This is a genomic window from Heyndrickxia ginsengihumi, assembly GCF_011008565.1.
Classification (GTDB): domain Bacteria; phylum Bacillota; class Bacilli; order Bacillales; family Bacillaceae_C; genus Weizmannia; species Weizmannia ginsengihumi.
The window spans coordinates 1-115,343 of record NZ_JAAIWK010000003.1; the positions used below are offsets into that span (position 1 = coordinate 1).

The 115,343-nt window shown below is 37.3% G+C and carries 101 protein-coding genes, 6 pseudogenes, 3 riboswitches and 1 other annotated feature (1 of these 111 running past the window's edge); of the genes and pseudogenes, 73 read left to right on the forward strand and 34 right to left on the reverse strand.

The window, feature by feature from the left end; all coding sequences use genetic code 11:
* Positions 1–1,333 precede the first annotated feature (1,333 nt).
* The 10 genes from G4D61_RS02930 (at position 1,334) to G4D61_RS02975 (ending at position 11,964) form a co-directional block, all read left to right on the forward strand.
* The gene (locus tag G4D61_RS02930) at positions 1,334–1,480 is read left to right on the forward strand and encodes a hypothetical protein (RefSeq protein ID WP_235929310.1); all 147 of its coding nucleotides are present in this window, start codon (positions 1,334–1,336) and stop codon (positions 1,478–1,480) included.
* Between the two features lie 657 nt (positions 1,481–2,137).
* Complete coding sequence (vanR-A, locus tag G4D61_RS02935; RefSeq protein ID WP_163173165.1) at positions 2,138–2,833, forward strand: vancomycin resistance response regulator transcription factor VanR-A; 696 nt, start codon at positions 2,138–2,140, stop codon at positions 2,831–2,833.
* Positions 2,817–3,971, forward strand: a complete 1,155-nt coding sequence (vanS, locus tag G4D61_RS02940; RefSeq protein ID WP_163173263.1) for a vancomycin resistance histidine kinase VanS — start codon at positions 2,817–2,819, stop codon at positions 3,969–3,971. The genes vanR-A and vanS overlap by 17 nt, the downstream gene beginning before the upstream one ends.
* 221 nt (positions 3,972–4,192) lie before the next feature.
* Positions 4,193–5,164, forward strand: coding sequence for a D-lactate dehydrogenase VanH (gene vanH / locus G4D61_RS02945; protein WP_205603197.1), 972 nt, complete (start codon positions 4,193–4,195; stop codon positions 5,162–5,164).
* Complete coding sequence (gene vanA / locus G4D61_RS02950) at positions 5,157–6,188, forward strand: D-alanine--(R)-lactate ligase (protein ID WP_163173167.1); 1,032 nt, start codon at positions 5,157–5,159, stop codon at positions 6,186–6,188. The genes vanH and vanA overlap by 8 nt, the downstream gene beginning before the upstream one ends.
* 5 nt (positions 6,189–6,193) lie before the next feature.
* Positions 6,194–6,802, forward strand: a complete 609-nt coding sequence (vanX, locus tag G4D61_RS02955) for a D-Ala-D-Ala dipeptidase VanX (protein WP_163173169.1) — start codon at positions 6,194–6,196, stop codon at positions 6,800–6,802.
* Between the two features lie 883 nt (positions 6,803–7,685).
* Positions 7,686–8,414 carry a D-alanyl-D-alanine carboxypeptidase family protein gene (locus G4D61_RS02960; protein WP_163173172.1) on the forward strand — a complete coding sequence of 243 codons (729 nt, stop codon included), beginning with the start codon at positions 7,686–7,688 and terminating at the stop codon, positions 8,412–8,414.
* A gap of 461 nt (positions 8,415–8,875) precedes the next feature.
* Positions 8,876–9,370: a glycopeptide resistance protein VanZ-A gene (gene vanZ-A / locus G4D61_RS02965; RefSeq protein ID WP_163173174.1), complete on the forward strand. Its 495-nt coding sequence runs from the start codon at positions 8,876–8,878 to the stop codon at positions 9,368–9,370.
* Between the two features lie 455 nt (positions 9,371–9,825).
* Positions 9,826–11,022: a class I SAM-dependent rRNA methyltransferase gene (locus G4D61_RS02970; RefSeq protein ID WP_025731576.1), complete on the forward strand. Its 1,197-nt coding sequence runs from the start codon at positions 9,826–9,828 to the stop codon at positions 11,020–11,022.
* Between the two features lie 309 nt (positions 11,023–11,331).
* Positions 11,332–11,964, forward strand: coding sequence for a copper homeostasis protein CutC (locus G4D61_RS02975; protein ID WP_035354935.1), 633 nt, complete (start codon positions 11,332–11,334; stop codon positions 11,962–11,964).
* A gap of 372 nt (positions 11,965–12,336) precedes the next feature.
* Here the strand turns inward: G4D61_RS02975 and G4D61_RS02980 are convergent, their stop codons facing one another.
* Positions 12,337–12,777 (reverse strand): SRPBCC family protein, encoded by a 441-nt coding sequence (locus G4D61_RS02980; protein ID WP_035354938.1) that lies wholly within the window; start codon positions 12,775–12,777, stop codon positions 12,337–12,339.
* A 294-nt stretch (positions 12,778–13,071) separates the two neighbouring features.
* Positions 13,072–13,617 (reverse strand): MerR family transcriptional regulator, encoded by a 546-nt coding sequence (locus G4D61_RS02985; protein ID WP_163173176.1) that lies wholly within the window; start codon positions 13,615–13,617, stop codon positions 13,072–13,074.
* 479 nt (positions 13,618–14,096) lie between these two features.
* On the opposite strand from G4D61_RS02985, the gene G4D61_RS02990 reads away from it, so the two are divergent.
* The 9 genes from G4D61_RS02990 to G4D61_RS03030 all read left to right on the forward strand — a co-directional run bounded on the left by G4D61_RS02990 (position 14,097) and on the right by G4D61_RS03030 (position 26,389).
* Positions 14,097–15,437 carry a C1 family peptidase gene (locus G4D61_RS02990; RefSeq protein ID WP_025729644.1) on the forward strand — a complete coding sequence of 447 codons (1,341 nt, stop codon included), beginning with the start codon at positions 14,097–14,099 and terminating at the stop codon, positions 15,435–15,437.
* Between the two features lie 435 nt (positions 15,438–15,872).
* Complete coding sequence (locus tag G4D61_RS02995; protein ID WP_163173178.1) at positions 15,873–16,142, forward strand: CD3324 family protein; 270 nt, start codon at positions 15,873–15,875, stop codon at positions 16,140–16,142.
* A 141-nt stretch (positions 16,143–16,283) separates the two neighbouring features.
* Positions 16,284–16,934 carry a FusB/FusC family EF-G-binding protein gene (locus G4D61_RS03000; RefSeq protein ID WP_025729640.1) on the forward strand — a complete coding sequence of 217 codons (651 nt, stop codon included), beginning with the start codon at positions 16,284–16,286 and terminating at the stop codon, positions 16,932–16,934.
* A gap of 740 nt (positions 16,935–17,674) precedes the next feature.
* A complete protein-coding gene (locus G4D61_RS03005; RefSeq protein ID WP_371316467.1) occupies positions 17,675–18,724 on the forward strand; it encodes a FecCD family ABC transporter permease in 1,050 nt (349 codons plus the stop codon).
* A gap of 4 nt (positions 18,725–18,728) precedes the next feature.
* On the forward strand, positions 18,729–19,490 hold the full coding sequence (locus G4D61_RS03010; RefSeq protein ID WP_025729636.1) for an ABC transporter ATP-binding protein: 762 nt from the start codon (positions 18,729–18,731) through the stop codon (positions 19,488–19,490).
* Positions 19,491–19,504: 14 nt separating this feature from the next.
* The gene (locus G4D61_RS03015; protein ID WP_163173180.1) at positions 19,505–20,521 is read left to right on the forward strand and encodes an ABC transporter substrate-binding protein; all 1,017 of its coding nucleotides are present in this window, start codon (positions 19,505–19,507) and stop codon (positions 20,519–20,521) included.
* 220 nt (positions 20,522–20,741) lie between these two features.
* Positions 20,742–22,454 (forward strand): ABC transporter ATP-binding protein, encoded by a 1,713-nt coding sequence (locus tag G4D61_RS03020; RefSeq protein WP_163173182.1) that lies wholly within the window; start codon positions 20,742–20,744, stop codon positions 22,452–22,454.
* 588 nt (positions 22,455–23,042) lie between these two features.
* Positions 23,043–24,059, forward strand: coding sequence for a glycosyltransferase family 2 protein (locus tag G4D61_RS03025; protein WP_035348797.1), 1,017 nt, complete (start codon positions 23,043–23,045; stop codon positions 24,057–24,059).
* 161 nt (positions 24,060–24,220) lie between these two features.
* Positions 24,221–26,389, forward strand: a complete 2,169-nt coding sequence (locus G4D61_RS03030) for an ArnT family glycosyltransferase (RefSeq protein WP_163173184.1) — start codon at positions 24,221–24,223, stop codon at positions 26,387–26,389.
* Between the two features lie 124 nt (positions 26,390–26,513).
* On the opposite strand, the gene G4D61_RS03035 is transcribed toward G4D61_RS03030, so the two are convergent.
* A complete protein-coding gene (locus tag G4D61_RS03035; RefSeq protein WP_025729626.1) occupies positions 26,514–28,007 on the reverse strand; it encodes an MDR family MFS transporter in 1,494 nt (497 codons plus the stop codon).
* A gap of 221 nt (positions 28,008–28,228) precedes the next feature.
* On the opposite strand from G4D61_RS03035, the gene G4D61_RS03040 reads away from it, so the two are divergent.
* Positions 28,229–28,900 (forward strand): TetR/AcrR family transcriptional regulator, encoded by a 672-nt coding sequence (locus G4D61_RS03040; RefSeq protein WP_025729624.1) that lies wholly within the window; start codon positions 28,229–28,231, stop codon positions 28,898–28,900.
* A 63-nt stretch (positions 28,901–28,963) separates the two neighbouring features.
* On the opposite strand, the gene G4D61_RS03045 is transcribed toward G4D61_RS03040, so the two are convergent.
* The 4 genes from G4D61_RS03045 to G4D61_RS03060 all read right to left on the reverse strand — a co-directional run bounded on the left by G4D61_RS03045 (position 28,964) and on the right by G4D61_RS03060 (position 32,357).
* Complete coding sequence (locus tag G4D61_RS03045) at positions 28,964–29,329, reverse strand: MerR family transcriptional regulator (protein ID WP_163173186.1); 366 nt, start codon at positions 29,327–29,329, stop codon at positions 28,964–28,966.
* Between the two features lie 127 nt (positions 29,330–29,456).
* Positions 29,457–30,443 (reverse strand): oxidoreductase, encoded by a 987-nt coding sequence (locus G4D61_RS03050; RefSeq protein WP_035354943.1) that lies wholly within the window; start codon positions 30,441–30,443, stop codon positions 29,457–29,459.
* 367 nt (positions 30,444–30,810) lie between these two features.
* On the reverse strand, positions 30,811–31,656 hold the full coding sequence (locus G4D61_RS03055) for an aldo/keto reductase (protein WP_437177731.1): 846 nt from the start codon (positions 31,654–31,656) through the stop codon (positions 30,811–30,813).
* Positions 31,657–31,790: 134 nt separating this feature from the next.
* On the reverse strand, positions 31,791–32,357 hold the full coding sequence (locus G4D61_RS03060; RefSeq protein WP_035348795.1) for a manganese efflux pump MntP: 567 nt from the start codon (positions 32,355–32,357) through the stop codon (positions 31,791–31,793).
* A gap of 446 nt (positions 32,358–32,803) precedes the next feature.
* Between G4D61_RS03060 and G4D61_RS03065 the strand changes: the two genes are divergently transcribed.
* The 4 genes from G4D61_RS03065 (at position 32,804) to G4D61_RS03080 (ending at position 36,859) form a co-directional block, all read left to right on the forward strand.
* Positions 32,804–33,787: a DMT family transporter gene (locus tag G4D61_RS03065; protein ID WP_235929311.1), complete on the forward strand. Its 984-nt coding sequence runs from the start codon at positions 32,804–32,806 to the stop codon at positions 33,785–33,787.
* 255 nt (positions 33,788–34,042) lie between these two features.
* Positions 34,043–34,756 carry a YjjG family noncanonical pyrimidine nucleotidase gene (locus G4D61_RS03070; RefSeq protein WP_163173190.1) on the forward strand — a complete coding sequence of 238 codons (714 nt, stop codon included), beginning with the start codon at positions 34,043–34,045 and terminating at the stop codon, positions 34,754–34,756.
* Between the two features lie 187 nt (positions 34,757–34,943).
* The gene (locus G4D61_RS03075) at positions 34,944–36,281 is read left to right on the forward strand and encodes a purine/pyrimidine permease (protein WP_163173192.1); all 1,338 of its coding nucleotides are present in this window, start codon (positions 34,944–34,946) and stop codon (positions 36,279–36,281) included.
* Positions 36,278–36,859, forward strand: a complete 582-nt coding sequence (locus G4D61_RS03080) for a TetR/AcrR family transcriptional regulator (RefSeq protein ID WP_025729607.1) — start codon at positions 36,278–36,280, stop codon at positions 36,857–36,859. The genes G4D61_RS03075 and G4D61_RS03080 overlap by 4 nt, the downstream gene beginning before the upstream one ends.
* A gap of 22 nt (positions 36,860–36,881) precedes the next feature.
* Here the strand turns inward: G4D61_RS03080 and pdxR are convergent, their stop codons facing one another.
* Positions 36,882–38,285, reverse strand: coding sequence for a MocR-like pyridoxine biosynthesis transcription factor PdxR (gene pdxR / locus G4D61_RS03085; protein ID WP_035354950.1), 1,404 nt, complete (start codon positions 38,283–38,285; stop codon positions 36,882–36,884).
* Positions 38,286–38,402: 117 nt separating this feature from the next.
* On the opposite strand from pdxR, the gene G4D61_RS03090 reads away from it, so the two are divergent.
* The 7 genes from G4D61_RS03090 to G4D61_RS03120 all read left to right on the forward strand — a co-directional run bounded on the left by G4D61_RS03090 (position 38,403) and on the right by G4D61_RS03120 (position 47,748).
* Positions 38,403–38,858 (forward strand): GNAT family N-acetyltransferase, encoded by a 456-nt coding sequence (locus G4D61_RS03090; protein WP_205603198.1) that lies wholly within the window; start codon positions 38,403–38,405, stop codon positions 38,856–38,858.
* A gap of 106 nt (positions 38,859–38,964) precedes the next feature.
* Positions 38,965–39,672, forward strand: coding sequence for a response regulator transcription factor (locus tag G4D61_RS03095; protein WP_163173194.1), 708 nt, complete (start codon positions 38,965–38,967; stop codon positions 39,670–39,672).
* A gap of 307 nt (positions 39,673–39,979) precedes the next feature.
* Positions 39,980–40,996, forward strand: coding sequence for a sensor histidine kinase (locus tag G4D61_RS03100; RefSeq protein ID WP_025729598.1), 1,017 nt, complete (start codon positions 39,980–39,982; stop codon positions 40,994–40,996).
* A gap of 191 nt (positions 40,997–41,187) precedes the next feature.
* Complete coding sequence (locus G4D61_RS03105; protein WP_025729596.1) at positions 41,188–44,271, forward strand: efflux RND transporter permease subunit; 3,084 nt, start codon at positions 41,188–41,190, stop codon at positions 44,269–44,271.
* Between the two features lie 329 nt (positions 44,272–44,600).
* Complete coding sequence (locus G4D61_RS03110; RefSeq protein ID WP_231473082.1) at positions 44,601–45,173, forward strand: PadR family transcriptional regulator; 573 nt, start codon at positions 44,601–44,603, stop codon at positions 45,171–45,173.
* Positions 45,166–46,776 (forward strand): MFS transporter, encoded by a 1,611-nt coding sequence (locus G4D61_RS03115; protein ID WP_025729592.1) that lies wholly within the window; start codon positions 45,166–45,168, stop codon positions 46,774–46,776. The genes G4D61_RS03110 and G4D61_RS03115 overlap by 8 nt, the downstream gene beginning before the upstream one ends.
* A 330-nt stretch (positions 46,777–47,106) precedes the next feature.
* A complete protein-coding gene (locus tag G4D61_RS03120; RefSeq protein ID WP_035352876.1) occupies positions 47,107–47,748 on the forward strand; it encodes an endonuclease III domain-containing protein in 642 nt (213 codons plus the stop codon).
* A gap of 89 nt (positions 47,749–47,837) precedes the next feature.
* Here the strand turns inward: G4D61_RS03120 and G4D61_RS03125 are convergent, their stop codons facing one another.
* Positions 47,838–48,182 carry a helix-turn-helix domain-containing protein gene (locus tag G4D61_RS03125; protein ID WP_025729590.1) on the reverse strand — a complete coding sequence of 115 codons (345 nt, stop codon included), beginning with the start codon at positions 48,180–48,182 and terminating at the stop codon, positions 47,838–47,840.
* A gap of 174 nt (positions 48,183–48,356) precedes the next feature.
* On the opposite strand from G4D61_RS03125, the gene G4D61_RS03130 reads away from it, so the two are divergent.
* On the forward strand, positions 48,357–49,361 hold the full coding sequence (locus G4D61_RS03130) for an asparaginase (protein ID WP_035352873.1): 1,005 nt from the start codon (positions 48,357–48,359) through the stop codon (positions 49,359–49,361).
* Positions 49,358–50,227 (forward strand): YitT family protein, encoded by an 870-nt coding sequence (locus G4D61_RS03135; protein ID WP_231473080.1) that lies wholly within the window; start codon positions 49,358–49,360, stop codon positions 50,225–50,227. Before G4D61_RS03130 ends, G4D61_RS03135 begins: the two co-directional genes overlap by 4 nt.
* A 91-nt stretch (positions 50,228–50,318) precedes the next feature.
* On the opposite strand, the pseudogene G4D61_RS18440 reads toward G4D61_RS03135, so the two are convergent.
* From G4D61_RS18440 to G4D61_RS03150, 3 genes and pseudogenes are all read right to left on the reverse strand, one after another.
* Positions 50,319–50,615, reverse strand: a pseudogene (locus G4D61_RS18440) (DUF3105 domain-containing protein); the annotation flags it as partial.
* A 580-nt stretch (positions 50,616–51,195) separates the two neighbouring features.
* Positions 51,196–51,402, reverse strand: coding sequence for an aspartyl-phosphate phosphatase Spo0E family protein (locus G4D61_RS03145; protein ID WP_035352870.1), 207 nt, complete (start codon positions 51,400–51,402; stop codon positions 51,196–51,198).
* A 137-nt stretch (positions 51,403–51,539) separates the two neighbouring features.
* Positions 51,540–52,160 (reverse strand): DUF2306 domain-containing protein, encoded by a 621-nt coding sequence (locus G4D61_RS03150; protein WP_163173196.1) that lies wholly within the window; start codon positions 52,158–52,160, stop codon positions 51,540–51,542.
* A 151-nt stretch (positions 52,161–52,311) separates the two neighbouring features.
* Here G4D61_RS03150 and fosB point away from each other — a divergent pair.
* A pseudogene (gene fosB / locus G4D61_RS03155) lies at positions 52,312–52,733 on the forward strand (metallothiol transferase FosB).
* A 152-nt stretch (positions 52,734–52,885) separates the two neighbouring features.
* On the opposite strand, the gene pcp reads toward fosB, so the two are convergent.
* The 3 genes from pcp to G4D61_RS03170 are packed head-to-tail and all read right to left on the reverse strand — an operon-like array spanning position 52,886 to position 55,195.
* Positions 52,886–53,533, reverse strand: coding sequence for a pyroglutamyl-peptidase I (pcp, locus tag G4D61_RS03160; RefSeq protein WP_025729575.1), 648 nt, complete (start codon positions 53,531–53,533; stop codon positions 52,886–52,888).
* 13 nt (positions 53,534–53,546) lie between these two features.
* On the reverse strand, positions 53,547–54,500 hold the full coding sequence (locus G4D61_RS03165) for a DUF979 domain-containing protein (protein WP_025729573.1): 954 nt from the start codon (positions 54,498–54,500) through the stop codon (positions 53,547–53,549).
* Complete coding sequence (locus G4D61_RS03170; RefSeq protein WP_025729571.1) at positions 54,497–55,195, reverse strand: DUF969 domain-containing protein; 699 nt, start codon at positions 55,193–55,195, stop codon at positions 54,497–54,499. The genes G4D61_RS03165 and G4D61_RS03170 overlap by 4 nt, the downstream gene beginning before the upstream one ends.
* Positions 55,196–55,430: 235 nt before the next feature.
* Here G4D61_RS03170 and G4D61_RS03175 point away from each other — a divergent pair, with 235 nt between their 5' ends.
* From G4D61_RS03175 to G4D61_RS03195, 5 genes are all read left to right on the forward strand, one after another.
* A complete protein-coding gene (locus G4D61_RS03175; protein ID WP_163173198.1) occupies positions 55,431–55,679 on the forward strand; it encodes a sigma-G-dependent sporulation-specific acid-soluble spore protein CsgA in 249 nt (82 codons plus the stop codon).
* A 17-nt stretch (positions 55,680–55,696) separates the two neighbouring features.
* On the forward strand, positions 55,697–55,888 hold the full coding sequence (locus tag G4D61_RS03180; protein WP_025729569.1) for a YbxH family protein: 192 nt from the start codon (positions 55,697–55,699) through the stop codon (positions 55,886–55,888).
* Between the two features lie 136 nt (positions 55,889–56,024).
* On the forward strand, positions 56,025–56,879 hold the full coding sequence (locus G4D61_RS03185; RefSeq protein ID WP_025729567.1) for an MBL fold metallo-hydrolase: 855 nt from the start codon (positions 56,025–56,027) through the stop codon (positions 56,877–56,879).
* A gap of 485 nt (positions 56,880–57,364) precedes the next feature.
* Positions 57,365–57,739 carry an ArsR/SmtB family transcription factor gene (locus G4D61_RS03190; protein ID WP_025729564.1) on the forward strand — a complete coding sequence of 125 codons (375 nt, stop codon included), beginning with the start codon at positions 57,365–57,367 and terminating at the stop codon, positions 57,737–57,739.
* 17 nt (positions 57,740–57,756) lie between these two features.
* On the forward strand, positions 57,757–60,132 hold the full coding sequence (locus tag G4D61_RS03195) for a heavy metal translocating P-type ATPase (RefSeq protein WP_163173200.1): 2,376 nt from the start codon (positions 57,757–57,759) through the stop codon (positions 60,130–60,132).
* Positions 60,133–60,206: 74 nt separating this feature from the next.
* Here G4D61_RS03195 and G4D61_RS03200 read toward each other — a convergent pair whose 3' ends face one another.
* The 4 genes from G4D61_RS03200 to G4D61_RS03215 form a co-directional block, all read right to left on the reverse strand.
* Positions 60,207–61,079 (reverse strand): aldo/keto reductase, encoded by an 873-nt coding sequence (locus G4D61_RS03200; protein ID WP_163173202.1) that lies wholly within the window; start codon positions 61,077–61,079, stop codon positions 60,207–60,209.
* A gap of 406 nt (positions 61,080–61,485) precedes the next feature.
* Positions 61,486–61,902 (reverse strand): arsenate reductase (thioredoxin), encoded by a 417-nt coding sequence (gene arsC, locus G4D61_RS03205; RefSeq protein ID WP_035352856.1) that lies wholly within the window; start codon positions 61,900–61,902, stop codon positions 61,486–61,488.
* 34 nt (positions 61,903–61,936) lie between these two features.
* The gene (locus G4D61_RS03210) at positions 61,937–63,232 is read right to left on the reverse strand and encodes an arsenic transporter (RefSeq protein WP_025729557.1); all 1,296 of its coding nucleotides are present in this window, start codon (positions 63,230–63,232) and stop codon (positions 61,937–61,939) included.
* 19 nt (positions 63,233–63,251) lie between these two features.
* Positions 63,252–63,593: an ArsR/SmtB family transcription factor gene (locus tag G4D61_RS03215; protein WP_025729555.1), complete on the reverse strand. Its 342-nt coding sequence runs from the start codon at positions 63,591–63,593 to the stop codon at positions 63,252–63,254.
* 220 nt (positions 63,594–63,813) lie between these two features.
* On the opposite strand from G4D61_RS03215, the gene G4D61_RS03220 reads away from it, so the two are divergent.
* Both G4D61_RS03220 and G4D61_RS03225 read left to right on the forward strand, forming a co-directional pair.
* A complete protein-coding gene (locus G4D61_RS03220) occupies positions 63,814–64,533 on the forward strand; it encodes a YebC/PmpR family DNA-binding transcriptional regulator (RefSeq protein WP_025729553.1) in 720 nt (239 codons plus the stop codon).
* Between the two features lie 140 nt (positions 64,534–64,673).
* Positions 64,674–65,657: an aldo/keto reductase gene (locus tag G4D61_RS03225; RefSeq protein WP_035352847.1), complete on the forward strand. Its 984-nt coding sequence runs from the start codon at positions 64,674–64,676 to the stop codon at positions 65,655–65,657.
* 186 nt (positions 65,658–65,843) lie between these two features.
* Here G4D61_RS03225 and G4D61_RS03230 read toward each other — a convergent pair whose 3' ends face one another.
* The 4 genes from G4D61_RS03230 to G4D61_RS03245 form a co-directional block, all read right to left on the reverse strand.
* Positions 65,844–66,899 carry an oxidoreductase gene (locus tag G4D61_RS03230; protein WP_025731108.1) on the reverse strand — a complete coding sequence of 352 codons (1,056 nt, stop codon included), beginning with the start codon at positions 66,897–66,899 and terminating at the stop codon, positions 65,844–65,846.
* Entirely contained in the window at positions 66,886–67,671 is a 786-nt protein-coding gene (locus tag G4D61_RS03235) for a DeoR/GlpR family DNA-binding transcription regulator (protein WP_025731107.1), read from the reverse strand. Before G4D61_RS03235 ends, G4D61_RS03230 begins: the two co-directional genes overlap by 14 nt.
* A gap of 152 nt (positions 67,672–67,823) precedes the next feature.
* A complete protein-coding gene (locus tag G4D61_RS03240; RefSeq protein ID WP_163173204.1) occupies positions 67,824–70,967 on the reverse strand; it encodes an MMPL family transporter in 3,144 nt (1,047 codons plus the stop codon).
* Entirely contained in the window at positions 70,964–71,416 is a 453-nt protein-coding gene (locus tag G4D61_RS03245; RefSeq protein ID WP_025731105.1) for a MarR family winged helix-turn-helix transcriptional regulator, read from the reverse strand. The genes G4D61_RS03240 and G4D61_RS03245 overlap by 4 nt, the downstream gene beginning before the upstream one ends.
* 349 nt (positions 71,417–71,765) lie before the next feature.
* Here G4D61_RS03245 and G4D61_RS03250 point away from each other — a divergent pair, with 349 nt between their 5' ends.
* From G4D61_RS03250 to G4D61_RS03265, 4 genes are all read left to right on the forward strand, one after another.
* Positions 71,766–72,347, forward strand: a complete 582-nt coding sequence (locus G4D61_RS03250) for a YdcF family protein (protein ID WP_035349114.1) — start codon at positions 71,766–71,768, stop codon at positions 72,345–72,347.
* A gap of 140 nt (positions 72,348–72,487) precedes the next feature.
* Complete coding sequence (locus tag G4D61_RS03255; RefSeq protein ID WP_035349112.1) at positions 72,488–73,501, forward strand: LLM class flavin-dependent oxidoreductase; 1,014 nt, start codon at positions 72,488–72,490, stop codon at positions 73,499–73,501.
* A 181-nt stretch (positions 73,502–73,682) separates the two neighbouring features.
* Complete coding sequence (locus tag G4D61_RS03260; protein ID WP_163173207.1) at positions 73,683–74,501, forward strand: MerR family transcriptional regulator; 819 nt, start codon at positions 73,683–73,685, stop codon at positions 74,499–74,501.
* 139 nt (positions 74,502–74,640) lie between these two features.
* On the forward strand, positions 74,641–76,116 hold the full coding sequence (locus G4D61_RS03265; RefSeq protein WP_200886093.1) for a UbiD family decarboxylase: 1,476 nt from the start codon (positions 74,641–74,643) through the stop codon (positions 76,114–76,116).
* Positions 76,117–76,250: 134 nt separating this feature from the next.
* Here G4D61_RS03265 and G4D61_RS03270 read toward each other — a convergent pair whose 3' ends face one another.
* Positions 76,251–77,129 (reverse strand): LysR family transcriptional regulator, encoded by an 879-nt coding sequence (locus G4D61_RS03270; protein ID WP_163173209.1) that lies wholly within the window; start codon positions 77,127–77,129, stop codon positions 76,251–76,253.
* Positions 77,130–77,228: 99 nt separating this feature from the next.
* On the opposite strand from G4D61_RS03270, the gene G4D61_RS03275 reads away from it, so the two are divergent.
* The 5 genes from G4D61_RS03275 (at position 77,229) to G4D61_RS03295 (ending at position 81,365) form a co-directional block, all read left to right on the forward strand.
* Positions 77,229–77,825: a non-oxidative hydroxyarylic acid decarboxylases subunit B gene (locus G4D61_RS03275; RefSeq protein ID WP_488168244.1), complete on the forward strand. Its 597-nt coding sequence runs from the start codon at positions 77,229–77,231 to the stop codon at positions 77,823–77,825.
* A gap of 204 nt (positions 77,826–78,029) precedes the next feature.
* Positions 78,030–79,451 carry a non-oxidative hydroxyarylic acid decarboxylases subunit C gene (locus tag G4D61_RS03280; RefSeq protein ID WP_163173213.1) on the forward strand — a complete coding sequence of 474 codons (1,422 nt, stop codon included), beginning with the start codon at positions 78,030–78,032 and terminating at the stop codon, positions 79,449–79,451.
* Positions 79,452–79,468: 17 nt separating this feature from the next.
* Complete coding sequence (locus tag G4D61_RS03285) at positions 79,469–79,702, forward strand: non-oxidative hydroxyarylic acid decarboxylases subunit D (RefSeq protein WP_163173215.1); 234 nt, start codon at positions 79,469–79,471, stop codon at positions 79,700–79,702.
* 87 nt (positions 79,703–79,789) lie between these two features.
* Positions 79,790–80,872, forward strand: coding sequence for a type 2 isopentenyl-diphosphate Delta-isomerase (fni, locus tag G4D61_RS03290; protein ID WP_035352830.1), 1,083 nt, complete (start codon positions 79,790–79,792; stop codon positions 80,870–80,872).
* Positions 80,873–80,903: 31 nt separating this feature from the next.
* The gene (locus G4D61_RS03295; protein ID WP_025731095.1) at positions 80,904–81,365 is read left to right on the forward strand and encodes a pyridoxamine 5'-phosphate oxidase family protein; all 462 of its coding nucleotides are present in this window, start codon (positions 80,904–80,906) and stop codon (positions 81,363–81,365) included.
* A 125-nt stretch (positions 81,366–81,490) separates the two neighbouring features.
* On the opposite strand, the gene G4D61_RS03300 is transcribed toward G4D61_RS03295, so the two are convergent.
* Positions 81,491–81,793: a hypothetical protein gene (locus G4D61_RS03300; RefSeq protein ID WP_163173217.1), complete on the reverse strand. Its 303-nt coding sequence runs from the start codon at positions 81,791–81,793 to the stop codon at positions 81,491–81,493.
* A gap of 261 nt (positions 81,794–82,054) precedes the next feature.
* On the opposite strand from G4D61_RS03300, the gene G4D61_RS03305 reads away from it, so the two are divergent.
* Positions 82,055–83,746, forward strand: a complete 1,692-nt coding sequence (locus tag G4D61_RS03305) for a glycoside hydrolase family 13 protein (RefSeq protein WP_163173219.1) — start codon at positions 82,055–82,057, stop codon at positions 83,744–83,746.
* 240 nt (positions 83,747–83,986) lie between these two features.
* Here the strand turns inward: G4D61_RS03305 and G4D61_RS03310 are convergent, their stop codons facing one another.
* On the reverse strand, positions 83,987–85,393 hold the full coding sequence (locus G4D61_RS03310) for a pyridoxal phosphate-dependent decarboxylase family protein (RefSeq protein ID WP_163173221.1): 1,407 nt from the start codon (positions 85,391–85,393) through the stop codon (positions 83,987–83,989).
* Positions 85,394–85,497: 104 nt separating this feature from the next.
* Positions 85,498–85,597, forward strand: a riboswitch (SAM riboswitch).
* 67 nt (positions 85,598–85,664) lie between these two features.
* A riboswitch (cobalamin riboswitch) is annotated at positions 85,665–85,852 on the forward strand.
* 120 nt (positions 85,853–85,972) lie between these two features.
* Between G4D61_RS03310 and metE the strand changes: the two genes are divergently transcribed.
* The gene (gene metE / locus G4D61_RS03315; RefSeq protein WP_163173223.1) at positions 85,973–88,246 is read left to right on the forward strand and encodes a 5-methyltetrahydropteroyltriglutamate--homocysteine S-methyltransferase; all 2,274 of its coding nucleotides are present in this window, start codon (positions 85,973–85,975) and stop codon (positions 88,244–88,246) included.
* Between the two features lie 77 nt (positions 88,247–88,323).
* On the opposite strand, the gene G4D61_RS03320 is transcribed toward metE, so the two are convergent.
* Entirely contained in the window at positions 88,324–88,866 is a 543-nt protein-coding gene (locus G4D61_RS03320; RefSeq protein WP_025728978.1) for a flavodoxin family protein, read from the reverse strand.
* Positions 88,867–89,124: 258 nt separating this feature from the next.
* Between G4D61_RS03320 and G4D61_RS03325 the strand changes: the two genes are divergently transcribed.
* Both G4D61_RS03325 and G4D61_RS03330 read left to right on the forward strand, forming a co-directional pair.
* On the forward strand, positions 89,125–90,000 hold the full coding sequence (locus G4D61_RS03325) for a DUF1028 domain-containing protein (RefSeq protein ID WP_035352881.1): 876 nt from the start codon (positions 89,125–89,127) through the stop codon (positions 89,998–90,000).
* 545 nt (positions 90,001–90,545) lie between these two features.
* Entirely contained in the window at positions 90,546–92,150 is a 1,605-nt protein-coding gene (locus tag G4D61_RS03330) for an APC family permease (RefSeq protein ID WP_163173225.1), read from the forward strand.
* 60 nt (positions 92,151–92,210) lie between these two features.
* Here G4D61_RS03330 and G4D61_RS18055 read toward each other — a convergent pair whose 3' ends face one another.
* Both G4D61_RS18055 and G4D61_RS18060 read right to left on the reverse strand, forming a co-directional pair.
* Positions 92,211–92,516: a nitroreductase family protein gene (locus tag G4D61_RS18055; protein WP_235929316.1), complete on the reverse strand. Its 306-nt coding sequence runs from the start codon at positions 92,514–92,516 to the stop codon at positions 92,211–92,213.
* Between the two features lie 106 nt (positions 92,517–92,622).
* Positions 92,623–92,742, reverse strand: a pseudogene (locus G4D61_RS18060) (nitroreductase family protein); the annotation flags it as partial.
* A gap of 205 nt (positions 92,743–92,947) precedes the next feature.
* Here G4D61_RS18060 and G4D61_RS03340 point away from each other — a divergent pair.
* Together G4D61_RS03340 and G4D61_RS18065 are read left to right on the forward strand one after the other, a co-directional pair.
* Positions 92,948–93,865, forward strand: a complete 918-nt coding sequence (locus G4D61_RS03340; RefSeq protein ID WP_025728975.1) for an NAD(P)/FAD-dependent oxidoreductase — start codon at positions 92,948–92,950, stop codon at positions 93,863–93,865.
* A 77-nt stretch (positions 93,866–93,942) separates the two neighbouring features.
* Complete coding sequence (locus tag G4D61_RS18065) at positions 93,943–94,653, forward strand: hypothetical protein (RefSeq protein WP_235929312.1); 711 nt, start codon at positions 93,943–93,945, stop codon at positions 94,651–94,653.
* Positions 94,654–94,676: 23 nt separating this feature from the next.
* Here G4D61_RS18065 and G4D61_RS03350 read toward each other — a convergent pair whose 3' ends face one another.
* Positions 94,677–95,453 carry a class I SAM-dependent methyltransferase gene (locus G4D61_RS03350; RefSeq protein WP_025728970.1) on the reverse strand — a complete coding sequence of 259 codons (777 nt, stop codon included), beginning with the start codon at positions 95,451–95,453 and terminating at the stop codon, positions 94,677–94,679.
* A 191-nt stretch (positions 95,454–95,644) separates the two neighbouring features.
* On the opposite strand from G4D61_RS03350, the gene G4D61_RS03355 reads away from it, so the two are divergent.
* Positions 95,645–97,330, forward strand: a complete 1,686-nt coding sequence (locus G4D61_RS03355) for a sulfite exporter TauE/SafE family protein (RefSeq protein WP_035352812.1) — start codon at positions 95,645–95,647, stop codon at positions 97,328–97,330.
* Positions 97,331–97,671: 341 nt separating this feature from the next.
* Entirely contained in the window at positions 97,672–98,859 is a 1,188-nt protein-coding gene (locus tag G4D61_RS03360; RefSeq protein WP_025728965.1) for an MFS transporter, read from the forward strand.
* A gap of 96 nt (positions 98,860–98,955) precedes the next feature.
* Here the strand turns inward: G4D61_RS03360 and G4D61_RS03365 are convergent, their stop codons facing one another.
* Entirely contained in the window at positions 98,956–99,552 is a 597-nt protein-coding gene (locus tag G4D61_RS03365; protein WP_025728963.1) for a TetR/AcrR family transcriptional regulator, read from the reverse strand.
* A gap of 154 nt (positions 99,553–99,706) precedes the next feature.
* Here G4D61_RS03365 and G4D61_RS03370 point away from each other — a divergent pair, with 154 nt between their 5' ends.
* The 13 genes and pseudogenes from G4D61_RS03370 (at position 99,707) to G4D61_RS18070 (ending at position 110,630) form a co-directional block, all read left to right on the forward strand.
* Positions 99,707–100,450 carry an ABC transporter ATP-binding protein gene (locus G4D61_RS03370; protein ID WP_035352810.1) on the forward strand — a complete coding sequence of 248 codons (744 nt, stop codon included), beginning with the start codon at positions 99,707–99,709 and terminating at the stop codon, positions 100,448–100,450.
* The gene (locus G4D61_RS03375; protein ID WP_163173227.1) at positions 100,428–101,480 is read left to right on the forward strand and encodes an ABC transporter permease; all 1,053 of its coding nucleotides are present in this window, start codon (positions 100,428–100,430) and stop codon (positions 101,478–101,480) included. Before G4D61_RS03370 ends, G4D61_RS03375 begins: the two co-directional genes overlap by 23 nt.
* Positions 101,481–101,604: 124 nt before the next feature.
* Positions 101,605–101,870 (forward strand) — a binding site (T-box leader).
* 84 nt (positions 101,871–101,954) lie between these two features.
* Positions 101,955–102,812, forward strand: coding sequence for an SAM hydrolase/SAM-dependent halogenase family protein (locus tag G4D61_RS03380; RefSeq protein ID WP_025728959.1), 858 nt, complete (start codon positions 101,955–101,957; stop codon positions 102,810–102,812).
* A gap of 138 nt (positions 102,813–102,950) precedes the next feature.
* A riboswitch (SAM riboswitch) is annotated at positions 102,951–103,052 on the forward strand.
* A 277-nt stretch (positions 103,053–103,329) separates the two neighbouring features.
* Positions 103,330–104,055, forward strand: coding sequence for a phosphoadenylyl-sulfate reductase (locus G4D61_RS03385; RefSeq protein WP_035352807.1), 726 nt, complete (start codon positions 103,330–103,332; stop codon positions 104,053–104,055).
* 22 nt (positions 104,056–104,077) lie between these two features.
* On the forward strand, positions 104,078–105,235 hold the full coding sequence (gene sat / locus G4D61_RS03390) for a sulfate adenylyltransferase (protein ID WP_035352798.1): 1,158 nt from the start codon (positions 104,078–104,080) through the stop codon (positions 105,233–105,235).
* A 28-nt stretch (positions 105,236–105,263) separates the two neighbouring features.
* Entirely contained in the window at positions 105,264–105,866 is a 603-nt protein-coding gene (gene cysC, locus G4D61_RS03395) for an adenylyl-sulfate kinase (RefSeq protein ID WP_025728953.1), read from the forward strand.
* Positions 105,867–106,419: 553 nt separating this feature from the next.
* Positions 106,420–107,187 carry a uroporphyrinogen-III C-methyltransferase gene (gene cobA, locus G4D61_RS03400; RefSeq protein WP_025728951.1) on the forward strand — a complete coding sequence of 256 codons (768 nt, stop codon included), beginning with the start codon at positions 106,420–106,422 and terminating at the stop codon, positions 107,185–107,187.
* Positions 107,188–107,199: 12 nt separating this feature from the next.
* Positions 107,200–107,958, forward strand: a complete 759-nt coding sequence (locus G4D61_RS03405) for a sirohydrochlorin chelatase (protein ID WP_035352795.1) — start codon at positions 107,200–107,202, stop codon at positions 107,956–107,958.
* 14 nt (positions 107,959–107,972) lie between these two features.
* A complete protein-coding gene (locus G4D61_RS03410) occupies positions 107,973–108,215 on the forward strand; it encodes a ferredoxin family protein (protein WP_025728947.1) in 243 nt (80 codons plus the stop codon).
* Between the two features lie 13 nt (positions 108,216–108,228).
* Entirely contained in the window at positions 108,229–108,840 is a 612-nt protein-coding gene (locus tag G4D61_RS03415) for an NAD(P)-binding protein (protein ID WP_025728945.1), read from the forward strand.
* Between the two features lie 17 nt (positions 108,841–108,857).
* Positions 108,858–109,667, forward strand: a complete 810-nt coding sequence (locus G4D61_RS03420) for a uroporphyrinogen-III synthase (RefSeq protein ID WP_025728943.1) — start codon at positions 108,858–108,860, stop codon at positions 109,665–109,667.
* 2 nt (positions 109,668–109,669) lie between these two features.
* The gene (locus tag G4D61_RS03425; protein ID WP_025728941.1) at positions 109,670–110,161 is read left to right on the forward strand and encodes a YbaK/EbsC family protein; all 492 of its coding nucleotides are present in this window, start codon (positions 109,670–109,672) and stop codon (positions 110,159–110,161) included.
* Between the two features lie 96 nt (positions 110,162–110,257).
* A pseudogene (locus G4D61_RS18070) lies at positions 110,258–110,630 on the forward strand (nucleoside/nucleotide kinase family protein).
* A 62-nt stretch (positions 110,631–110,692) separates the two neighbouring features.
* Here the strand turns inward: G4D61_RS18070 and G4D61_RS03430 are convergent.
* Positions 110,693–111,100, reverse strand: a pseudogene (locus G4D61_RS03430) (transposase); the annotation flags it as partial.
* On the opposite strand from G4D61_RS03430, the pseudogene G4D61_RS03435 reads away from it, so the two are divergent.
* A pseudogene (locus G4D61_RS03435) lies at positions 111,095–113,803 on the forward strand (Tn3 family transposase). The pseudogenes G4D61_RS03430 and G4D61_RS03435 sit on opposite strands and share 6 nt — an antisense overlap.
* 324 nt (positions 113,804–114,127) lie before the next feature.
* On the opposite strand, the gene G4D61_RS18445 reads toward G4D61_RS03435, so the two are convergent.
* Positions 114,128–114,280, reverse strand: a complete 153-nt coding sequence (locus tag G4D61_RS18445; RefSeq protein ID WP_081750018.1) for an IS3 family transposase — start codon at positions 114,278–114,280, stop codon at positions 114,128–114,130.
* Positions 114,211–114,864: a helix-turn-helix domain-containing protein gene (locus G4D61_RS03450; RefSeq protein ID WP_200886092.1), complete on the reverse strand. Its 654-nt coding sequence runs from the start codon at positions 114,862–114,864 to the stop codon at positions 114,211–114,213. The genes G4D61_RS18445 and G4D61_RS03450 overlap by 70 nt, the downstream gene beginning before the upstream one ends.
* Before the next feature lie 202 nt (positions 114,865–115,066).
* On the opposite strand from G4D61_RS03450, the gene nrdG reads away from it, so the two are divergent.
* A protein-coding gene (gene nrdG, locus G4D61_RS03455; RefSeq protein WP_035348646.1) for an anaerobic ribonucleoside-triphosphate reductase activating protein crosses the window boundary here: on the forward strand, positions 115,067–115,343 show its 5' portion. The gene runs 227 nt beyond the window's last position; only the first 277 of its 504 coding nucleotides appear in the window; it begins with the start codon at positions 115,067–115,069; its stop codon lies beyond the right edge, outside the window.

Below are 115,343 nucleotides of genomic sequence, written 5' to 3' on the forward strand. Positions count from 1 at the left end.
GTTTGCGTGTTTTATTACATCATCAATTTAAGGTTAAAGGAATTCCGGTAATTTAGGGGTAGGAGCGAGAGCTCATACCCCAACATTTGACGTAGAACCCCAAATGCTACATACAGGATCAAAAAGAGAAAAGATGTTTTAAAGGAATTGAACGAGTGAGTGGAAAGAAATTCTAATCTATTGATTATCCATTATTCTTGCGGAAGTTTCAAGCCATTTAAAAAGCCGTTTTCCTAAATAACTAGGAAAACGGCTGTATTCTTGATGATAACAAACTTCTTTTTATTTCACATATAACTTCCAAAATTCACCTCCCACTTAAAGATTTTCTTTAAAAGATATATTGATTATAGTTGGAATCCTATTTCTGATGTGGTGAATTTTTTGAAGAGGAATCAACGTTGGATTTCTTTTTCTTTAATGATACGTGGAACAGAAGTTTTTAAGGAGAAATCTAAGTAATTTTTTTAGTGCCTCATCTGATGGCTGCCTCAAAATAAACACCTCACTACTAATTATTCTTTACAACCAGTTCTAATATATGCTCTGTAATACTGGAATTGATAGTATAAAAAGTATAAGTACTAATGTTCTTCTATTCAACTACAAGGCTACCCCCTAAAATAACAGTAAAGAACTGAGGCTGGACGATACACACAAAAAAATATTAACTTACTTTTGGAAATAGGAGATAGTACACTTCGATGGTGCTTAGCTTTGGAAGATGCTTGATATAAAATCCCTTTAGGAAGGGTGTAAAAATGAGGTATTTATATTGGTCAGTACAAATTGTGTGGTATTTTTTAATGACAGTTATAGCAACAACATACTTGAAACTATACAATTGGTGGTTTTTGGTTATTTGTGCAATTGTGATGTTTGTCGGCAGGGAGTTGATTAGGAAATTATTTAAAAGAAATTAAATAAGTAGGTCGCTTAACCACGAAATTGTCCTTAAAAAAGTCTGAAATCAAGCAGTAGGGATGAACGCATTGAAATTATCGACAGAGACTACCTTAAATTGCCAATTTAGGTATTTATTAAGCACTGGATTATTCAAACCAAACATCCCTACTGCGACTCTAGACGCATTTTACTAAATGCCAGGGGTTTGGTTTATCAATTGGATGGCTGTCTAGTTCCACATGAGAGAAATGGGAATCATCGGAATCCCACTAGGCCTGAATCTGAGTAAGTGAAATCTTGAACGTCGCATATATCCATACCTTCTTAGAAACTTGAAGATTACATCGTAGGCCCGTATTCAACCAACACATAAAATGGAAGCATCTCCCGGTACGATGGACGTATCAATCAAAGGAGGTGCTTTTTTATGCCGAAACAAAAGCTAGCCATTGTCTGCGTAACATTACAACCTGAAAATGGAAATGCTTCAGCAATAACCCCGCCATTGCTTCCTCAATTTCTGCTTGCACAATTAAAACGGCAACCGCAGAGCTTTCCTTTTTCAACGGAGTAGGTGAGCACATCATGCAAACAGTCATGAGAGAATTGAAAAATCTATGAGACAGGATTACACAAGTGTGAAACATATTTACATTATTGCTGGAGAAGTCTTCCTGTAACTTTCCTCTTTCCTTTGTTAAAAAGTCGGTTCCTAGCACCCATGAATTTGTATCAAGACTTTTCGCTATATGCTTGATAATCAATAAAACGGTTGACAGTAATGGGAACGGTTGTTATATTCCGAGATATGAGCGATGATGCTCTTAAAGTATGCTAAAAGTTCTTTGTGGCTATTATCAGTGATTTATGTTGTTAGAATTGCCACTATCATTTTTAAACTTATTCAATGTAGCTAAGCAATGAATGTTATATAAAAGGGATTATAGAAGGAGCTAGCATTTCACAAGCTCTTTATACTAAACTATCCAGAAACGAACGCTAGAGCCTTCATAGCTGATCAATTTAATTCCATTTGTCGCAAACTAGAGTAGCAACTCTGTGACTCCCTCTTTAACATATGATGCTATTCTTAAAGAAAAGAAATCATCTTCTGTACAAGATAACCGTTAATGGTTATTTTTTTAATGATAAATTGGTTGGTATAGTACCGTATTATTGGAAACGGATTCCGATTGTGAAAAGTAAATCCATGAAGGAGGATTAATAAATTATGAGTGATAAAATACTTATTGTGGATGATGAACGTGAAATTGCCGATTTGGTTGAGCTATACTTAAAAAACGAGAATTATACGGTTTTCAAATACTATACCGCCAAAGAAGCGTTGGAATGTATAGACAAGACTGAGCTTGACCTTGCCATATTGGACATCATGCTTCCAGACACAAACGGCCTCACTATCTGCCAAAAAATAAGGGACAAGCACACCTATCCAATTATCATGCTGACCGCGAAAGATACGGAGGTAGATAAAATTACAGGGCTAACAATCGGCGCGGACGATTATATAACGAAGCCTTTTCGCCCGCTGGAGTTAATTGCGCGGGTTAAGGCACAGTTGCGCCGATATAAAAAATACAGTGGAGTAACGGAGCAGAACGAAAATGTTATCGTCCACTCCGGCCTTGTTATTAATATAAACACGCATGAGTGTTTTCTGAACGAGAAGCCGTTGTCCCTTACTCCTACCGAGTTTTCAATTCTGCGCATCCTCTGTGAAAACAGTGGGAAAGTAGTTAGCTCCGAGCAGCTATTTCACGAGATATGGGGCGACGAATATTTCAGCAAGAGCAACAACACCATTACCGTGCATATCCGGCATCTGCGCGAAAAAATGAACGACACCATTGATAATCCGAAGTATATAAAAACGGTATGGGGGGTTGGATATAAAATTGAAAAATAAAAATAAAAAAAACGATTATTCCAAACTAGAACGAAAACTCTACATGTATATCGTTATGATTGTTATGGCAGCAGTTGTATTCGTGTTGTATATTCGTTCAATGATCCGAGGGAAACTTGGCGAGTGGATCGTACGTTTTTTGGAAAACCATTATGATTTAGAGTATTTAGATGCGATGAGAATATATCAGTATTCCATACGGAACAATTTAGAAATCTTTATTTATGTGGCAATTGCCATTAGTATTCTTATTCTATGCCGCGTCATGCTTTCGAAATTTGCAAAATACTTTGATGAGATAAATGCCGGCATTGATGTTCTTATTCAGAACGAAGATAAACAAATTGAGCTTTCTGCGGAAATGGACTTTATGGAACATAAGCTCAACACATTAAAACAGACTTTGGAAAAGCGAGAGCAGGATGCAAAGCTGGCCGAACAAAGAAAAAATGACGTAGTTATGTACTTGGCGCACGATATTAAAACGCCCCTTACATCTATTATCGGTTATTTGAGCCTGCTTGACGAGGCGCCAGACATGCCGATAGAGCAAAAGGCAAAATATGTGCATATCACGTTGGACAAAGCTTATCGCCTCGAACAGCTTATCGACGAATTTTTTGAGATTACGCGGTATAACCTCCAAACGATTACGCTCACGAAAAGGCACATAGACCTATACTATATGTTGGTGCAGATGGCCGATGAATTTTATCCCCAGCTTGCCGCGAATGGAAAACAGGCGGTTATCCATGCTCCTGAGGATTTAACCGTATTCGGCGACCCCGATAAGCTGGCGAGAGTCTTTAATAATATTTTGAAAAACGCCGTTGCATACAGCGAGGAAAACAGCGTCATTGATATTACGGCAGGCCTCTCCGAGAATATGGTGTCCATCGTATTCAAGAATGCCGGAAGCATCCCAAAAGATAAGCTCGCTGCCATATTTGAAAAGTTTTACAGACTGGACAATGCCCGTTCTTCCGATACAGGCGGCACGGGACTTGGCTTGGCGATTGCAAAAGAAATCATTATTCAGCATGGCGGGCAGATTCACGCGGAAAGCAACGATCACTATACGACGTTTACGGTAGAGCTTCCGGTTTTGCCGGATTTGGTTGATAAAAGGGGCTCCTAAAAAATGAATATTGTTTCTTAGGAAAATCTCAAGATTATCTTTATTTTTTCTTAGGAAATTAACAATTTTATATTAAAAAATGGCTCGTTCTTACGCGGTAGACTTAATATCGTAAGAACGAGCTTTTTCTGTTTTCCCAGAAAAAGATATGACAAGTTTACCGCGAAGGGCAACCTCATTTTATTTCTTATTGGTGCCTTTCGTAGAAAGGAATGGTCTTAATGATAAAAAACATCGGCATTACCGTTTATGGATGCGACCAGTATGAGGCAGATGCATTCCATGCCCTTTCGCCGCGCTTTGGCGTTATGCCCTCAATCATTAACGCCGATGTGTCGGAATCCAATGCCGTATCCGTCCCTTTCAATCGATGTATCAGTGTGGGGCATAAATCAGAGATTTCCGCGTCTATTCTTCTTGCGCTGAAGAGAGCCGGTGTGAAATATATCTCTACCCGAAGCATTGGTTGTAATCATATAGATATGACTGCCGCCAAGAGAATGGGCATCACTGTCGGCAATGTGGCGTATTCGCCGGATAGTGTTGCCGATTATACTATGATGCTTATGCTTATGGCCGTACGTAATGCGAAATCTATTGTACGCTCCGCGGAAAAACATGATTTCAGGTTGGACAGCTTCCGTGGCAAGGTACTGAGCGACATGACAGTCGGCGTGGTGGGAACGGGACATATAGGCAAAGCGGTTATTGAGCGGCTGCGGGGATTTGGATGTCAAGTGTTGGCTTATAGTCGCAGCCAAAGTATAGAGGCAAACTATGTTCCGTTTGATGAGTTGTTGCAAAATAGCGATATCGTGACGCTTCATGTGCCGCTCAATGCGGATACGCACCATATCATTGGCTATGAACAAATAAAGGGAATGAAGCAAGGCGCGTTTATGATCAATACAGGGCGCGGTGCGCTTATAGATACCGGTGCGCTTGTTAAAGCATTGGAAGACGGAAAACTGGGCGGTGCCGCATTGGATGTATTGGAGGGAGAGGAAGGGCTTTTCTATTTTGATTGCACACAAAAGCCAATTGATAACCAATTTTTACTGAAACTTCAAAGGATGGAGAATGTGATAATTACGCCGCATACGGCTTACTATACCGAACAGGCGTTGCGTGACACCGTTGAAAAAACAATTAAAAACTGTTTGGATTTTGAAAGGAGCTTGGCACATGGATAAAGTAAAAGTTGCAATTCTGTTTGGCGGTTGCTCGGAGGAGCATAACGTGTCGGTAAAATCCGCAATAGAGATAGCCGCTAACATTGACAAAGAAAAATACGAGCCGTTATACATTGGAATTACGAAATCAGGTGTTTGGAAAATGTGCGAAAAACCGTGCGCGGAATGGGAGAACGACAATTGCTGTTCAGCCGTACTTTCGCCGGATAAAAAAATGCACGGTTTGCTTGTTATAAAGAACCATGAATATGAAATCCACCACGTTGATGTAGCATTTTCGGTTTTGCATGGCAAGTCGGGTGAAGATGGATCAATACAGGGTCTGTTTGAATTGTCCGGTATCCCCTATGTGGGCAGCGATATTCAAAGCTCCGCAATTTGTATGGACAAAACGTTGGCATATATCATTGCCAAAAACGCTGGTATAGCTACTCCTGAATTTTGGGTTATTCATAAAGACGATAAGCCGGCGATAGATGAGTTTACTTATCCTGTTTTTGTTAAGCCGGCGCGTTCAGGCTCATCTTATGGCGTGAAAAAAGTCAATGGTGCAGACGAATTGAACACGGCAATTGAATCGGCGAGACAATATGACAGCAAAATCTTAATTGAGCAGGCTGTTTTCGGCTATGAGGTCGGTTGTGCAGTATTGGGAAACCGTTCCGAGTTGACTACTGGCGAGGTGGACCAAATCAGGCTGCAGCACGGAATCTTTCGTATTCATCAAGAAGCTGAGCCAGAAAAAGGCTCTGAAAATGCAGTTATAACGATTCCTGCAGACCTGTCGGCAGAGGAGCAAGAACGGATACGGGAAACGGCAAAAAAAATATATAAGGCACTCGGCTGCAGAGGTCTAGCCCGTGTTGATATGTTTTTACAAGATAACGGCTGTATTGTGCTTAACGAAGTCAATACCCTGCCCGGTTTCACGTCATACAGTCGTTATCCCCGTATGATGGCAGCTGCAGGTATAACACTTCCCGAACTGATTGACCGTTTAATCTCCTTAGCGTTAAAGGGGTGATAAGCATGGAAAAAGGATTTACTTTTTTAGATGAAATATTACACGGTGTTCGTTGGGACGCCAAATATGCCACATGGGATAATTTTACTGGAAAGCCTGTTGACGGATATGAAGTAAATCGCATTGTCGGAACATACGAGTTGGCCGACGCGCTTTTGAAGGTAAAAGAACTGGCTGCTGCTCAAGGGTATGGATTGCTTCTGTGGGACGGTTATCGTCCCCAACGTGCTGTAAACTGCTTTTTGCAATGGGCTGCACAGCCTGAAGACGGCCTGACAAAGGAAAAATATTATCCCAATATTAACCGAACCGAGATGGTTTCAAAAGGATATGTGGTCTCAAAATCAAGCCATAGCCGCGGAAGCGCAATTGATCTTACGCTTTATCAATTAGACACAGGTGAGCTTGTTCCAATGGGGAGCGGATTTGATTTTATGGATGAACGCTCTCATCACGCGGCAAAAGGAATTGCAGACAATGAAGCGGAAAATCGCAGACGTTTGCGTTCCATCATGGAAAACAGTGGGTTTGAAGCATATAGCTCTGAATGGTGGCACTATGTATTAAGAAACGAACCATACCCCAATAGCTATTTTGATTTCCCTGTTTTATAGCGAAAACATCTGATTAGCTAATAAGCCTTATTGTGATCAGGCCTGAGTACTTGCTTTGTTGTGTTTGTGGCGGTTCTTTCAATCGTTAGGGCCGTACTGGGGCTAATTTGAGGATATTTTTTCCGGTGTACTGATTAGCGCCAATAAAAGAACATACTCGGTAACAGAACTTATAAAAGGAATTGGTTTATCCAGCCCTTTTGTCGGCCTTGTGATTTCAACCGTTGTTTTCCGCATAACAACTTATTTCTGCTACTCCTTATACAGACTGTCAGTGAAGGCAAATAAAAAAGTCGTCATCTGGCAAGTGATTTAACACGCTTTCATTAAGGATATAGGGACATTAAGGTGGCTTTGATACATCAGAGCCGCCAGTTTTTACTTTTAATTATGGAAGACGGTGGCAGATAGGAGGCCATGCGCTGTAACTGTTCTGTTCGACAAATAGACCCAGGACCGTTGTCAAAAAAAGCCCGCCTTCGTTTCAGGCCTAGAACCAGCAATCGTGACACGAAGCGCAATTTCGAAAACAAATGGTAATAAGTCCATGCTTTTTGCAGGTCAACCAAATATAGAGATTGCAAATGAACAGATCTATCAAGGAAATCTACTTTTCATGATTGTCTACCATGAAAATTAACTTCTCTAAACTGATCAAACCACAGAAAGGTGAATTAGATGACGTACAAAAAATCGCGAAAACCTAGAAGGAAAAACTCAAAATTTAAAATTTATTCCTTTTTCTCTGTGATTCTTGTTTTTTTTGGTTTTATTATTTTCAATGTCAAAATTACCATCATTGGGCAGGTTGCTCCAAAATCCTGATAAGGATATTTCTAATGACAGTCGAATAAATTGGCCCAAGGAGGGACAGGCTGCTTTAATGATAGATGGACAATATTATGGTCAGTATGGTAACAGTAAACCTGTCCCCACAGCTAGTTTGGCTAAAATGATGACTGCATTTATAGTTTTAAAGAAATATCCACTTTCCAAGGGTGAAGACGGACCTTTTTATACAGTCACACAACAAGATGTAGCGATTTATAATGAAGAAGTGAAACAAGGTGACTCGGTTGTCAAAGTGGAGGTTGGTGAAACGTTGACTGAGAGGCAAATGCTGGAGGCTTTATTGCTGCCATCTGGTGACAATGTGGCTATTATGATAGCGAAATGGGCATACGGGAATGTCCCTCAATTTGTCAATCAAATGAACACTGAAGCCAAGCGTTTAGGAATGGATCACACAAATTATGCTGATCCTGCAGGTGTTAGCGAACTAACTGAAAGTACCGCAGTCGATCAGCTAAAAATCGCTTCAGTTGCAATGTCTTTTTCAGTGTTTAGAGAAATTGTGAACCTACAAAAAGTGACGTTCCCTATTGTCGGTACTATACAAAACACCAATTCAGATTTGGGACAAGACGGTATTATAGGTATCAAAACCGGTAATTTAGTCCATATCGGAAATATAGCATTAGCTGCCTATCGATCAGTTAATCACAAACGAGTTTTAGTAATTGGCGTTGTACTCGGTCAATATGGTCAGAATGTTTATGGTTCTTTAAATGCGGCGCTAATTGCTGGGAAAAATCTGATCGAAAGTTTTTAAAGCAATATCAGCCATATTCAAATCACTTGTAAATCCAAAATAAATCATTTGTTAATTAAAATAGGATATTGTTTGGATAAGTGAACGATTAAAAATTGCCAGCTGAACGATCAATAAGGCATAGTGTAATGGGAGTCGGTAAGCCCATTTTATAATAAAAAATAAGAAGGGGTTGGATTTCATTTAAAGGAGAAGAAGACGTTCATTTCAGTATGAATGAAATTGGTTATTTTAAAAAACATTAGCTTCCGGACAACAGGGTTGCTGAATAAAAATGGGAAGTCATCATTAAAAGAACAATGATGCCGCGATGTGACATTCCACTTATTAGCCTATTAACTAGTGGTCTTGCATTTTTTCAGTGAAATTAATAAGCGAAGTCAATGGATTGAACACCTTGATTAACCATTGTTTAAACTTATATAGAAGCTTAAAACTAAAAAAGAATTAGAGGAGATTATATGGAAAAAATATTATCTAGAGGATTGCTAGTTTTATATTTAGTGATACTAATCTGGTTAGTGCTATTCAAATTACAATACAATATTTTGTCAGTATTTCATTATCATCATAGAAGCCTTAACTTAATTCCATTTGCGGGTCCTTCAATAATAAATGGAAGTTTCGGAGAGATAAGAGATAATGTTATAATCTTTATTCCTTTAGGCTTGCTTTTGAATGTCAATTTCAAAAAAGTTGGATTTTTACTTAAGTTTGCTTTTATACTGGTTTTAAGCCTTATTATTGAATTATTTCAATTTATTTCAGCTATTGGAGCGACAGACATAACAGATGTCATTACAAATACTGTTGGAGGCTTTCTTGGACTGGAATTATATGTTTTAAGCAGTAAGTATGTTAATAATAAAATATTAGACAGAGTTATTATTTTTGTTGGTATACTTTTGCTCGTATTATTGCTCGATTACCGTACCCATTTAAGAATAAATTATTGAGAGATGTCTAAACCAAACAACCTGATTTTGCATTTCATCTTGCATACGCATAAAAATATTGAATGAATTGGATTAGATGGAACACGGTAAGTGGGAAACTTTCCTGTAGGTGTAAAGTAAGAGAAAAACCAACGATATTAGCTTGATCTTTTAGTTTAAGCTTATGCTTTGAATGCTTGCAGTTTGTTTTTTTATCGGAGTTTTTGATGTGGATGAGCTAATATTAAACACTTCTGGGGGATTGCTTGGCTATTGTGCTATTAAGCTTTATAGTAATATAGTAAATACCTCAAGCATTATCCATGATAGAAATGTTGTTGAAAAATAGGAATTTAAAAATATTGAGGAAGGTGAAACGTATCATAAGTAAATGAGGTTTTTATTTAATATGCTTAAAGGGTTCACTCCCGAAATGATTGCATTCACCATAAAAAAATTTTAGATAGGATGACAAGATGAAAAAAGATGTCACTTTAACGGTAAAGGGCAAATTTGTAAATAAATATAAAAGCGGTTATCCGCTCATATCAAAGGAAGCCATCATTAATTTTAACGAAGTTACTGAAGAAGGAACCATTATCCGCCTCGTTGATGAAAAGAATAAGTTCATAGCAAAAGGCTATTTTGGCAAACAAAACAAAGGCTACGGATGGGTTTTTAGTAGAAATGAGAAGGAACAGATAGACCAAAGTTTTTTTGAGAATAAATTGAGAGCTGCAATCAACTATAGAGAGTCGTTTTTTAATAATCCGGATACTAATGCCTTCAGAATAGTAAATGGTGAAGGGGATGGTTTAGGCGGATTAACTATAGAGTATTTTGATGGTTATTATTTAATCAACTGGTATAGCAAAGGAATTTATCGCTTTCGGGAGTATATTATAAATGCCTTGAAAGGATTGGTTGAGTTTAAAGCAATTTATCAAAAGAAAAGATTTGATGTCAGCGGGAAATATATAGAAGATGATGATTTTGTAGCGGGAGAAAGAGGGACATTCCCGATTATCGTAAAAGAAAATGGAGAACACTTTGCTGTTTACTTAAATGAAGGTGCGATGGTTGGTATATTTTTAGATCAAAGGGATGTAAGAAAAAGAATCCGGGACAGTTATGCGAACGGAAAGAACGTCCTAAACACATTTTCCTACACAGGTGCGTTTTCAGTGTTTGCTGTCTTAGGAGGCGCAGCCAAAACGACAAGTGTGGATTTAGCAAATAGAAGTTTAGGCAAGACCATTGAGCAGTTTAGCTTGAACGGGATAGATTATGATTCACAGGATATCATTGTTGAAGATGTGTTCCATTATTTTAAGTATGCGGTGAAAAAACAGCTGAAGTTTGAAATGGTTATACTCGATCCTCCAAGTTTCGCAAGGTCAAAAAAGATAGTTTTTAGCGCTGAAAAGGACTATAAAAATCTTTTAAAGGAAGCTATTTCCATAACAGCAGATAATGGGATTATCGTAGCATCCACCAATTCTAGCTCTTTTAATATGAAAAAATTTAAAAGCTTTATTGATCAGGCGTTTAAGGAAACAAAAAGGAAATACCAGCTAGTTGAGGAATTTTCCCTTCCAAAAGACTTTAAAACAATAAAAGAATACCCTGAGGGTAGCTATCTTAAGGTTGTGTTTATAAAGAATTTGCCATAGAAAAAAGGCAAATCATATCAATCCAGTAAAGCGAGGAATGGCATAGCTATTGGTCATTCCTATTTGTTTTGCAAGCTGTTAATAGATATTCACACATTCCAAAGGTCTACATTAAATTGTTTTAAAACTCTCACTTAGATACGTTATGGCGAACCGTTCCATAAGTCGAAAATTATTTTTTAACTTTGTATTATATACATTAGGGGAACTTGATTTTTACTGGATATCTTTTAGAAAAAAACGAAAGAAAAGTTATTTGTAAATGTTGATTTCCTTAGTTAAACTTCATAAGGCAAGGTGGATATAAATATGCTTAAAGAGGCTTGTGTAGAAAATTTTACGAATGTCCCCGAATTAATTTCTAAAGGGGCTGGCAGGATTGAACTTTGTGACAACCTTACAGTAGGAGGCACAACAGTAAGTCATGGTGTAGCGGAAGTAACTATTAACTATTGCCATGGTAAAAACATTAAGGTTATGGCCATGATAAGGCCAAGAGGCGGGAATTTTGTTTATAGTAAAGAAGAACTGGAAATGATGAAGCAGGATCTTGTTCATTTAAAGGAATTAGGAACCGATGGAGTCGTGCTTGGTTGTTTAAATGACACTGGCTGGATTGATGAAGAGGCAATGATCACCTTACTAGATTTAGCAAAAGGATTGGAGGTAACCTTCCACATGGGGTTTGATCAAATAAGCTCTGGAAATCAGTTTAAAGCGATTGATTGGCTGGTAAAACACGGAGTAAATCGAATCTTAACCCATGGAGGTCCGGCGGATACTAAAATCGCAGATAATCTAGTCAGGTTAAAGGAATATATTGACTATGCAAATGGCAGAATCATTATCCTCCCTGGTGGAGGAGTTTCTAATAAAAACCTTCATTTAATCACATCTGTATTGAATATAAGAGAAGTTCATGGAACAAAGATAGTCGATTGAAAGGGTAATGCTTCTTATCCTCATTAATCAAACGATGTATGAATAAACTTCATTTAGTTACTTAGTAGTGAACATGTACCATAAGAAATGGAAAGTAGAGATTTGAATTAGTCCGGCAATTGTTTGATAACGGAACTTCACTTATGGAAGTCTGTGCTTTTGCTTGATCTGTATATGGGTGACACAATAAAAAAAAGAGGCTGGTACAAAAGTATATTAACGAAAGAAAAACCGAATATTGCGTTCCAACCCCGCTTTGAAAATATCCTTCGTTTTCCGCGGGATTTCGGAGCTGATTTATGCAATATCCGTCTTTAGCTAACCACTTTTGAGTTTTCTCCCAGCTTCTCTTTTAGCTTTCAGAATTTGAAACTATGATAATACTACAATTTTACGAGCAATAGATTCTGTTAAACGAGTTGTTGCTTTTGGAACAGCCCATTTAATAATAGGTGTTAATACTGCACCTGATATTCCGCCTGCATGGACTTCTACGGTACAAGTCATGGCCGTTTTACCATTACCATCTTCTGCAGTAATATGTCCGCTTCCTGTAAAATTATCTGATAAACCTTTTAGTTCAAATTTAATATTTGAAGGTTCATTCCATTCGGTAATGTCTACCTGCACTTCTACTGTCTTTTTAATACCTTTCACACTGCCTTCAAATGTCCAAATTGATTGTTTGTCATTTATGATTTCATGTTCTTTATAGCCGGGTACCGTTGTTGCCCATTTTTCAAGATCGCTAATATAATCCCAAACTGCTTGTACATCTGTTGGTATTTCTACTGTGTGTGTTCCTGTTGCCATTATGATCCCCACTTCCGCTATATGAATTGTATATTACATTTCAATAATATAATTAATGTATATAAAGTATCAACTTATATCACTAATTTAACATAGCTTTCCTTTCTCCAATAGTCTGATTACTGTAAGAACTCTCCAATTCTTTCAAATCCACATAAAGAAAGAATCCGTTTGATCAACTTTTTTCCAAAACGGATTCTTGTTAAGGTTTAAAATACCAACTGACTTATTATCAGAACATACTATATATTAGAGCGTTTTTCGGCGTTTTGTAGAAGACATTCGCCATCAATGCTATTTTATGATCATTTTTTGCAAAGTCTGTTTTTGTGTCTCATCAACGAGTGGCAGCATCTTTTTCAGTTTTAACTTTTTTTCCTCTGTTAGGTTATTGAGAGAAGCTCTCATTCTTTCGACTAGCTCTGGTGTTATATAATTACTTTCATTCATTCGGATCAACTCCATTATTTTTAATAATTGGTCTGTACTTATATGTTGGTTTAATAATATTAGTTTTTGTAGTTGCTCAAGCTTATTGCGTAGCTTTTCCTTTAACTTTATCTGTTCATTTATGACTTCGAGTTGGGCTTGAACTACGAGCATCGGATCATAATTAGGATTGACAATAAAGTTATATATTTCTTCTAATGAAAATCCCAATTGTTTTAAAGATAATATTTGCTGAAGTTTTGACGCATCGGCCTTTGTATATAGCCTATGACCAGCTTCGGTAAATTCAGAGGGTACTAATAGACCTATTTGGTGGTAATGGTGCAGTGTTCTTACTGTTATTTCACACTGGCTTGCAAGCTCACCAATTTTCCAAGTAGTTTTGGGCATCTTTTTACCTCATTTCGTATGATTGTTTGTCGACAAGTACAGTATAAAACCTAACGTTACGTCAGGTGCAAGAGGTTTTCAATTATTTTATCGATTGTTTATCCTTCCCCAACAAAACTAGATAATAGTTGCTCAGGTATTCCATTAATATAACTAGTAGAAGTACACGAGAATTATTCTTTAAAGTGCGCAATTGTTGAGCAATACTGATAGAAAGTGATCAAACTTTATTTCAAAACAATATGTGACTTTAGAATAAAGTCGCGAAGTCCTCCTTTAGATATGATTTCTAAAGGGGCTTTTTATTTTAAAAGATTCAATATCGCAGGTTCATAGTCTGGAAGTTCGGTTTCAAATTGCTGTTTAGAATGGGTTGAAACTACTTCGTAAGTTTTTAAGGATTTTTTATTATTTATCATATTTATTTTTAAATAATCCACAATAATAATAAGTCAATATAAAAAGGTGGTTGATAGTGAATGATGGAGGGGCTTTCTGAAAGAGATATTGAAACATTTGCTGAAAAGGTATATGGAACAAATGAAAATAAGGCATTAAGAGATGCGATACTAGCAAATGGAATTAATGGTTCAACTCTCAATAGCAATGCTATTATATCTATGAATGATATCTTTTCAGAAGAAATTGAAACAGGAAAAGTAGCAAATCAAAAGAAAAGCGGAAGATGCTGGATTTTTGCGGCACTGAATACGTTTCGTCATAGGATGAGCGCTCAATTGAATATTAAAGACTTTGAGCTCTCACAAAACTATATGATGTTCTGGGATAAACTTGAAAAGTCTAACTTCTTTTTAGAAAGTATTTTAAAAACGTTAGATGAACAATTGGAGGACAGACTTGTTTCTTGGCTTTTGACCACGCCGCAACAAGATGGCGGCCAATGGGATATGTTAGTTTCTCTTGTGAAAAAATATGGTGTGGTTCCAAAACAAGCGATGCCGGAATCATATCAAAGTAGTAATTCTTCTGATTTAAATTCTATACTTAATGCGAAGTTGCGGGAGTGTGCACTTGTGTTAAGACGTATGCATGAAGAAGGAAAAGCGGAAAACAAATTACAAGAAGCAAAGCTTGATATGCTAGCTGATATATACAAAATATTAGTGTTTTTACTTGGAGAACCACCGAAAACTTTTGATTTTGAATACAGAGATGAAGAAGGTAAGTTCCATCGAGAAATAAATTTAACACCACAAACATTTTTTGAAAAGTATGTCGGCATCAATTTGGATGACTATGTAAGCATTATTAATGCACCAACAAAAGATAAACCGTTTGGGAAAACCTTCACTGTGAAATTTCTTGGAAATGTTATTGATGGAAGACAACTGAAATATCTCAATGTTGATATCCAGACTCTTAAAAGCCTTGCGATTAAACAAATTAAAGATGGAGAAACGGTTTGGTTCGGTTCTGATGTTGCCAGATATTCTGATCGTAAGATAGGGATACTTGATCCAGAGCTTTTTGATTATGAAGAAGCCTTCGGAACGCATTTTAATCTTACGAAGGCTGAACGTTTGGATTACAAAGAAAGTAGTTTAACTCACGCCATGGTCCTTACTGGGGTGAATCTTATTGATGGAGAACCGAATCGTTGGAAAGTAGAAAATAGTTGGGGAGAAGATGTGGGGAATAAAGGCTATTTTGTTATGAGTGATAAATGGATGGATGAATATACTTATCAAATTGTTGTGAATAAGAAATATTTATCGAAAGAGTTAGTGAAAGCCTATAACCAAGAGCCGATTCAACTCCAGCCTTGGGATCCAATGGGTTCTCTTGCTATCGTAAAATAAAGAAATATAGTTATATTTTGGAGAGTGTGATGAAACTATATAAATCTGGTTTCACATCAATTGCAATACAAAATCAAGCTGGATCCATTTTGGATTCGGCTTTTTTTATTCCTATAATCCCTTTCATTTCAGTTGGAATACTTATCTTTTTTTTAAACGTTCTATGCTTTTTCTCTTTCTAGTAAGAATTTGCAGAGAAATATGATGAAAGTGATTCAATTAAAAAGGAAATATCGTTATAATTGTAGATTAAAGGGGGTGCTTACAAATGGAGAATCACTTCGGATTGTCCCGTACTTCTTTCACTCATGCAAAGCCTATTATTGGAAAGGCGATACTTTGCATGGGGCGAAACATTTAATTTTATCGCTGAACTAACTTTCTAATTTAGGCTTTGCACCTTATTTCAACATCAAAATAAGGGGCGGGGCAAAATTGAAATATATTAATGCAAATAAAGTTTTACCTGAAAAGCTTCTCCTGGAAATTCAAAAATATGTTCAGGGGGAAACACTTTACATTCCTAAGCAGAAAACGGAACATCGGAAATGGGGATCCGTAAGTGGAGGGAGAGAGCTGATTGATGATCGCAATTCTACCATTAGAAATTTATTTATTAGTGGTAGCAGTATTGAACAACTCGCCAACGAGTATTATCTTTCAACGGAAACCATTAAGAAAATTGTTTATTCATATAAGAAGTAGGAAAATGCACTGGTGAAATCGTTCATCAGTGCGTTTTTTGTATAAAACATTTCTAAATCATTTTCTCCATTTCAGAAGTTCGCTGTCTTTTTTAAAATAGCTGTAAGGAGAAGTATAGCAGAATGATAGGAGAGACAATTAATGACCGAAAAATTTATTAGAAATGAACAGTTCAATTTCATAAAAAAACAGATTGCTTTGATTAAGGATAGCACGAAAAAGAATGTGCCGCCCAATGTTTTAACAGCTGTAATTGATTTAGCGAATGCCAACATTTTAGGACTCTTCCCAAATCCATCAGTGGATCAACAAGAAATATTAGATCTTTCCAAGTTGAAAACAGATGATGAGTATGAGCAATATATCCAGCGGCTTTCAACTTTTTTAGTGCCCTTTCCAACAATTACAGAGCAGCAACTGAAAAAAATGTTTCCGAAAAATAAAAAATTAAAGTTGCCGGATTTATCTATCATAGACCATAGCCAGCTGACTTATTTAAGCTGGGATGATTTAAGATCGAATAAAAAATTTATTGTATATGAACTGGATGGAAAAATGGTCGGCATTGAATGCAAATTTACACCGACTAGTAAACATAATATTTGTTCCCTTTGTCATCATGTTGGCGAGGTTGCCTATTTTTCAACTGTAACAAAAGCGAAAAAATCTAAAAATCCGGATTACTATAAATCCATCGGTAATTTTATATGCACCGATAGCAGTGAATGCAATAAAAAAATAACGAATGTTAGCTATTTAACGACTTTTTTAAGAGACTCATTAGGAATGTGAAAACTTTATATGGTGCTTGTCACCATATTTTTTTACTCCAACTGAGAAATGAGGCTGTCAACATCCTTTCGCTTTCTATCTTTTGCTTTTTCTAATACTCGCTGGATAAAGGGCGCTTTATTTTTTGTATAGGAAACTCTGTCACAACAGTACTTCTTTGCCGAATCAACTTTTAATTGTAATATATCTGGATAATTTATAAATGATGTGTATCTTTCATAGGATTGCCCTCTATTCCTTAAATGCGGTGCTTTCTATCTGTTCAATGATGATAATTTTATCAACTAACATTTCTTTAACTTGTCTTTTTCTATTGTGAAATCTTTCGTCCAATTTAAATGATAATCTCAATTGTCATTTTATTATCCATTCCAATCTCCCTCATAAAAAAATTAAGATATCCCATTTCCTTTATTATATTTCTGTAGCAATTAAGGAAAGCAAATGTAGAAGTTCTATATGTATTTAATACTATTATGTTCCCCTTATACTGACAGCAAAAGGGGACTGATTCAAATGCAGTGATTGAACTCAAATAGCTAGCTAGATTCCAATATTAAATGTTTAATCGAAAACAGGGGAATAATTTGCCCGAAAGTATCAAAAAAATGAAACGAATACAAAATTGGGTATTGTATCCAAATGATTTAACAATTATAATAATTAATAATGATAATCATTATCATTTGTATTATAAGAGAGGTGATGATTTGGAACAACAAAGGACAAGTCGTGGAGTAATTGGGAATTTCTATTATCCTGTTCTTTTTCTTCTTATCTTTTTTATTGCCATTTCAGTAATTTATTCGGTATCTGTCGGACCTGTTCACATTCCATTTAAGAAATCGATGAATATCTTGCTACATGTATTAACAAATGGAAAGATGGGATCTGCCGAGAGTGATGGAGGCACTTCCTATTTAAATATTATTTATCAAATTAGAATGCCGCGAGTTATTTTTGCTCTGCTGATTGGTATGGGACTTTCTTTGTGCGGGATCGTTATGCAATCGGTCGTGCAAAATCCGCTTGCAGATCCATATATTATTGGAATTTCTTCAGGGGGAGCTCTTGGAGCGACCTTTGCAATTTTGATTGGTTTTGGAAGTAATGCAATCTTTGCAACATTTGGTGTAGCATTTGGCGCCTTTCTCGGTGCAGTTGTGACATCTGCTGCCGTGCTTTTATTGTCGAGCGTCGGTGGAAAAGCAACGTCTGTAAAGCTCGTTTTGTCGGGTGTTGTTGTTGGCGCTTTGTGCAGTTCTTTTTCTAGCCTTGTCATTTATTTTGCCAACAATACAGAGGGGATTAAAGATGTTACATTTTGGTCAATGGGTAGCTTAGCCTCTTCAAACTGGGATAAAGTCCCAATCTTGTCTGTTGTTATTTTGTTTGGCTGTAGTGTTTTTCTCTTTCAACATCGTGTGTTAAACACTATGCTGCTCGGTGATGAGTCCGCCGTTACATTGGGAATTAATTTAAGTTTATTTCGCAAAATCTACATGATTATTGCTGCGTTGATAACGGGAACGATGGTTGCCTATGCTGGAACCATTGGTTTTGTCGGTTTGATTATTCCCCATATTTGCCGCGGTATCTTTGGTGCTGACCATAAAAGGCTGCTTCCGGCAACAATCCTTTTAGGAGGTCTTTTCTTAATATGGGCAGATATTCTGTCACGGATACTGATTCACAATGTTGAACTGCCCATCGGCATCATTACATCGGTGATTGGTTCCCCACTATTTATATATATGATTGTGAAAAAAGGGTATCAGTTCGGAGGGTGAAGAAATGGAGCTGACTGCGGAAAAAATAGAAGTAAAAAGAGGCAAGAAAGAAATCATTAAGAATATTTCCGTATTTGTAAAAGACAAGCAGTTTGTCGGGTTGATAGGACCAAATGGATGCGGGAAATCGACACTTCTTAAAAGCATTTATAAAAGTTTGATTCCCCAGAGCGGAAGCGTTTTTTTAGACGATTTAGATGTATTGAAAAGCTCTGAGAAAAAAGTGTCGCAACGTTTAGGTGTAGTTGGACAATTCAATGAAATGAATTTTGATTTAACTGTCGAGCAAATGGTGCTGTTAGGACGCACACCACATAAGAAACTACTGGAGCCGGATAAACAGGACGATTATCAAATTGTAGAAGAGGCACTAAGGCGAACACAGCTACTTGAATATAGAAGGCGTAGTTATTTATCACTATCAGGGGGAGAAAAGCAACGGGTTATTCTTGCTCGCACTATCGCGCAAGAGCCACAATTGATGGTTCTTGATGAGCCGACTAATCATCTGGATATTCGGCATCAATTTGAAATTCTATCCTGTGTAAAGCAGCTTGGGATCAGCGTACTAGCAGCTCTCCATGATTTAGAATTAGCTGTTGCGTATTGCGATTATGTATATGCAATCAAAGATGGAGAGGTATATGCACATGGAAAACCAGAAGAGGTGCTAACTTCAGAACTAATCGAAGATTTATACCAAATTAGATGTCAAACCTATGTAAATCCTGTGACACATCGTTTAGGATTTGCGTACGAATTATGAGGGGGAGTATATAGATGAAAAAGAGAGGATTAATTGCCAGCTGCTTAGTCGCTATTACACTGCTTGCCGGCTGTGGTAACAACAACAATGTAAAAGATGAATCGAAAAAGGACACACAAAGCAAGTCGAACTATCCTGTAACCATTCATAATTATACGAAGGCAGAGGGTGCTACAACATATAAAAAGAAAGATCAAGTATTCAAGAAAGCACCAAAGAGAATCGTGGCCACTACACGTCCAGTAGCAGAATTACTTTTACATCTTGGGTTAAAAAATAAGATTGTCGGAGTAGGAGGAAGTTTTGGGGCTCCAGATAAATCAGTTGAAAAAGATTATGCGTCATTAAAGATACTTAGCAAATCATATATTGGTAAGGAAGTGGCACTTGGGGCAAACCCAGATATTATCATTGGCCGCGGTGGTTTGTTTGACAATGCAGATTGGGGAGTTGGCACTAGCGATAAACTAAATGATATGGGAATCAACACCTATATTCTTAACTCATCAATCCCCGGTGGTACATATAATTCAATATATGAAGACATTGATAATCTAGGGAAAATTTTCAATGTTCAGGATAAAGCGAAGGAATTTTCCGATACATTAAAGGCGCGTCAGAAAAAAATTACATCAAAACTTTCCAAAATTAAAGAGACTCAGACATTTGCCTATTTACATATGTCTGATCCAAAAGATGTCAGTGTATACTCAGCCTATAATGAGACCTTTTTCAATAATGCTTTCAATATGATTAAACTTAAAAATATATTTGAGAATGAAAAGGGAAATGTTAGTGTTGAAACATTGGTTAAAGCAAACCCAGATGTATTAATTGTTCTGAATTGGGAAAATGATGCCGACAAGGTTAAGAAAGCACTCTTAGCAAATCCGAAACTATCAAGTATGAAGGCAATTAAAAATAAACAAGTATATGCTGTAGATTATAACTATTTGTTCGGCTACAGTTACGATACGATTGATGGGATAGAACAACTTGCTAAAGAAATGCACCCTAATTTATTTAAATAGAGCTAAGCCCGTTGTCATTCAATATTTGGCAACGGGTTTGTTTCAAATTCAACAAGATGCAGACTAATTGATACTGACTCGTATTATAACTACAAAGTAATAGGTGTTTGAGAATCTATTTCTAGAAAAGAAAACATGAGTTCTCCATTTGGTAGATTTCCTCTTTACTTTTCAGTAGGTTATAATTTTATAAGGATTAAAAAGAAATGGGGTATTCGAGTTGATTCGGCGTTTTTTCTCTTACTACCGGCCTTATAGAAGTTTATTTTTAATAGATTTTTCTTGTGCGGTTCTTGCTGGGATATTTGAGCTTGCCTTTCCAATGGCAGTTAATAAAGTAATTGATAAGCTATTGCCAGGAAAAGATTGGTCACTCATTATTTGGGCTTGTATCGGGCTATTTGTGATGTACGCAATTAACACAGGTCTGCAGTATATCGTTACATATTGGGGACATAAGCTTGGCATTAATATTGAAACAGATATGCGCAAACAGCTTTTCAACCATATACAAAAACTTTCTTTCCGCTTCTTTGATAATAATAAAACAGGAAATCTTTTGTCACGGTTGACGAACGATTTGTTTGAAATTGGAGAGGTTGCCCATCACGGTCCCGAGGATATTTTTATCGCAATTATGACATTGCTGGGCGCTTTTGTCATGATGTTCATGACAAATTGGAAGCTCGCTTGTATGACCTTTGTGATTATTCCTTTTTTAATATGGTTAATCGTGATTTGTAATAAAAAGATGACAAATACCTTTCATCATATGCATGCAAATGTTGCCGATTTTAGTTCCCGAGTCGAAAACACTATTGGCGGAATTAGAGTAGTTCAAGCTTTCTCGAATGAAGAATATGAACGGATGCGTTTTGATATGAATAATCAGCGTTTGCGTCAAACGAAACTCACATCATATCGTATTATGGGTATTAGCACTTCGATAAGTTATATGATGATGCGTTTCATGACCCTATTTGTTCTAATTTGCGGGACATGGTTTGTTCTTCATGGGAGACTATCATATGGGGAGTTCGTTGAGTTCATCCTATTAATCAATGTTTTCTTTAGACCGGTTGAGAAAATTAATGCTGTTATTGAAAGTTATCCGAAAGGTATTGCAGGATTCAAAAGATTTACTGAAATCATTGATAAGGCTCCAGATGTGAAAGATGCACCTAATGCTCGTGATATTGGACAAGTAAACGGAAATATTTCTTATAAAGATGTTTGTTTTAGCTATGACAGACAAAAGCCGGTTCTCAATCATATTAATTTACATGTTTCTGCAGGTGAGACGGTTGCGTTTGTAGGTCCTTCAGGTGCAGGGAAATCAACTATTTGCTCGCTGCTGCCTAGATTTTATGAGGTGGAATCTGGAAGCATTGAAATTGACGGCATCGATATAAAAGAGATTACTTTATCTTCCTTGCGACAGCAAATTGGTATCGTTCAGCAAGATGTTTTTCTATTTTCAGGGACAATACGTGAAAATATTGCTTATGGAAAACTTGATGCAACAGATGAGGAAATTTGGGAAGCGGCACGGCGGGCCCAGCTCATTGGTTTGATTGAATCACAGCCTGACGGCTTAAATACGGTTATAGGTGAAAGGGGCGTAAAACTTTCAGGTGGGCAGAAGCAGCGGTTATCTATTGCGCGGATGTTTTTAAAAAATCCACCGATTTTGATCCTTGATGAGGCAACTTCAGCGTTAGATACGGAAACAGAAGCTGCCATCCAGCAGGCGTTGATGGAATTGTCTAAAGGCAGAACAACACTTGTCATTGCACATAGACTGGCAACAATTAAACATGCTGATCGGATTGTTGTTGTAACCGAAGATGGCATTCATGAAGAAGGGCGCCATGAAGAGCTAATTCGCCAAGGAGGCATTTATAGCCAATTACACCAGGCGCAATTTGGCTAAAAATACATGCAAGTGGTCCATATAAATGAAAAGTTTCTTGTGCACAAATATATAAACACTTCCAGGCTGGATTATTGGAATCCAGTCTTTTTTTGTCTGTAATACCTTTAATAAAAAGTTTTATATACAGTTCCCTTTCTCTATTTTTCATTGATTTCTTATTTATTGTGGTGAGGAGGGTCGCCCTTTCTTAAATGTATTAAAGAAGATGTTAAGATTTTTTTAATAGAAAGTATGTAGACTAAGCGATGTAATGATTTATGCAGTATTTTTCACGTTCAATCACTGAAGTGGAAAGACGTGCGAGACGTCACTGCAAATATATTTAGCCTTTATTATCAGGAGATTTTTCAATATTTCTTTTATTTAATCTGTAACTTTGTTTTTTAAACAAGAAAGGGAGTTGATTTCTGCTCGCGGATGCTGAGCCTTTAACGAGGAAGGAATTGCGATGGAAAAAGGGAGCCGGTATTACGATACCGGTGAAGTAGCAAACTTTTGGAAACAACCATACTGAATTTATGTTACGGGTCCATTTGGGAAGAACAGGAAATTAAGCAATATCATGAGATGAAAGGAGCGAACAGGATGGATAACAATATGTATAGTACACCACAAACTCTTTATATTGTTGTTCCTTGTTACAATGAGGAGGAAGTCTTGCCAGAGACTATAACTCGGCTTTCCTCTATACTACGTCAAATGATAGAAAAACATGCAATTGATAAAAATAGTGCGATTTTATTAGTGGACGATGGAAGCAAGGATCAGACTTGGAGATTAATAGAGCAATACTTTCAACCAAATCATTTTGTCAGAGGAATAAAGCTTGCACATAATGCTGGACATCAGAATGCCCTTTTTGCGGGTCTTATGCATGCGAAAGAGCGTGCAGATATCGTCATTTCTATTGATGCTGATCTTCAGGATGATGTGGATGTGATACCGGAAATGGTAGATAAATATCACGAGGGATATGATGTCGTTTATGGTGTACGTAAAGATCGTTCAACTGACACCAGTTTTAAAAGGTTTACGGCACAAACCTTTTATCGGCTTATGAAAAAATTGGGGGCAGATATCGTATATAATCATGCAGATTACCGCCTCGTTAGTAAAAGAGTATTAGAACAGCTTTCAATGTACGAGGAGCGAAATCTCTTTTTGCGGGGAGTGATCCCTATGATTGGTTTCCCCTCTACCTATGTTTATTATAGTCGATCAGAGCGGTTTGCCGGAGAATCGAAATACCCCTTAAAGAAAATGCTATCTTTTGCATTTGATGGGATTACTTCACTTAGTGTAACACCCATTCGTTACATAACTGGAATCGGTCTAGCGATGTCCTTTATCTCACTTATCGTCGGACTTTATTCATTCATACGTGAGATGATGGGGCACACAGTTATGGGATGGACTTCTTTAATGACCTCGATCTGGTTGATCGGTGGCATACAGTTGATTTGCTTAGGTGTCATTGGAGAATACATCGGGAAAATTTATAAAGAGACGAAACGCCGGCCGAAGTACCATTTAGAAACAATTTTAGAAAAGCAATCTAGTGTTGACAGAAAACGAAGTCATAGCAATGTGTGGGGCGGCTAATAGCAAAATACTGAAGAAATTAATCAGGTTTAGCCTTTCCCCTGTACTTAAGGGCTCTATCGTTTGTCTGTAAAAAGAGCAGAGAGTCCTTCTGTATGTTCAGAAAAATACTTGAAAAATAGAATTTATGATTGTGTTATACGGTTGAAAGGATGATAGAGATGGAACAAACACATTTAGCACATAAATCCGATACATCACAGAAGAGGTTAACGTTGCAGGGGCGGCAAGGGAATCCTGCATGGGAAAGGCCCGCACTTATCATATTATTGGTCATCACAGCAATTGCATACATATGGGGTCTTAATAAATCTGGATGGTCGAATTCATTTTATAGTGCCGCTGTTCAGGCGGCAACGAAGAGCTGGAAGGCTTTCTTCTTCGGGTCAATCGACTCAGCAAATTTTATTACAGTAGATAAACCGCCTGCTTCGCTTTGGGTGATGGATTTGTCAGCACGGATATTTGGTCTTAACTCATGGAGTATTCTTGTTCCTGAAGCACTTGAAGGAATAGCATGTGTATGGATTCTTTATCTGGCTGTTCGTCGCTGGTTTAGTGCGGGTGCAGCTCTTCTTGCTGGCGCAGTGCTTGCAATCACGCCAGTAGCAGCACTTATGTTTCGTTTTAATAACCCTGATGCACTATTAGTGCTGTTGCTTACAGCGAGTGCCTATTCTTTTATACGGGCACTTGAGGAAGGAAAGACAAAGTGGCTTGTCTGGTCATCCGTACTAATTGGTTTTGGATTTTTGACGAAGATGTTAGCAGCATTCTTTGTTATACCAGGTTTCGTATTTGTTTATCTTTTATTTGCTCCTGTTTCAGTACGAAAACGAATAGTGCAAATTATTATCAGTGCGATTACCGTCATAGTATCAGCAGGCTGGTGGGTGGCTATTGTTGAGCTTATACCAGCTTCTGCCCGCCCCTTTATCGGTAGTTCTCAAAAAAACAGTATTCTTGATCTTATTTTTGGTTACAACGGATTAGGCCGTCTTACTGGGAATGAATCCGGTATGGGAGGAAATGGCGGAGGCAGAACAGGCGCTGGTATGAGTGCCTTTGGCGGTAACACCGGTTTGACACGGCTTTTTAATTCTGAAATGGGCGGACAAATTTCTTGGTTGATTCCCGCTGCGCTCATTCTTTTCCTTGTTTCGCTGTGGTTAATCCGTCGTCAATGGAGAAGTCATCGTGCATTCCCAGCTCTTCTTATGTGGGCTGCTACATTTTTTATAACTGGTATCTTGTTTAGTTTTGGCTCTGGAACGATTCACCAGTATTACACAATCGCTCTTGCGCCATCAATCGGTGCTATCATCGGTATTGCTGTAGAAGTTCTCTGGCAGCGGCGTGAAGAATGGATGAGTCGTCTCGCTTTAGCGGTTGCCACCTTATCAACAGCCATTTGGGCTTTTGTTTTACTGTATCGTACACCGACTTGGTTGCCGGTATTACGTACTGCTATTTTAATCATTGGTATTATTGCTGCCGTTGCGATTTTGTTTGGATCAACGCTTAATCGCAAGTTGGCTAACGGAGCTGCAGTAGCCGCAATCGTCGCTTGTTTAGCAGGTCCTTTAGCATACACGATACAAACGATTAGCACAGCTCATACTGGTTCAACACCTACTGCTGGTCCGACAATCACGAACGCCGGTTTCCGCGGTAATTTTGGAGGAAATCAAGGGCCATCTGGCTATAACTCTGGTCATTCAAATGGAGATCAACCGCAAATGCCAAGTTCTAACAATTCAAATGGAGATCAACCGCAGATGCCAAGTTCCAGCAATTCGAATGGAGGACAACCGCAAATGCCAGGATCCTACAGTGCTGAGAAAAATGGAAACACGAACCGCACTGGATTTCATGGGGGCTTTGAATCAACACCAAGCAAGACTATCGTTAAATTGCTAAAACAACATGCTTCAAAATACACATGGGTTGCTGCAACGGTCAGTGCGCAGTCTTCAGCTTCTTACCAACTTGCGACAGATAAAGCAATTATGGATATCGGAGGCTTTACAGGAAGTGATCCTGCACCAACACTTTCTGAGTTTAAAAAATATGTGAAACAAGGAAAAATTCACTATTTTATTAGTAATGGAAGAGGTTTTGGCCGTGGCATGGGGCAAATGGGTGGAAACTTCCCAAATCGTAATAACAATGGAAGCAAAAGCAATAAAAACTTTAAAGGTAACTTCAATGGTCCAATGGGAGGGAATGCAAACGTAAGCTCATCTATCACTAATTGGGTTCAGAAGAACTTTAAGTCAAAGACAGTTGATGGTGTTACGGTTTATGATTTAACGAAAGCAAAATCATAATAAATCATTTTTCATTACAGAAAGACTTTTATTTGCAGAGATGTTATGAAATGACAAAGAGACTCCATTCTGATTAAATTTTCTCAAAATGGAGTCTCTTTTTGTTTGTAATCAGTACTTCACGTTATGATTTATCTTGTTTAATATTTTTAGATTCTTTAAGTGTTTGACTTGGTTTTACAGTTTGTTCTGCTTTCTTAGTTTGCAAAAAGAGGCTCACAATAACGCCGCAGAGCATTAAAATCATTGCAAATGAAAAAGTATCGTGAAATCCGGATGTTGTTGCCTTGATTACTTCTCTTGACCCACTATGGTGGAGAAGATGCAGATGATGCGAAATGTTAGATGATAAAACTCCAGACAAAATGGCAACGGCAAACGAACTAAACACCTGTTGGCTAGAATTGGTCAGTGTTGTTACACGACTGATTAGCTTTGCGGGAGCTGACTTAAGTACATGTGTACCTAACTGCATAGTTGTTAGACCCTGGCCCAATCCCATGAGAGTAATCACCCCTGTCATTAAGTACGCATTCGTATTAGGCTGGATGTTGGATAAACAGAATAGTGCAAATGAAAACAAAGCCATTCCTGTGAAAACGACAGGTTTTACACCATATTTATCAAGTAGCTTTCCGCCGATAAGCATCCCGATAAAGGACATTACCGCTTGGGGAATAATCTGAAGGCCGGCTTCTAATGTAGACAGCCCTCTAACTTGCTGCAAAAAAACTGGAACAAGTAATGTAGAGCCAAACAACGTCATCCAGTTTAGACAGGTGAGAATCATTCCTTTTGAAAACTCTAGAGAGCTAAAGCAGCGAAGCTCAATAAGTGGCTCTTGCTGATTCAATTCGATAAAAATGAACAAAATAAGAAGAAAGATTCCTATTACTAATGGAAGAATTGTATGGCTATTTGTCCAGCCGTAGGTACTTGTATTATGAACAGAATAGACAAGTGTAGTGAAAGATAATGGCGCAAGGATTGCACCGAGAACATCCAGTTTAAAGATTCTGTTGGATTTAGAAATCGGAATAAATTTGAGCACTAAACATAAAGCAATAATGCCAATAGGCAGGTTAATTCTAAATATCCAATGCCAATTAAAGTATTGTAAAAAATATCCGGACAAGATCGGCCCGAGTATAGGGGAAACGAGCATTGGAAGACCTAGTATCCCCATGATGGATCCCCGTTTATCTGGAGGAGCAACGGTAAAAGAAACAGCCATGCAGATTGGTGCAATCATTCCTCCGCTAAGTCCTTGAATAACCCGGAACGTAATTAATTGTGCCGCCGTTGCAGCGATTGAACATAAAATGGAACTGATTGTGAATGCAATGATACATACGGTCAATACCCACTTAGCTTTAAACCGGTCTGAAAACCATCCTGCCAGTGGGATGACGGCAGATAGTGCAAGCGTATAACCAGTGATGGCCCATTGAATCGTTTTTAAATCTGTATGGAGCGTCTTTTCAAGACTTGGTAGAGCAATATTCATCACTGTACTATCAAGCATAACTAGTAGCATAGTGACGACAAGTGCAAACAGAATGGGGAGGATGTTGCGAATGGAAAATTCCTCTGAATTAGATAATACATGATTTGACATGTTAACATACACGACCTTTCGTTTGAATGTTTATAAAAAACAAAATTCTAACAATGTTAGAATGGTGGTTAAAAAATAGTTGTACTTAATTTCGTATTCTAACATTGTTAGGTAAGATGTTATCATGAATTTAAGAAGGTGTAAACAATTAATTCTAACATCGTTAGACATTATCATGATTTTAACATATAATGAATGTGCAAAAGGATGGGGGGCTTCTATTGACAAGTAAAGATGAAATGCGTATTACAAAGAAAAAAATTATTGATGCCTCATGGGATTTATTAAGAGATGAAGGTATTGAAGGATTTACGATGAGAAAGCTGGCTGAAAAGATTAATGTCCGGGCTGCTTCCCTATACTATCATTTCAAGAGTAAGCAGAGCATTTTCCAAGTTCTTGCAGACCAAGTTGCAAAAGAAACCTTAATATCCACTAGTAATGAGGGCAGCTGGAAAGAACAGCTACACCAATTTGCGTTGAACCTGCATAAACATTTAAAGGAATTTCCTTGCTCTGCTCAGCTTTTAATGCAGACAGTGCCACTAGAACATAATTATCTTAGTCTGATCAATTATTTATTAAATATTATTGATCAAGTACCGATCAGTGATCAGAAAAAGTTTTCTTCAGTAATATGTTTGCTTAACTATGTCATTTCCTTTGAAGTTGATCTATATGAGCAAAACAAAGTCAATAAGATTATGGAAAAAGAAGGGCAGGATACTAGAGAGTTATTCCGTCAGTCCATTGAAAATTTGCAAAGTGTAAATAAGAATGTCTTGCAACGAATACATCAAAACCAGTTTCTTAGTGAGATGGGTTCAGAACAAATGTTTCAAACTGGATTAACAATACTGATTTTAGGAATCGAACAGTTGGCGAAAGAATAATAAGTTTTCGACTTGAATGAGTGTTGTCCCAGCCTCCACTTTTCGTATTACAACATTTGTAAATTACGACTGTTGGTGCATTTCCGTATACCTCTTTAATTTATAATCGACAAGGGCAAGTGCATCATCGATTTGCTTACGTTGTTTTAATAATTTTTCCCGCTGTTTGCTTATTATTTTTTGACGCTGGTTGAGAGAAAGAATCGGGTCATTTATATCTAGGGAAAATATGTTGATTAAGTCTTCCACACTCATACCTGTTGCACGGAAGCATTGGATCATTTCTAATGTATAGATGTCTTTTTCTGAAAACTGGCGGTATCCATTTTTATCTCGTTGTAGCTGAGGCACAAGACCGAGTTTATCATAGTAACGGATAGTAGCAACGGGCATATTTAATTGTTCAGATACTTGTTTTATCGTTTTCATTATCATCTCACCTGCTGATCAATAGATTTCTAGTTTGGTAAGGATACTTTCCAAAAGAAAAAACTCATGAGGGAGCTTCGTTTCATAAAGCGAAGCATCGCTCATAAGCTGTTGCATGTGCGTTGAATTAGATAGCAAAGCTGACACCGGTATAAGCTTCGCTAAGCTTCCATAACCGCTCGGCAAAACACGGATTGATGGCCCAAGGACGAACACCTGCAGGGTCTAAACTATCTTCAGGTACTGCTTTGGCAATATCAACATCTTCACAATATACTCCACCAAGTCCATTTAGCTGTGGACTAACAGCGCACCAAACACTTGTAGCGGCACCTTGTGCAATTGTTTTAAACTCTGCCGGTTGTTCATTGGATACAGGTTTACCATCTTCGTCTAATATAGGCTTTGGACCGAATTCTTCCTTTGAAAGATCACGACCAAGGTTTGTATCAGGGATGAGACCTGGATGAACAGAAAATGCACGTACACCATCCTCTTTCCCACGTTTATCTAGCTCCAAAGCAAATAATATATTCGCTGTTTTCGACTGAGCATAGCCTTTCCATTTATCATATTTTTTATGTTCGAAATTTGGATCATCAAAGTCAACACCACCAAGCCGATGACCACGTGAGGAAACGGCTACGACCCGTGCGCCATTAGCCTGCTTTAAAGCCGGCCACAATCTCGCTGTCAGTTGAAAATGCCCAAGATGATTCGTTGAAAATTGGGATTCATAGCCGCGGGCATCGCGTCTAAGCGGAGGGGCCATTATTCCCGCGCTATTAATAAGCATATGCAATGATCGGTTGGTTTCAAGAAATCGTTCAGCAAAGGCGTCGATAGAGGCAGGGTCCATTAAATCCATCGTATCCAGTTCTACATTTGGGAGATCTTTCAGTGCTTCACGTCCTTTTTCCAGCGTGCGTACAGGGACAATAACAGTTGCACCGGCGTTGGCGAGAACACGTGTAGTTTCAAGACCAATACCGGAATATCCTCCTGTAACAATGGCAATTTTTCCTTTTAAATCTATCCCTTTGATGACATCTTCGGCAGTTGTTGTAGCATCGTAACCTGAATAAATGGGTATTTGAGGTGTAAATTCTTTCATTGTTTTTTCGCTCCTTTTCGATAATCAGTGCTGTGCAAAAGATTCATTTTATTAAGGGAATGCGTTCATGCTTTTTCTCCATATCTTTCTCTATATGTGAAGAACGCATACTTAATCGTGGGATTAAAAATGGCCATGAACATTCCTTAAAGATTAAGTATGATTGTAGTATAAAGGTTAAAGTACACTTCATAGCAAGAAATAAACTCAAACCATATAGGCTCTTTTCTAAAAGATTATGTTGGGAAATTTTTTAAAGGGAGAGGCAGGTTTCTGCTTCGGGATGCTCGCTTTAATCAATAGTGTGAACCGATGAAAAACGAAAGCTAACCTCAAAGGTTGTTTTTTGAGGTTAGCTTGTTATAGTTTAAAATTCTTCATAAATAGCAGGATCTTGATTGTTAATTCTGCCATCAGGACGGGTTAATCCTGTAATCATACTCATTTCTGTTTCATCCAATGAAAAATCGAAAATTGATATATTTTCCAGTTGTCGTGCAGGAGATGCGGATTTAGGAATTGGAATGGCTCCAAGTTGATAATGCCAGCGCAAAATCACTTGTGATACTGTCTTATGATGACGGTCGGCAATTTTTTTAATCGTTTCATTTTCTAAAACGGCATTTGCGCGAGCTAGCGGACTCCAAGATTCTGTCTTAATATTATGTTCTTCATGCCAGCTTCTTTGTTCTGCTTGGTTAAAGAATGGGTGTAACTCTATTTGGTTAATGCTTGGTTTAATACCTGTTTCTTTCTCTAAACGTTCGATATGTTCAGGCAGGAAGTTACAAACACCAATGGAACGGATGAATCCCCATTTTTTAGCATCAATTAAAGCTTGCCATGCCTCCACATAGTTATCTTGCTTTGGGTTAGGCCAATGGATAAGATATAAATCATAATAATCAAGATTTGCCCGATATAATGACTCCTGAATGGTGGTAACAGCCTTATCATAAGTTTGATACCGGCCAGGTAATTTAGATGTAATAAATAGTTTTTCCCTTGGCACAGAAGATCGTCTAACAGCTTCACCGACTGTTCCTTCATTTTCATAGTTATAAGCAGAATCAATTAATCGATAGCCGATGTCAATTGCATGTTTAATAGCATTGGCACCTTCATTCCCATTCAGGCTATATGTACCAAATCCGATAGCGGGCAAAGTAACCCCATCATTCAATGTGACTTCTGGAATAATTTGACTCATCATAAAACACTCCTTTCAATGTTATTATAAAATAAATAAAATTATTTGAATAATATAGCGGTTTGGAATAGGTGAATATACAGTATTTTTAAAATTTGGCGAGGAAGATGCCATTTTATGATAAATGAATAACAAGTTTATAAAAGCAATAGCATTCTAGTACCTAAAAGAATTAAAAAAATACCGCTAATGCATTCCCCATATGCCCCTATAAAGCGATGGGTTTTTTTGCCGATTAAAAAGCCAGTACATGCAAGGATCAAGTTTACGAGACCAAAAATAAGGCAGGTAGACAGGGGGCGTTCTCCGTATGCTCCTAAACTTAGACCAATTGAAAAACTATCAAAACTAAGTCCTAAAGCAAATATCAGTAGCTTTCCTCCTTGAGGCAGTGTAGAAGCCTCTCTTGCTTTCCTTTTATCGAAAAATTCCAGTATCATTTGAAAACCGAAAAAGATTAAAATGGCACCTCCGGAAATAGATGCGATGCTTTTAAATTGATTTGATAACATACTGCCAATTTGTATACCAATAAAGGGCATGAAGGCATGGAAGAGACCGATGTTCAAACTGATTCTCAATATTGTTTTAAAACTAGGATGTGTCATTCCCATTGCTAAGCATAATGAAAATGCATCGAGGCTGAGCGCTAAAGCAAGAGAGGTTAGACCAATGTAGTTGCCGATTAAGCCATTGCTTATCATGGCAGCTTTCCTCCATTTTCTATAATTTAACCAAATAGTATGTAGGTGCAGTGATGAAGGGTTTAGCGGGTGCTTAATAGGTCAGCTTGTCTATACTTTATTAAGAAGAGTATTCGTTTTATAAAAATTGAAAATGGATGCTTATCTCGTTGCAAAAAGCTTCGCTACATTATATGTATATCAATGTAAAAATAGGACAACGATCATTGAAAATAGAAATATAGAGGGGATGGATCTCGCCATTACAATGATCCCACCTATTCGGAGATAAAGTAAAGCGACTACATTAATTGAAGCAGACCAAAAACCAATGTAAAGTCATCCGCTTTTAACTTAATGAGAAGAGTGCTTATAATTTTTTTTAGAGTGAGTTTTTAATTGATAAAATGTTATAATTTTCAATAAAGTGATTTCTACAGTTTATGATTTAGCGGGGGGATTTGGAATTGGAATATATAGAAGCAAATAACAGTATAGGCGAGCAAACACCACAAGGAACTGCAAGTATTGTTCAATCTGAAACATCGAGACGGAAATTTAATCATTTAAAGGGCTTATCGATGGTGCTTATTGGTGCCGTTCTTTGGGGAGTCTCAGGAACAGCTGCACAGTTGTTGTTTCAGCGTTTTAATTTTAACTCAGGTTGGCTCGTAACTGTAAGAATGAGTATTGCTGGATTGCTGCTTTTACTCAGTGTTTCAATTAAATCAGGACCAGCTTATACGATTGCGATATGGAAAAACAAGCGGGATGCGATGAAATTAATTCTATTCGCAATCATCGGGTTGCTTGGTGTTCAATATTCTTATTTTGCGGCCATTCAGTATGGAAATGCTGCTACAGGTACGATACTCCAATATATGGGCCCTATTTTTATTACCGTATATGTGGCATTGCGGCGTCGGCAACTGCCAAGTTTAGTTCAACTAGCATCAGTATTTCTTGCCTTATTCGGTGCATTTCTCCTTGTAACAGATGGGGATTTGCATAGCTTTGCTATTTCGCCATTAGCAGTCTTTTGGGGCTTGATTTCCGCTGTAACAGTGGCATTTTATTCATTATATCCGAATGGGTTGCTTCAAAAATACGGGGCGGCAACAATTTCAGGTTGGGGAATGCTCATTGGAGGGATCGGAATGGGGTTCATCCATCCGCCATGGCATTTTACAGGTCACAATACTTTTAGCTCATGGATGCTTACTGGCTTTGTTGTTTTATTTGGGACGCTTATAGCATTTTATATATATATCGCAAGTTTAAAATATATCTCTGCTTCAGAGGCAAGTGTTTTAGCATGTGGAGAGCCGCTTTCAGCTACACTTATTGCCGTTTCCTGTTTGCATGTCCACATAGGTTTTTTCGCTTTATTAGGCGGGCTATGTATTCTCATTACAGTAACATTGATGGCTTGGAAAGGATCTACAGAATAAGGGAAAGTTTTCGACAAAAAATTTCCCAAGAAATAAACAGTACACACCACTATATTTTACTAAGTGAAAAGCACCCCAATTTGCGAGTGCTTTTTCATTTGAAAATGGTTTTGATATGAAACATGTTATAAAAGATATTAAGAAAACGGCAATAAATGTAGTTTTAATAATGTTGGACATGCATTTTAAGGGGATGTTTATGGTGGAAATAGGTGCGGTATTGGATTAAACTAGAGCGGAGAACGGGGGGATATCTTGAAAAATTATCGAACTTTATTATTTGATGTAGATGATACTTTATTGGATTTTGGCGCAGCAGAGAAATTAGCATTGCGATTGCTGTTTGAGGACCAGAAACTGACTTTAACACCTGAAATCGAAGCGCATTATAAAATAATTAATCAAGGTCTTTGGAGGGACTTAGAAGAAGGTAAAATCGATCGTGATGCGTTGGGAAATATTCGTTTCTCACTTTTATTTAAAGAGTATGGTCAAGAAGTTGACGGAACTTTATTGGAAAAGAAATATCGTAGCTTTTTAGCAGAGGGCCATGAACTTGTTAATGGTGCATTCTCGTTAATATCCGATTTACAGCATACACATGACTTATATGTTGTGACAAATGGTATTTCCAGTATGCAGCATAAACGGTTGCGTGCTACTGGTCTACATCCGTTATTTAAGGGAATTTTTGTTTCAGAGGATACAGGCTTTCAAAAACCGCAAAAGGAGTTTTTTGATTATGTCTTTGCGAGGATTCCGAATGTCTCTGTCGAACAAGTGTTGATTATTGGCGATTCCTTGAGCTCGGATATAAAGGGTGGACAGTTGGCAGGAATTGATACATGTTGGTTTAACCCTGAATTGAAGCCGAATGAAACTAGTATTCTTCCAACTTATCAAATCCAAAGGCTTGATGACCTATATCAAATATTGAATATAGAAAGAAAAGCAGCAGCTAGCCATTAATTTCTGGAATAATACAAAAGATGGATCATCCTTTAACAAAAAGGGATGGTCTTTATTAATTTCCTTGATCATTCATTAAACCGAATATGAATTAATATATAATCATAGACAGTAAGATGGGGAATTGATATAATCAATTTCGAAACTGAACGTATCGTTTTATAAAATTGATTTTTGGGGGGATTACATGCGTAAATTGGACACTAGTCTAGGAGCAGTTCAATGGTTTGCTTTTTTGCTTGCAAATTCATTAGCTTTTCCAATTATTATCGGGCAAGCTTATCACTTGTCAGCGGTGGAGATTGCAGGGATGCTGCAGCGTACCTTTTTTGTAGTTGGCTTAGGTTCGTTACTGACAGGTTTGTTCGGTCATCGTCTGCCAATTTTAGATGGACCAGCAGGAGTATGGATTAGTATTTTTGTTGTGATGGGAGAGATGGCATTACAAACTGGCCATCAGGCTGGTCCGACTTTACAATTGCTTGAAGGCGGAATGAGTGTTAGTGGTTTTATTCTTGTTTTGCTAAGTGCTGCCGGTTTAATGAAATACATTTTAAAATTATTTACACCATTAGTGACAGGTATTAGTTTAATGCTTCTAGGGATTCAACTAAGCGGAACTTTGCTAAATGGAATGATTGGTGTCAATGCAGATACTTCACATATTCATAAATGGAATGTCCTCATTTCCTTTTCTGTTTTTATTTTAATATTTGCACTTTCAACATGGGGAAAAGGCTGGTTGAAAAGTTATGCTGTATTAATTGGAATGATGCTTGGCTGGCTAGCATTTGTACTAGTAAATGGCCCAGGTACTGCGATGCACTTTAACTCAGTATTTTCATTTCCAAAACCATTTGCTTGGGGATTGCCCCATCTGAATTCAGGGATGATCGTATCTTCGATTGTGATAAGTTTCGTATTAATTTGTAATGTTGTTACCTCAGTATTTGCTATGATGCAAGTATTTGCCGAAAGAGAAAAGAATAAAAAGATCGAGGGCACACATACGCTGGAGAATAAAGGGAATCTTAATCGGAGCACATTTATGAATGGTGTTTCTAACATACTTTCTGCTGTATTTTCGACTGCTGGAGTTGTTCCGGTGTCGATATCAGCCAGCTTCGTGAGAATGACGGGGCAATATAAAATAAAGCCATTCATCATTGCCTGTGCTGCTATTATTATTGCATCATGCTTGCCAGTCATATATACATGGTTATCAACATTACCAGGGCAAATTGCCTATGCCGCCCTTCTGACTACGTTTACACAGTTAATCGGAATTGGAATTAGTGCGGTATTAAGAGAACCACTAGATTCTAGACGCTTAACTATTTTTGGCATTGCCCTTTCTCTCGGTACAAGTGTGATGTTTTTGCCGGAGGAATTGACCGCCCATCTTCCAACGATGGTGCAGTATATTATAAGTAATGGACTAATGGTTGGGACTTTAATTACGCTTATTCTAGAACAAATTTGGAAACCGCAAAAATCGAAGGTTAAGAAAGGGATGTCTATATGAGTAAATCCCCTGGAAGGCCCCGGAGTGAGAAATCCAAACAAGCAATTATTGAAGCGACAATCTCTCTATTAGAAAGTTCGGGATACCATTCGTTAACAATGGAGGCAATTGCCAATCAAGCAGGGGCTGGAAAAGCAACAATTTATCGCTGGTGGGTCAATAAGGCAGAACTTGTTATGGAAGCCTTTAAGGAATATATGGAGCCGCAAGTACAATTTGAGGATACAAATCATATTCGCGAAGATTTCCGTAGACAACTATATAATTTGAAAAATGTATTTGATACAGCGTTAGGACGGACAGTTATTGAGATTATCGTCGATAATGGTACAGATCCGAAAATTAGTGAATCATTTTCGGAATTTCACCTGCAACCTCGGCGTAAGGAGGCAAAAAGGATATTGGATAAAGGCATTAAGCGTGGAGAGATTAAGGAAAGTATTGATAAAGATATTGTTCTTGATATGCTTTACGCTCCTGTCTATTTTCGAATATTGATCAGTAAACAAGTAATCGATGCTGTTTTTATTGATACGCTTCTTGATAGTGTGATGAATGCCATTAAAGTTCCATCGTAAAAAAATGTCAATGGGGGGATCCTCATTGACATTTTTGATTAAACCATATGTTGGCAAGGAGTTGAATGCCTTCTCGAATAGTTTCCTCTGATAAATTAGCAAATCCAATTTGTATTTGCGGATGAGCTGGCGCTGTTTTTACATAGTATGGGGAGCAAGGATACACCTTTACACCTGATTGATATGCTTCATGTATTAATGCTTGTTCAGATTTTGCGGTGTAAACTTCTAAAAGTAAATATATACCGGAACCTTCACCGATTACCTTTACATGCCCGCCAAATTCAGTATGTATGATATTTAATAAACCGCTCATTTTCTTTTTATAATGAGAACGCATTTTTCGGAGATGCGCGTTCCAAAACCCTTTCTCCATAAAGTGATACATTGTACGCTGATGTATTGCTGAAGCAGACTGTTCGAGAACATAAGCAATCTTTCGGTATTGTGTTAATAAGGCTGGCGGCAATACCATATAGCTTAATCGAATTGAAGGTAAAAAAGCTTTTGAAAAAGTACTAATATAAATAACTCGATTGCTCTTTGTCAAAGAATGAAGAGCTGGAATTGGCTGGCCATTATATTGGAATTCACTGTCATAATCATCTTCTATAATATAACCATTCTCTTCTTCTGCCCATTGAACAAGTTCAAAACGTTTTGTGATTGGCATCGTGACGCCTAATGGAAACTGGTGAGAAGGTGTGATATAAACGAGTGATGACTGGCAGTTTTTTAATGCGCAAATATCTATACCTGACTGAGAAACTGGTATGGATTCCGTCTGAAAAGATTGTAATTGAAAAACTGATCTAGCTCCATTATAACCAGGGTCTTCGAAAGCAATTGCAGTGTGGGGCTTTTTTAATAAAATGGAAAGAATGAATAATAATTGCTGTGTGCTGCTACCAATTACAATCTGTTCTGGTGAGGCTTGTACACCTCGTGCCTGCAATAGATAAGCAGCTAGAGCATTACGAAGCAATATGTCACCTTGACTATCCCCATAGACGTAAATGAATGGATCATTTAATACTTCATTCGTTAGTTTACGCCAGCGATTAATGGGAAATGCCGAATTATCGACCGCGCCTCCGCGAAAATCAATAAGTGTTTGTTTCTCCTCTTTTTTTGGACGGATGTTAAATGAACTTGGGCGTTTTAGCATTTTCAAATCTAGTTGACTATGAACGAAATATCCTCGCTTTGCCCTACTGTAAAGATAGCCCTCCATTTGCAGCTGTTCATAAGCAAGTAAAGTTGTGTTGCGGCTAACATTTAAAAGCACGGCCAATTCTCGAATAGAGGGGAGCTTTTCCCCGGCTGGTAACGACCCGTCCTCAATTTTATTGCGGATATATACGTAAATTTGTTGATACATTGGTATTGAATCATGCCGGTTTATATGGAATATTAGTTCCTTCATTTTTCCCCCTTATCTGACATTTATGAATATTATAAACTGTATCTTTTAAAAATGACAGATTCCTATACAATTAAAACTTAATAGAAGGCAAATATTCATCGATAGGAGTGTTTGATAATGTTGAAAGACATTCACATTAGACAGGCTAACTTAAAAGATATTGAAGAAATCGCAGTATTATTTAATCATTATCGTATGTTTTATGATCAACCATCAAATGTGCAAGCAGCCAAAAAGTTTATGAAAGAGCGTTTAGAATATGAGGACTCTATTATTTATATTGCAGTCTATAAGGGAAGGGCAGTAGGTTTGATGCAGCTCTATCCGACATTTTCTTCAATTTCGGTGAAAAGAGCGTATATTCTTAATGATTTATACGTCGTGGAAGAAGCGAGAGGAAAAGGAATCGGCCAGCAATTGATGGAGAAGGCGATTCAATTTTCGAAAGATAAGGATGCGAGCTATATTACATTAACAACAGCGGTAATAAATACAACGGCAAAACGTTTATATGAAAGGAATGGATTTAAAAAAGAAACCGAATTCGATACTTATAATTATTCTTTTATATAAACTAGGATTCACTTTCCGAAAAGGAACTCTTTCGAACATTTGTATTTCTTTTGGTGTTTGTTACAATAAAAAAATAGAAAATATCGTCGTGAAGTGGTGAACTTAAGTGGAAAAAACAATCCTAGTTGTCGATGATGATGCAGATATTGTAAAGCTGATCACAAAAGGCTTACAGTTTGAACAATTTGAAGTTATTCAAGCAAACTCAGGAGCAGAAGCATTATCATTATTGAAAGAACACCATATAGATTTTGTTGTTCTTGATATCATGATGCCGGGAATGGATGGTTTAGAAGTGTGCCGAAATATTAGGTCGAATTACAATATGCCCATTTTGTTACTGAGTGCAAGAGACAGAGATATTGATAAGGTTATTGGCTTGGAAATTGGAGCAGATGATTATATGACTAAGCCATTTAGCATTCAAGAATTAACTTCACGAATTAAAGCCCATTTAAGAAAAATTGACCGTTTGTACAAGGAGTGGAGTAATCAAGTAAAGACGCCAGATTTAATAGTAAATGATTCTTTATCTCCGCTTGTTTTAAACGAGAAAAATTATGAAGCCTATTTAAATAGGCAAAAACTTGATTTATCCACTAAGGAATTTCAAATTTTATCCTTTCTGATGCACCATCAAAACCAGGTTCTAACCCGAGAACAAATTTATGAAAATGTTTGGGGGGATGAATTTGGGGATTTGAATACTGTCACTGTACATATTAAAAATATTCGTAAAAAGCTTGGCAGCGAATATGATTTTATTAAGACGGTCTGGGGTGTAGGATATAAGTTTATAGAAGGGAATGAGTAAAATGAAGTTAAACATCAAACTTCCTTTACTATTCCTGTTGATGTTTGTATTAATTATTGTAATAGGCATTCCGTTTATCAGATTTTTTGTAATTGGGAACTTGCCTGTCAGTCAAAATAAGATGAAGGCGAAAGCCGCTTTTGAAAGTGTAAAAATAGCAAATCATATTGCAAGCCTCTATCCAAACATGGAAAAAATTGATTCATATATAAAAAATACCGCTAAGGATGAGCATATTTCAATTCAGTTGTACAATCACGATTTATCAAAGAAAATGATTTCTTATCAGAACAATAATAAAGCGCCGATGAGAATAAATGATATCGTTCCTGTTCAAGCGAAAGACAACCATGTCGTCTTCTACTTAGAAATTAGAAGGTCAATGATAAGTTCCGAATCATTAGGTTTATATATACTTTTCCCTTTACTTGTCCTTATTGGTTTGGCATTTATGATTTTGACCCTGTATTTTCATTTTAATATTACGAAACCAATCCAAGTTCTCAATAAAAGGTTAAAAAATGTAAATATTAGAGGATTGACTTCTTTTTTATCAATCACAAGAAAAGATGAGATTGGGGAGCTTTATAATCATTTTAACGAGATGGAAGAAAGGCTTCATCTCGCACAAAAAGAACAAATAGACATGATCGCAGCTATTGCTCATGATTTAAAAACACCGTTAACGTCTATTAATGGTTTTGTAGAGCTTTTAGTCATGCAGAAGGATCTTTCTGAAAACGAAAGACAAGAATATTATGAACTAATTCTAAAAAAATCAAAGCATATTGGCGAGCTAATTAATGACTTTTCGGCTTTTACGAAAAATGAACTTGAGCTAGAAACAATGGATATGAAGGCTGTGGAAGCGGCAAGATTGTTTGAAAACATTGCGACTGAATATGAAGCGGAATTATCGGGGCTTGGTTATGAGCTGTTTTGGAAACATTCTTTTAAACCTAGTCAATTCATGATGATGAATGAACATATGATTGGACGAGTATTTGGAAATCTTTTTAGTAATGCCGTTAGATATGGCAATCAAGGGAATTTAACAATTTATTTAAGCGGGTTCGTACAGGGAAGTTCAGTATACTTTCAAGTGGAGGATAACGGACAAGGAGTACCAGAAAAAGATATGTCATCACTCTTTCTCAAGTTTTTTACAGTTGATAAATCGAGGCAAACTCAAAACGGTGGTACAGGGCTGGGCCTTGCAAGCTGTAAATCGATAATCGAGCGTCATGGCGGGGAAATCAGTGCGTTTCATTCACCATATGGGGGACTGGGCATCCGTTTTAGTGTCCCGCTACAACATGATTAACAAGGAATTTAGCATCATTTTTTCAACGATGCTAAATTCCATTTCTTTTTGTAAAGGCAACATTCCTATTTTATATTGACTTCTTTATAATTTTTTATTTTTAGTTTATATACGTTTATTTTCATTTTATATGCATTTCATATGCCGCAACTATCATGTAAGAAAATGGAGTAATAAAGGAGTGCAATGAGATGCAAAGGCTACTTGGCTTTTCATTAAAAAATACTGTAGCAATTACATTGCTTGTAATATTTGTGTTAATTGGTGGCATTTATGCAACCAAAAAAATAAAAATCGAAACATACCCAGATGTATCTTTTCCTGCGTTATTTATTCAGTCGACGGCTACAAATAATTCGGCAGATGAAATGGAGGAACAAGTAACTAATCCACTGGAAGATGGGATTAAACAGCTTGGCGGTTACGATACATTAACAAGTACATCAAGTAATAACACGGCAACTATTGAGGTTGAATATCCATATGGAACAGATATGGACAAGCAAAAGCAACAGTTGCAATCAATTATAGACAATACTGATCTACCAGATGGTACAGAAACGAAAGTTCAAGATTTTAGTCTTTCCGATACGGCTGTTTATGAAGGGGCGATCGCACAGAACACTTCAAATAAGCATTTACAAGAGGCGATAGAGGATGATCTTGTCCCTAACTTAAAAAAGGTTGAGGGTGTTGCGAACGTAACTGTTGAAGGTGAAAAGACACCAGAAGTTTCAATTGCGGTTAATAAAAATAAAGCAGAACAATATGGGCTAACACTACAAACGATTCAACAAGCAATTCAATCTCAAGATTATAAAGTTTCATTAGGGGAAATAGATAAACATGATGAAACGATTCCCCTTGAATTGAAGGGAACATTAAAAAGTATTGATGATCTCAAACGTATCGAGATTCCTTTAGGTACATCTCAAAATAATGAGAATAACACGCAAAAGGCAGTAATGAACAAACCTAAACAGACTCAAAACATAACACTTTCTGACATCGCAACGATCAGTCAGACGAGCGATCAGAGCGAGATTTCACGTTTTAATGGGAAGGATAGTTATCTCATATCTGTAACAAAAAAACAGGATGCCAATACAGATCAAGTGGTTAGACAAGTTAAAAAGCAAATGAAGCAATTTAGCGAAGATCATAAAAGTACGCTGTACACTGTAACAGACCAAGGAAAGGAAATTGAAGATTCGGTTTCCTCTTTATTGAGGGAAGCTGGACTGGGGATTCTTTTTGCTGTAGCTGTCATTCTCCTTTTCTTAAGAAATATTCGAGCAACAATTATTGCAATGATTTCCTTGCCAATTTCAATTTTAGCAACGATATGGGTATTAAAAGGTCTCGACTACACGCTTAATATTATGACATTAGGAGGTATGGCAGTCGCCGTTGGAAGGATCGTCGATGACAGTATTGTTGTCATTGAAAATATATTTCGTTGGCGGCAGGAAAAGCAGTCCTATACACCGAAACAGATCGCCCTTTATGCGACACTAGAAGTATCAAAGGCGGTAGCATCCTCGACAATAGCGACACTTGTCGTTTTCTTGCCATTAGCCTTTGTTAGTGATGTAGTTGGTCAGCTGTTCCGTCCATTTGCAATTTCAGTTGTATTATCCATTTTCTTCTCACTCGCTGTTTCCTTATTGCTTATCCCTGTACTTGGCAGTAAGTTTTTTAAAAAAGTGAGTCATGTTGAAAAAGAAGGCTGGATCTCCAAATATTATGAAAAACTGTTAAGAGCCGTTTTAAGAAAAAGATTCATTGTCATTGTGGTTTCATTGCTTCTATTAATAGGTTCTTTTGCATTGATATCAAAATTAGATGTTGCCTTTTTACCGGCAGGTGAAGGCAATACACTATCAGCGAAAATATCATTGCCAAAATCCGTGAATCTTTATCAAGCTGATGATGAAGCAAAGATGATAGAAAACTATTTAAAAAATCAACAGGATATTGATTATAGTCAAGTGTCCATCGGTGTTGCACATGGATTAAGAGGTGGCCAGAAGAGTAATAATACGATATCCGTTAATATTCAGCTTAAAAAGAGTAAGAATGCTGATGCATTGCTAGATCATTTCCAAAGAGGCATCCAAGATGTCGTAAGTAAACAGTATAAGGATGCAGATGTAAATGTCAGTGCTACATCCCAGCAAGGTGGTGTGTCATCTGGTAATAATATAGAAATTGAACTATCGGGTGGCGATTTAAGTAAGCAAACGAATGCAGCAAATGACATAATAGATTTACTAAATCAAAACAAACAATTGAAAAACATTAGCAGCAATCAAAGTGATGAACAGAAGAAATGGCGTCTTACGATTAATGAAGAAGGGAAGAAAGACGGCGTTCAATACACACAGCTGATGCAATCAGTAAAAGAATATCTTTCAACTGTTTCAGTAGGGTCTTATGATATGAATGGAACAACAGAAGATGTACTTCTAAACTATAATAGCAAGATGACGTCAAAAGAGGATATTGAAAATATTAAAATAAATACCCAAAAAGGAGTCCAAACGGTTGGGGATGTTGCTGATATAAAAGAAGTTAAGACACCTACAACTATCTATCATGATAATGGCGAACAAGTCACTCAAGTAACAGCCGATATTAAAGGAAATGATACTGCTGGTGTAACTAAACAGGTCATTAAGAAAGTGCAGGCACTGTCATTGCCTAAAGGTGTTGAGGTTCAACAAATTAGCGGTGGTTTAGCTGATATTAAGAGTGGATTTAGCAGCTTAGGAATAGCAATGGGAGCGGCAGTAGTTCTTGTCTTCCTTGTTCTCTCCGTCACTTTCAATGGCATTGTAACGCCATTAGTTATTCTTTCATCGCTCATCTTTGTTCCTGTTGGGGCGCTTGGAGGATTGTTCGTAAGCGGAGAGCCATTGTCAATAAGTGCAATGATCGGTATGTTGATGTTAATTGGGATTGTTGTTACAAATGCCGTTGTACTACTTGACCGGGTTGAAACGAATCGGAAAAATGAAATGCCTTTGATCGACGCCATTGTTGAGGCTGCGAAGCATAGAGTGCGACCAATATTAATGACGGCATTTGCGACGATCTTTGCACTTATCCCACTGTCATTAACACCTGAAACATCCAGTTTATTAATTTCAAAAGGTTTGGCAGTAACGGTTATCGGCGGCTTGTTAACTTCGACCTTATTAACATTAATCTTTGTTCCTGTATTTTACTCTATCGTTGGTAAAAGAAAAAAACATATTAAAGAGGAGATATGATGTACACTGTCTGTAGAAAGCGAACATTGAAGCGGAAATCAACTGCTTTTCTGATAAAAGATTGATAAAGGTACGAAAAATTACCTTATGCAACATAATGATTAACATTAAAATAGGAGTAAAAGGTTTTAAACCCCTCTTAGAGATATCTATCTCAAGAGGGGTTTTTTATAGCGGCAAAGCGGCATAATAGCACGTGGGTATTGGTTAAAAGACTATAAAAAGTTAATCATTTATTGATATTAGCAAAAATATATTTACAAAATATATCTTTTAGATATAATTTAATGTATGAAATAACGTTTTACATAACGAAAGGAGAAATGCGGTTGAATCGTATATATGAGCTATTCGTTCTTGGAGAATTAATTGACCGAACGATGCACGGATATTTGTTATATTCCATTCTGAATAAGGCAGTCGGGCCGCTTAGAAAAATAAGCTGGGGCGTTCTATATCCGTTGATTCACGGGCTTGAAAATGAAGCATTAATTGAACAAGTCGCCGAGGATGATAGCGAAAAAGAAAAAGGGAAAAAGAAAAAGAATTATCGAATTACAGAAGAAGGAAAACGTCGATTTTATAGATTGATGGAAGAACCAATTGACTACAAGCCAGAATATGAATTGCATTTTCAAATCAAAATGTCGAACTTTGATCAAATTGAACAAGATCTGCAATTAACGATTTTGTATCAGTATAAGGATTATTTAAAGTTTTTAACAAGACATATTGAAGGGAATGTCCATGATATTTTGAAGGCAGACATTCCTGAAGGTGAACGAAAAAATCTTGTGCGTTTGAACAAACATAGATTAATGAAAATTGAAATGGATGAAACATGGGTTGATCAAAATATTGAACGGATTAAGAAAGAAAATGGAGGCAGTAGCCATGAGTGAAAATGAACAAGTACAAGTTAAATCGAAACATAAAGGTTGGGCACTAGCGGCCGTGTGTTTTGGATTATTTATGGCATTATTAGATGTAACAGTTGTAAACGTTGCGATGCCGCAAATTCAATCCGATTTACACGCTAGTTTTTCCAATATAGAATGGGTTATTAGTGCCTACACACTAACATTTGCAGTTGTGCTAGTATCCGTTTCGAGATTGGGCGACATTTTTGGAAGAAAAACAGTATTTATATGGGGTCTTGCCGTATTTACAATTGGATCTCTTCTATGCGGTCTCTCCAGTGAGTTTAAGATTGCAGGCTTTTCCCATATCGAAACATTGAATATTTGTAGAGGTATTCAAGGAATTGGTGCATCAGCATTAATGCCGCTTTCTTTAGCAATCATTTCTGCAACCTTTACTGGTAAGCAAAGAGGTATGGCCATCGGCATATGGGGCGGTGTAAGCGGTCTTGCAACGGCAATAGGTCCGTTGGTTGGCGGTTTTCTAGTTGATGTGTTAAACTGGCAGTCTATTTTTTATGTGAATTTACCAATTGGGATTGTCGGAATCCTTTTATCAATATGGGCGATTGAACAATCTCGTGATGAACATGCAGAGAGAAAGATTGATTTCTTTGGGCTTATTACATTTACTATTTTTATGTTCTGTTTGGTCTATGGATTGATTAGAGTGAATGATGCTGATCTTGGCTGGACATCTCCATTTATTTTAACATTATGGGGAATTGGCGCAGTTGCCTTAATTGTTTTTATTATTGGAGAGCTTCGCATCAAACATCCGATGATCGATCCACGTTTGTTTAAAATTCCTAGTTTTACAGGAGCAGCAATTGCTGGATTTTGTTTGAGCTGTGGTATGTATGCATTATTGTTCTATATTTCCTTGTATTTGCAAAACTTTCTTGGGTTTGATGCACTTGAAACAGGTCTTCGGATGATTTCATTTAGTGCATTATCATTTTTCTTTGCCCCGCTATCGGGAATGCTAATGTCCAAAGTTGGACCAAAATGGATTGTCGTTGTCGCAATGGCATTGATGGCAGTTGGTGTTTGGATTATGTCGGGTATTTCACCAACAGATACCCGCTCAGACTGGTTAGTGTTATTGCCAGGCTTTATTATTGCAGGGATCGGAAACGGCCTTATTAATCCGCCTATTTCCAATTTAGCAGTTGGAACGGTTGAGCGCAGACGGGCAGGTATGGCTTCAGGTGTTAATAATGTTGCACGGCAAATGGGAATTGCTTTTGGAACAGCCTTATTTGGAGCGGTTTTATCTAATCGTTATACAACCCTTATTACTGACAAAATTTACGATTTGAATAACAATCACCTTACAGATAGTGTAAAGAAAGCAATTAGCGAAGGCGTCAGCAAAGCAGGACCAATTGCAGGCAGCACAGGGTTGAGTGGATCCGGAACGGAAGCCTTTCAACATAATCCTTTGTATAGCACGATAAAAGAAATTGCTCGTACTTCCTTTATTGAAGGAACTACTCAAGTAATTCAGATTGCTGCTATCGCATTAGCAATTGGCATGGTTTTTTCCATTCTCCTTATTCGCAAAAAAGATATGAAGCATTAATTAAATGTAGGTAGCCGTATTTATTTTGTAAAAACAGATTTTGAAAAAGTTCTTTATGAAGACAATATGTACTTTAATTGTCTATTATAAGGGGCTTTTTTCTTTTTTTAGGATTGCTGTTCTTGGATAGATTTTGTTTATTAAAAGGGATAGTTGATTTCAACTTCTGGGGTTTGCTTTCCAAATGTGGAAGCTGAATCTTTTCGGCGCGTCACATCATTAGAGAGAAAAGAGAATGTGGTTATCAGTTGTTATTATGAGGTCTTATAGTAAAATGATGAATACATTCTAATAAATTGCTATTAGCACCATTGTAATGGGAGGTTTAATATGGAAAGATCCTATCAATTCATCTACGACCGATTATTTCATTATTACGGGCCGCAAAATTGGTGGCCTGCCGAGACTGTGTTTGAAATGATGATCGGTGCGATTTTAGTGCAAAATACGAGCTGGCGGAATGTTGAGAAGGCGCTGCTGGCGTTGAAGCCGTACATACGGCCAGAGCGGATTGAACGTTTAGCGGTAGATGAGCTTGCACAGCTTATACGTCCAAGTGGATTTTTCAATATTAAAGCAAAGCGCATAAAGTCATTCTTACAATGGTTTCAATCATATCACTACGAACTAGACAAAATTAAAAAATTAGACAGGCAATCACTTCGTGAGGAATTACTGAATATACATGGTATTGGCCGAGAAACAGCTGATGTACTGCTGCTTTACGCCTTCGATAAACCAATTTTTGTCGTAGATGCTTATGCAAGAAGAATATTGTATCGAATCGGGTTTGATATGCCTACTTCATATGATTCATTTAGAAGAAAAGTGGAAAACGAGCTGCCAAATAAACTAGCTTTATACAATGAATTTCACGCATTAATTGTTGAACATGCGAAGGAGCATTGTAAGGCAGTCCCTATATGCGAGGACTGTCCGCTTACTGTGATTTGTGATAAAAGAATAGAATAAGTTGAATTCATATGAACTCGGCTATCGAGCCTAATAACAAACATATTTCTAGAAATGGGAAACTTCTTGAAACATTCCTCTCTTGATAATTATTTAGGCAAGACTTCTTTTACTCCGCGTTTTACCCGGATAAATGCAATGCAGTCGCATAAATCCTCTATTGTTAGCGGGATTTCATCAAGAGATAACATACTGTCTTCTGTTGTTAAAAGCTTTTCTAGTTCTATTATGGGATATTTATGATTGTCTCTGTTTAAAATATAGTCAACAGTAACCCCATATAAATCAGCGATTTCTGATAATGCTTGTAATGAAGGCTCTCTATATCCGGACTCATATCCTGCATAAGTGCTCTTTGCAATACCAAGACGGTCAGCAGTTTCTTGCAAAGACCATTTTTTTTCCTTTCTAAGATCTACTAATCTATGTAACACTTTTCCATACCCCCAAGTGGCTTTTCATTATTATATCATGCAGAAAATACATATAAAAGAAAATGTGCGCGAATTGAGAACAAATCATTGATTTTTAGTTAATTAATTTTATAATAGTTTTATATAATATGCAATACGCGTACGATTGATACAAAAATTTAAAGGAGAACAAAGATGAAAAACATTCTATTGCTTGCAACAGGTGGAACTATCGCGTCTGTCGAGGGGAAGGAAGGACTTGTTCCGGGATTGTCTGCTGAAGAACTGCTGCAATATTTCGAGCATACATCATTGGATGTTAATGTAACCTGTGAAATTCTTATGAATAGAGACAGTACAAATATTCAACCGGAACACTGGGGGCAAATGGCTGAAAAAATCGCCCAGCATTATGAACAATATGATGGTTTTGTGATAACCCATGGAACAGATACATTAGGGTATACTTCAGCTGCCTTGTCCTATATGCTTCAGGGGCTGCGGAAGCCAGTTGTGATTACAGGCTCACAAGTTCCAATTAGCTTTAAAAAAACGGACGGTAAAAAGAATATTACGGACGCACTCCGTTTTGCATGTGAAAATATTGGCGGTGTTTTTGTTGTATTCGATGGACGTGTCATAATCGGTACAAGAGCTGTAAAGATGAGAACGAAAAGCTACGATGCATTCGAAAGCATTAATTACCCATATGTAGCTCATATAACAGGGAATGAAGTCCACTATTATTGGAAGCCAGTCATAAGTGAGCAAAAGCTTCAAGTTGATACGAGACTTTGTCCGGATGTATTTCTACTAAAATTATACCCTGGTACGAAACCAGAGATTTTTGATTATATTAAAACACTTTATAAAGGGGTCATCATTGAAAGCTTTGGGAATGGTGGAGTTCCGTTTGAAGAAAGAAGTCTATTACCGAAGATTAAAGAGTTCTCAGAAGCCGGAATTCCAATTTTAATCTCTACGCAATGCCTTGAAGAAGGGGAGAATTTATATCTTTATGAGGTTGGAAGAAAGGTTGCTCAATATAATGTCATTGTCTCTGGTGATATGAATACTGAAGCAATTGTTGCAAAGCTTATGTGGGCTCTTGGTAAAACAACGGACATCCATGAAATTAAACAAATAATAGAAACGCCAATCGCTTGGGATTTATCGACTGATTGGGGAGTAGAAGAATGAAAGAAGGACAACTAAATATGAAAAAATCTATATTGAATTTTTTATATTTAAATATTGGTGTTTTACTCGTATCGATCAATATCCATTTTTTCTTAGCGCCTAATCATTTTGCGGCAGGGGGGCTTGGGGGACTGACGATCGTGTTGCATCATTTTCTACCACATCTATCAATCGGTCTCTTAATGGTTATTCTTAATATTATTTTATTTGGTGTGGGCTTTGCCTTTCTCGGTTTCCAATTCGGTTTAAAGACGATTTATGCTAGTTTTGCTTCCTCGTTTATGGTGTGGATTATGGATAAAGTAAATCCGCTTGCAACCCCTTTAAGTCATGACAAGTTAATTCAGCTTATTATTGGTTTGTTAATTGCTGCTCTTGGGCTAGTAATCGTCTTTAATCAAAATGCATCTACAGGTGGAATGGACTTGATCGGCATGATTTTAAATAAATATTTTTCGATTGATATCGGAAAGGCTGTATTAATGGCTGATGGTATTATCGTCATTCTCTCAATTATTGCCTTTGGGTTTGAAAGTGGTTTATATGCTTTGTTTGGAATCATTTTTAGGGGAGTAGCGATTGATTATTTCGTCCATCAATTTAGATTGACAAAAGAAGTGGTGATTATTAGTAATCAATGTGATCAAATCAAACAATTTATCGTTACAGAACTGGGAAGGGGAGCGACAGTGCATGAGGCGAAAGGTGCCTTTACAGACGATAAAAAAGAAGTCATTACGATTGTTGTAGAAAGGCAAGAATTTGTCCACTTAAAAAAATTTGTAAATAAAATAGATAATCAAGCGTTTATCACTGTCCATGATACAAGTGAAGTGTTAGGAAACGGGTTTAGAAGAGCGGTATAAGCGAAAGGGCTTTTCCAAAAGTCAATCTGAATTTTGGAAAAGCCTTTTTTATTTTAAATTGGAACAGTGCAGCAGCAGACGTTTATTCAGCTCAGAAAAGAAATTGATACCTGTTAAGTTTGGTGTTGAGGAGGAAGCTTCTCCGGTCTCTTATAAATATAATCATACATAAATTGTTTAGTTTAATTTTCTTTTCATCAAATGTTTGTAACTTCATCATTTTTTTCCAAGCTATTACGACGATTGGCTCTTTGATTTGTGCATTATATACCACTTCAACGCCAGAACCTTTATAAGTAAATTTACTCAATTTTTTCAGCTTATTGATATCCGATTTACTAACAGAATGATTGAAATAAATAACAATGTCGCCATGTTCCATACTATGGACTAAGTATTCATAGGTATTGTTTTATTATAAAATCCATATTGTGCTGGATATGGGTTGTGGGGCCCTAAAGTAGGCGGAAATGTTTTATATTTCACTGGTTTAGTTGTATGTTCTCTTCCTTCTGATGGAAAAGTTTGTACCGCTATATGAATATGCTGATTGAGGGATGATTTTGCATCGTGTTTTCCCCTATATGTATTTACAAGGATAATTCCGACCATAATTAAAATCAGGACAATCAATCCGCCCCATATAAGAAGATGATGTTTCTTCTTTTTAATAGTTTGCTGTTTTTCGATTTGGATAACTTGCTCATTACCTCTCCCAATGAATGTTAAGTTTTAGTAGTTTTTAAAATAGTTTCTTTAGAAAAGAAAATGAGTGGGGGGGCATGGAGAGTCGTAGTTGGGTATTAAAAGAGGCTAGGACAAAAGGATATTAACTAAAGAAAACCCGAATATTGCGCTCCAACCTAGCTCCGGAAATATCTGTAACTCCTGCGAAAGGATATTTTCGGAGCTGATTGTGCAATGTTCGTCTTTAGCTAACCATTTTTGAGTTTGCCCCAGCCTCGCTTTTATATTATGTGATATGAGTCGGTTTTTTCATGTCTTTCATGAGCTTCGTTAAGATGTTTCCAGGTAGGAGAATGTCCAACAAGATTTAATAGTTTATCGAGGTGCTGACTAGCACGTACGGTTTCCTTTGCGGTATAACCATTTTGGTATGCTAGCTTTATCATATGTGTCCTATTTTTCTCAATGGCTACAGTAAACATATTCATTATCCATCACCTCTGCCTTTATAAAGAAAAAATATTAATTACTATCATACTATTATTTTAGAAAAAATAAACTATAAAAGCATGCAATGTTGTTTCAATTAAGTGAAAAATTAAAAAGAAATTGTTTATGGCTTAGTTCATTTTATGATTTTTCGAATCACCCATTCAGCGGCTGCTAGATTAATAACGATACTTCCGTAAACTCCGATTGTATAGCTGGTATCATACGTAAAATGTACCTGCTTATAAAAAAGGTAGGTAAGAAAGTGGATGAAAAAATTAGTAAAACAAAAGGCGTAACTTCTTATCATCCAATTACGATGCTTTAATACTTTTCTTTTTTTAATAGAAATGATAGCGATTATAGTTAAACATGGCCAAATTACATTAATGGTGTTAAAACCGATACTTGTAATTCTCCCGCCTGTAGAAGAGGGTGCCATATATCCAGAAGTAAGGTTAACCATTAATATAGAAATAATGTAGATATAACCATTAATATGATGAAATCTTTGATGCCGGTTAAAAGGAGTAGTCGAAAAGTTAATCGCTCCCGATAGCATGGCTATAATAGCGAACAATATGTGAATATACAACGATGTTAACCAAATATGGAGCTTAATCGTATGGATGATTTGTGTTTTATGACTTAAAAACGATGTCGCGCTTGGATCGATAATCACATATTCATATAATACGTACAGTATATATGAAATAACAAAACCAACCAGTAGCATGTATAAAAACTTACTTTTCATTAATAAACCTCTTCGTAAAATTACCCCTTTGAATACCCCTATCATAGGTGTATATACCCTTATTTTATAGGAAAACACCTATAAGGTAAACAATCTTGACTATAAAAATAACAATTTTGTGTTAAAATTTAGAAAATAAATAATAAATTGTATATTTTTTAAAAAGGGAATCAATCATTTATTATTTTCTGTTTCAAATTTAGAACAATCAATTTTTATGAACAAGTTTTTGACGCGAAGCCATTAATAAAAGGGCGAACAACTGCCTATTTCGATTTAAATGGCTTGTGGCTCGCTTTGAATGAAGAGAAGAATATTCCTCGGAATGACATTCATCATTCATATATACATATTGCTTTTTCTGTTGAGGATGAAGATTTTGCTAAAATATGCAAAAAACTAAAGGAATTACATATTGATATTTTACCTGGACAGCCGCGAAATGAACAAGATAAACAATCAATTTATTTTACTGACCTTGATGGACATAAATTCGAATTCCATACAGGTACAGTACAAGACAGCTTAGATTACTATAAAAGGGAAAAAGGGCATATGGAATTTTTTATATAAGGGGAATGGATAATGTGGGGTGAAATGTAACGATAGATTATGAGGGGATGTAGTATGAAAATAAGAAACTTGTTTGCGCTTCGCTAAAAGTAAGATCTGTCATCGCATCAAGAGGAAGTGCAGGATGAAATGACAGATCTTTATTAATTTCATTAATGGATTGCTCCACCAATTTCACGAATATCCTCTTTTTCATGTGCAGCAGTGACAGCGGCAATCTCAATCCCTTTCACAATCAGATTAAGACTTAGACTTGGAGCATTATTTTTTACCGTTTGTTCAGGTATATAAGGAATATGGATAAAACCGCCGCGTATATGTGAAGCATGTTTTTCTAAATAGTTCATAACACCGTAAAACAGATGATTGCATACAAATGTTCCTGCGGTATTCGAAACAGCAGACGGAATTCCAGCCTTTCTCATATGCTGAACAATTCTTTTAATCGGCAATGTTGACCAGTAAGCTGCAGGTCCATCAGGATCGATACGTTCATCAATTGGCTGTTTTTGCTGATTATCCGGAATTCGCGCATCATCAACATTAATCGCTACTCGCTCGGGAGTTATCTGTGTCCGTCCGCCAGCTTGTCCGACACAAATGACTACATCTGGCTGCTGTCTTTTAATCGCTTCTATGACAACGTTGATCGATTCATGGAAAACGGTGGGTACCTCTTGAGCTACAATCATAACATCTTCAATTGTTTTTCCATTTAATTGCTTAACGGCCTCGAGTGCTGGATTTACGTGATCATCCCCAAAAGGATCGAATCCAGTTACTAATACTTTCTTTTTCATCGTCGATCCCCTCCTATTTTACTAAAATGTACATAATAACAATATTAAAAGCGAGAATAAATAATGCTGTAGGAACTTGAACACGGATTACGTGATTTTTATCTTTTAAATCCAGCAATGCAGCAGGAACAATATTGAAGTTTGCTGCCATCGGTGTCATCAACGTACCGCAGTATCCGGCAAACATTGAAATTGCAGCGATTTGGTTAGGATTTGCCCCGAATTTATGGATCATAAATGGTATAGCAATTCCCGCAGCCATGACTGGAAAAGCAGCAAATGCATTTCCCATAATCATTGTAAAAAACGCCATGCCAATACAGAAGACGACAACAACCCAAAACAAGGAGTTTTCCGGAATGATCTTTGTGATGATATTCGATACAACGGTCCCAACTCCGGCTTTCGTGAATATCGTACCGAGTGTTGCTAACAGCTGTGGCAATACAACGGCCCAGCCAATTGCTTCTAATAAACGGCGAGACTCTTTAACAGTCGTTGTCGGAGTACTCTTTGTTAAGGTCATAGCTGCAATGATAGCAATGACACTGGCGATCCCTAAAGCAACTAGTGTTGGATTGGTCGGATCTAATAGTTGGCGGGTACCAATTTTTACATTAATCAATAGTTTTGCGCCAATAACAGTTAAAATTGGAATTAAAAGAGCAGGGAGGAAAAGCCAATTGCCTAAACGTTTACGTCGAGTTTCACGTTGCTGTTCAGTCGCTTCACCATATTCTCCCTTTTTCAAACCGCCAATTCCTACAATAATGACCATTATAATAACCATGATTCCAATGTAGAATGGAGGGATCACTTTTCCAAATAATAGCGTAATTGCATAGATGAAATAAAATAGTCCTGATTGAATACGTCGAGGATTTGCTTTATCGGTAAATGTATATAGGGAACATAATAATCCGATAATACCCATAATGATATAAATAAATTCTACTGAAAAAATCATTCGCCCACATCCTTTCCATTCTGCTGCTTATTTTGAAGGTACTTGCGATCTAGTTTTTTATCAAATAAATAGAGTCTAATAGAGTGGACGATAAACGCGAAGATGGCTGTAGGAATGCCCCAAAGCGCCATAGAAATAGGATCCGTTTTAATTCCATTCTGATCGAAAAAGCCTTTCATTAATAAAATTGCACCTACAGCGACAAATATATCTTCACCAAAAAATAGGCCAATATTATCGGTTGCAGCTGCTTGAGCGCGAATATTTTCTTTCTCTTTTTCAGGAAGTTCGCCATATTTTGCCTTTGCAGCACCTTCTGCCATTGGCGCAATGAGTGGCCGGACTGTTTGCGGATGTCCGCCAATACTGTTTAATCCAAGTGCAGCGGCAATTTCCCGAATGAGCAAATAGATTGTGAGGATACGCCCAGCCGTTACAGCTTTAATTTTAGAAATAATATGACCAGCCTGATTTTGCAAGCCACTTCGTTCTAATAGACCGATAACGGGAAGTGTCATGATTAAGATCGACATATAGCGATTTGTTGTAAATGCCTCTCCGAATTGTGTAATGATTTCTTTTATAGGTAATCCGCCAATTAAGCCGGTGACTAAGCCGGAGACGGTTACGACAACAAGAGAGTTAAGTCTAAACGCGAATCCAATTATAATTAAAGCAACTCCTATTAGTACCAATACTAACCCCTCTTTTCTTTTTTTATTTTCGAAATATTATATTTTAATATAATATTTGAATTGTAGCATAAATACGATTAATAGAAAAACGATTAATTTGAATTTTTAGATTTATATTGTCAGAATAGCTGACAAAAAGTCGAAAATTACTTATTAAAAAAAATCTATGCATGGATTTGTCGTATTTCAGCAACCTATAATGAAAAGGATTTTTTATGGAAAGGCTGGACGAAATATGGATAAAACATTAGGATATTTGCGGGAATCACTTTCTAACCATCTTGAAAATCGTATAGGTCAGAGCATATATAAAAAAATTATCTCTAATCATTACAGTGGGGAAGGAGAATTCGTAAAAGATTTAGATGAGAATGAGATTTCATACTTGAATGGTGTATTAAAGAGGGAGATTAATTACGCAAAAAGAGAACAGGATCATAAGCGCACATATGAATTAAATGAAGTGTATGAACTGTTATTTTAAAGGAATGGTGGTGCAACATGGGAGCAATTGAACATAATGGCTACAGATTTGAACCTGAATTCAGTGTGATTAATCAAGATGGCGCAATCCATGTATACCATGACGGCAAGTATGTGGAGGAAATCCATTTTAAGTTTAACGGTGAGTATCCAGAGCATGATCAAATTGAAGAATTAGTCAATCATTATTGTTTTGAAAAAAACATATAAGTACAAATTATAAGAGTTGGGATAGCCACGGTTATGCCAACTTTTTTATTTGAGTTGTAGATATCTAATCGCATAAATAGTTCGATGTCACTGAAGAGATAATAAAGGAGTGAGTGAAGATTTAAGGAGGTTACAAATGGATCTTGAAATTGATTACGGCGGTGATTATCACTATATACCGGCAACTTCAGTTGGAAATGGAATTGGGATCCAAGTTATGCCGGACATCTTTTCCTATACCGTCCAAATTGTGAATATTGTATTTACTGGAACTCCACAATCTGAAAATTTCGTTTTAATTGACGCAGGAATGCCGGGTTCTGCAATCCAAATTCTTTCCGCACTAAAGGAACGTTTTGGTGAAGAGGCCCGTCCGAAAGCGATTATTTTAACACATGGTCACTTTGATCATGTTGGTGCCCTCGTTGATTTAGTTCAACATTGGGAAATCCCGGTATATGCCCATGAGTTGGAGCTTCCTTTTTTAACGGGGCAAAGAAACTATCCAGAGCCGGATCCAACGGTGGAAGGAGGCATGATTGCTAAAATATCAGCACTCTTTCCGAACGAAGCGATCAATCTAGGGAACTATGTAGAACCGTTGCCCTCTAATGGTTCAGTGCCACATTTGCCCAATTTCCAATGGATGCATACGCCAGGACATTCTCCGGGGCATATTTCTTTATTTCGGGAACAGGATAAAACGCTTATTGCTGGCGATGCATTTGTCACTGTTAAACAAGATTCTCTTTATAAAGTGTTCACCCAAGAGCAGGAAGTAAATGGTCCTCCGATATATTTCACCCCGGATTGGAAGACGGCAAAGCAATCAGTTATAAAACTTGCATCATTAAAACCGCAAGTGGCCATAACTGGTCACGGCCTCCCAATGTCTGGTGACGCGCTCGCAAGCGGGTTAGAAAGACTGGCGCAACAATTTGACGATATTGCCGTTCCAGACCATGGGAGATATGTCGATAAGCAACATTAAAACCCTTTTCTCGAAGGGTTTTTTCTTTGAGAATTTCCTGTTCTTAACGTCTGCTTTATATAAACTAGTGTAAGTTCTAATTGTTACTTACACGAAATGTTCTATTAGATTTTCTCATAGATGGGGTGGAGCACAATATTCGAGTTTTCTTTCGTTAATATACTTTTATCCCAGCCCTTCTTTTGGATCTTACACTAAAAACGCGACATAGTTTCATCCATGCTCATGGGGGAATACTATTCGGAGAACGGCTAGCTATCTAACAAAAAAGGACTACCGAAAAATGAAAAGAACAATTCATTGGCATTAAATATAAAAAGAGTTATAATAAAACCAACATATGAACAATTGTTCATATGTTTAAAAAAAACTTAATTTTAAATAAGAATAGAATGAAAAAACCTACACAATTTAAGAGCATTGGCAATAGTATATAGCACTTAAATATGAATATTTGCTCAAATGTTAAACGGGAGAGGAATTATATGATAAAAAACCAGCAGTCAGATACTTGTGAAACGGTATGTGATCAAACTGTCATTCATAAGGAGATTATCCAAAAAGTAAGAGAGAGTATGACGGAAGATGATTCTTTGAATGAAATGGCTGAACTGTTTAAAGTTTTAGGGGACCGAACGAGAATTAGAATTTTATATGCACTTTATCAATCTGAAATGTGTGTCTGTGATCTTGCCTCTTTACTGGAAATGACCCAATCAGCCATTTCACATCAATTACGTGTACTTAAGCAAGCAAAACTAGTGAAAAATAGAAAAGAAGGAAAGGTTGTTTATTATTCTCCCGCCGATTTGCATGTAATGCAGATCTTTATGCAAGCAATGGACCATGTAAAAGAATAAAAACGGGGGAATTCAATATGGATACAAGCAATTCAACAAAAAAAGAATTTTTATTAGAAGGATTGGATTGTGCAAACTGTGCAGCAAAGATTGAACATGGCATTCGCGAAATAGATGGTGTTTTATCATGTTCAGTGAACTATATGACGAAGACACTTACGTTAGAAACGGAAGAGGATTTTTTAAGTGATGTCATTACTGATTCTAAGCAGCTTATTAAACATATTGAGCCTCATGTAGATGTAATTGATAAACAAAATCAGAAAGCAGGGCCTCTTACTTTTAACTTACAAGGTTTAGACTGTGCAAGCTGTGCGGCAAAAGTGGAGAAGGCAGTAGGGCTTTTAGCAAATGTAAAATCATCCTCTGTTGATTTTACCTCGCAAAAATTACTGGTAGAGCCCACTGATTCTTCAGAACAATCACTTATGGATGATATTATGGAGGCTGTCAAACGGGTTGAACCTGATGTGCACGTTCAATTGGAATCACATGAAACAGACCGTGATCATTCTCATCGTAACGGTCATAATCATGGCAACATTCATATGAAAAGGCTGATTAAACGTTTAATAATTGGAGTACTGATTGCGATGATTGCTTTTTTTGCTACCCCGCCATTTCCTGTAGAATTGAGTTTATTTGTAATTGCATATCTCATAATTGGCGGTGATATTGTTTATCGGGCGTTCACTAATATGATCAGGGGGCAACTTTTTGATGAACATTTTTTAATGGCGATCGCGACAATTGGAGCATTCGCTGTTAGGCAATATCCTGAGGGCATAGCCGTGATGCTGTTTTACCAAATAGGGGAATTATTCCAAAGTATTGCAGTAAATCGTTCACGGAAATCGATACAAGCATTAATGGATATCCGCCCTGACAATGCCCATTTAAAAATAGGTAATGAAACAAAGAAAGTATCGCCGGAGGAAGTAAATGTAGGAAGCACCATTCTTGTTAAGCCGGGTGAAAAAATTCCTCTGGATGGAAAAGTGATGACAGGGACTTCGATGGTTGATACTTCAGCTTTAACAGGGGAATCTATGCCAAAAGAAATAGAAGCGGGAAGTGAAGTACTCGCCGGCTATGTCAATACAAATGGTCTTTTAACTATTGAAGTGACAAAGAGGTACGGAGAATCTACAGTGGCGAAAATTTTGGACTTAGTGCAAAATGCCAGCAGCAGGAAGGCTCAAACGGAACATTTTATTACGAAATTTGCCCGCTATTATACACCTGTTGTCGTCATTACAGCAGCTGTGTTAGCGTTCATACCACCGCTTGTTATGCAAGGAGCTCATTTCTCTGATTGGATTTATCGAGCACTTGTGTTTTTAGTCATTTCTTGTCCGTGTGCGCTTGTTGTTTCCATACCGCTTGGCTTTTTTGCCGGAATTGGTGGGGCATCTAAAAAGGGGATTTTAATAAAAGGCAGCAATTATCTTGAAGCGTTAAATGCTGTGAAATATATCATTTTTGATAAAACAGGGACATTAACGAAAGGTGTCTTTAATGTAACAAGTATAAATCCTGTTGATGACATGACAAAGGATCAATTACTAGAGTATGCTGCGCATGCAGAGGCATATTCTAACCATCCTATTGCTCTTTCAGTTTGCAGAGCATATGGAAAAAATATTGATGTTCAGCATATTAGAGATTATCAAGAAATACCAGGCCACGGGATACAAGTAACGGTTGATAATCGCCGTATTTTGGCTGGAAATGCGAAATTGATGAAGAAAGAGCAAATTTCATTCAAAGAACCTAATGTTATAGGAACAGTATTGTATATCGCTATTGATCATGTATTTTCCGGTTACATTGTGATATCCGATGAAGTAAAGGAGGATTCGGCAAAGGCAATTCGTACATTGAAAGCATTAGGTATTAAAAAGACAATGCTGCTTACGGGAGATTCTAAAGAAGTGGCAGCCGCTGTTGGCAGCAAGTTAGGCTTAGATGAAGTATATGCAGAACTGCTCCCTGATCAGAAAGTGGAAAAACTTGAACAATTGGATGGACAAAAGGCGGCAAAAGAAAAGCTCGTATTTGTCGGAGACGGCATTAACGATACGCCTGTGCTTGCGAGGGCAGATATTGGAATTGCAATGGGGGGGCTAGGATCTGATGCAGCAATCGAGGCAGCAGATATTGTCCTCATGACAGATGAACCTTCCAAAATTGCGATTGCTATTAAAATGGCAAAACGTACTCGCAATATCGTTTGGCAAAATATTATATTTGCATTAGGAATAAAGTTAATCTTCCTTTTATTGGGGGCCTTTGGAATTGCAACGATGTGGGAAGCGGTTTTCTCAGATGTAGGTGTTACTTTAATAGCAGTCTTCAATGCAATGCGTGTACTACACACAAAGAATTTATAAGTTGGATGAAAAATTGGCACGAACCTTAAAAGGGGTTGTGCCAATTTTGTTTTTAATAGTAATCTTGTTTTTTCTTAGCTCTTCACGGCATTTGTTAATGTGTTGAAATCTTCATCACTAAGTGTAATTCCGGCAGCTGCAATGTTTTCTTCGACATGAGAGACAGAAGATGTTCCTGGGATCGGTAACATAACAGGAGAACGTTTAAGTAGCCATGCAAGTGCAAGCTGTGCAGGATGTGCACCATGTTCTTTCGCTATATTAGCAAGCGGGCTTCCTTCTTTTGCTAGTTCGCCTGTTGCTAATGGGAACCATGGAATAAATGCAACATTGTTGGCTTCACAATATTCAAGCATTGATTCAGATTCACGATTTGCAAGATTATATAAGTTTTGAACAGAAACAATTGGGGTAATTGCATTAGCTGCTTTAAATTCTTCCACAGTTACTTGGCTTAGTCCAATATAGCGAATTTTTCCCTCTTGTTTCAACAACTCTAATTCTCCCACCTGTTCTGCAAGAGGAACTTTTGGGTCAATACGATGCAATTGAAGTAGATCAATTGTTTCTAATCCTAAGTCAATTAGATTGAGTTCAACTTGCTGTCTTAAATACTCCGGACGTCCAACTGGGCGCCAGTCGTCAGGGCCGCAACGTGTAAGGCCGACTTTGGTTGCAATGACCAAATCGTCTTTATATGGATGAAGTGCTTTTTTGATGAGTCTGTTCGCGACAAAAGGTCCATAGGAGTCTGCAGTATCAATAAAGTTTACTCCAAGCTCAACAGCTCTTTGGAGAACTCGAACTGCTTCTTCAGGATCACGGGGCTCTCCCCAAATGCCTTTTCCAGTTAATTGCATTGTTCCATAACCTAAGCGATTAACTGTTAGATCTTCGCCAATTTTAAATGTGCCTGCGTTAGAAGCGGGAATGTTTTGATTTGTCAATATTTTCTCCTCCTTATGGGCTTTGTCAAAATGTCATCATTGAGGCGAACTTGTATGTATTTTACATTTTGCTGTTTTCGTAAACCTTGTTGTTCTTACATAAGAAATAGTTAGCTGATTTCCGCTTCGCCGCAGGAGTCTCGCACCTTGCGCTTTATACATTATCATGATGTAGGTGAACAACAGCTATTTCAAAACAGCAATCTTTTAGACAAGCGCCTTCAATTTTGACGTTCTTTTATTTTAGCATTTAAAGTAATATTTAAGTCAAATGATAAGAATCGCTTCTGCCAGATCTATCCTAAGTCTGGTTTATACTGGGATTTGAGGTGCTGTTGCTTGGATTTTAAATAATGAGTTCGTGTTAATAAAATAGGGAATGTCCTAATAGACATCCCTGCAATGTTTATTTTCCTGTCTCTGCAAATTGCTTTATTCGGTCGCCAATTTCGTCTCTCACCCGTTGGAAAACAGCCCACTTTTGCTCGTCTGTTCCTTCAGCTTTTGCAGGGTCATCGAATCCCCAATGTTCCCGTTTTACACTAGGAGGAGTTACCGGGCATTTATCGGCTGCATCTCCGCATAATGTTATGACTAAATCAGCATTATTTAAAATATTTGGCTCAATAATATTTGAAGTTTGCTTTGAAATATCAATACCAACTTCTTTCATTGCTTTTACGGCATTAGGGTTCAATCCGTGGGCTTCAATGCCAGCACTGAAAACTTCCCATTCTTTACCTAAATATTTTTTTGCCCATCCCTCTGCCATTTGGCTTCGGCACGAATTTCCTGTACATAAGAAGTAAATTGTTTTTGTCATCGTCGATTCTCCTATCTATAAGATTTTCTTTCAATTACATAATCAGCAGCGATATGTAGAGACCTAGCAATGTAAGAAATATAACAGGAATAATTAAGATCATGCCTGTTTTAAAATAAGTGCCCCAAGATATTTTCATTTCTTTTTGTGAAAGTACATGGAGCCATAATAGGGTGGCAAGGGAGCCGATGGGGGTTATTTTTGGCCCCAAATCAGAACCAATCACATTAGCATAAACTAAAGCCTCTTTTATGGTCCCTGTTGCGGACGTATCTGTTATGGCCAATGCATCAATCATAACGGTCGGCATATTATTCATGACCGAAGAAAGGATTGCAGCAAGAAAGCCCATTAACATCGTACTAGCAAATAGACCATTGTTTACTCCATGTTGAATAACTTCAGCGAGAATGGATGTTAATCCCGCATTTCTAAGTCCATAGACAACTACATACATGCCTATGGAAAAAAATACGATTGCCCAAGGGGCTCCTTTTATAATCTTGCGCGTATTTACTGCAGAACTTTTTTTTGCTAACAATAAAAATAAAATTGCAATGAAACTAGCGATGAAAGATACAGGGATATGTAAGTACTCACCTATAAAATAGCCGATTAATAGCATTCCAAGTACAGCCCAAGAGATATAAAATAAGTTTTGATCCCGTACAGCTTCTTTCGGCATCTTTAAATGGTTTAAATCATATGTTTTTGGAATGCTTTTTTTGAAATATATATATAAAACAATAATACTGGCTACTAGAGAAAAGAAAGTAGGTATTATCATATGAGCAGCATACTGAATAAAGCCGATATTAAAATAGTCCGCAGAAACGATGTTTACGAGATTGCTTACGATCAATGGTAAAGAAGTAGTATCCGCGATAAAACCACTTGCAATGATAAACGGAAAGACCATCTTCTCATTAAAATGCAATGCCCGTACCATTGCTAATACAATAGGAGTTAAAATGAGTGCGGCCCCATCGTTAGCGAAAAGGGCGGCAACAAATGCCCCTAAAATAGATACGAAGATAAACATCCTAATTCCGCTGCCCTTTGCTCCCCTTGCCATATGGAGAGCAGCCCATTCAAAAAAGCCGATTTCATCAAGAATCAATGAAATAATGATGATTGCGATAAATGTAAGAACAGCATCCCATACAATATTTGTAACGTTCCAAACATCTTGTAAATGAACGACTTGAAAGATTAGTGCCAGTATTGCGCCCCCGCAGGCAGACCAGCCAATTGACAAGCCCCTAGGCTGCCAAATAACGAATATAAGTGTAATGACGAAGATTATGAAAGCAAAAATGGTGTGTAACAAGACAAGAATTCCTCCTAAGTTATTCACATATGACCCTTAAACCTTGTTGCTCTAACAATACGAACTTTTCATTTTGATTTGGAATATGGTTTAAAACATCTAAAATTAGTGGAAAATGTTTACTATCCTTGTTTAGAGAATAAATCATCCATTGTCCTTTTCTCTGTTCGGAAACTAAGCAAGCATCTTTTAATTTTTTTAGATGTTGACTGACAGCAGGCTGGGACATGTTAAAAATGGCTACAAATTCACAAACACAACAATCGTGCATTGAAAGAAGAGCGAGCATAGAAAGCCGTGTTTTGTCACCAAGCAGCTTTAAAATTTTTGCTGTCTCTTCCAAATGAGTATCAACAGTCATGAGCATTCACCTCTATATAATCAATTACTTATATAATAAAATACTTATATGTTGATTGCCAGTTTTTTCACCGAATGGTCAACAAAAACTCGAAACAATCTAGCAAATTGGTGTATAATTCAATAGTGGATAAGTACGTCATCTTTATATTTAAATTTATCATCAGGTCGTCAATTTTATATTAATATGAAATATATTGTTGAAAGTGAGTGGAAAACTTATGGGACGTAAATGGAATAATATTAAAGATAAGAAAGCTTCAAAAGATGCAAGCATGAGCCGCATTTATGCAAAATTTGGCCGTGAAATTTATGTTGCTGCAAAGCAAGGTGAGCCTGATCCAGAAGCGAACCGTGCATTAAAAGTTGTTCTTGAACGTGCAAAAACTTACAGTGTACCAAAGTCAATTATTGAACGTGCGATTGAGAAAGCAAAAGGTGGTTCAGAAGAAAATTATGATGAACTCCGTTATGAAGGATTCGGACCAAGCGGATCGATGATTATCGTAGATGCCCTTACTAATAATGTAAATCGTACAGCTCCAGAAGTACGCTCAGCATTCGGTAAAAATGGGGGAAATATGGGTGTAAGTGGATCTGTAGCGTATATGTTTGATGCCACTGCTGTTATTGGTGTTGAAGGTAAAACTGCTGATGAAGTACTCGAAATGTTATTAGAGGCAGACGTAGATGTACGTGATGTTTTTGAAGAAGATGGCGCTGTTATCGTATATGCTGAACCTGATCAGTTCCATGCTGTTCAAGAAGCATTTAAAAATGTTGGCATTACAGACTTTACTGTTGCTGAGCTTACAATGCTTCCGCAAACCTATGTAACACTTTCAGAAGAGGATCAAGCACAATTTGAAAAACTAATCGATGCATTAGAAGATTTAGAAGATGTTCAACAAGTGTACCATAACGTAGATTTAGGAGAATAAGTTTCACCTATACGATTTTAAAGGCAAATACCAATCGTTTTTGGTATTTGCCTTTTTATATAGATAAGGTTAAAAAAATGGAGGAATTCTGGGACAGGAAATATAATATTTTATTGTTAATGAAAGGGGACTGAGATTGGATGAAGTATCGTGCATTAGGTAATACAGGTATAAAAGTAAGCGAAGTGAGCTTTGGAACATGGGCGATCGGTGGAGACTGGGGAAGAACGAATGATGAAGATGCGTTAAAATCTATTCAATATGCGATAGATCAAGGTGTTAATTTTTTTGATACGGCAGATGTATATGGGAATGGTCATAGTGAAGAACTATTGGCAAAAGCAACAAAAGGAATGGAAGACAATATATATATTGCAACGAAATTTTGCCGTCAAGGAGATATTTACGATCCCAATAATTATTCGTATGAAACTGTACGTTCTTATTGTGAGGCAAGTCTTCGCCGCTTAAACCGCGAAGCAATTGATTTGTACCAAATTCATTGCCCTGCAACGGAAATTCTTAAAGATGGACAAGTGTTTGATGTATTGGATCAATTACAAAGAGAAGGGAAGATTAAACATTATGGTGTAAGTGTTGAAACAGTTGAAGAGGGGGTTATATGTCTTGAATATCCAAATGTTAAAACGTTGCAAGTAATTTTTAATATTTTCCGCCAAAAGCCACTGGAAGTGCTTTTTCCGGAGGCCTATAAAAAAGGCGTAGGCATTCTTGCTAGAGTTCCATTAGCAAGCGGGTTACTAACAGGAAAATATTCTAAAGAACACGTTTTTGAGGAAAACGACCATCGCCGTTTCAATGAAAATGGAGAGGCTTTTAATGTTGGAGAGACATTTGCTGGCCTCGGTTTTAAAAATGGGGTTGAATTGGCTGAACAGTTGAAATGGATTGCAGAGGGAAGACCTACAATGGCTAGTGCTGCCCTTCGCTGGATTCTTGATCAGCAGGAAGTAACTTGTGTCATCCCTGGATTTAAGAACATCCAGCAAATAGACAGCAATTTACAAGCACTAGAAGCACGTACATTTTCGCAGGAAGAACAAGAAAAGCTGAGAACTTTTTATGAAGAAAAAGTGGAACACCTCATTCGCGGTGCGTATTAATAAAGGGTGTTTTCTGCTTTGTTCCTTATTCATGAAAAATAAGCAGGTGATTTTAGTTTTCCGCGGGCAGAACCAGAACCTTAACATGACCTCCTTTGCGCTGAGGGTCTCAGCAATCTGCAGGAGTTTTGTATGTTACTACTTAATAAAAGAACATCCCAAATTAAACGGGATGTTCTTTTAAGTTTATTGTTTTTGATTGTTGAAGAAGACCGCTTTTTTCTCCTTGCTGCTTTGTAAAGCGGCGTGGATCACTTGTATCGTTTTTAGGCCATCTTCGCCAGGAACAGGATTTGCTTTTCCGCTTCGGATATGGTCATACACTTGTCGATAGTAGGATGTATATGAGCCGGGAATCGTTTCAATTTTCTTTGTTACTTCTTTGCCGTTTTCATCTATTGTTAATGCACCGTACCATTCTTCTTTATCTTTACCCCAATCTTTTTCTGTTGGGATTTTTCCTGCCTTTAAAGCATCTTCTTGTCCGTCCAAACCATATTTAATAAAACTGCCCTTGCTGCCATGAACAGCAAATTTTGGTCCTTGGCCTTTTACGATGGAACCTGAGTGTAAGATTACACGTCGTTGTTCATAGCCTAGAATAATATGAAAATAATCGTCTACTTGTGATTGCTCCCGCTGCGCAAATACGTCAGCAAGTACAAATTGCGGTGTACCAAACAAATGAAGAGCTTGATCAATTAAATGGGAGCCTAAGTCGTAAAGCATTCCGCTGCCTTTTCCAGCCTGTTCTCTCCAGCGATTTCTGACATTTGGGCGAAAACGATCAAAGTGTGCTTCATAAGTAGTAATTTCTCCAAGTGATCCTTCAGAGATTAAATGTTTAATCGTAAGAAAGTCATTGTCCCATCGTCTATTTTGATAAACGCTGAGCATGACATTGTTTTGCTTTGCCAGTTGGATCAATTCTTTTGCTTCCTCTGGATCGACGACCATTGGTTTTTCAATAATGACATGTTTTTTTGCTATTAAACTTTGCTTCGCCATCTCATAATGGAGTGTATTTGGGGTAGTAATGACCACGAGTTCAATTTCAGGGTCATTTATGATATCATCCATTTTTTCGGCAACGGTAATATTGCCAAGATCATTTTGCACCTTTTCTTGATTGGAAGAAAGTACTTTTATAAGATCGAATTCATCTAATGCTTTTAAGAATGGTGCATGAAAAGTCGCGCCTGAAAATCCATATCCAATTAGCCCTGTTTTAATTTTCTCCATATCTCTCACTCTCTTCTTCGTTTGTCGTAATGATTAGTTCAATAGAATGCTTTTCCAACAATTCTTTTAATGCTGGCTGTGGAGCAATATCGGTGATGATGACATCAATTTCTGATAAGTCACATACTTTATGGAAAAACTCTTTATGGAACTTAGTATGATCAGCTAATAATATGACTTTTCGAGCTGATTGAATCATTCTTTTTTTCGTAAAAGCTTCTTGTTCATCAGGCGAGCTAAGTCCCTCAAGTCCAATAGCGCATGCTCCAATAAACAATTGGTCAGGCTTATATGCTTTTAGGGCTGCGGCTGTTTGCGGACCGACAAAATTTCGCTGAAAGGGATTAAATTTACCACCTGCTAAATAAACAGTTGTCTCAGGACGTTCACTGAGCAGATTCATGATATCGATGGAATTTGTCACAATAGTAGTGCCCTTTGCATTCATATAGCGGGCAACACACTCAACAGTTGTTGAAGTATCAAACATAATAAATCCATTATCGTGAATAAATGTACAGGCTTTTTTTGCAATCAATTCTTTTTCTTTCGTCACTTCTCGATGTAAGTATTTGGTCAATTGGTCATGATTAGAAGAACGGAGGGCACCGCCTTTAACTCGTATAACAGAACCGGTTTCTTCGAGTTTAACTAAATCCCTCCTTGCTGTATCACGGGAAACATGGAATCTAGACATAATTTCTTCTAAACTGACTTCACCTTGAGTATTGAGTAATTCTTGAATTTGTTTTAAACGAATTTTTTGAGACATTCATTCACCTCAAATATTGTTGATGTGTTCAGTATAGTCTTTTAAAATGTTTAATTCAAGTAAAAAACTTATTTTTATAAGTAAAAAATGCAAAAAAGAAAGATTGAACCAAATAGATAAAATAAAAAACGAGCTGCAAAGCTCGTTTTTTATTATTCACCACGCTTAAATGGCCACCAATTGGCGTTTCCAAAAATGCGCACCATCACTGGAATAAAGAGAGGTAGCATAAATAGATTGTAGATAATTAATCCAGCAAGAATGATGGTAGCAATTTCAATTAATTCTGTCACTCCTGACGGAATCATTGCGGCAAAGGTACCGCCTAATATAATGGCTGCTGATAAAATGACAGATCCCATATTTTTCATTGCGTCTAGGAGAGCGTCGCCTACAGGAAGATCTTTTTGTTCGTTAAAACGATCCATTAAGAAAATGCTATAGTCAACACATAGTGCGACAAGCATCACGAAACCGAAGAAAGGAATGGCCCAGTTGACTCCGGCATAGCCTAAAACGTCCTCAAAGATCTTTTCAGAGATACCTAAAGAAGTGTAGTAGGTAACGATTAATGATCCGATAATATACACTGGCATAATGAATGACCGGAGTAACAAGATTAAGATAATACCGATACCGACTAACATCCATTTTACTGTACGATTGTAATCATGATCAGAAATATTGCTTAAATCATGAAATGTACTTGTTGGACCGCCAATTCCAATCTTTACATTTTCCATCGGTGTGTCTTTAATGGCAGTCTTAACAGCATTATTAATGTTGTCAATTTCATTAAGAGCTGTTTGTGAATAAGGATTTACATCTAAAATTACATCTAGCTTTGTAATTTTACGATCCTTGGACATATAAGTGTCTAGAGATTTTGTGAAATCTTTATTGTTTAAAGCTTGATTTGGGATGTAGAAGCCGCTAAGTGAACTGTTATTAGCTGAAAGTTCTTTTAAATAATCACCTGCGTCATCTAAGCCTCCAGAAATTTTATGCAGTCCATCAGCTGAATCCCCTAAGCCATTTGTTAACTGGCTCATTTGCTGATCTAAATTAGAAAAACCTTGTTTTAATTGTGATTGCCCATCAATTACTTGATCAAATCCATTTGTAATTTTTGGAATGTTTCCTGTTGCCTTTTGCAATCCGGCTTCTATTTGGTTAATGCTTGAAATGATTTTTTGTAAACCAGTATTATACTGTTGCTGTCCTTGGACAAGCTGAGAAAGTCCATTATTGGCAACTTTCATTTTAGAATTTAATGTTTTAAGACCACTGTCCATTTGCTTCACTCCGGCAAGAAGGCCAGGTTTATTTTCTTGCCCGTTAAGTAATTGATCTAATCCATCTTCAGTGCCATTTAAGATGCCTAATGATTTTTGGTATTGAGGGTTTTGCAATAGACTTGCATCGCTTTTACCTAACTGGTTTAATTGCTCGATCGCAGCTTTGAGATTAGCGCTGATCGTATTTAGCTGCTGGACGCCTGTGTATACTTGATGATAGTTTGTGCTGATATCATTCAATCCACTTTGCAATTGTTCATATCCATTTAGTAGTTGCTTCTGTTTCGATAAAAGTGTATTAGCACTGTCTTTTAACTGTTCCAGACCACCAACAATATCTTGAGAGTTTGCATTTCCATTATCAATACCTTGCTCAATTTTCTCTAATCCATTTTGTAATTGGACAACTCCAGTTTGAAGTGATTTTGTACCAGAAACAAGATCGTCTATACTGCCTGTTGCCTGTTTTAACTTAGGCTGGGATTCTTTTAATTGATTATGCGCATCTTTAAGCCCGTCGGCAATTTTTGTGACACCGTCATTGGCTTGTTTAATTCCTTTATCAAGTGTTTGTGCCTGTTTTGGAACTAAAAAATCTTTAATTGGTTTTCCAGTCGGTTGTGTTGCACTCCGAACGGTATCAACATGATCGACTTTTTCGACACTGCGAGTGATTGCTTCGATTGTCTCTAAATATTTGCGATGGTCCATATTTTCGTCATTTTTTAATACGATGGTCGTTGGCATTGCTTCGCCTGGATTAAAATTATTGGCAATAATGTTATATCCTTTAACCGATCCATATTTTTCACTCATTTCACCAACACTATCAAATGATCTGTTCCCGTTATAAGTAATAAGTGTTGGTATGACGATAATTGCTACGATTACAAGGGAAATTAATGGACGTGCTAAAGCAAAGCGCCCCATTCCGCCCCAAAGTCGACTTTGACTATGGCTAATACGATTATTCATTGGCCAGAATAATTTCGTTCCCAGCAATGACATTAGGATTGGAACGATAGTTACTAATGAAAGAATGAGAAAGGCTATTCCAACAGCAACACCTACCGCTGATTGATAAATATTAAAAGTTGAAAAGCCAATTGTTGCAAAACCGATGAATACCGTTAAAGAACTAAAAAATACGGTACGACCGCCATTTTTGATTGTTTTAATAACTGCCTCATTAATCGTTTCGTTTTGTGGAATTTCTTCTTTAAAACGGTTGATGAGAAGGATGCAATAATCGGTTCCAATCCCAAAAAGGACAGCGACAAGGAAAATCTGGGTGAAATTCGATAATGGGAAATTAAACCAATCAACAAGAAAAGCGACAACCGCCTGTGCAGCCATGAAAGAAAAACCGACAGCAATAAGCGGTACAAAGGGAGCAACGACCGAGCGAAAAACAACAAAAAGAACGACAAGAATAAAAATAATGGTGAGATACTCGGTCTTATGTAAGCCATTTTGTGTACTTTCCATCGTATCATTATTAATCATCCAGTCACTTGTATAATAATGGTCGACGGATACGTCTTTGATTGCAGCATAAAGTTTCTTCGTAACTTGTATGGAATCTTTATTTCCTAGTGTCATATTAAGACTAACAAGCATTGTTTTGTTATTCTTTGAGATTAATTGCTGTTTTAAGCTTGGCTGATCAAAAACATTGGTAATATCAGTAATACCAAGTGCTTTTTGATGATCCTTTAATTCTTGGATACCATGCTTAATTTCGTTTTTGTCTTGCTTTGTTAAACCATCTTTATTATAAAAAACGAGTGCAGTCGACGAACTGCTTCCTTTGCCATCCTGTTTTTGCCACTCGTCAAGAAGGTGAGAGGCTTCGGAAGAACGATATCCGTCTGGAACATTCGCTACGCCTTTATCCCGAACTAATGCAGCCATATTCGGCTGGGTAACCATTAATACGGTAATTAACACGACCCATCCTACTAAAATCAGCCACCGCGCTTTTAAAATGAATTTCATTTTGCAACACCTTTCATTTGTTTAATTTTTCCTTCTAAAAGCTGATCAATTTTTTTAAATGTTTTCATATATTGACAGAGTTCCTCTTCGTCAAAGGAACCGATAAGATCTTGAACTAAAAGGTTGATCTTTTGATAGCAATCTTCAAATAGTTGGGTGCCTTTATTAGTGAGAGAAAGATGGACGATACGGCGATCTTGATCACTTCTATCACGTTTAATTAACTCCTTTTCATCTAAGCGGTTAAGTAATGCACTAATGGCGCTTTTGTTCACATTTAACCATTGGGCAAGCTCTGTAGAAGTGATTGATTGCTTTTGATATATGTATCGCAGCGTATTCACTTGATCATAGGTCAACTCGTTAAGTTCATTTTGAATAAGGAACTTCCCATTTTTATGAATGTTAAAACTCAAGTTAAAATATTCCTCAGCCCATTCATTAATCATATAAAGACCTCCTTCTGATTATAGTTAAACACTTTAACTGTTCATGTATTTAACTATAATTCTAGCGCCAGATTTTTGTCAATGCTAATAATTTCTCCTTTTAATCAAACGTTTGATTAATATCGTGTTGTCATGATGTATAGAATTGGTTTGTTTAAGAAAAAACGATTGTGGAAACATATGAGGGGGGATACGTTACATAAATGCAATTGAGAAGTTATTTTTCCGCCTTAGGGATTCGCTTTCCGGAGGCGGTGATTTTATTAACCGATGATGGGCTTCCTTTACACTGCAATTGAAGAAAGCAGCAAAGTTTTATGAAAACATCTTATAGAAATGAGAGATGGCTATGAAAGCAATGTTTAAATTGTTCCGCTTCCCTATCCTACTTGTAATAGGAATTGGTCTATTTTTGTGGATATTAACTAGCAGATGGATGGCAAATGGTAAAAGACCACTAGCAGATGGGAAATATGAATATGCGCTCGTTTTAGGTGCAAAAGTAAATGGAAAAGAACTGTCGAACGCCCTTCGTTATCGTTTAGAAGCTGCATTGGAATATGCTAACCGATATCCAGCAGTTAAACTTATATTATCGGGCGGTCAAGGGCCTGATGAAGAAGTAAGCGAAGCGGAGGCAATGAAAACATTTCTTGTTGAACGAGGGATTTCAGAAGACCGACTTATACTTGAATCGGCATCAACCTCGACTTATGAAAATATTCTCTTTTCAAAAAAATTACTGCCAAGAGCAGTTAAAGCAGTCACTTTAATAACGAATGATTATCATTTAAAAAGAGCAAAGGTCATTGCCAAACGTCTTGGATTAAAGACAGATGTCGTACTTGATCATGCTCCGAAGTCAATTAAAAATAAATCACAGTTTCGTGAGCGGGCAGCTCTTTTAAAAACACATATGGAGAGACGGTAAATTACAACATAAATAGAGTCCAGTTTTCGGACAGGCAAATTAATAAGATGTTTGTTAGGCAGATTCTTTTGTAATATAAATCATCTGTTTTACAATAGTTCTATATTTATGATTTTAGATGTGAAGAAGGGTTGATAAATATGCCTGAATCAAAGAATATTGAGTTTTCCGTCTTGGACTTAGTACCAATTTTAGAAAATAAAACACCAGCAGATTCTTTCAAGAATGCATTAGATTTAGCGCAACATGTTGAACAATTGGGATTTAAGCGTTTTTGGCTAGCTGAGCATCATAATATGTTAGGAGTTGCGAGTGTAGCAACCTCTGTATTGATTGGTTATATTGCCGCGGGTACAGAGAAAATCCGTGTCGGTTCTGGCGGCGTAATGTTGCCAAATCATGCCCCGCTAGTTATCGCTGAACAATTTGGAACATTAGGGGCAATTTATCCTGATCGTATTGATTTAGGATTGGGGCGTGCGCCGGGTACAGATCAATTGACAGCTGCAGCATTGAGACGTCAAGTAAGAGGGAGCGAAATGGAGTTTCCTGATAATGTAAAAGAATTAATGAATTACTTTCTTACTGATGAGGAACGTCTAACATATGCAAGGGCTGTTGTGGCAGAAGGTGTAAAAGTACCGGTATGGTTGCTTGGATCAAGTACTTACAGTGCTCAGCTTGCAGCGATTTTAGGATTACCATTTGCTTTTGCTAGTCATTTCGCTCCAACAAATCTTCATGAAGCTCTTACCATTTATCGGGAGAGATTCCAGCCGTCAAGATATTTACAAGAACCGTATGTTTTGGCTTGTGTGAATGGTGTTGCTGCTGATACTGATAATGAGGCACAGAAGCTCGCTACGAGTCTTTATCAGTTTTTCTTAGGCGTCATTCGCGGCAATTCACAACGATTACAGCCGCCGGTCGATCAAATGGATGGTTTATGGACGCCGTTTGAGAGGGAGGCGGCATTTAAACAGCTGGAATATGCTTTTATTGGTTCAAAACAAACAATAAAAACTGAACTTCAAGCATTTGTCGATGAGACGCAAGTAGATGAGCTCATGTTTGTTTCCCACATATATGATCAAAAAGCACGTCTTCATTCATATGACATCCTTTCTGAGCTCCGTAAAGAAATATCAAAGTAATGTAATCTAATCTATATCGCATTGAAAAAGAGAGAAGCTAACTCATGTTCAGTATTGAGAAGCTTCTCTTTTTCATATGAAATAAATTTAGTATAATGATGGGAATAAAAAAATGTTTGATTTTTGAAAATAAAATGATGATTCCAAGATTGAAAAAAGAGAGAAATTAGGGAGGGGAGTCATGGAAAACTATTTATCTATCAGTGAAATGGCCGCGATTCATCATATTACTAGGCAAACACTCATCTACTACGATAAAATCGGTCTATTTACACCTGCTTGTACGGATGAAAATGGCTATCGATATTACACTGTTGACCAAATTCCTTTTCTAAGAGAAATCTGTTTTTTGAAGTCGATTGGTATTAAATTAAAGGATATTAAGCATCATATTGAAAATAGAAATCTAACATCGGCCATTTCACTTTTAGAGTATCATAAAGAATTTGTAGATAAAGAAATACATAAATTGCTGCAAACACGGGAGTTTATTCAACAAAGATTAAGTCTTTTTTCTGAAGCCCAGCAGTATGAATGCAAATTGGATAAACCGATCGTAGAGAGTTTTCCTGAAAGATATGCTGTGTTTGTGCCATTTGAACGTGAGCTTTGCAAAGATGAGCTTCATTTAACATTAATGAAAGCTTGGAATATTCTTGATGAATATGGCGTACTTCCATCTGAGGGGTTTGGTACGCTGATTTTAAAGGATCAACTAAGTGAAAGGAATGTATTTAAAGGAGCGGGGGTTTATACTTTGCTTCCGCATGCGGATCAGAGCATTAAGAATAAGATTATCCTCCCAGCCGGAAAGTATGTATGCATGTATAAATACGGAATGCCCTATGATGTTAAGTATTTACGTGAATTAATTGAATGGATAGATGACCATGGGTATGAAATTGTTGGTGATGTGATGGATGCATGTTTTCTAGACACTACTTTTTATGAAAATGATATTAATGTAGATCTTTGCCAGCTGCAAATTCCTGTTAAATAAGAGGCACAAGCAAAACTCCCGCTTATTTTTATGGAAATCTTGACTATATAGTTACCATACACCATAAGATAGAGCTGTATTTGAAATGAAGTGGAACAACTGAAAACACTAATAATATTTTATTACGAGGAGGATGGACATGGAAAAAGTAGTAGATTTACGTTCTGCATTAGAACTATTAAAAAACGTTCCAGGACAATTAATTGAAACAAATGAACCCGTTGACCCACATGCGGAATTATCAGGTGTCTATCGTTATATCGGTGCTGGAGGGACTGTAAAACGCCCAACGAAGATTGGACCTGCGATGGTCTTCAATCGTGTGAAAGGACATGACGATGCGAGAGTATTAATTGGATTGCTGGCAAGCCGTGAAAGAGTAGCATTAATGCTAAATACGAAGCCCGATCGCCTAGGTTTTCTATTAAACGAAGCAGTGAAAAATCCGATCGATCCGATTGTCGTATCAAATGATCATGTAAAGGCGCAGGAGATCGTTCATTATGCTGATGATCCTGGCTTTGATATTAGAAAGCTAATTCCAGCGCCAACGAATACAGAGGAAGATGCAGGCCCGTATGTCACAATGGGGATGTGTTATGCATCTGATCCGGAAACTGGTGAATCTGATATTACAATTCATCGTTTATGTTTGCAAAGTAAAGATGAGATGTCGATGTATTTTGTTCCAGGAGCACGTCACTTAGGTGTTTTTCGTGAAAAAGCTGAAAAGGCTGGAAAACCATTGCCGATCTCCATTAGTATTGGCGTTGATCCGGCAATTGAAATCGCAGCCTGCTTTGAGCCTCCTACAACTCCATTAGGGTTTAATGAGCTTAGCATTGCTGGAGCGATAAGAAACCAAGCTGTAGAACTGGCTTCTTGTCTAACAATTAATGAGAAAGCAATTGCTAATGCAGAATATGTGATTGAAGGAGAACTGATTCCGGGAAAACGAGTAAGAGAGGATCAGAATACGAATACTGGAAAAGCGATGCCCGAATTTCCAGGCTATACAGGCCCGGCAATTGCTGAGTTGCCAGTCATAAAGGTAAAGGCTGTTACACATCGGACCAACCCGATTATGCAAACTGTCATTGGGCCAAGTGAAGAACATGTCAATATGGCCGGCATTCCAACAGAGGCAAGCATTTTGCAAATGGTAGAAAGGGCCATGCCGGGAAGATTGCTAAATGTTTATGCACATCCGTCCGGTGGCGGAAAATATATGGCTGTTCTTCAATTTAAGAAAAGTCAGCCAAGTGACGAAGGGCGCCAAAGACAAGCTGCGTTATTAGCGTTCTCGGCATTTTCTGAGCTGAAGCACATTATGATTGTTGATGAAGATGTTGATCCATTTGATAGCAACGATGTAATGTGGGCCCTTAATACACGTTATCAAGGAGATGTAGATACGGTGTTTCTTCCAGGTGTCCGCTGCCATCCGCTAGATCCGTCACAAGATCCGGCTTATAATCCGGCTCTTAAGGACAAGGGGATTTCATGCAAAACGATTTTTGATTGTACAGTACCGTATCATTTAAAGGATAAGTTCAAAAGAGCTGAATTTAAAGAAGTTGACCCCCGTCGTTTTGCACCTGAATTATTTGAGTAATGAACTGCTATTGATCGCCTTAATATAAGTTTCGTTTACTTGTGTGAAATTTTATTTTCACATGTCATATCTTTCGGTATAGTTTAAGAGCGTTACAAGGAATAGCCATCCTTGTAACGCTCTTATTAATACAATCATGATTCGTTAAAAAACGTTAAAAATTCTTTAGCGGAAGCGGGCAAATAGCTGTTTGCTCTCCAAACTATATGAGGTTCTGTAATCCATGGATTGTTTTGAATATGAACAATCTTGAATTTATCGATAAACTGGTCATGGACCATTGATTCGGGAAGTATTGTAGCTCCAAAGCCCATTTTCACTAAGTTTAGCAGCATTGCAGAGTCATGGCATTCACAAAGAATATTTGCTTCAATATTGACGTGCTGGAATTCAACAATAATTTCATCATAAAGTCCATTTCCTTGAGATGGGCGTAAAAGTAATAAAGGAAGTAGTGCAATTTCATGTAAATTTAAACTCGTGTTCTCTACTGGATAATCATTTGGTACTATCACTACGCAAGGGTCGGTATTTAACTTTTGTATTTCAATATTATCTGTTGAAAAAGGTCCGGCAGTAATGGCGATGTCAATCTGGTGATTGTCTAACAAGTCCATTAAGAAAGCTGAGCTACCTTCCCAAATATTAAACTTTATGTCGGCATATTGATGTCGAAACCGGTTTAAAGTAGATAGTAAAACAGGCGCGCAATAAATTGTAGACCCAACAGAGAGAGTACCGCTAACTTCCTCGCCGAATTCTTGGACTTCTATGATCGCTTCGTCAAATTTATGTAAAACTTCTTTGGCTTTTTTTAGAAACAGGTAACCCTGATTTGTTAATGTAACTTTTTTCTTTTTATTTCTTTCAAATAATGTCACGCCTAATTCATCTTCCATTTGCTTTAATTGTCTACTAAGAGGAGGCTGTGCCATATGAAGATGCTGAGCAGCTTTCGTTATCGTCCCTTCTTCTGCGATTGTTACAAAATAGCGTAGTTGTCGAATATCCATCTTTATTCCTCCAAAATTATAATACCTGTAAAGTATTTTATATAAATTTAATAGATATTATCAATATATAATATCTCTCACAGTATAATAATTGTTGTAATTGATCGGAGAAGGAGTACAAATATGAAATTAATTGTGGGAATTACCGGGGCAACCGGTGCGATTTTTGGGATAAGATTACTAGAGATTCTTAAAGAAACAGATGTTGAAACCCATCTTGTCATGTCACCTTGGGCAGGGGCGACTATTCATACAGAAACATCTTTTACGTCGAAAGAAGTAGAAGCATTAGCAGACTATTCATATTCTTATAAGGATTTAGGTGCGCGAATTTCAAGCGGATCGTTTCGAGTGGATGGAATGATTGTTGTCCCTTGCAGTATGAAAACATTAGCATCCATTCGAATTGGACTAGCAGATAATCTTGTGACGCGTGCTGCCGATGTTATGTTAAAAGAGCGTAAGAAATTGCTATTATTAACTCGTGAAATGCCTTTAAATGATATTCACTTGGAAAATATGTTAAGTTTATCGCGAATGGGCGCTATTATTTTTCCTCCAATGCCAGCTTTTTATAATCATCCAGTGACCGTTGATGATATAGTTAACCATATTGTGTATAGAGCAATTGATCAGTTTGGAGTCCATCTGCCGGAGGCTAAAAGATGGGATGGTATTAAGAATAACAAACAATAAGAAAAGTATTCATAGTGAATAGGTGAAGTGATTCAGCGCAATGCCTATTGATTGTGAATACTTTTTTATTATATAGGAAATTTCTATTATAGACCTTATTGGTATATATAATATATTTTATAGATATTTTTGGTATGTTAAATAGAAGCGTATAATCATTTTGTAAGCAAAACGTGAAACTTACTTACATAGGAGGCAAGTGATATGGCTTATAAAGACTTTCGTGAATTTCTAAAAAAGCTAGAAAAAGAAAATCAATTACTAACAATTTCAAAAGAAGTAATGCCTGATACAGATTTAGGTGCGGCAGCCCGTGCCATTAATAATTTAGGTGAACATACACCAGCACTTTTGTTTGAAAATATTAACGGATATAATAATGCCAGAATTGCAATGAATGTGATTGGTTCCTGGTCAAACCACGCTTTGATGATGGGGTTGCCAAAAAATACACCAGTAAAAGAACAATTCTTTGAATTCGCACGCCGTTATGCCAACTATCCTGTTCCGGTGCAACGTGAAGAGACAGCTCCGTTCCATGAAGTAGAAGTGACAGAGAATATTAATCTGTTTGATATATTGCCATTATTCAGATTAAACGAAGGGGATGGTGGTTGCTATATAGATAAGGCATGTGTCATTTCCCGCGATCAAGAAGATCCTGAAAATTTCGGGAAGCAAAATGTAGGAATCTATCGTCTTCAAGTAAAAGGGAAGGATCGATTAGGCATTCAGCCTGTACCGCAACATGATATTGCGATTCATTTGCGTCAAGCAGAAGAACGTGGCCAAAACTTGCCTGTTGTCATTGCACTAGGAAATGAGCCGGTCATTACGACAGTTGCGTCATCACCAATCTTATATGATCAATCAGAATATGAGATGGCCGGAGCCATTCAAGGTGAGCCGTATAAAATTGTCAAAGCAAAAGATTCTAATTTAGATATTCCGTGGGGTGCGGAAGTGGTGCTTGAAGGTGAAATTTTGGCTGGAGAACGTGAATTTGAAGGACCATTTGGTGAATTTACTGGTCATTATTCAGGCGGACGTAAAATGCCCGTTATTAAAATTAATCGTGTATATCACCGTAGCAATCCTCTTTTTGAACATCTTTATTTAGGAATGCCTTGGACAGAAATTGACTATATGATGGGAATTAATACATGTGTTCCATTATATCAACAATTAAAAGACGCATATCCGGAAGAAATTGTAGCAGTTAATGCGATGTATACGCACGGACTCGTAGCAATTATTTCAACAAAAAGACGTTACGGCGGTTTTGCTAAAGCAGTCGGAATGCGTGCATTAACAACACCGCATGGACTAGGGTACTGTAAAATGGTTATTGTTGTGGATGAGGATGTCGATCCATTTAACTTGCCGCAAGTAATGTGGGCACTTTCTACAAAATTCCATGCTAAACATGATGCGGTTATCATCCCAGATCTATCAGTATTACCTTTAGATCCGGGCTCAGAGCCAGCAGGGATTACTCACAAAATGATATTAGATGCAACTACTCCTACAGCACCTGAAACGAGAGGGCATTATTCTCAAGGCCTGAAATCTCCCGCAAAAACAGAAGAGTGGGAAAAAATATTTGCAGAAATGTTAAGAAAATAATAAAGGAGTGCTGAAGTATGCATATTTGTCCAAGATGTGATTCAAAAGAAGCAACTGTGATTTCGAAATCACCGAAAAAAGGGGTCTGGGAAATGTACGAATGCCCTGTATGTTTATTCACATGGCGTTCAAATGAACCAGAATCAATTGCAAATCCTGAAAAATATAATCGAGCATTTAAGGTTAATCCCGCTAATATTCCACATACTGATATTGTTCCTGCTATTCCAGAGAGAAAAGTAGTAAAATAAAATGTATTACCACTTAAAAGCTAGTCTTTGACATGGACTAGCTTTTTTCTAACATATTAAATATGAGGTAGATAAGGAGTATGTAAAATGGATGAGAACAAAATGCGTGAAAAAAGAAAAGATGAACATGTACAGCTCGCGATATCTCCACAGTCTAATTCCTCACTTCCACTTTCTCATTTTGATCAGCTTTTGTTTGTTCACCAGTCCTTACCGAATATAGGTTTCAATGATGTAAGTCTGAAAGTCAATATACAAGGATTACAGCTTGATACCCCAATGTATATTAATGCTATGACAGGGGGAAGCAAGATGACAGGTGAAATTAATGCTTCCTTAGCAAAAATAGCATGTGAAACGGGAATGGCGATGGCAGTTGGCTCACAGCATGCTGGATTACGAAATGAAACACTGAAAGAAACATATCAAGTTGTTCGCAAATCAAATCCAAAAGGCATTATTTTTGCGAATGTCGGTGCTGATGTTCCGCTTGATTTTGCATTAAGGGCTATAGAAATGCTCGAAGCAAATGCTCTTCAAATTCATTTAAATGTCCCACAGGAATTAGTTATGCCAGAAGGAGAAAGAGATTTTAAAGGGTGGCTGCAGCAAATTGAACAAGTTGTCCACCATATAGATATCCCTGTTATTGCAAAAGAAGTAGGATTTGGAATGAGCAAAGAAACGATCCGCTTATTAAAGGAGATCGGTGTGCAGTATGTCGATGTAAGCGGACGTGGAGGGACTAATTTTATTCATATTGAAAATCAGCGGCGTGAACACCGCGAGTATGAATATTTACAAGGATGGGGGCAAACAACGCCGATTGCATTGCTAGAAGCGCATGAATATTTGAATTCTATGATTGTATTTGCGTCAGGTGGAGTGCGGAACCCTTTAGATGTAGTAAAGTGTTTATCTCTTGGAGCAAAGGCGGTTGGATTAGCAAGCCCGATTTTAAAAATACTTTTAAAAGCAGGAGTTGAAGAAGCAATTGAGGAAATGAAGCATTGGCAGGAGCAAATCAAAACTATTTGCACGATGCTGGGAGCTAAAAATATTGATGAACTGCGCAATTGCTCAATCGTTATTACGAAGGAAGTACGGGAATGGTGTGAAGCAAGAGGGATCGATATAACGCTCTTCTCACAAAGAAGCAAGCAGCGATAATGAAATAATGATGAAAGAAAAAGGTGAGAATATGAATCTGGAATTAGCAACAGATGTTTATGAATTATTAAATGGAAAAGAGATAGTCAACAAGCAGCATGAGGCAATGATGTTGTTAACTGTAAGCGAGGATGGCTGGCCCCATACGGCAATGATCAGTGTAGGAGAGATCGTCGCCTTGAATCGCAGTGAATTACGGCTCGGTTTATGGCCGGATACGTCTACAACTAAAAATATTATTCGTACTAAAAAGGCAACACTTGTCCTTTTTTATAAAGGAAAAGCACACTATATTCGTCTATCATTAGAGAAATTACGAGAGCTTGCAGAAACACCATATAAAAGAGAGCGTTTTGCAGCAAGGATTACATGGCTTCGTGAGGATATTGCGAAATATGCGGACATTACTTCAGGTGTAACGATTGAATTAAAAAATTCTGAGGAAGTCATTGAACGCTGGAACAGAACAATTGAAGATTTACTGCAGCCATAATGAGTCATAAGGATGTCTTAATAGTAAGGGACATCCTTATTTTATTTTATTGTCGAGCTACTGTTTCAGTCTAATTCCGTAGTTTTTCGGTCAATAATTGTCATATTTCAGTCTGAACGAAAATATTATTCGCGATAGGATGAAGATGATTTATTTTTATAAGAGCAGTTCAAAACCCAAACCGAATCATATTTATCGAATAATTCATTTTGGCGATCTATAATGTCTTGATCTACTTCTGCAAACTGGATCACACCTACATATTTGATGTCATAGTTATGATCTTTTTTATTGGCTTGCAGCTCTTTGGCTACTTTTGCATAGGCCTCTTCTTGTGAATAGCCTTTTACATCACAAAATACCGTTAATACTTCTTTTTGGGCAGGTTCATCAGCTAAAAACATATAGCAAGAATATTTATGTTCCATTGTTTCACCATCATTTCCTAAAATTTATATCATGTTTAGTATGAAAAGAAATGATTGAATTCATGCTTAGAAAAGTTGAAATACCCGATAATGGTGCCAAACGTGTAATTACGATAAACTACTTGTAAAAGAAAGCGTTTTTCTAAAGGCTTATAAAGTTAATTGGAGCGGAAATCAGCTACACCTGGGACGAATGACAAGTACGAAACAATTTTTAAAATGATGTATGAAAGATAAGGCTTGAATTTGGGAGGGGTATGTATGTCAAAGCGCAAAGATTGGTGGAAAAGCAGCGTCGTTTATCAAATTTATCCAAGAAGTTTTATGGATAGCAATGGAGATGGAATAGGTGATATTCGCGGAATTATTTCTAAACTTGATTACTTGCAGCAGCTAGGTGTTGACGTCGTTTGGCTTTCTCCAGTATATCAATCACCGAATGATGATAATGGCTATGATATTAGTAATTATGAGGAGATCATGGATGAGTTCGGGACAATGGACGATCTTGAGGAACTTCTAGATGAAATGCATAAACGGAGCATTAAGCTTGTCATGGATTTGGTCGTAAACCATACGTCAGATGAACATCAATGGTTCGTTGAAGCAAAAAAATCAAAAGAGAATCCTTATAGAGATTTCTATATATGGAGAACAGGAAAAGATAATCATCCGCCAACAGATTGGCAGTCATCTTTTGGAGGTTCAACTTGGGAATACAGTCCAGAAACAGATGAATACTATCTACATATGTTCTCAAAAAAACAACCAGACCTCAATTGGGAAAATCCGAAAGTACGTGATTCCATTTATAAGATGATGAAATTTTGGCTTGATAAAGGAATAGATGGATTTCGTATGGATGTTATCAATATGATTTCAAAAAAGGAATGTTTGCCGTCTTACAAAGATTGGATTAACGGAAATCACGGGTTTAAACCATATACACCGAATGGCGATAGTGTCCATCAATATTTACAGGAAATGCATCAAGAAGTTTTATCCAAATATGATATTATGACAGTCGGCGAATGCCCGGGCGTGTCTCCTGAACAGGCGGAATTATATACAGCAGCAGATCGAAATGAATTAAATATGGTGTTTCAATTTGAACATATGGGGCTCGATAATGAACCGGGGAAAAGTAAGTGGGATTTAAAACCGTTAGCTTTAAAAGATTTAAAGCAAAATCTCTCTAAGTGGCAAAAACAGTTAGAAAATAAAGGATGGAACAGTTTGTATTGGAATAATCATGATCAGCCGCGCATCGTTTCCCGCTTTGGAAATGACGGAGAATATCGTGTGCAATCTGCTAAAATGCTTGCAACATTACTGCACTTTATGAAAGGTACACCATATATCTATCAAGGTGAAGAAATTGGCATGACGAATGTCCGTTTCTCAAAGATCGAGGACTATCGTGATATTGAATTAAAGAATATGTACAAAGATCGAGTCGATCATCTAAGATGGGATCCTGCTGAAGTAATGAAGTCAATTTATGCAAAAGGGCGTGATAATGCACGTACGCCAATGCAATGGAGTGGAGAATTAAATGGAGGCTTTTCAACAGGCACTCCGTGGATACAAGTAAATCCTAATTATACAACAATTAATGTAAAAAATGCCCTAGAAGATCAGCATTCTATATTCTATTATTATAAAAAGCTCATTGAGCTTCGTAAACAACATGAAATCATTGTATATGGAGATTATAATCTAATATTAGAAGATCATGAGTCTGTTTTTTCTTATATGCGTTCTTTAGGGAATGAACGCTTGCTTGTAATCAATAATTTTTACGAACACGAAACGGTTTTTGAAATACCCGAAAATATGAATGTTCAAACACGTGAGCTTTTGATTAGCAACTATAATGATGCTTCTAAGCATAACTCGGCAAGTATTACACTGCGACCATATGAATCAATTGTTTATAAATTCATTAACTGAATGAAAGAGGCTGGGACAAAAGTATATTAGCTAAAGAAAACCAAAAATATTGCGCTCCAACTCCGCTCCGGAAATATCTTTCGCTATCCGCGGGCGGCTGGTGAACCTCCCGCAGCAGTCTACGTAATTTCCGGAGTTGATTTGTGCAATGTTTGGCTTTCGCCACCCACTTTTGAGTAAAAATTTTGCCGGTCCCGGAGCGCTTCTCTTCTTTTTCACAATGGAAAAAAGTATGGAGTTTTAGATTCTGTTATAAACGTTGCACAATGCTTCCCAGATGATGTTTACATCTGCAGCGCTTGTTCTCCAATTACTGAAGGCAGCCCGGATTGCCGGTGTTCCATGATAAATAGTAGGAGTCATAAATACTCGTCCGTCCTCTGTAAGTTTGTCTAAAAATTGCTTAATCTCTTCAAACGATGCTACCCCCTCATCTTTGTGTACAACTGTAAAACAAACGACATTCAATCTTGTCGGTGCTAATAGTTTAAAGTGGCTACTTTGTGTTATTTTTTTCGTAAAAGCTTGGGCCATTTCAACGTTTCTTTCTACGATTTGTTTACATCCTAAACGTCCATAAGCATGTAACGTAAACCACACGGGGAGAGCTCTAAATCTCCTTGAATTTTCAGGGGTCAGATGGACAAACTCAGGATGTTCTATAGCATTTCCTAAATAAGCAGCATTGTTTTGGAATACCTCGACTTGTAAATTCTGATGTTTTGTAAACTGCATGGCGGAATCGTACGGAACATTCAGCCATTTATGGGCATCAATTGTAATAGAATCCGCGCTCTCCATTCCTTTCACAAGATGTTGAAACTGCTCAGAACATGCGGCAAATCCTCCGAACGCAGCATCAATATGCAGCCAAAAAGAGTAATCTTGCTGTAATTGTCCAATTGTTTCCAAATCATCGTAATCCACTGTATTAACTGTTCCGGCATTTGCGACGACAATGCATGGAGTATGTTTATTTTCTTCTAAAAAGTTACGAAGTTTCTCTATATCGACTGCTTCTCTATCCGGCAAACATGGAATGAGATGGAGGTTTTTTCTTCCCATGCCAAGCATCGACAGAGCTTTATAAATACTTGAGTGTGGAGCTCCGCTAATTACTTTAACAGGGGGAAGATGGTACATTCCTTGTTGTGAAATATCAATTCCGTGCTTATGAGCAGCCCATTGTCTTGCTTGCGCGAGCCCTACAAAATTGGCCATCGTTGCCCCACTGACAAACGTACCGCTAAAGCTGGATGGGAGTTTGAATAATTCTCGCAGCATGGAAATAGTTTCTAATTCTAATAGTCCAGCAGCAGAATCTTCAATACTTGTTACATTTTGATCAAACACGCTGACGAGCCAATCTCCCGCAATTGAGGCAGGTGTTGCCCCTCCTGTAACGAAACCTAAATATCTTGGTCCAGCACTGCCGCTTAGTTGCTTAGCATGGATTGAAAGGAAACGCTCAAGGACGTGGATTGTCCCTGTTCCTTCAATTGGTAAATGAGTATCATAGTTGAGTGTATCATTTATCTTTGCTGCGGGAAGGGAATCTAGCTCTCCAAAAAAAACTAGTGATTCTTCAACTACTTTATTAAGAATCTCTTTTAGTTTTAGTTTGTCCTCTTCTAAATTGTTCAGCATGGATTCTTCGCTCCTTTTTAGTAGAATAATATATAGGAATTTTCTAAACATAAGGTTGAAACTTAATTATTGTTATTTTATAATAAATGAAAACATAATAAAAATTCTTATCAAGAGAGATTGAGGGATCTGGCCCTACGACGTCTCAGCAACCTGTTTGTTACAAGGTGCTCCATCCAGCAGATTCATTCTGAAAGATAAGAAGAATTTTGTGTAAACAAACCTCTTCTTTTTCAGAAGAGGTTTGTTGTTTATAAAAAGTTATTGGAAACTGAATATGTCGGGAATAGGTACTTTGAATAAGATGTTCAAAGTTTAAAAGGGAATTTGGTGTAAATCCAAAGCGGTCCCGCCACTGTCATTGCTGAGTCATGATCAAAATGCCACTCGTTTTCACGGGGAAGGCGATCATGGTGTTGAAGCATAAGCCAGGAGACCTGCCTATTCTAACAACACTACAAACGTACCTACGGGAGATAGGGAGGTGTTAAATATCAAATGATCTTTCAGGATATTTTTGCGCCCCATTGCTGTAAAAATGTCCTTTTTTGTTTTTTAAATATGAAGGGAGAGATATGAATGGCAAAGACAAGTAATTTAGGGTATCCACGAATTGGGGAACAGAGAGAATGGAAAAAAACAATCGAAGCTTTTTGGAATGGCAATTTGGATAAAGAACAGTTTTTGCAAAAAATAAAGGAAATTCGTCTTCAACATTTACGAAAGCAGCAACAGGCGGGACTTGACGTCATTCCAGTCGGGGATTTTTCCCTTTATGATCATGTACTAGATACATCCGTAACATTTGGTCTTATTCCAGAGCGATTTACAGGAAATCATACAGATTCGTTAACTACATACTATGAGATTGCAAGAGGGGGAAAAAACCTCGTAGCAAGTGAAATGACGAAATGGTATAACACGAATTATCACTACATTGTCCCTGAGTTGGAAGGTCAGACTCCTAGACTAGTAGAGAATAGAGCTTTGGCATTGTATTTAGAGGCAAAAGAGGAATTAGGGATTGATGGGAAGCCTGTTATTCTAGGGCCTTTTAGTTTTTTGAAATTATCAAAAGGATATGAGGCAGAACAGTTTGCAGATATCTTATCCTCGTTAATAGCGCCGTACGGACAATTATTGGGGGAATTACAGGAAGCCGGTGTGAAGTGGGTTCAATTAGATGAGCCTTCGCTTGTTACGACGATTACAAAAGAAGAAATCGGTCTAGTGAAATCTGTTTATAAACAATTACGCAGCCAGGCACCCGATCTATCTATTTTTCTACAAACCTATTTTGATTCTGTTAGTTTTTATGAGGAAGTGGTAACCTTCCCTGTTAATGGGATTGGCCTAGACTTTGTTGCTGGTTATGAAGAAAATATAAAGCAGCTTCAAAATCATAGTTTTCCAAAAGATAAAGTATTAGGAGTCGGAATTATTGATGGACGCAACATTTGGAAAGCAGATTACAAGCAAATTGTGAATATTGTAAATGAAATTAAAGAGATTGTCCCAAGTCATCATATTTGGCTCCAACCGTCATGTAGTTTACTTCATGTGCCTGTCACAATTAAGAATGAAGAAAAATTAGACCCTACATTAAAAGCAGGTCTTGCCTTTGCAGATGAAAAATTACAAGAATTACAAGATCTTAAGGAGATCATCGATCATCCTGATTCAGAGCATTCGCAACAATTATTAAAAGTAAATGAAGCGGCACTGAAAGCATTGGCGCAATCATCATGGAGAACAGAACATGAACAGACGAATGATAATCGTATTACAGATAGAGCTGTTCCATTTGCGAAACGCTATGCATTACAGGCTGAGAAGTGGAAATTGCCAGTGCTACCGACAACTACAATTGGAAGTTTTCCACAAACGGCTGAGTTAAGGAAGGCTAGAAAATCATGGAGGCTTGGAGAACTGAGCAATGAAGAATATGAAGCTTTGATTAAAGAAAAAATCCAATACTGGGTAAACATTCAAGAAGAGATTGGTTTAGATGTGCTTGTTCATGGAGAATTTGAACGTACAGATATGGTAGAGTTCTTCGGTGAAAAATTGGCAGGTTTTGCTTTTACAACAAATGGCTGGGTGCAATCATATGGGTCACGCTGTGTAAAGCCTCCTGTCATTTATGGAAATGTCGAGTTTATTGAACCAATGACAGTAAAAGAAACAGTGTATGCACAGTCATTGACTGACAGACCTGTAAAAGGGATGCTGACAGGACCTGTAACGATTTTAAACTGGTCATTTGTTCGAAATGATTTGCCGCGGAAAGAAGTAGCTTTCCAAATTGCCGATGCTCTCATTCAGGAAGTGCAAGCTCTTGAGGCAGCTGGTATTGAAATGATTCAGGTAGATGAGCCTGCCTTGCGGGAAGGTTTGCCTCTAAAGAAGGAAAACTGGGATGACTATTTACAGTGGGCTGTAACGGCATTCCGTATTGCAACGGCCGCTGTTGCAAATACAACACAAATTCATACACATATGTGCTATAGCGAATTTGGTGATATCCTCCCAGCTATTCATGCATTAGATGCAGATGTGATTTCAATTGAAACATCGCGCAGTCACGGAGAATTAATCCAAGATTTTGAACACGTAGGTTTTGATAAAGGAATCGGTCTAGGTGTATATGATATTCATAGTCCGCGCGTACCATCACAGGAAGAAATCGAACAAGTGATTCACCGTGCTCTTTCTGTGTTACCAGCCAATCTATTTTGGGTAAATCCAGATTGCGGATTAAAAACGAGAGGCGAAGCTGAAACAGTTGCTGCCTTGAAAAACATGGTGCAAGCAGCAAATAAATATCGGTGCCTGACCCCTACAACGATTTAAAGCGATAAAGCAGAGGGGGATTTAAGCAGATTAAAAAGCAAACGGAGCTGTCTTTAAAACAGCTCCGTTTAATATTATTAATTCTTTAATGATTCGCGTAGTTGCTCTGCTGCCAGCCAAGCTCGTTTATCTTGAGTAATATCTCCTGGCTTATTGCCTTCACCGAGAATATACCCTTTAAAGGAAATTCCCATAAAATCAAATATATATTGGAACTGTTGAATGAGCGGAAGTCCTTTAATATAAGGCTGATCTCCGCCAACAGCAATGATATATGCACTTTTCTCAGCCATTTGGGTTTTGAAATTTACATATTCACTGTCCCGTAATGTTTGTGACCAGCGATCAATAAAGTTTTTCATCGTTCCAGACATTGAATACCAATAAATTGGCGTAGCAAAGATGAGTGTATCATGAAGTAAGATGCGATCAATGAGCTGGTTATAATCATCTTGGACATTGCCAAATCCCTTTTCTGTATGACGACCATCAATTACTGGTTTAATCTCATAATTGCTTAGGAAAATAGTCTCCGCTTCAAGGCCTTTAACAGCGTGTTCTGTCAACATCTCGGTATTGCCGTTTTCACGAGTCCCTCCATAAATGACTGCAATAGACATATAAGTTTCCTCCTCATATAACCTTTTATAAAAGCTGTAATTTAAATATATACTTTTGAAAGTATCTTTTCACGTAATTATATAATGTAGCAATAATGTTTAAACATAACTACTTTATTGACGAATATATAAAAATTGTATAGTGTTTAAGTATTGAATTTTCTGATAACAACTCATACATTCCGCAGACGAAGGCTGAGCCGTCTAGCCGCAAGCTCTAATCAATTTTTTGAAAGAAGGTAGATACATATGAAAAAGATGATTAAAATACCACGTAACTATGTTAATACATTTTCTATTGTAGGCTTTGATCCAGAAACAAAGGAACTTGGTGTCGCGGTTGCATCAAAATTTTTAGCAGTCGGTTCTGTAGTTCCATGGGCTAAAGCTGGAGTCGGGGCAGTTGCGACACAATCATGGGCGAACCCAGATTATGGGAGCAAAGGTCTTGAGTTAATGGCTCAAGGTAAAAGCGCCGAGGATGTTCTAACATTATTAACTGCAGAAGATCATAAAAAAGCGGACAGACAAGTAGGAATTGTAGATGCAAAGGGGAACAGCGCAACATTTACAGGCGATCATTGCTTTGATTGGGCTGGAGGTATAGCTGGTCCTAACTTTGCATGCCAAGGTAATATTTTAGTTGATGAACAAACAGTTAAGGCAATGGCAGATTCCTTCCAAACGAGTAGGGGGGATTTAGCGAGCCGTTTAGTTCAGGCATTACTAGCTGGGGACATTGCTGGAGGAGATAGACGCGGTAAACAGTCAGCTGCTTTACTAATTGTTAAAGAAAACGGCGGATATGGAGGGGCAAATGACCGTTATATCGATCTCCGTGTAGATGACCATAAAGATCCTGTCCATGAATTACACCGTCTTCTTGAACTCCATAAGCTTTATTTTGAACAATCAGCAGTGGAAGATATTATCGAAATAGATGTGTTACTAAAGGAGCAATTAAAATCGAAATTAACAAAGCTACAGTACATAAAAGTGGCGGATCCTACAGATGAACAATTTTTTGCCGCTTTGAATGCCTTTCAGCTTATTGAAAACTTTGATGAGCGGGTACAAAATAATGGTTATATAGATAAAAAGGTAGTCGAATTTTTAGAAAATGTAGTAAAATAAAAGTAGTATTATAATTTTGGGATGGTAAATTAATTAGTTTTCCGTTCCAAAATTAGATAGTAGCGATGTAGTTTATATATAAAGAAAAAAGGAAATATAAAAGTAGAATGCTTCAATCATTTAGGGGGTATGCTGGCTAGGAGAGAGAACTACTAAAAAGACTATTAGCAAAAAACAGATTAATAGAAATACTACATAAGTAAGCAGCCTAATAGATTAATTTCTATTGCTTGCTTTTATACTGTTTTGGATAACTAGTTAAAATTAAAGGTTCTTTTATAAAATTAAATGAATTTTGTTCACTTAAACAGATGAAGAAGTAGTTGATTGGAGTGGAAGGTGCGAGACTTCTGTAGGATACGGGATAGGGGAGGCACCGAAGGCGTGAAGCGCTAAGGAGGCTCACAGTTTGCCTGCAGAAAATAAGTATCTTGGAGCCGGAATCAGCTGCTTTTTTGATGAAAAAGTAGCAGGTTTACGAAAACGGTTGAATTAAAAATTAAATATAAAATACATCGCTGATTAAAACGGAAGAAGGTGTTACAGTGAAAGAAAAGGTAGAAACTTTAAGAAGAGATATAGGTCTTTTCGCACTTACTTTAACAGGTATTGGTTCTATTATCGGTTCAGGATGGTTATTTGGAGCATGGAAAGCAGCAAAAGTAGCCGGACCCGCATCCATCTTTTCATGGGTAATCGGCTGTTTAATCATTATTTGTATCGCAATTTCTTATGCCGAATTAGGTGGAATGTTTCCTGAATCGGGAGGTATGGTTCGCTATCCTCAATTTTCACATGGATCATTTGTAGGATTTATTGCTGGTTGGGCGAACTGGATCGCAATTGTCTCTGTTATCCCAATTGAGGCAGAAGCTTCTGTTCAATATATGAGTTCGTGGCCATGGGAATGGGCACAGAATATGTATAATGGTACCGAATTAACAACATCCGGCCTTACTTTAGCATTTTTTCTCGTTCTCGTTTTCTTCTTATTGAATTATTGGACGGTCGGGCTGTTTGCGAAAGCGAATACGATTGTGACCATTATAAAGTTTGTCGTTCCGTTGCTAACAATTGTTGGTATTTTCTTTGCTGGTTTTCACACACATAATTTCACACATGTTTCTGGTGGATTTATGCCGAATGGCTGGTCAGGAGTATTAACAGCAATTGCTACATCTGGTATTGTGTTTGCATTTAACGGTTTCCAAACTCCGATTAACCTTGCAGGAGAAGTAAAAAGACCAGGTAGGAATGTACCGTTAGCTGTTATATTATCACTATTATTAGCTGGTGTTATTTATTTTCTTCTCGAACTTGTATTCATCGGTAGTGTTCCAGGAAGTATGTTGAAACACGGCTGGGCTGGTCTAGACATGAAATCACCGTTCGCCGACCTTGCAATGGCACTGGGAATTGGCTGGTTGGCTGTTTGTATGTATGCAGATGCAGTTATTTCTCCATCAGGCACAGGAACTGTTTATACAGCTACTACAGCGAGAATGATTTATGGAATGGAGAAGAACGGTTATTTTCCAAAGATTTTCGGAAACATTCATCCACTATATAAGGTTCCTCGTCCTGCTATGTGGTTAAACTTAGTTGTTGCTTATCTGTTTATGTATTTATTCAGGGGCTGGGGCGAGCTTGTTGAAGTCATCTCTGTTGCAACTGTTGTCAGCTACATGGCTGGTCCTGTTACGGTAATGGCATTGCGGAGACTTGTTCCTAATTTTAAACGCCCTCTAAAAACGAAGGGATTAGCAATTATTGCTCCAATTGGTTTTATCGTTTCATCACTCATCTTGTATTGGTCTAGATGGCCATTAACGGGTCAAGTGTTATTCGTTATGTTGATCGGTTTACCAATTTATTTCTACTATGAAATAAAAAGGAGAAAAGAAACCTTTTTACGAAATATAAAAGCAGGATTATGGCTTGTTTGCTATCTCCTTTACATGATGCTTATTTCATACTTAGGAAGCGAACAATTTGGAGGACATAATATCATACCATATGGCTGGGATATGATCATTGTCATAATAAGTGCGCTATTGTTCTACTTATGGGCTCTCCGTTCAGCTTATTACACAGAAGAATTGAAAGATATTGAACAACGCAGTCAGGAAACAGGAAGTGTAGATATGTAATAACACTGCAAAACCCTACTTAAAAAGAAGAATATCTTTTTAAGTAGGGTTTTTTGTGATTTACTCTTTTTCCTCAAATTTTTCAACATGAATGCTGGATTCTTTTTGTATCTGTTTTTTTGCGGGAGGCATTTCTGCTGGGTATCCAAACCCTAATATTGCTACGATTCTGCGATCGTCCGGAATATGCAAAGCAACACGAACATAATCTTCTCTTTTTTCGGCTTCTGCCTGATCTTCTGCATTGTAAATCGCACCGAATGCGCAGCCAATTCCAAGATCGGTAGCTTGCAGCCAAACGAACCCGCAAGCAAGAAGCATCCTGAAGCCAATATTTACTAACCGATGGACGTCCTGTAATAACAATAGCAGCTTGTGCTTCTGCCAGCCAAGGTACGAAGGGAGTGGAGAGAGCAAGATGCTCAAGCATAGCTCGGTTCGTAATGAGTACGAATTCTCTAGATGGAAGATTATTTCCGGTCGGGCTTAAATAGCCAGCATTGAGCAATTGCTGTAATTCTTCTTCAGAAATAGGCTTTTCTAAATAATGGGTAATCTCCCGTCGTTGTCGAATTGTTTCTTTAACATTCATAATATTCCTTCTATCTTTATATACAAGTAAATCAATGAGAAAAATATGCTATAAATTAACAATAATGACAGACGAAATAAATGTCAAACTTTTCTGAATAAAAATCCCTGTATGTATCACTTCTTGGCCAATCATCTCTAAATTTAGTAATGAATGTCTTTAAGTTTGGAAGTAAATACTATAGTAAAAAATCGGAGGGAAGTTTATGATATATGATTGCGTAATTATTGGAGGTGGGATTGCAGGATTGCAGGCTGCTATTCAGCTTGGAAGATATCACCATCAAGTGTTAGTAATCGATTCGAATAATGGACGTTCCAATTTATGTAACGCTTATCATAATATTTTAGGATACCCGGATGGTGTCAGTGGGCAGGTGCTACGGAATATTGGAGTCGAACAGGCAAAAGCGCTCGAAGTTGAGTTTATCCATGCTACGGCTACAAACATAGAAAAAGGTAAAGGTGATAGCGAGTTTTCTGTTATGGTAAAGGAGAGCGATCAAATATATAGGGGAAGACGTTTGCTGTTTGCAACGGGTGTTATGGATACGATCCCTCCATTTCCTGAAATTTATCCGTGTTTAGGCATTTCCATCTATGTTTGCCCTGACTGTGATGGTTATGAGGTGAGCGACAAACAAACAATTGTTTTTGGCTCTGGGAATGTAGGGGCTAAAATGGCGCTTTCTTTAACTTATTGGACGGATAAGCTTATTTATATTAATCATAGTAAAGTATCTGTAGATAAGGAGATTGTTCAACAGTTAAAAGAACATCATATAAAGTTTTACGAAGCATCTATCGATAGAGTGCTGGTAGATAATACAAACTTTCACGGAGTATTGCTAGAAAACGGTCAAACTATTTATGGAGAAAGGGGATTTTTAGCTTTTGGGAATAATGAAGTACGCTCACAACTTGCAAACCAGCTTGGGGTTCAGCTCCATCAAAATCGTCATATATTAGTGAATGCAAGAACGAAAATGACAAATATAGAATACGTTTGGGCGGCTGGTGATATCGTTGCCCATTCTGAACAAGTAACGATTGCGATGGGGGAAGGTTCCCAGGCAGCTATTTGGATTCATAAAAGTTTAATGCCAAACGAAAAAAGTAATTGAACATCATCATCCAAATAAAAAGCTCATTTGTAGGACCAAATGGGCTTTTTATAATGATACTTAATGGTGGGTTATTTATGGGAAAATACGGTAAAAATAGATATAAAAATAGTGAAGGGATTTTTGAGAAAATGGTAGCAAAAGAGTTTCGTATAGAGTCAATATCCATCATCGTGGGAGGATTTCTTGTGTTAATTGCAACTTTTCTTCATCCTCCATTAGTTGATCCATATAATGGTGCGAAAGCTATCCATCAGTTTAGTCATTGTAACATTTGGATGGAAGACCATGTGTTAATGCTTTGTGGAATAGTATGTTGGCTCCTAGGTTTAGCAGGTTGTAAACCATTTATCTCCAGCCAGCATAAAGCTTCAACAATGGCCGCGGCTTTATGTTATATTTCTTTATGTTTATGGATAATGATTTTAACGACAGAATTGACTATTTTGCCCGTATTAGGAGCCGAAATGAAAAGACCGTATGATGTCTACATAGCAGCGGTATGGAAAGCAGCCTTTTCATTTGGTTTGCTAGCTGGTTATTTTGCGGTGGCCTGCAGTTGGCTTGCGATTATTCTGTATGGCTGTGCAATGAAAAAAAGTGGCCATCGATTTTCAAATTGGTTTACGAATGGCACTATCTTTTTTGGGCTTTTAGGGTTTATCGGAATCATTGTTACTTGTTTTTCGTTTCATTTAGGATATGTTATATTGCCGCTAACCTCAGGACCTGTCTTTCTTTGGACGATGTGGTTAGGATATCGAGCAGGATTTGCAAATATTAGATGAGAAGTTTCGTTCAATAATTAAATTTACATTTTTATGGCTTTCCAAATTGTCCAGCGATCTTTTTCAATGATCTCCTCATTATTGTTTAAGTGCAATTGAATATATTCGACTAGTGCTTTCAATTGTTTATCATTTAATTCGTGAAGAATAGAACGGCCTGTTCTATTTAGTAAGTCAGCTGTTAATTCTTCTTTGCTTGTATATTTTTTGCGGGTTTCCCATAAATAATGTTCTTCTATATCATCAAATCCAACTGTTTGCAGTGCTTGAGTAACGACATTGCTCGTATATCTTCTTGAAATTTCTTTATTGATTAGACTTGGGTATTTAGCAAAAAAGTACCCCCGTATATGTGTGGGGCTTCCTTCAAGCAGGCAATCCTCAGGGGTTCTGTCTTGAATGAGGCATATACCATCTGGTTTTAGCAGACGAAATATCTCAGAGAAACAAGAATTTAAATCTGATAAATGGTGGATGACAGCTCTGGATAAAATAATATCATATTGTTTTTCTTCTAATCTTGTATTTAAAACATCACCCAAGTAAAAATGAATATTTGCATAGCTTTTGCAGTTTTCACGAGCAGAAGAGAGAAGCTGCTGTGAAAAATCTATTCCTGTCACACTGGCTGCCCCCATATGTGCAAATGCTTTTGAGTAAATGCCGCCGCCACAGCCCATATCCAGTACTTTTTTATCTTTAACCTCACAAATCTTCAATATTTTTTTAGTCCAGGAAATATCTGCTTCTCGTGAAGAGTAGGTAGAACGATTGTCTTCATTGTGGAAATCAATTGGCATTTAACATTCCCCCTTTATTTAAATGATACTGCTGAGTTGCAGATAAAAAAATATTATGTTTTTTATCATGTATAATAACTATTTCTTATGCAGTCGTATTAATTATGGCGACTATTTCCAATGTCTCTTCAAGAAAATAATGAAACTATCTTTCCAGATTAGACGTATATATAGAAAAAGGGTGGTGTAAAATGGGATCTATTGTATTATTATCCATTATTATTGCAGTTGCGATAGCTTTGCTTGTCGTACCATTTACGAAAAAGGGAGTCAAGGAACAGAAAGCGCTCGTCAATCATACGGCTATTTTGATTACGACAGCAATCTTCGTATTTATTATTTCAGTCGTCTTTTTTTATCTTACAAAAGTTGACTTGAATTGGACGATTCTTTGGCCATTATTAATCATTGCGACGTTGCTTGGAAGCATCGCTGCAAGTGGAAAGGAACAAATATTGAAGGGTAGCCTGTTTTTTATCAGTCTGGTCATCGGTATTTATATGCTTTCTGCTCCTTTATGGAATGCGAATGAAAAGTACCGTGGTGCTAAAATGAACCAGAAAGTGGAAATTGAACCGTTTGATGAACATGAAACACCTGCGAGTGTCCCGCCGAAATTTGCGCGCAATAAAATGAAAAAAGCGTTCGGGCAAGTGCCAAATACAAGTTATTACCAGCTGGGGAATTTACAAATTCAAAAAGTAAACGGTAAATATGTGTATATTGCCCCTGTTGAGTTTTCAGGATTTTTTAAATGGCTGAAAGGTAAAGTGACACCAGGATATTTTATAATGAGTGCAACAAATGCAGCAGATAATCCAAAGTTTATAAAACAAGAAATGACGTATACACCTTCATCATATTTTCAGAAAAACTTAGAAAGGCATATCCGTCTAGCGAATCCGACGAAGATTTTTTACGGCGATCCACAGCTCGAAGTGAACGATGACGGTAAACCGTACTATATTCGTACATACGGGACATTTGTTTCAGCCCGGAATGGCTTCAAAGCTTCGGGGATAGTAATGGTTGATCCGAAAACGGGTGCATCGAAAACTTATTCATTAAAGCATGTACCAGATTTTATCGATGGTGCCGTCTCGCCAGAAGCTGTTAGTTTACAAAATAGTTATTTTGGAAAATACATTCATGGTTTTTGGAACAGTGTTTTTGGGAAAAGAGACGTGAAGTTACCTACTGATGAAGGAACGGAAGCAAATGTCAGTCCAATTTTTGATGATCATGGCAACATGTATTACTTCACGGATTTTACAAGTCCGAAAGCGGGCGTCGACTCAATGCTAGGCTATTCTTTAACGAATGGAAAGACAGGAAAGGCTACCTACTACACTGGTAATTTACAAGAATCTTATATGGATTCCCAAGGAAACTTACAAATTGTTGAAAAGAAATTTATCGAGAAAAAATGGAAAGGATCAATGCCAATTTTATATAATTTTTATGGTGAGGCAAGCTGGTTTACTCCTGTTCTCGATTCTAATGGATTTTTACAAACATACTTCATCGTTTCAGCTGCAAATCCTGAAATATCCGTTAATGCCGAAACTCCAAATGCAGCATTGAAGCTATATAAATTGGCACTTCAACGAGGTGACAGCAGCTTAAACCGTAGTTCAACATCATCAATCAAAACAGTGAGTGGAACGGTTCTTCGTGTATATAAAGAAAAGGATGATGAGTATACGAGTGTTTCGTTTTTATTAAGCAATCACAAAAACTTTATTGTTAGCTCCGAAGTATCTCCGCTTGCGGTTTATTTAAAAGAGGGTGACAAAGTAATTGTTAAGTATTTAAATACAGGGGAACAATTTTTACCGGTTAAAGATATGACAATAAAAGATCTCAATGTAAAATAATTATCGAATAGCCTCTGTCTGACCCAGCTTTATAATGGGTTTAGGCAGAGGTTTTTTTTTATATCATACTTATTAATCAAACGTTTGATTAATAAAGTTCCGGATCAAAGATAATAAGCGGTTTAATAGGAAAGTAAACTGGCTATTATTTTGAAGTAATTTTACAGATTTGGAGGAATTACCATTAGATAATCATTCCAACTATTTAGGAGTAAGGAATGGTTTGAAGTTATTTAGGTTCACTAAGTAAATATTTTTGTTACAATAGTGAATATAAATAAAGGAGATCATTCATTTTTTTGAATGGTTGAATAAGATAAATTGTTAGAATGGGTGGTCACATGTACTGGAAGCGAACTTTATGGGTTCTATGGCCTGCGAATTTTTTACAAGCAGCTGGCATGAGCCTAATCATACCGTTTTTACCTCTATATATAGAAAAATTAGGGGTTCACCAAATGTCAGATGTTGAACGTTGGACTGGATGGATTTTTTCTGCGCAATTTATTACTTCTTTTTTGTTTCAGCCACTATGGGGATCTTTGGCCGATAAATACGGTCGTAAAGTAATGTTAATTCGGTCATCTATTGGAATGGGGATTGTCACCATTTTGATGGGGATTGTCACGAGCCCGCTCCAATTATTAATATTACGATTAATTAATGGGCTCTTTTCTGGATTTATTTCGATGTCTATTTCTTTATTAGCTTCGGTTACACCTGATAAAGACTCAGGAAAAGCACTAGGAACATTACAAACAGGGCAAATTGTTGGTACACTCATCGGTCCGCTCATTGGCGGAATTTTATCTGAATTGGTCGGCTATAATGGTGTATTTTTCCTTACAGGGAGTCTTATACTATTAGCTGGTGTAGTTGTTATGTTCTTCATTAAGGAAAATGTTCCTGAGAAAAAAGAAAGATCCAAAAAGCAAAAGGCGGATTGGAAAGCGTTGAAGCCACTATTGCCAGTCCTAATTGCCTCGACTGTTACACAATTGGCAATGATGACGATTCAACCGATCATTTCTTTGTATACAAAAACGCTATACCAAGGGAAACATTTGGCGCTTATCGTTGGACTTGTCAGTGCAGTAACAGGTATAGCAAATTTAATTGGTTCGCCAACACTGGGAAGAATAGGAGACAAGATTGGGCAAAGAAAAATTTTGATCATTTCTTTGACGATGTCCGCGCTCGCTTTTCTCCCGCAAGTATTAGCGCCAAATGTATTTGTTTTGTTAATAGGGCGTTTTTTATTAGGTCTATTTATTGGTGGGATGATCCCATCACTCAACGTTCTCGTTAAAAAGTTAGCACCTGCAAATTTACAAGCTACAGCTTTTGGCTTTAGTTCATCTGCTCGTTTTCTTGGGAATTTAATAGGGCCGTTACTAGGGAGCTCAATTGCTGCTGCATATAACATAAAGGATATATTTTATGTAACGATGCTTTTCTTGCTAATGAATATGGTCATGATCTTTTTTAATAAAAATTTGGAGATCAACAAGAAAAAGGTACAGCAATAACGATATGGAACAATGTTGTAAAAGATAGCATCAATGACTATCATAAAAGGATTTAAATGTGAACTAGTAGGCGATGGAACTGTAAGCAAATCTCGCCTACTCACGGAATCCTTTCGTTACTTGTGGTCTCACGAATTTCACTAAATTAATAAAAAAATTAGCCATTTCCTCTGGGGGCTGTGGCATATCTTGTTCTAGCCAATGCTCGATTAGACCTAAGAAGGCAGAGGAAGCAAATGCAGGTATATATTCTTGAAGCATCGGATTACTGTTGCTAAAGGCTTTCTCTACGACGATATGTTTAAAAATATTTTTTAATTTGTTCCGGAAAATAGGATCCCCATTTGTACTTAATAATGCTTTTATCTTTCTATAATGTTTCTCTAAATATTTGAAAAATTCTATTATTGGTGGGTAAGGCTGCTGATTTAAATGAAACATAATCCCATCTATCATATTAATTTGCGCCATAATCTCCTGTACGTCATCTATAATTTCCGCTTGTAACTGCTCCATCAAATCATATTTATCTTTGTAATGAAGATAAAAAGTTCCTCGATTTAATTTAGCGCTTGTCGTTAAATCTCGTATTGTTATTTTTTCAAATCCTTTTTCCTCCATTAATGAAATAAAAGCTTCTTTTAAAATTTTACGAGTCTCCATGACCATTTGCTCATGTATGTTTTCTTGCAATCAATAATCCCCCTCTGTTGTTCATAAACAGATCCAATGAACACTTCTCGTTTAATTGTTTATTGTTTTTCATGTACCTCCATTTTATGATGAAGGCATAAGGTTATCAACACACTGTTTATTTTAATCAAGCTGCGTGCTGGAGGTATTTTATATGGAAACAACCATTAAAGTGGAACACGTAAGTAAGAGCTATGGAAAAAGGATCGTGTTGAACGATATTAACACCGTGATGAAAAGGGGGCAAATATATGGGTTAATTGGACCTTCAGGAGCGGGGAAGACGACATTGGTTAAAATGATCGTAGGAATGGAAAAAACTGATGAAGGAACAATTGAGGTATTTAATCAGAGGATGCCAAATTTAGATATATTACAAGAAATTGGCTATATGGCACAATCAGACGCATTATATTCAGACTTAACTGGCGAAGAAAATTTAGCATTTTTTGCTTCGCTATATAAATTAGCAAAGAATGAGCGAAAGGAGCGCATTGCTTATACAACGCGTTTAGTTCATTTAGAGGACGATCTGAAGAAAAAAGTTTCTGCTTATTCCGGGGGAATGAAGCGCCGATTGTCCCTTGCGATCGCATTAATTCAAAACCCAAGTATTTTAATTTTAGATGAACCGACAGTTGGTATTGATCCGGCATTACGTTTTTCCATTTGGGATGAGTTGGTGCGTTTGAAGAAGGAAGAGAAAAAAACCATTATTGTCACTACACATGTTATGGACGAAGCAAATCGCTGTGATATTGTTTCGATGGTCCGGGATGGAAACATATTAACGAGCGGTTCCCCGGATGAGTTGAAAAGCCAATATAAAGTGGATACATTTGACGAAGTATTTTTAAAAGCGGGGGGTGACGGCTTTGAGAATAACCGCCATGATTAAAAGAATTGTTCAAGAAATGTTTCGGGATAAACGAACGCTCGCTTTACTGTTTTGTGCACCATTGCTCATTTTAAGTTTAATGTATTTCTTTTTTAATGGAAAAACAGTGGATCCATCTTTAGGAGTTGTTCATATTGATTCTCAACTTGTAAATACTTTAAAACATTCGGGTATTGATATAAAGCACTATGATCATGCTACGAGTGAAACAGTGAAAAAGGATAACTTAGATGGTGTTCTTAAAGTCGATAAAGGAAAATGGACATTAATTCTCCAAAATAGTGATCCGAATAAAGCGAAGTCATTAGAAATGAAAGTAAAGCAGGCTGTGGCCTCGCAAGTGCAAATGACCGTCAAGCAACATGTTATCAATGTAAAACAGCCAAAAATCGGAATGGAGACAAAGTATGTATACGGCAATAAAGACACGACATTTTTTGATGTGTTAAGTCCTGTTCTAGTTGGATTTTTTGTGTTCTTTTTTGTATTCCTTATTTCCGGAATCGGTATGTTAAAGGAGCGTACAAAAGGAACATTGGAGAAGGTGCTGTCGACACCGATTCGCAGACGGGAAATTGTTGTTTCTTATTTAGTAGGCTATGGGATCTTTGCATTAATTCAAACGATCATTGTCGTCCTGTTTTCAACAACCGTATTAGATGTCGTATTAGTTGGGTCTATATGGAACGTCATACTCATTAATTTACTACTGGCATTGGTTGCCCTATCTTTAGGTACACTGTTATCGACTTTTGCGTCTTCTGAATTCCAAATGTTGCAATTTATTCCGATCGTTGTTGTTCCGCAAGTATTTTTTTCAGGGATTTTCCCTTTAGACAGTATGGCGAATTGGCTGCAACTATTAGGAAAAATCATGCCAATCTATTATGGGGCAGATGCATTAAAAGCGGTCATGTATAAAGGATTGTCCATTAGCGATGTAGGAGGAGATATAATCGCATTATTAGTGTTTGCCATTATTTTCATCCTTTTAAACATAGTAGCACTAAAGAGATACCGAGTATTATAGTGGTATTAAAAACTTCCCTCTATTCAAAGTATAATTATAAATGGGTTGAATACAATATAATAAAAAGTTTTTTCTTGAATGTTCAGATTTTGTAAAATATAATGAATGTAATGTTTATAACGATTGAAAAACGATGAAGAGGGAAAGTAAGATTATGCGATTTTCAAAGAGAGCTTCGGGAGCTGAAAAGAAGCAAAGTTGCTAATCTGAACAATGGCCTCAGAGTTTCGTGCTGAAAATGTTTAAACATGAGTAGGTTCCGACGGGATGGTATTCGTTACAATTACCGCAGTATAAAAGTAGTGTATACTTTGTACTGATTTGAGGCTGTTTGCAAGGGCAAATGGTAAAGTAAGGTGGTACCACGTGAACTGAAACCACGTCCTTATCTTTGGATAAGGGCGTGGTTTTTTGTATGAAGGGACCAGCAAATAGGAGTATTGACAACTTATGAAAAATGGGGGCGTGTTTATATTGAATAAACAATTAGTCATTCAAACAGATTTTGGAACTTGTGATGGGGCAGTAAGTGCGATGTATGGAGTGGCTGTTTCGGTAGATCCAACTCTTCGCATTAGTGATTTAACGCATGAAATACCCCAATACAATATTTGGGAAGCATCTTACCGACTATATCAAACGATTTCTTATTGGCCAGAAGAGACAGTATTCGTCTCAGTCGTAGATCCTGGCGTTGGCTCTGAACGGAGAAGTATTGCTGTAAAAACAGCCACTAATCATTACATAATTACACCAGATAATGGAACGCTTACACATATTAAAGAAAGTGTAGGTATTATTGAAGCGAGAATCATCGATGAGCATGAAAATTGCTTGCCGCAGACAGGCAATTCATATACTTTCTATGGCCGAGATTTATATGCGTATACGAGTGCACGACTGGCAGCAAACATTCTTTCCTTTGAAGAAATAGGTGCAACAGTTCCGGTAGAATCTATCGTAGAATTACCTAAAAAACGAGCTAGTTTACAAGATCAAACCGTTGTAGGCAATATTGATATTTTAGACGTAAGATTTGGAAATTTATGGACGAATATTGATGAAGATCTATTTAAACAATTAGAAGTAACATATGGCGATCTTTGTGAGGTAACGATTGAAAACGATGCACGTCAAGTTTATAAACATGTTATGACATTCGGACGATCATTTGCAGATACCCATGTTGGGGAACCGTTGCTGTATATTAATTCTCTTTATACAATTGGAGTCGCAATCAATCAAGGATCATTTGCGAAGGCGTATCATATCGGGGCAGGGGCCCAATGGAAAATTACGGTTCGAAAAGTGTCCCCTGGTATTTTGTCATAGATTCAGCGTTATGCAGGAGAAATAGTTATTTACATTTATATTATAATTTTGTAAAGTTTCTTTTTTGAATTTTATCTGAATTTTGTGTTGACTCATGAAACAATTAGGTATAAAATTTTCTTCAAGTGAATAATTTTTTTCTTATCCAGAGAGGTGGAGGGATAGGCCCTGTGAAACCTCGGCAACAGATTCGTAATGAAAACTGTGCCAATTCCTACAGGAGTACCTGAGAGATAAGAAGATACCGAATACTGTTTATAGTAAAGGACATCTTCTTACTGCAAGGTAGGAAGATTTTTTTATTTACTCTATTTACATTTTTGTCGATTCACACATTTTTCTGATCGAACACACGAATGAATCAAGCAACAGAGTTAACAAAACCTTGAAAAATCTTATTTGCTGCAGGTCCACAATTACTAACAGTTGCATAGACATACAACACGCTATTGCTTGGCAGTATCGGTTTTTGTGGTTATTTCTGAGTAAACAAATACGAAAGAAGGGTGTTTGAAAAATGGAAGCTGGTTTAATTACCTATGATAATTTTGTTGATGATCCATTTCAAACGTTACAGCCCGATGATGAAACAAAGGGTGCTTTAAACATTTTAAAATGGGCATATGACGCATATGGTGACTCGATTATATATGCATGCAGCTTTGGAGCAGAAGGCATTGTGTTAGTCGATCTTATTGCAAAAGTAAAACAAGATGCTGACATTGTATTTCTTGATACAGGTTTACATTTTCCTGAAACTTATGAATTGATTAATAAGGTTAAAGAGAAGTATCCGAGTTTGCGCATTCGTTTAAAAGAGCCGGATTTAACATTAGATGAACAAAGGGAAAAATATGGCTCAGCACTGTGGAAGCGTCAGCCAGATCAATGCTGCTATATTCGGAAGGTAAAACCATTGGAAGAAACATTGCAAGGTGCGGTTGCATGGCTCTCCGGACTCAGAAGAGAACAATCACCGACAAGAAGAAACACAAATTTTATTAATAAAGATGAGAGATTTCAATCTATTAAAATATGTCCGCTCATTTATTGGACTTGGGAAGATGTTTGGAATTATATCCGAGAAAACAACTTACCTTACAATGAGTTACATGACCAAGGATATCCAAGTATTGGATGTTTCCCATGCACAAGTCCAGTTAGCAAAGATGGTGATTCACGCGAAGGTAGATGGAGTGGATTAAATAAAACAGAATGCGGGCTACACACGACTGGAAAATAATGACACTAAGGAGGCAATAAAAATGGCTACAATTGAACCACATGGAGGTATTTTAGTTAACCAAGTAGAAGCAAGCACATATTGTCCGGAGACAACTTTAGAAATTGAATTGGACTCAATGGCATTGAGTGATTTGGAATTAATTGCAAATGGGGCATACAGTCCTTTAAAAGGCTTTATGAACCAAGCTGATTATAATGCTGTCGTGGAAACAATGCATCTTTCATCAGGCGTGGCATGGAGTATTCCAATTGCATTGCCAGTTGACGAAGCAAAGGCAAAAACATTAAAAGCGGGTGTGGCTGCTGCTCTTGTAAAAGATGGAACAATTTATGGTTATATTGAGGTTGAAGAAGTTTACAAACCCGACAAAGAAAAAGAAGCTGTCAATGTTTACTTAACTTCAGAAGCTGAGCATCCAGGTGTAAAAAAACTATTTAGCAGACCTGAGTATTATGTTGGCGGTGAGATAAAATTAGTAAAACGTCCTAGTCGTGAACATAGCGCTGAATTTTTCCTTGATCCGAAAGAAACGCGGGCAAAATTTGAAGAACTTGGCTGGAAAACAGTTGTCGGGTTCCAGACGCGTAATCCTGTTCATCGTGCACATGAATATATTCAAAAAACAGCACTTGAAACAGTTGATGGCCTGTTTTTAAATCCGCTTGTCGGTGAGACGAAAAAAGACGATATTCCTGGTGATGTCCGCATGGAGAGCTACCAAGTGCTGTTGAAAAACTACTATCCAAAGAATCGCGTCTTTTTAGCAGTGTTTAATGCAGCAATGCGATATGCCGGACCTCGAGAAGCAATCTTCCATGCTATTGTTCGTAAAAATTTTGGATGTACACATTTTATTGTTGGTCGCGACCATGCTGGGGTTGGAAATTATTACGGAACGTATGATGCCCAAAAAATATTCAGCTGTTTTGAGCCAGAAGAACTAGGCATTAAACCGTTATTTTTTGAGCATAGCTTTTATTGTAATGCTTGCGGTGGAATGGCTTCCTATAAAACTTGCCCGCACGATGATGATCAGCATGTTATTTTATCAGGTACAAAAGTGCGTGAATTATTAAGAAGCGGCACAAGACCACCTGGAACTTTTAGCCGTCCAGAAGTTGTAGATGTATTGATTGCTGGCCTAAGAAGAAAAGAAGAAGCGGAATTGATTAAATAAAGAGTTAACGTGGAGAGGGGGAGAAAGAGTGGCTTCAAATATTGTCTGGCATGACCAAACGATTACAAAACAAGATTATCGGGAAAAAAATGGGCATTTTAGCGGTGTCATCTGGTTAACAGGACTTTCTGGTGCGGGGAAATCAACGATTGCTAATATTGTGAACCAAAAACTATTTCAGGCTAATGTTCAATCGTATTTATTAGATGGGGATAACGTTCGTCACGGTTTAAATAAGGGGTTAGGTTTTAGTGAGGAAGATCGGCGTGAAAATATTCGCCGTGTAGGTGAAGTGGCAAAGTTGTTTGTTGATAGCGGAAAAATTGTAATTGTCGCTTTTATTTCACCGTTCAGAGCTGACCGCGATCGTGTAAGAGAATCACTGGAAAGCAACGAATTTTTAGAGGTGTTTGTAGATTGCCCAATTTCTGAATGTGAAGTTCGTGATCCAAAGGGCTTGTATCAAAAAGCACGACGCGGGGAAATTAAATCCTTTACAGGTATTGATTCCCCTTATGAAGAACCGCTATCTCCAGAGTTTGTTCTTCATTCTGATCAATACGATGCAGAACAATGTGCAGATCAGCTAATTGAGTTGTTAAAAGAAAAACAGTGGATTCCAACTATATAGAAAAGCAGATTTATATATGTTATTAGCATGTATCAATTAGGTTATTGTGTCTATGTTGTCATTAGAAAGCAGCAAAGTGCTTTACTTTCTAAAAATACGAAACCGGTGAATTTCGCATACATTGTGATTTAAGAATATGTATTGTGAACGAGTTGCAGAACTTTTATTATTTAATATTTCCCAATCGTTTATAGTTCATTAATATGCAGCTTTTTGTGCAGAGATTGAATATTGTAATCTCGTTTTAGCAGAACCAAAGAAAAAACAGGTTGTATTGCTATATCATTTTAATAGAAAGAAAAAGCTTAGAGTACTAGAACGTTTATGAAAACTGTCTGCGGGTTATTGTTAAATCATGGCGATTTTAACAAGATATAAGGCGAAGAAGTGCTCGCAGACACATTGCCACAAGGTTTAAAAGAAATTATACTTTAATACAAATCAAACTATTTGAAATATCCAAAAGTAAAAGAGATTACATTATTCAAAAAAACGTAAATGAAAAGTGAGGGTGCCGGTTTTGGTAGTTCATCCTCAAATGAGGTGAAATAGAATGAGGAAAGTATATTTAGTTGGTGCGGGCCCAGGAGATCCAGATTTAATTACTGTAAAAGGCTTAAAGGCAATCCAACAAGCAGATGTTATTCTATACGATCGACTTGTAAATGCTGAGCTATTAAACTATGCCAAAAAGGATGCTGAACTCGTATATTGTGGAAAACGTCCTGGACATCATTCTTTTAATCAAGAAGCAATTAATCATTTGCTTTGTAAGTTTGCTAATCAAGGAAAAATCGTTACGAGGTTAAAAGGCGGAGATCCATTTATTTTTGGCAGAGGCGGAGAAGAGGCTGAGGCTCTCGCGAAAAAACAAATTCCATTTGAAATTGTGCCGGGTATTACATCCGGTGCCGCGGCACCAGCTTATGCCGGCATTCCGCTTACCCATCGTGATTACGGGTCTAACGTAGCTTTTGTTGCCGGAGTGACAAAGCGTGATGAAAATTTAGACGAATATTGGGCTAGATTTTCAAAAGTAGATACTTTATGTATTTACATGGGCGTGAAAAATCTACCAATTATTTGCGAGCAGCTAATCAAACACGGAAAAGATACCAGTACTCCAATTGCATTGGTGCATTGGGGAACAACGGATAAGCAGCAAACAGTGACAGGAACATTGGCAACGATTTGCGAAAGAGCGTCGTCATTAGAAAATCCTTCACTCATAATCGTTGGAGAAGTGGTACGGCTGCGAGAACAGTTACAGTGGTTTGAAAAGTTGAAAGTTTACAACGATGTAAATGCTATTACAGGATAGGATGAGGCATTGATGAAGAACCAAGGCGTATTATATGTTAGCCACGGAAGCCGTATTGCACAGGCAACGGCAGAAGCATCTGAGTGTATTCAACAGGCTCAAAAGCAAGTCGATGTTCGGCTTCAAGAAATTTGTTATTTAGAGATTGCAAAGCCGGATATTGCAGAAGGAATTGAAAGGCTTGTGCGCCGCGGTGCCTCGCATATTGCAATTGTTCCTGTCCTATTATTAAGTGCTGGACATTATTATGAAGATATTCCTAAAGCTATTGTCCAAGCAAAAAAACGTTTCCCACAAATTATTTTTACGTATGGAAAACCGCTCGGCGTCCAAGATCGGCTGGTAGATATTTTAGTAGAGCGTGTTATCGAAACAGGCATATTTAATAACTTAAGCACGAACATCTTACTAGTTGGGAGAGGAAGCCGCAATCCGGAAACAATTCACGATATTAATAGGATTGCAGAAAAACTTCAGAATAAATTACAAACCCATTCAATTAAAGTCTGTTTTCTAGCTGCTTGTAAGCCTTCATTTGACGACACATTAAAACAAATAGCAGAGAAAGAGCATGCACCAATCATTGTTCTTCCTTACTTATGGTTTACTGGTTTATTAATCAAGTCAATGAAAAAGAAAGTAGATTCATTGAATCAAGAGGGGAATCACGTTGTGTTAGCTGATTACCTCGGTTTACATCCTCATATTGTACAGGCACTTGTTGAACGCGTAAATGAGGCGATTACTTCAGGATTTATATATAATGATTGAGAAGAGGGATTTAAATGGCATTTGTCATTACATCACCATGTGAACATGAAAAAGCAGCAGAATGTGCTGATGTTTGCCCTGTTGATTGTATTGAAGAAGGGGAAAACATGTATTATATTAATCCAGATCTATGTATTGATTGTGGGGCATGTGAAGCAGTCTGTCCTGTTGAAGCTATTTATATTGAAGATGAGATTCCAGAAGATCAACAACATTATATTGAATTGAACAAAAAATTTTTCGAGAGCAGGGATTAAGGAGTGAAGGTTCATGGCCCCTATTCCAGTAATGCTAGATCTTTATGAAAAGCATGTTGTCATTATTGGCGGCGGGAAGGTAGCAAAAAGAAGAATACAAACATTATTGGAAACAGGTGCGCTTATAACCATTGTAAGTCCGACAATTGATCCTGATCTTCAATCTATGCATGATCAGCAATTATTTAGATGGAAGCAGAAACGATTTGATCGTGCTGATATTCTCGATGCACATGTTATTATTGCTGCGACAAATGATTCAGTGGTGAATAATCAAGTTGTTGAAGAAGCGCCAAGTTCTGCTTGGATTAATGTTACAGAACAATCAGAGAGAGGGGATATTACATTCCCTGCTTATTTTAGGCGTGGAAAACTGGTGATCAGTATTTCAACGAGTGGGGCAAGCCCTATGCTAGCATCTAAAATTAGAAAATCGTTAGAGGAAACATTTGAGGAAACTTATGATCGATATGTTGACTTTTTATCTTGTACGAGGCAGCTTATTAAACAGTCATTGTTAGCAAAAGAGGAAAAGTTATATTGGCTCAAGAAAGTTCTTGATGATGAGTATAAAGATGGTGAAAAGCAAAAAGAAATGATTGAATATTTAAAACAACTCCACTGAAAGGGGGAACTTCAGTCATGAAAGGTCTGATCAATAAAAGGATAGGAATTGCAGCTGAGCGCCAAGCAGAAGCAATCTCAACGTTGATCACGAAACAGGGTGGCACAGCCGAAGTTTTTTCTATTCAAGGTGAATGGATACTAAATGACGATATTTGCGTTGAAAATGTTAAAAAGCTCATTCATGGTTCATTTCCTTGGGTTGTGTTAACGACAGGAATCGGAGCGAAGAGCTTAGAAGACGCTGCAATTAGAATTAATGAGCGAGAGGCTTTTCTTCAAGCTCTAAGAAACACGAAGATAGCTATTCGAGGCAGTAAAACATTGAATTGGCTAAGACAGCATGATCTTAAACCGTTGTATGTTGCAGAAGATGGAACGATGGAAAATCTATTATCTTTTTTTCAAGATGGTGAAAAGCGTGAAGGACAGGAAAACATTTACATACAATTATATGACCAAGATGATCAAGTGCTACAAACGAGCTTTGAGCAATTAGGATTTGCTCCTTATTTATCTAAACCATATCATTATAAACATCCAGATACACAAGTATTGCAAGATTTAAAAGACAATATTCTTCAGTCGTCACTTGATGCTGTTGTTTTTACGAGTAAGACACAGGTTCGAAATTTATTTCAACAAACTGAGCAAAACGAGGCCCTTACACGTTCGTTTAATGAACATGTTTTAGCGGTGGCAGTTGGTAAAGTGACAGCAAGTGAACTAGAGAGGCAAGGTATCAAGAAGGTCATTCAGCCAGCAAATCAAAAAATGGGTGAAATGATTGTGAAGCTTAGTGAATACTACATAAGTAAGGAGTGGTAACGGTGTCTCTTGCAAATGTCAAAAAGTATTTTCAGCAAAGGGGACGGGAGAACGATATTATTGAGCTTGAACTATCAAGTGCAACGGTAGAGCTTGCGGCAAAGGCTCTTCAGGTGGAACCAGAAAAAATTGCAAAAACACTTGCTTTTCGAGGTAGTGAACGTGAAGAAGCCATTATTGTTGTTGCTGCCGGAGATGCGAAAATTGATAATAAAAAGTTCAGACAAACCTTTGGTATTAAAGCGCGATTACTATCTCCGGATGAAACATTGGAACAGACTGGGCATGCGATCGGCGGTGTATGTCCGTTCGGCTTAATTAAAGACTTGCCTGTATATATTGACATCTCTGTTAAACGTTTTGATACAGTATTTCCTGCTTGTGGTAGTGCTAATTCGGCTATTGAATTGACGATAGAGGAACTGTATGAGTATGGGAGAGCATTGGACTGGGTCGATGTATGTAAAGGATGGGATGGAGAGACAGTAGAATAGCAGTCTTTGGCTTAATTAAAACTATACTACTACAAGAAATCTTTCACTGAACAAGAGGACAAGCATGCAACGTTTTTAACATTTTTAGATCCACAGATTTCAGAGATCAAAATAGGCAATCGTTACATATTAGGTATAGATGGGCTAGGCCACTCTGGCAAAACAGCTCTTTCGTTAGCACTCGGTCAGTCTCTCAAAGAACGAAATCCCCCTTTTATCTATTTCACCTAGATGATTTTATTGCTGAAAGAAAGCAGCAGTATCATACTGGCTATGAAGAGTGGATCGAGCATTACTACTTATAGTGGGATATTCAATGGCTGCGACATCATTTTTTTAGATTCTCTGCGAGAGCTTACAAGTACAACAACATATGAATAAATTTAGAAATAGATATTGGGAAGTTGAGGATTTTTACTTAAAAACTGAAAATCCTATTAAACGTGCAAATTACACTTTACAAAACTAGCGGTATCAATGGTGATGAAGGACTACATTATGTGCTGAATCCTAAAAGTTAGACCAAAATATTTATGCAGCTTGTTGACTGGTATAAAGACGGTATTCCACCGGGCTCATGCCAGTCAATTTTGCTTTTATCCGTTCATTGTTATAGTAAAAAATATAATCCGTTACTGCTTGTTTAAGCTCTTCAAATGACTTATAAACTCTACCGTAATACATTTCCTGTTTCATTATCCCAAAAAAATTTTCCATTGGTGAATTATCCAGACAGTTTCCCTTTCGGGACATACTTTGAAATATACCATTATCTTTTAGTTTCCTTACATATCTTTTCATTTGATAACCCCAACCTTGATCAGTGTGTATAGTCGTTCGATAGGGGCAATCTTTTGTTATTTTAATTGCTTCATCTAAAGCATCCATAATAGCTTGAGCGTTTGCCCGTTCTGAGAACCGAAAAGATAAAATATCCGACCGTCTCGGGTTACACGTAAATATCAACAAAAGATTCGAGAGTATTTTCAGGTCATACCGAACGGAAAAGAGACACGGCCCATCATGATTAACATCTTAACTGAGGCTGCTAAGGTGAAAGATCATCCCCCTGATCTAATTAATATCGCTATTGAAGAACTTGTTAAAAGTCGATGCGAGTTACCGAGTTTTCGGGTTCTAGATGAGTTAACCGGGCAAATTCGTAGGGCTGTAAATAAAGAGCTGTTCCAACTGGTATTCAGTAGGCTGTCCAACGAACAAATACATTCTTTCAATGAATTGCTCATAAAAAGCATAAACCAGCATTACAGCGACTACAATCGGTTTAAAACTCTTCCAAAAAAGCCAACTTTGAAAAATCTAAGGAATCATATCGACTATTTTATATGGCTTCAGTCATACGGTGACATGACGCCATTTTTGGAGGGAATTGCATCATCCAAGATTAAATATTATGCAGCAGAAGCAAAATCACTAGATGCAGCCGAATTAAAAGATTACTCCGAAACGAAGAGGATTACTCTTCTCATTTGTTTGATTCATCAAGCCCAAGTAAAAACCAAAGACCACCTGGCTGAAATGTATCAAAAACGGGTTGGAACTATACATAACTCAAGCAAAGAGGATCACAAAGAGATAAAGGAACAGAAGCAAAACGAACTAGAGAATTTGATTTCAATCTTTAACGATGTTTTGCTTATCATGTCTAGTGATAATGATGATGCAGTTATTCATGAAAAAGTGAAAGAGACCATCGCCTCTTATGGAAGTGTCCAGACATTGTTGGATAAATGTGAAGCAGTGGCTTCAACTAAAGGAAATAACTATTACCCTTTCATTCAGAAACATTATAAAAATAGTCGATCTATTCTTTTTAGACTTGCTGATCTGTTACAGTTTACATCTACCTCTCAAGATCAATCCTTAATGTATGCGCTTGAATTTGTGAAGGAGAACAGGAACAAGCGCACGGAATGGCTACCTGATGAAGTGGATCTTTCGTTCGCATCTGAACAGTGGCGCAGAATGGTTCGCGTAAAACAAAAGGATGAAGGTTGGCTAATTCATCGCCGGCACTTGGAAGCCTGTGTCTTCTCTTGTATTGCAACAGAACTAAAATCTTGCGATATTTGTGTTCCAGGTTCCGAGTTTTATGCTGACTATCGAAAACAATTGCTACCTTGGGAAGAGTGTGAACCTTTAATACCGGAATACTGTCGTGAATTAGGTTTCCCTGATAATGAGGTAGATTTTGTAAAAGGATTGAAATCATGGATGATCGAGTCCTCGAAACAAGTTGACCAAGACTTTCCTGATAACGAGCACGTCAGCATCAACGAAGCCGGGGAGTTCATTTTGAAAAAAGTGACGAAACGCGAATACAAAAAGTCATTGAAAGAATTAGAAGTGTTGATTAAAGAGCGTCTTCCGGAAAGAAATTTGATTGATATCTTGTGCAATGTGGAACACTGGATCAATTGGACACGTCATTTCGGGCCATCTTCCGGATCTGATCCAAAACTAAAAAATCCACGTGAGCGATACATTTTGACTACTTTTGCTTATGGCTGCAATTTAGGACCTGTTCAGGCAGCCCGTCATATGAGAGAGGATGTGACCGGGAATGTCCTGTCCTATACAAATCAAAGGCATGTCACGCCAAGAAAGATTGACCAAGCTTTGAAAGATATCATAAATCATTATCATCATGAGTTTGATTTACCTAAGCTTTGGGGAAAAGGTAAATCTGCTGCAGCTGATGGAACCAAATATGACATTTATGAGGAAAACCTATTGGCAGAATACCATATTCGCTATGGAGGTTATGGTGGAATTGCGTACCACCACGTATCAGACAACTACATTGCTCTTTTCAGCCATTTCATCCCTTGCGGGGTATGGGAGGCCGTTTATATCCTAGATGGTTTGCTGAAAAACGAGTCAGATGTGCAACCAGACACAATTCATGCCGACACACAAGGACAATCTACACCTGTATTTGGTTTATCTCATCTGCTGGGTATCAAACTGATGCCAAGAATTCGGAATTTCAAAAAGCTTACTTTCTACCTTCCTAGTTCCGAAATGAAATATAAGCACATTGATTCTCTTTTTAGTGATACAATCGACTGGGATTTAATCGAATTACATTGGAAGGACCTTTTACGTGTGGTTTTGTCCATTAAGCATGGGAAAATCTCTTCTGCTATGTTATTGAGAAAGCTGGGAAATTACAGCCAAAAAAACAAACTATATCAGGCATTTAGAGAGCTTGGACGTGTTGTGCGTACAGTTTTTTTACTCCAATTCATTTCTGATATTGATTTGTGAAGGACAATCACTGCTACCACTAATAAAGTAGAGGCCTACAACGGATTTTCCAAATGGTTGTTCTTTGGTGGACATGGCATTATCGCTGACAATGATCCCGAGCAACAGGAAAAGTCCATTAAGTATGGAGACCTGATTGCAAACGCAGTTATTTTTCAAAATGTTGTGGATATGACCACGGCAATCCGTCAGTTAGGGAAAGAAGGACATTACGTAGACCTGGACGATTTAAGTGTACTAAGTCCCTATCTTATGGAACATATCAAACGATTTGGCGATTACGTAATTGATTTAGAAGAACCACCTCAACCATTAGATGGAAAGCTGGGGTTAGAAGTTAAAACAGCTTAAATGAAGGGCTTTTGAGCCCTATTTACATTTTTACCCATCTATCATGCCGTTTTTGGACTTATCTCGGATTTACCCCTAGAAATGGATCTAAATAAGCCTTCTTAATGATTATCTTCCCATTAGAAGCGGTCGTATAGTATTTGAATTCAGATGTATCAGTTGTTAATTTTTGATGTGGAATGCTTGTATGGAATCTATGGTTTACAAGGTTTTTCGATATCTTGCCTACAGTTCCTTTGTAAGTGCTGTATTTACGAGATTTACGTGTGAATGATGTACAAGTAATACCAAGTTTATTGGTAATCCGTAGGATTTTTTTGTGATTTACGTTTTGTGATTTACGATATAACCTCTCTTACGTAATTCCATATCAATTCGACGATAGCCATAATTTCCATTATGTTTGTTTACAATCTCTTGGATAATCTTTTCAATCTCTTCATCTGGATTGGAGTCATCAAATCGTTTTTGCCCCACATATAAGTTGCCTTTGGAAAACCTGTTGCTTCAAGGATAACAGCTAATTTGAATTCTTTTCTGAGTTCGTAGATGACCCTGGATTCTGTTTTAGCAGTCGGCTCGGAATATTTATCCCTGAAGCTCGGAGCTTTTTTAAATAGGCATTCTCCGCACGTAGTAATTCTATTTCTTTTAATAATTGTTCTTCCTTCGTCATTTTTATTCTTCTTCGGCTTGTTGGACATTGATGGACGCCCCTTTGATTTAGAGAGCCCTTCAATACCTTCATTTTGCCATTTTCTCAACCAATTAAGAATCATAGGTGGTTCAGTAATGCCAAATTTTCTAGCAACTTCTTCAAGGGAATCTCCTGTTCTTACCTTATAGTTTAAGACATCTAATTTAAATTGAACAGGATAATTCGTAATTGCTTTTTTAGGAGCCAAACCTTGTTTGCCAAATTGTTGGAACACACTGACCCATTTTCTTATATTGGTTTTACTTCGAATTCCAAATCTGATAGCTAAGGAAGCATATCCACCTTCACCTGCTAAATAAGCGTCAACTACTTTTTGCTTAAATCCTTCATCATATTTGACCACAAAAAACACCCCAAGAGTTAGAATTGTTCGTCTAACTTTTGGGGTGCACATCATTATAAGTGGTCTTTTTTATTTTGCAAAAAACTATAAACACTATATATTGTGTAGTGTTTGTGAACATACATACAAAATATTGATTTTTATAGTGGCGATGTAGTACGCTCAAATTGTAAAAAGATTATATGGGGAGTTAGAAAACATTATGAAGCAACAAATCTATTTATCTACTAAAAATGGTATAGAGGACGCTGTAATTGAAAGTCTTGCAGATGGTGAAGGAGTTCGTTTAGTTCTTTTTATGTGCGGATGCCCTCATCATTGTACAGGATGCCATAATCAACAAACATGGTCAATTAGAAATGGAACTCCCTTTTATATTGAGGATGTTAGTGATTATTTGTACAAAAGAATGTCGGCATTTCCTTATAATGGATTGACAATTTCAGGCGGCGATCCTTTTCTGCAAAGAAAGGCTTTAT

Excerpts from the sequence above, each read along its gene's own strand:
- G4D61_RS02930 (WP_235929310.1), top strand. The coding sequence starts at position 1,334 with ATGCCGAAACAAAAGCTAGCCATTGTCTGCGTAACATTACAACCTGAA.
- vanR-A (WP_163173165.1), top strand. The coding sequence starts at position 2,138 with ATGAGTGATAAAATACTTATTGTGGATGATGAACGTGAAATTGCCGAT.
- vanH (WP_205603197.1), top strand. The coding sequence starts at position 4,193 with ATGATAAAAAACATCGGCATTACCGTTTATGGATGCGACCAGTATGAG.
- vanA (WP_163173167.1), top strand. The coding sequence starts at position 5,157 with ATGGATAAAGTAAAAGTTGCAATTCTGTTTGGCGGTTGCTCGGAGGAG.
- vanX (WP_163173169.1), top strand. The coding sequence starts at position 6,194 with ATGGAAAAAGGATTTACTTTTTTAGATGAAATATTACACGGTGTTCGT.
- G4D61_RS02960 (WP_163173172.1), top strand. The coding sequence starts at position 7,686 with ATGATAGATGGACAATATTATGGTCAGTATGGTAACAGTAAACCTGTC.
- vanZ-A (WP_163173174.1), top strand. The coding sequence starts at position 8,876 with ATGGAAAAAATATTATCTAGAGGATTGCTAGTTTTATATTTAGTGATA.
- G4D61_RS02970 (WP_025731576.1), top strand. The coding sequence starts at position 9,826 with ATGAAAAAAGATGTCACTTTAACGGTAAAGGGCAAATTTGTAAATAAA.
- G4D61_RS02975 (WP_035354935.1), top strand. The coding sequence starts at position 11,332 with ATGCTTAAAGAGGCTTGTGTAGAAAATTTTACGAATGTCCCCGAATTA.
- G4D61_RS02980 (WP_035354938.1), bottom strand. The coding sequence starts at position 12,777 with ATGGCAACAGGAACACACACAGTAGAAATACCAACAGATGTACAAGCA.
- G4D61_RS02985 (WP_163173176.1), bottom strand. The coding sequence starts at position 13,617 with ATGCCCAAAACTACTTGGAAAATTGGTGAGCTTGCAAGCCAGTGTGAA.
- G4D61_RS02990 (WP_025729644.1), top strand. The coding sequence starts at position 14,097 with ATGATGGAGGGGCTTTCTGAAAGAGATATTGAAACATTTGCTGAAAAG.
- G4D61_RS03000 (WP_025729640.1), top strand. The coding sequence starts at position 16,284 with ATGACCGAAAAATTTATTAGAAATGAACAGTTCAATTTCATAAAAAAA.
- G4D61_RS03010 (WP_025729636.1), top strand. The coding sequence starts at position 18,729 with ATGGAGCTGACTGCGGAAAAAATAGAAGTAAAAAGAGGCAAGAAAGAA.
- G4D61_RS03015 (WP_163173180.1), top strand. The coding sequence starts at position 19,505 with ATGAAAAAGAGAGGATTAATTGCCAGCTGCTTAGTCGCTATTACACTG.
- G4D61_RS03025 (WP_035348797.1), top strand. The coding sequence starts at position 23,043 with ATGGATAACAATATGTATAGTACACCACAAACTCTTTATATTGTTGTT.
- G4D61_RS03030 (WP_163173184.1), top strand. The coding sequence starts at position 24,221 with ATGGAACAAACACATTTAGCACATAAATCCGATACATCACAGAAGAGG.
- G4D61_RS03035 (WP_025729626.1), bottom strand. The coding sequence starts at position 28,007 with ATGTCAAATCATGTATTATCTAATTCAGAGGAATTTTCCATTCGCAAC.
- G4D61_RS03045 (WP_163173186.1), bottom strand. The coding sequence starts at position 29,329 with ATGAAAACGATAAAACAAGTATCTGAACAATTAAATATGCCCGTTGCT.
- G4D61_RS03050 (WP_035354943.1), bottom strand. The coding sequence starts at position 30,443 with ATGAAAGAATTTACACCTCAAATACCCATTTATTCAGGTTACGATGCT.
- G4D61_RS03055 (WP_437177731.1), bottom strand. The coding sequence starts at position 31,656 with ATGATGAGTCAAATTATTCCAGAAGTCACATTGAATGATGGGGTTACT.
- G4D61_RS03060 (WP_035348795.1), bottom strand. The coding sequence starts at position 32,357 with ATGATAAGCAATGGCTTAATCGGCAACTACATTGGTCTAACCTCTCTT.
- G4D61_RS03075 (WP_163173192.1), top strand. The coding sequence starts at position 34,944 with ATGCGTAAATTGGACACTAGTCTAGGAGCAGTTCAATGGTTTGCTTTT.
- G4D61_RS03080 (WP_025729607.1), top strand. The coding sequence starts at position 36,278 with ATGAGTAAATCCCCTGGAAGGCCCCGGAGTGAGAAATCCAAACAAGCA.
- pdxR (WP_035354950.1), bottom strand. The coding sequence starts at position 38,285 with ATGAAGGAACTAATATTCCATATAAACCGGCATGATTCAATACCAATG.
- G4D61_RS03090 (WP_205603198.1), top strand. The coding sequence starts at position 38,403 with ATGTTGAAAGACATTCACATTAGACAGGCTAACTTAAAAGATATTGAA.
- G4D61_RS03100 (WP_025729598.1), top strand. The coding sequence starts at position 39,980 with ATGAGAATAAATGATATCGTTCCTGTTCAAGCGAAAGACAACCATGTC.
- G4D61_RS03105 (WP_025729596.1), top strand. The coding sequence starts at position 41,188 with ATGCAAAGGCTACTTGGCTTTTCATTAAAAAATACTGTAGCAATTACA.
- G4D61_RS03115 (WP_025729592.1), top strand. The coding sequence starts at position 45,166 with ATGAGTGAAAATGAACAAGTACAAGTTAAATCGAAACATAAAGGTTGG.
- G4D61_RS03120 (WP_035352876.1), top strand. The coding sequence starts at position 47,107 with ATGGAAAGATCCTATCAATTCATCTACGACCGATTATTTCATTATTAC.
- G4D61_RS03130 (WP_035352873.1), top strand. The coding sequence starts at position 48,357 with ATGAAAAACATTCTATTGCTTGCAACAGGTGGAACTATCGCGTCTGTC.
- G4D61_RS03135 (WP_231473080.1), top strand. The coding sequence starts at position 49,358 with ATGAAAGAAGGACAACTAAATATGAAAAAATCTATATTGAATTTTTTA.
- G4D61_RS03145 (WP_035352870.1), bottom strand. The coding sequence starts at position 51,402 with ATGAATATGTTTACTGTAGCCATTGAGAAAAATAGGACACATATGATA.
- G4D61_RS03150 (WP_163173196.1), bottom strand. The coding sequence starts at position 52,160 with ATGAAAAGTAAGTTTTTATACATGCTACTGGTTGGTTTTGTTATTTCA.
- pcp (WP_025729575.1), bottom strand. The coding sequence starts at position 53,533 with ATGAAAAAGAAAGTATTAGTAACTGGATTCGATCCTTTTGGGGATGAT.
- G4D61_RS03165 (WP_025729573.1), bottom strand. The coding sequence starts at position 54,500 with ATGATTTTTTCAGTAGAATTTATTTATATCATTATGGGTATTATCGGA.
- G4D61_RS03175 (WP_163173198.1), top strand. The coding sequence starts at position 55,431 with ATGGATAAAACATTAGGATATTTGCGGGAATCACTTTCTAACCATCTT.
- G4D61_RS03180 (WP_025729569.1), top strand. The coding sequence starts at position 55,697 with ATGGGAGCAATTGAACATAATGGCTACAGATTTGAACCTGAATTCAGT.
- G4D61_RS03185 (WP_025729567.1), top strand. The coding sequence starts at position 56,025 with ATGGATCTTGAAATTGATTACGGCGGTGATTATCACTATATACCGGCA.
- G4D61_RS03190 (WP_025729564.1), top strand. The coding sequence starts at position 57,365 with ATGATAAAAAACCAGCAGTCAGATACTTGTGAAACGGTATGTGATCAA.
- G4D61_RS03195 (WP_163173200.1), top strand. The coding sequence starts at position 57,757 with ATGGATACAAGCAATTCAACAAAAAAAGAATTTTTATTAGAAGGATTG.
- arsC (WP_035352856.1), bottom strand. The coding sequence starts at position 61,902 with ATGACAAAAACAATTTACTTCTTATGTACAGGAAATTCGTGCCGAAGC.
- G4D61_RS03215 (WP_025729555.1), bottom strand. The coding sequence starts at position 63,593 with ATGACTGTTGATACTCATTTGGAAGAGACAGCAAAAATTTTAAAGCTG.
- G4D61_RS03220 (WP_025729553.1), top strand. The coding sequence starts at position 63,814 with ATGGGACGTAAATGGAATAATATTAAAGATAAGAAAGCTTCAAAAGAT.
- G4D61_RS03225 (WP_035352847.1), top strand. The coding sequence starts at position 64,674 with ATGAAGTATCGTGCATTAGGTAATACAGGTATAAAAGTAAGCGAAGTG.
- G4D61_RS03230 (WP_025731108.1), bottom strand. The coding sequence starts at position 66,899 with ATGGAGAAAATTAAAACAGGGCTAATTGGATATGGATTTTCAGGCGCG.
- G4D61_RS03235 (WP_025731107.1), bottom strand. The coding sequence starts at position 67,671 with ATGTCTCAAAAAATTCGTTTAAAACAAATTCAAGAATTACTCAATACT.
- G4D61_RS03240 (WP_163173204.1), bottom strand. The coding sequence starts at position 70,967 with ATGAAATTCATTTTAAAAGCGCGGTGGCTGATTTTAGTAGGATGGGTC.
- G4D61_RS03245 (WP_025731105.1), bottom strand. The coding sequence starts at position 71,416 with ATGATTAATGAATGGGCTGAGGAATATTTTAACTTGAGTTTTAACATT.
- G4D61_RS03250 (WP_035349114.1), top strand. The coding sequence starts at position 71,766 with ATGAAAGCAATGTTTAAATTGTTCCGCTTCCCTATCCTACTTGTAATA.
- G4D61_RS03255 (WP_035349112.1), top strand. The coding sequence starts at position 72,488 with ATGCCTGAATCAAAGAATATTGAGTTTTCCGTCTTGGACTTAGTACCA.
- G4D61_RS03260 (WP_163173207.1), top strand. The coding sequence starts at position 73,683 with ATGGAAAACTATTTATCTATCAGTGAAATGGCCGCGATTCATCATATT.
- G4D61_RS03265 (WP_200886093.1), top strand. The coding sequence starts at position 74,641 with ATGGAAAAAGTAGTAGATTTACGTTCTGCATTAGAACTATTAAAAAAC.
- G4D61_RS03270 (WP_163173209.1), bottom strand. The coding sequence starts at position 77,129 with ATGGATATTCGACAACTACGCTATTTTGTAACAATCGCAGAAGAAGGG.
- G4D61_RS03280 (WP_163173213.1), top strand. The coding sequence starts at position 78,030 with ATGGCTTATAAAGACTTTCGTGAATTTCTAAAAAAGCTAGAAAAAGAA.
- G4D61_RS03285 (WP_163173215.1), top strand. The coding sequence starts at position 79,469 with ATGCATATTTGTCCAAGATGTGATTCAAAAGAAGCAACTGTGATTTCG.
- fni (WP_035352830.1), top strand. The coding sequence starts at position 79,790 with ATGGATGAGAACAAAATGCGTGAAAAAAGAAAAGATGAACATGTACAG.
- G4D61_RS03295 (WP_025731095.1), top strand. The coding sequence starts at position 80,904 with ATGAATCTGGAATTAGCAACAGATGTTTATGAATTATTAAATGGAAAA.
- G4D61_RS03300 (WP_163173217.1), bottom strand. The coding sequence starts at position 81,793 with ATGGAACATAAATATTCTTGCTATATGTTTTTAGCTGATGAACCTGCC.
- G4D61_RS03305 (WP_163173219.1), top strand. The coding sequence starts at position 82,055 with ATGTCAAAGCGCAAAGATTGGTGGAAAAGCAGCGTCGTTTATCAAATT.
- G4D61_RS03310 (WP_163173221.1), bottom strand. The coding sequence starts at position 85,393 with ATGCTGAACAATTTAGAAGAGGACAAACTAAAACTAAAAGAGATTCTT.
- metE (WP_163173223.1), top strand. The coding sequence starts at position 85,973 with ATGGCAAAGACAAGTAATTTAGGGTATCCACGAATTGGGGAACAGAGA.
- G4D61_RS03320 (WP_025728978.1), bottom strand. The coding sequence starts at position 88,866 with ATGTCTATTGCAGTCATTTATGGAGGGACTCGTGAAAACGGCAATACC.
- G4D61_RS03325 (WP_035352881.1), top strand. The coding sequence starts at position 89,125 with ATGATTAAAATACCACGTAACTATGTTAATACATTTTCTATTGTAGGC.
- G4D61_RS03340 (WP_025728975.1), top strand. The coding sequence starts at position 92,948 with ATGATATATGATTGCGTAATTATTGGAGGTGGGATTGCAGGATTGCAG.
- G4D61_RS18065 (WP_235929312.1), top strand. The coding sequence starts at position 93,943 with ATGGGAAAATACGGTAAAAATAGATATAAAAATAGTGAAGGGATTTTT.
- G4D61_RS03350 (WP_025728970.1), bottom strand. The coding sequence starts at position 95,453 with ATGCCAATTGATTTCCACAATGAAGACAATCGTTCTACCTACTCTTCA.
- G4D61_RS03355 (WP_035352812.1), top strand. The coding sequence starts at position 95,645 with ATGGGATCTATTGTATTATTATCCATTATTATTGCAGTTGCGATAGCT.
- G4D61_RS03360 (WP_025728965.1), top strand. The coding sequence starts at position 97,672 with ATGTACTGGAAGCGAACTTTATGGGTTCTATGGCCTGCGAATTTTTTA.
- G4D61_RS03370 (WP_035352810.1), top strand. The coding sequence starts at position 99,707 with ATGGAAACAACCATTAAAGTGGAACACGTAAGTAAGAGCTATGGAAAA.
- G4D61_RS03385 (WP_035352807.1), top strand. The coding sequence starts at position 103,330 with ATGGAAGCTGGTTTAATTACCTATGATAATTTTGTTGATGATCCATTT.
- sat (WP_035352798.1), top strand. The coding sequence starts at position 104,078 with ATGGCTACAATTGAACCACATGGAGGTATTTTAGTTAACCAAGTAGAA.
- cobA (WP_025728951.1), top strand. The coding sequence starts at position 106,420 with ATGAGGAAAGTATATTTAGTTGGTGCGGGCCCAGGAGATCCAGATTTA.
- G4D61_RS03405 (WP_035352795.1), top strand. The coding sequence starts at position 107,200 with ATGAAGAACCAAGGCGTATTATATGTTAGCCACGGAAGCCGTATTGCA.
- G4D61_RS03410 (WP_025728947.1), top strand. The coding sequence starts at position 107,973 with ATGGCATTTGTCATTACATCACCATGTGAACATGAAAAAGCAGCAGAA.
- G4D61_RS03415 (WP_025728945.1), top strand. The coding sequence starts at position 108,229 with ATGGCCCCTATTCCAGTAATGCTAGATCTTTATGAAAAGCATGTTGTC.
- G4D61_RS03420 (WP_025728943.1), top strand. The coding sequence starts at position 108,858 with ATGAAAGGTCTGATCAATAAAAGGATAGGAATTGCAGCTGAGCGCCAA.